Source organism: Psychroserpens sp. S379A (assembly GCF_049800755.1).
In the GTDB taxonomy this organism is placed as follows: domain Bacteria; phylum Bacteroidota; class Bacteroidia; order Flavobacteriales; family Flavobacteriaceae; genus Psychroserpens.
In genome coordinates this window covers 173015-288357 of sequence record NZ_JBNAFQ010000002.1, presented here as the reverse complement: position 1 = coordinate 288357, position 115343 = coordinate 173015, and the positions used below count along the sequence as shown (strand labels likewise).

107 protein-coding genes and 1 tRNA gene (2 of these 108 running past the window's edge) are annotated in these 115343 nt (G+C 32.4%); 51 read left to right on the top strand and 57 right to left on the bottom strand.

Going from position 1 to position 115343, the window contains the following annotated elements; all coding sequences use genetic code 11:
• Positions 1-259 carry the 5' portion of a heavy-metal-associated domain-containing protein gene (locus tag ACP15M_RS06080; RefSeq protein ID WP_425076296.1) on the bottom strand. Its footprint begins 257 nt before the window's first position, so only the first 259 of its 516 coding nucleotides appear in the window; it begins with the start codon at positions 257-259; its stop codon lies beyond the left edge, outside the window.
• A 94-nt stretch (positions 260-353) separates the two neighbouring features.
• Between ACP15M_RS06080 and ACP15M_RS06075 the strand changes: the two genes are divergently transcribed.
• Positions 354-1232 (top strand): DMT family transporter, encoded by an 879-nt coding sequence (locus ACP15M_RS06075; protein WP_425076295.1) that lies wholly within the window; start codon positions 354-356, stop codon positions 1230-1232.
• A gap of 56 nt (positions 1233-1288) precedes the next feature.
• On the opposite strand, the gene ACP15M_RS06070 is transcribed toward ACP15M_RS06075, so the two are convergent.
• A complete protein-coding gene (locus ACP15M_RS06070) occupies positions 1289-3373 on the bottom strand; it encodes an insulinase family protein (RefSeq protein WP_425076294.1) in 2085 nt (694 codons plus the stop codon).
• A 19-nt stretch (positions 3374-3392) separates the two neighbouring features.
• Positions 3393-4721 carry a M16 family metallopeptidase gene (locus tag ACP15M_RS06065; protein ID WP_425076293.1) on the bottom strand — a complete coding sequence of 443 codons (1329 nt, stop codon included), beginning with the start codon at positions 4719-4721 and terminating at the stop codon, positions 3393-3395.
• A 298-nt stretch (positions 4722-5019) separates the two neighbouring features.
• On the opposite strand from ACP15M_RS06065, the gene rplU reads away from it, so the two are divergent.
• A complete protein-coding gene (gene rplU, locus ACP15M_RS06060; protein ID WP_425076292.1) occupies positions 5020-5652 on the top strand; it encodes a 50S ribosomal protein L21 in 633 nt (210 codons plus the stop codon).
• A 40-nt stretch (positions 5653-5692) separates the two neighbouring features.
• Entirely contained in the window at positions 5693-5953 is a 261-nt protein-coding gene (rpmA, locus tag ACP15M_RS06055; protein ID WP_425076291.1) for a 50S ribosomal protein L27, read from the top strand.
• Between the two features lie 57 nt (positions 5954-6010).
• Here the strand turns inward: rpmA and ACP15M_RS06050 are convergent, their stop codons facing one another.
• The 6 genes from ACP15M_RS06050 to ACP15M_RS06025 all read right to left on the bottom strand — a co-directional run bounded on the left by ACP15M_RS06050 (position 6011) and on the right by ACP15M_RS06025 (position 15172).
• Positions 6011-7780 (bottom strand): MutS-related protein, encoded by a 1770-nt coding sequence (locus ACP15M_RS06050; protein WP_425076290.1) that lies wholly within the window; start codon positions 7778-7780, stop codon positions 6011-6013.
• 81 nt (positions 7781-7861) lie between these two features.
• Entirely contained in the window at positions 7862-8608 is a 747-nt protein-coding gene (locus tag ACP15M_RS06045) for a succinate dehydrogenase/fumarate reductase iron-sulfur subunit (protein WP_425076879.1), read from the bottom strand.
• A 22-nt stretch (positions 8609-8630) separates the two neighbouring features.
• Positions 8631-10646 carry a fumarate reductase/succinate dehydrogenase flavoprotein subunit gene (locus ACP15M_RS06040; protein WP_425076289.1) on the bottom strand — a complete coding sequence of 672 codons (2016 nt, stop codon included), beginning with the start codon at positions 10644-10646 and terminating at the stop codon, positions 8631-8633.
• 12 nt (positions 10647-10658) lie between these two features.
• Complete coding sequence (locus tag ACP15M_RS06035) at positions 10659-11321, bottom strand: succinate dehydrogenase cytochrome b subunit (protein WP_425076288.1); 663 nt, start codon at positions 11319-11321, stop codon at positions 10659-10661.
• Positions 11322-11414: 93 nt separating this feature from the next.
• Positions 11415-12290 carry a hypothetical protein gene (locus ACP15M_RS06030; protein WP_425076287.1) on the bottom strand — a complete coding sequence of 292 codons (876 nt, stop codon included), beginning with the start codon at positions 12288-12290 and terminating at the stop codon, positions 11415-11417.
• A gap of 38 nt (positions 12291-12328) precedes the next feature.
• On the bottom strand, positions 12329-15172 hold the full coding sequence (locus ACP15M_RS06025) for a WD40/YVTN/BNR-like repeat-containing protein (RefSeq protein WP_425076286.1): 2844 nt from the start codon (positions 15170-15172) through the stop codon (positions 12329-12331).
• A gap of 112 nt (positions 15173-15284) precedes the next feature.
• Between ACP15M_RS06025 and ACP15M_RS06020 the strand changes: the two genes are divergently transcribed.
• Entirely contained in the window at positions 15285-16577 is a 1293-nt protein-coding gene (locus ACP15M_RS06020; protein ID WP_425076285.1) for an aminopeptidase P family protein, read from the top strand.
• 41 nt (positions 16578-16618) lie between these two features.
• On the opposite strand, the gene brnQ is transcribed toward ACP15M_RS06020, so the two are convergent.
• On the bottom strand, positions 16619-17914 hold the full coding sequence (brnQ, locus tag ACP15M_RS06015) for a branched-chain amino acid transport system II carrier protein (RefSeq protein WP_425076284.1): 1296 nt from the start codon (positions 17912-17914) through the stop codon (positions 16619-16621).
• A gap of 54 nt (positions 17915-17968) precedes the next feature.
• Between brnQ and ACP15M_RS06010 the strand changes: the two genes are divergently transcribed.
• The gene (locus tag ACP15M_RS06010) at positions 17969-18748 is read left to right on the top strand and encodes an alpha/beta fold hydrolase (protein ID WP_425076283.1); all 780 of its coding nucleotides are present in this window, start codon (positions 17969-17971) and stop codon (positions 18746-18748) included.
• 393 nt (positions 18749-19141) lie between these two features.
• Positions 19142-19420, top strand: a complete 279-nt coding sequence (locus tag ACP15M_RS06005) for a hypothetical protein (RefSeq protein WP_425076282.1) — start codon at positions 19142-19144, stop codon at positions 19418-19420.
• Here the strand turns inward: ACP15M_RS06005 and thiL are convergent.
• On the bottom strand, positions 19401-20453 hold the full coding sequence (thiL, locus tag ACP15M_RS06000; RefSeq protein WP_425076281.1) for a thiamine-phosphate kinase: 1053 nt from the start codon (positions 20451-20453) through the stop codon (positions 19401-19403). The genes ACP15M_RS06005 and thiL overlap by 20 nt on opposite strands.
• 147 nt (positions 20454-20600) lie before the next feature.
• Between thiL and ACP15M_RS05995 the strand changes: the two genes are divergently transcribed.
• The 7 genes from ACP15M_RS05995 to sufD all read left to right on the top strand — a co-directional run bounded on the left by ACP15M_RS05995 (position 20601) and on the right by sufD (position 25759).
• Positions 20601-20831, top strand: a complete 231-nt coding sequence (locus tag ACP15M_RS05995) for a hypothetical protein (protein WP_425076280.1) — start codon at positions 20601-20603, stop codon at positions 20829-20831.
• Positions 20832-20992: 161 nt separating this feature from the next.
• Positions 20993-21322: a HesB/IscA family protein gene (locus ACP15M_RS05990; protein WP_425076279.1), complete on the top strand. Its 330-nt coding sequence runs from the start codon at positions 20993-20995 to the stop codon at positions 21320-21322.
• 34 nt (positions 21323-21356) lie between these two features.
• Positions 21357-21728, top strand: a complete 372-nt coding sequence (locus ACP15M_RS05985) for a four helix bundle protein (RefSeq protein WP_425076278.1) — start codon at positions 21357-21359, stop codon at positions 21726-21728.
• A gap of 29 nt (positions 21729-21757) precedes the next feature.
• Complete coding sequence (gene sufB, locus ACP15M_RS05980) at positions 21758-23206, top strand: Fe-S cluster assembly protein SufB (RefSeq protein ID WP_425076277.1); 1449 nt, start codon at positions 21758-21760, stop codon at positions 23204-23206.
• A gap of 24 nt (positions 23207-23230) precedes the next feature.
• Positions 23231-23647 carry a hypothetical protein gene (locus ACP15M_RS05975; protein ID WP_425076276.1) on the top strand — a complete coding sequence of 139 codons (417 nt, stop codon included), beginning with the start codon at positions 23231-23233 and terminating at the stop codon, positions 23645-23647.
• 14 nt (positions 23648-23661) lie between these two features.
• Positions 23662-24411, top strand: a complete 750-nt coding sequence (gene sufC, locus ACP15M_RS05970) for a Fe-S cluster assembly ATPase SufC (protein ID WP_425076275.1) — start codon at positions 23662-23664, stop codon at positions 24409-24411.
• Between the two features lie 34 nt (positions 24412-24445).
• Positions 24446-25759, top strand: a complete 1314-nt coding sequence (gene sufD / locus ACP15M_RS05965; RefSeq protein WP_425076274.1) for a Fe-S cluster assembly protein SufD — start codon at positions 24446-24448, stop codon at positions 25757-25759.
• 172 nt (positions 25760-25931) lie between these two features.
• On the opposite strand, the gene ACP15M_RS05960 is transcribed toward sufD, so the two are convergent.
• The 3 genes from ACP15M_RS05960 to ACP15M_RS05950 are packed head-to-tail and all read right to left on the bottom strand — an operon-like array spanning position 25932 to position 26900.
• Complete coding sequence (locus ACP15M_RS05960) at positions 25932-26111, bottom strand: hypothetical protein (protein WP_425076273.1); 180 nt, start codon at positions 26109-26111, stop codon at positions 25932-25934.
• Between the two features lie 10 nt (positions 26112-26121).
• Positions 26122-26550, bottom strand: coding sequence for a hypothetical protein (locus tag ACP15M_RS05955; protein WP_425076272.1), 429 nt, complete (start codon positions 26548-26550; stop codon positions 26122-26124).
• Positions 26547-26900 (bottom strand): PadR family transcriptional regulator, encoded by a 354-nt coding sequence (locus ACP15M_RS05950; protein WP_425076271.1) that lies wholly within the window; start codon positions 26898-26900, stop codon positions 26547-26549. Before ACP15M_RS05950 ends, ACP15M_RS05955 begins: the two co-directional genes overlap by 4 nt.
• Positions 26901-26993: 93 nt before the next feature.
• Between ACP15M_RS05950 and ACP15M_RS05945 the strand changes: the two genes are divergently transcribed.
• The 6 genes from ACP15M_RS05945 (at position 26994) to ACP15M_RS05920 (ending at position 31542) form a co-directional block, all read left to right on the top strand.
• Positions 26994-28208, top strand: coding sequence for an aminotransferase class V-fold PLP-dependent enzyme (locus ACP15M_RS05945; protein WP_425076270.1), 1215 nt, complete (start codon positions 26994-26996; stop codon positions 28206-28208).
• A gap of 125 nt (positions 28209-28333) precedes the next feature.
• Positions 28334-29146 carry an META domain-containing protein gene (locus ACP15M_RS05940; protein ID WP_425076269.1) on the top strand — a complete coding sequence of 271 codons (813 nt, stop codon included), beginning with the start codon at positions 28334-28336 and terminating at the stop codon, positions 29144-29146.
• Positions 29147-29198: 52 nt separating this feature from the next.
• Entirely contained in the window at positions 29199-29621 is a 423-nt protein-coding gene (locus ACP15M_RS05935; RefSeq protein ID WP_425076268.1) for a SufE family protein, read from the top strand.
• Between the two features lies 1 nt (position 29622).
• Positions 29623-29946: a DUF59 domain-containing protein gene (locus ACP15M_RS05930; protein ID WP_425076267.1), complete on the top strand. Its 324-nt coding sequence runs from the start codon at positions 29623-29625 to the stop codon at positions 29944-29946.
• A 13-nt stretch (positions 29947-29959) separates the two neighbouring features.
• Positions 29960-30469, top strand: a complete 510-nt coding sequence (locus ACP15M_RS05925; protein WP_425076266.1) for a DUF2480 family protein — start codon at positions 29960-29962, stop codon at positions 30467-30469.
• Positions 30470-30606: 137 nt separating this feature from the next.
• Positions 30607-31542, top strand: coding sequence for a DUF3078 domain-containing protein (locus tag ACP15M_RS05920; RefSeq protein WP_425076265.1), 936 nt, complete (start codon positions 30607-30609; stop codon positions 31540-31542).
• Positions 31543-31615: 73 nt separating this feature from the next.
• Here the strand turns inward: ACP15M_RS05920 and ACP15M_RS05915 are convergent, their stop codons facing one another.
• Both ACP15M_RS05915 and ACP15M_RS05910 read right to left on the bottom strand, forming a co-directional pair.
• Complete coding sequence (locus ACP15M_RS05915) at positions 31616-32311, bottom strand: hypothetical protein (protein WP_425076264.1); 696 nt, start codon at positions 32309-32311, stop codon at positions 31616-31618.
• Between the two features lie 68 nt (positions 32312-32379).
• Positions 32380-33180 (bottom strand): NAD(P)H-binding protein, encoded by an 801-nt coding sequence (locus ACP15M_RS05910; RefSeq protein WP_425076263.1) that lies wholly within the window; start codon positions 33178-33180, stop codon positions 32380-32382.
• Between the two features lie 102 nt (positions 33181-33282).
• Between ACP15M_RS05910 and ACP15M_RS05905 the strand changes: the two genes are divergently transcribed.
• On the top strand, positions 33283-33750 hold the full coding sequence (locus tag ACP15M_RS05905; protein WP_425076262.1) for a CBS domain-containing protein: 468 nt from the start codon (positions 33283-33285) through the stop codon (positions 33748-33750).
• Here the strand turns inward: ACP15M_RS05905 and ACP15M_RS05900 are convergent, their stop codons facing one another.
• The 3 genes from ACP15M_RS05900 to ACP15M_RS05890 are packed head-to-tail and all read right to left on the bottom strand — an operon-like array spanning position 33751 to position 35366.
• Positions 33751-34434 (bottom strand): hypothetical protein, encoded by a 684-nt coding sequence (locus tag ACP15M_RS05900; RefSeq protein WP_425076261.1) that lies wholly within the window; start codon positions 34432-34434, stop codon positions 33751-33753.
• Between the two features lie 54 nt (positions 34435-34488).
• Complete coding sequence (locus ACP15M_RS05895) at positions 34489-34839, bottom strand: hypothetical protein (protein ID WP_425076260.1); 351 nt, start codon at positions 34837-34839, stop codon at positions 34489-34491.
• A 2-nt stretch (positions 34840-34841) separates the two neighbouring features.
• Positions 34842-35366: a DinB family protein gene (locus ACP15M_RS05890; protein WP_425076259.1), complete on the bottom strand. Its 525-nt coding sequence runs from the start codon at positions 35364-35366 to the stop codon at positions 34842-34844.
• A gap of 157 nt (positions 35367-35523) precedes the next feature.
• On the opposite strand from ACP15M_RS05890, the gene ACP15M_RS05885 reads away from it, so the two are divergent.
• Entirely contained in the window at positions 35524-35859 is a 336-nt protein-coding gene (locus tag ACP15M_RS05885) for a single-stranded DNA-binding protein (protein ID WP_425076258.1), read from the top strand.
• 122 nt (positions 35860-35981) lie between these two features.
• Here ACP15M_RS05885 and pbpC read toward each other — a convergent pair whose 3' ends face one another.
• The 3 genes from pbpC to ACP15M_RS05870 all read right to left on the bottom strand — a co-directional run bounded on the left by pbpC (position 35982) and on the right by ACP15M_RS05870 (position 44215).
• Entirely contained in the window at positions 35982-38270 is a 2289-nt protein-coding gene (gene pbpC, locus ACP15M_RS05880; protein WP_425076257.1) for a penicillin-binding protein 1C, read from the bottom strand.
• An 82-nt stretch (positions 38271-38352) separates the two neighbouring features.
• Positions 38353-38508: a hypothetical protein gene (locus tag ACP15M_RS05875; protein ID WP_425076256.1), complete on the bottom strand. Its 156-nt coding sequence runs from the start codon at positions 38506-38508 to the stop codon at positions 38353-38355.
• A gap of 130 nt (positions 38509-38638) precedes the next feature.
• On the bottom strand, positions 38639-44215 hold the full coding sequence (locus ACP15M_RS05870) for an alpha-2-macroglobulin family protein (RefSeq protein WP_425076255.1): 5577 nt from the start codon (positions 44213-44215) through the stop codon (positions 38639-38641).
• Between the two features lie 421 nt (positions 44216-44636).
• On the opposite strand from ACP15M_RS05870, the gene ACP15M_RS05865 reads away from it, so the two are divergent.
• The 3 genes from ACP15M_RS05865 (at position 44637) to ACP15M_RS05855 (ending at position 48887) form a co-directional block, all read left to right on the top strand.
• The gene (locus tag ACP15M_RS05865) at positions 44637-46190 is read left to right on the top strand and encodes an aldehyde dehydrogenase family protein (protein WP_425076254.1); all 1554 of its coding nucleotides are present in this window, start codon (positions 44637-44639) and stop codon (positions 46188-46190) included.
• 130 nt (positions 46191-46320) lie between these two features.
• Positions 46321-47694, top strand: coding sequence for a DUF1800 domain-containing protein (locus tag ACP15M_RS05860; protein ID WP_425076253.1), 1374 nt, complete (start codon positions 46321-46323; stop codon positions 47692-47694).
• Between the two features lie 2 nt (positions 47695-47696).
• The gene (locus tag ACP15M_RS05855) at positions 47697-48887 is read left to right on the top strand and encodes a DUF1501 domain-containing protein (RefSeq protein ID WP_425076252.1); all 1191 of its coding nucleotides are present in this window, start codon (positions 47697-47699) and stop codon (positions 48885-48887) included.
• A 387-nt stretch (positions 48888-49274) separates the two neighbouring features.
• On the opposite strand, the gene ACP15M_RS05850 is transcribed toward ACP15M_RS05855, so the two are convergent.
• The 4 genes from ACP15M_RS05850 to ACP15M_RS05835 are packed head-to-tail and all read right to left on the bottom strand — an operon-like array spanning position 49275 to position 52508.
• Positions 49275-50408 carry an ATP-binding protein gene (locus ACP15M_RS05850; protein ID WP_425076251.1) on the bottom strand — a complete coding sequence of 378 codons (1134 nt, stop codon included), beginning with the start codon at positions 50406-50408 and terminating at the stop codon, positions 49275-49277.
• 30 nt (positions 50409-50438) lie between these two features.
• Complete coding sequence (locus ACP15M_RS05845; RefSeq protein ID WP_425076250.1) at positions 50439-50828, bottom strand: four helix bundle protein; 390 nt, start codon at positions 50826-50828, stop codon at positions 50439-50441.
• Positions 50829-50884: 56 nt separating this feature from the next.
• Positions 50885-51634 carry an SDR family NAD(P)-dependent oxidoreductase gene (locus ACP15M_RS05840; protein ID WP_425076249.1) on the bottom strand — a complete coding sequence of 250 codons (750 nt, stop codon included), beginning with the start codon at positions 51632-51634 and terminating at the stop codon, positions 50885-50887.
• A 10-nt stretch (positions 51635-51644) separates the two neighbouring features.
• Positions 51645-52508 carry an aldo/keto reductase gene (locus ACP15M_RS05835; protein WP_425076248.1) on the bottom strand — a complete coding sequence of 288 codons (864 nt, stop codon included), beginning with the start codon at positions 52506-52508 and terminating at the stop codon, positions 51645-51647.
• 104 nt (positions 52509-52612) lie between these two features.
• On the opposite strand from ACP15M_RS05835, the gene ACP15M_RS05830 reads away from it, so the two are divergent.
• The 14 genes from ACP15M_RS05830 to ACP15M_RS05765 all read left to right on the top strand — a co-directional run bounded on the left by ACP15M_RS05830 (position 52613) and on the right by ACP15M_RS05765 (position 68071).
• Positions 52613-53182: a DUF4382 domain-containing protein gene (locus ACP15M_RS05830; protein ID WP_425076247.1), complete on the top strand. Its 570-nt coding sequence runs from the start codon at positions 52613-52615 to the stop codon at positions 53180-53182.
• A gap of 151 nt (positions 53183-53333) precedes the next feature.
• A complete protein-coding gene (locus ACP15M_RS05825) occupies positions 53334-54335 on the top strand; it encodes an AAA family ATPase (protein WP_425076246.1) in 1002 nt (333 codons plus the stop codon).
• Positions 54336-54429: 94 nt separating this feature from the next.
• Positions 54430-55293: a DUF58 domain-containing protein gene (locus ACP15M_RS05820; RefSeq protein ID WP_425076245.1), complete on the top strand. Its 864-nt coding sequence runs from the start codon at positions 54430-54432 to the stop codon at positions 55291-55293.
• 68 nt (positions 55294-55361) lie between these two features.
• On the top strand, positions 55362-56996 hold the full coding sequence (locus tag ACP15M_RS05815; RefSeq protein WP_425076244.1) for a hypothetical protein: 1635 nt from the start codon (positions 55362-55364) through the stop codon (positions 56994-56996).
• Positions 56996-58000, top strand: coding sequence for a vWA domain-containing protein (locus ACP15M_RS05810; protein WP_425076243.1), 1005 nt, complete (start codon positions 56996-56998; stop codon positions 57998-58000). Before ACP15M_RS05815 ends, ACP15M_RS05810 begins: the two co-directional genes overlap by 1 nt.
• 11 nt (positions 58001-58011) lie before the next feature.
• Positions 58012-59049 carry a vWA domain-containing protein gene (locus ACP15M_RS05805; protein WP_425076242.1) on the top strand — a complete coding sequence of 346 codons (1038 nt, stop codon included), beginning with the start codon at positions 58012-58014 and terminating at the stop codon, positions 59047-59049.
• 82 nt (positions 59050-59131) lie between these two features.
• A complete protein-coding gene (locus ACP15M_RS05800; protein ID WP_425076241.1) occupies positions 59132-60019 on the top strand; it encodes a tetratricopeptide repeat protein in 888 nt (295 codons plus the stop codon).
• A gap of 65 nt (positions 60020-60084) precedes the next feature.
• The gene (locus ACP15M_RS05795) at positions 60085-61863 is read left to right on the top strand and encodes a BatD family protein (protein WP_425076240.1); all 1779 of its coding nucleotides are present in this window, start codon (positions 60085-60087) and stop codon (positions 61861-61863) included.
• A gap of 39 nt (positions 61864-61902) precedes the next feature.
• The gene (locus ACP15M_RS05790; protein ID WP_425076239.1) at positions 61903-62661 is read left to right on the top strand and encodes an SH3 domain-containing protein; all 759 of its coding nucleotides are present in this window, start codon (positions 61903-61905) and stop codon (positions 62659-62661) included.
• A 56-nt stretch (positions 62662-62717) separates the two neighbouring features.
• Complete coding sequence (locus tag ACP15M_RS05785; protein WP_425076238.1) at positions 62718-63005, top strand: hypothetical protein; 288 nt, start codon at positions 62718-62720, stop codon at positions 63003-63005.
• Between the two features lie 84 nt (positions 63006-63089).
• Positions 63090-64670, top strand: coding sequence for a SulP family inorganic anion transporter (locus ACP15M_RS05780; RefSeq protein ID WP_425076237.1), 1581 nt, complete (start codon positions 63090-63092; stop codon positions 64668-64670).
• A 5-nt stretch (positions 64671-64675) separates the two neighbouring features.
• Positions 64676-65461, top strand: coding sequence for a universal stress protein (locus tag ACP15M_RS05775; protein ID WP_425076236.1), 786 nt, complete (start codon positions 64676-64678; stop codon positions 65459-65461).
• Between the two features lie 106 nt (positions 65462-65567).
• Positions 65568-67445 (top strand): SulP family inorganic anion transporter, encoded by a 1878-nt coding sequence (locus tag ACP15M_RS05770; protein ID WP_425076235.1) that lies wholly within the window; start codon positions 65568-65570, stop codon positions 67443-67445.
• Complete coding sequence (locus ACP15M_RS05765; RefSeq protein WP_425076234.1) at positions 67442-68071, top strand: carbonic anhydrase family protein; 630 nt, start codon at positions 67442-67444, stop codon at positions 68069-68071. Before ACP15M_RS05770 ends, ACP15M_RS05765 begins: the two co-directional genes overlap by 4 nt.
• Positions 68072-68124: 53 nt before the next feature.
• On the opposite strand, the gene ACP15M_RS05760 is transcribed toward ACP15M_RS05765, so the two are convergent.
• Complete coding sequence (locus ACP15M_RS05760; protein WP_425076233.1) at positions 68125-68640, bottom strand: CvpA family protein; 516 nt, start codon at positions 68638-68640, stop codon at positions 68125-68127.
• A gap of 109 nt (positions 68641-68749) precedes the next feature.
• Between ACP15M_RS05760 and ACP15M_RS05755 the strand changes: the two genes are divergently transcribed.
• The 4 genes from ACP15M_RS05755 to ACP15M_RS05740 all read left to right on the top strand — a co-directional run bounded on the left by ACP15M_RS05755 (position 68750) and on the right by ACP15M_RS05740 (position 71282).
• Complete coding sequence (locus ACP15M_RS05755; protein ID WP_425076232.1) at positions 68750-69106, top strand: hypothetical protein; 357 nt, start codon at positions 68750-68752, stop codon at positions 69104-69106.
• A gap of 51 nt (positions 69107-69157) precedes the next feature.
• Positions 69158-69568, top strand: a complete 411-nt coding sequence (locus ACP15M_RS05750; protein WP_425076231.1) for a lipocalin family protein — start codon at positions 69158-69160, stop codon at positions 69566-69568.
• Positions 69569-69663: 95 nt separating this feature from the next.
• Entirely contained in the window at positions 69664-70683 is a 1020-nt protein-coding gene (gene pheS, locus ACP15M_RS05745) for a phenylalanine--tRNA ligase subunit alpha (protein ID WP_425076230.1), read from the top strand.
• Positions 70684-70886: 203 nt separating this feature from the next.
• Positions 70887-71282: a hypothetical protein gene (locus ACP15M_RS05740; RefSeq protein ID WP_425076229.1), complete on the top strand. Its 396-nt coding sequence runs from the start codon at positions 70887-70889 to the stop codon at positions 71280-71282.
• A gap of 77 nt (positions 71283-71359) precedes the next feature.
• Here the strand turns inward: ACP15M_RS05740 and ACP15M_RS05735 are convergent, their stop codons facing one another.
• Positions 71360-72361 (bottom strand): NAD(P)H-dependent glycerol-3-phosphate dehydrogenase, encoded by a 1002-nt coding sequence (locus tag ACP15M_RS05735; RefSeq protein WP_425076228.1) that lies wholly within the window; start codon positions 72359-72361, stop codon positions 71360-71362.
• Between the two features lie 110 nt (positions 72362-72471).
• On the opposite strand from ACP15M_RS05735, the gene ACP15M_RS05730 reads away from it, so the two are divergent.
• Together ACP15M_RS05730 and lysM are read left to right on the top strand one after the other, a co-directional pair.
• Complete coding sequence (locus ACP15M_RS05730) at positions 72472-73422, top strand: nicotinic acid mononucleotide adenyltransferase (protein WP_425076227.1); 951 nt, start codon at positions 72472-72474, stop codon at positions 73420-73422.
• A gap of 165 nt (positions 73423-73587) precedes the next feature.
• Complete coding sequence (gene lysM / locus ACP15M_RS05725; RefSeq protein ID WP_425076226.1) at positions 73588-74085, top strand: peptidoglycan-binding protein LysM; 498 nt, start codon at positions 73588-73590, stop codon at positions 74083-74085.
• Positions 74086-74223: 138 nt separating this feature from the next.
• On the opposite strand, the gene ACP15M_RS05720 is transcribed toward lysM, so the two are convergent.
• The 3 genes from ACP15M_RS05720 to mfd form a co-directional block, all read right to left on the bottom strand.
• Positions 74224-74529, bottom strand: a complete 306-nt coding sequence (locus tag ACP15M_RS05720) for a GIY-YIG nuclease family protein (protein WP_425076225.1) — start codon at positions 74527-74529, stop codon at positions 74224-74226.
• A gap of 187 nt (positions 74530-74716) precedes the next feature.
• Positions 74717-76030 (bottom strand): TlpA family protein disulfide reductase, encoded by a 1314-nt coding sequence (locus ACP15M_RS05715; RefSeq protein ID WP_425076224.1) that lies wholly within the window; start codon positions 76028-76030, stop codon positions 74717-74719.
• Positions 76031-76153: 123 nt separating this feature from the next.
• Entirely contained in the window at positions 76154-79546 is a 3393-nt protein-coding gene (gene mfd, locus ACP15M_RS05710; RefSeq protein WP_425076223.1) for a transcription-repair coupling factor, read from the bottom strand.
• Between the two features lie 97 nt (positions 79547-79643).
• Between mfd and ACP15M_RS05705 the strand changes: the two genes are divergently transcribed.
• Positions 79644-80075 carry a TerB family tellurite resistance protein gene (locus tag ACP15M_RS05705; protein ID WP_425076222.1) on the top strand — a complete coding sequence of 144 codons (432 nt, stop codon included), beginning with the start codon at positions 79644-79646 and terminating at the stop codon, positions 80073-80075.
• Between the two features lie 46 nt (positions 80076-80121).
• Here ACP15M_RS05705 and fbp read toward each other — a convergent pair whose 3' ends face one another.
• Entirely contained in the window at positions 80122-81126 is a 1005-nt protein-coding gene (fbp, locus tag ACP15M_RS05700; RefSeq protein WP_425076221.1) for a class 1 fructose-bisphosphatase, read from the bottom strand.
• A gap of 120 nt (positions 81127-81246) precedes the next feature.
• Between fbp and ACP15M_RS05695 the strand changes: the two genes are divergently transcribed.
• Genes ACP15M_RS05695 through ACP15M_RS05685 form a run of 3 tightly spaced genes read left to right on the top strand, consistent with a single transcriptional unit; the run spans position 81247 to position 84838 of the window.
• Entirely contained in the window at positions 81247-81726 is a 480-nt protein-coding gene (locus ACP15M_RS05695) for an N-acetyltransferase family protein (RefSeq protein ID WP_425076220.1), read from the top strand.
• Between the two features lies 1 nt (position 81727).
• Entirely contained in the window at positions 81728-82978 is a 1251-nt protein-coding gene (locus ACP15M_RS05690) for an aspartate kinase (RefSeq protein WP_425076219.1), read from the top strand.
• A 21-nt stretch (positions 82979-82999) separates the two neighbouring features.
• Positions 83000-84838, top strand: coding sequence for a GNAT family N-acyltransferase (locus tag ACP15M_RS05685; protein WP_425076218.1), 1839 nt, complete (start codon positions 83000-83002; stop codon positions 84836-84838).
• A 47-nt stretch (positions 84839-84885) separates the two neighbouring features.
• On the opposite strand, the gene ACP15M_RS05680 is transcribed toward ACP15M_RS05685, so the two are convergent.
• From ACP15M_RS05680 to ACP15M_RS05600, 17 genes are all read right to left on the bottom strand, one after another.
• Positions 84886-85320 (bottom strand): NINE protein, encoded by a 435-nt coding sequence (locus ACP15M_RS05680; RefSeq protein WP_425076217.1) that lies wholly within the window; start codon positions 85318-85320, stop codon positions 84886-84888.
• 79 nt (positions 85321-85399) lie between these two features.
• The gene (locus ACP15M_RS05675; RefSeq protein WP_425076216.1) at positions 85400-85786 is read right to left on the bottom strand and encodes a VOC family protein; all 387 of its coding nucleotides are present in this window, start codon (positions 85784-85786) and stop codon (positions 85400-85402) included.
• A 114-nt stretch (positions 85787-85900) separates the two neighbouring features.
• Complete coding sequence (locus tag ACP15M_RS05670; RefSeq protein ID WP_425076215.1) at positions 85901-86356, bottom strand: DUF1801 domain-containing protein; 456 nt, start codon at positions 86354-86356, stop codon at positions 85901-85903.
• Between the two features lie 11 nt (positions 86357-86367).
• Positions 86368-86829, bottom strand: a complete 462-nt coding sequence (locus ACP15M_RS05665) for a DUF4199 domain-containing protein (RefSeq protein ID WP_425076214.1) — start codon at positions 86827-86829, stop codon at positions 86368-86370.
• A gap of 26 nt (positions 86830-86855) precedes the next feature.
• Entirely contained in the window at positions 86856-87227 is a 372-nt protein-coding gene (locus ACP15M_RS05660; protein ID WP_425076213.1) for a VOC family protein, read from the bottom strand.
• A gap of 108 nt (positions 87228-87335) precedes the next feature.
• Complete coding sequence (locus ACP15M_RS05655; protein WP_425076212.1) at positions 87336-87746, bottom strand: response regulator transcription factor; 411 nt, start codon at positions 87744-87746, stop codon at positions 87336-87338.
• A gap of 9 nt (positions 87747-87755) precedes the next feature.
• Entirely contained in the window at positions 87756-88721 is a 966-nt protein-coding gene (locus ACP15M_RS05650; protein WP_425076878.1) for a 2-hydroxyacid dehydrogenase, read from the bottom strand.
• A gap of 86 nt (positions 88722-88807) precedes the next feature.
• Entirely contained in the window at positions 88808-89173 is a 366-nt protein-coding gene (locus tag ACP15M_RS05645) for a cupin domain-containing protein (protein ID WP_425076211.1), read from the bottom strand.
• Complete coding sequence (locus tag ACP15M_RS05640; RefSeq protein ID WP_425076210.1) at positions 89174-89722, bottom strand: HNH endonuclease; 549 nt, start codon at positions 89720-89722, stop codon at positions 89174-89176. It lies immediately after the preceding gene.
• 154 nt (positions 89723-89876) lie between these two features.
• Positions 89877-91247 (bottom strand): magnesium transporter, encoded by a 1371-nt coding sequence (gene mgtE, locus ACP15M_RS05635; protein ID WP_425076209.1) that lies wholly within the window; start codon positions 91245-91247, stop codon positions 89877-89879.
• Positions 91248-91310: 63 nt separating this feature from the next.
• The gene (rsmA, locus tag ACP15M_RS05630) at positions 91311-92111 is read right to left on the bottom strand and encodes a 16S rRNA (adenine(1518)-N(6)/adenine(1519)-N(6))-dimethyltransferase RsmA (RefSeq protein ID WP_425076208.1); all 801 of its coding nucleotides are present in this window, start codon (positions 92109-92111) and stop codon (positions 91311-91313) included.
• 201 nt (positions 92112-92312) lie between these two features.
• Complete coding sequence (locus ACP15M_RS05625) at positions 92313-92636, bottom strand: DUF4286 family protein (RefSeq protein ID WP_425076207.1); 324 nt, start codon at positions 92634-92636, stop codon at positions 92313-92315.
• Positions 92637-92645: 9 nt separating this feature from the next.
• Positions 92646-93158, bottom strand: a complete 513-nt coding sequence (locus ACP15M_RS05620) for a GNAT family N-acetyltransferase (protein WP_425076206.1) — start codon at positions 93156-93158, stop codon at positions 92646-92648.
• An 8-nt stretch (positions 93159-93166) separates the two neighbouring features.
• Positions 93167-94945: a tetratricopeptide repeat protein gene (locus tag ACP15M_RS05615; RefSeq protein ID WP_425076205.1), complete on the bottom strand. Its 1779-nt coding sequence runs from the start codon at positions 94943-94945 to the stop codon at positions 93167-93169.
• 393 nt (positions 94946-95338) lie between these two features.
• A complete protein-coding gene (gene serS, locus ACP15M_RS05610; RefSeq protein ID WP_425076204.1) occupies positions 95339-96607 on the bottom strand; it encodes a serine--tRNA ligase in 1269 nt (422 codons plus the stop codon).
• Positions 96608-96641: 34 nt separating this feature from the next.
• On the bottom strand, positions 96642-97964 hold the full coding sequence (locus ACP15M_RS05605; protein WP_425076203.1) for an HTTM domain-containing protein: 1323 nt from the start codon (positions 97962-97964) through the stop codon (positions 96642-96644).
• The gene (locus ACP15M_RS05600; RefSeq protein ID WP_425076202.1) at positions 97957-98886 is read right to left on the bottom strand and encodes a bifunctional riboflavin kinase/FAD synthetase; all 930 of its coding nucleotides are present in this window, start codon (positions 98884-98886) and stop codon (positions 97957-97959) included. The genes ACP15M_RS05605 and ACP15M_RS05600 overlap by 8 nt, the downstream gene beginning before the upstream one ends.
• 242 nt (positions 98887-99128) lie before the next feature.
• Here ACP15M_RS05600 and ACP15M_RS05595 point away from each other — a divergent pair, with 242 nt between their 5' ends.
• Both ACP15M_RS05595 and ACP15M_RS05590 read left to right on the top strand, forming a co-directional pair.
• Positions 99129-101222 carry a T9SS type A sorting domain-containing protein gene (locus tag ACP15M_RS05595; RefSeq protein WP_425076201.1) on the top strand — a complete coding sequence of 698 codons (2094 nt, stop codon included), beginning with the start codon at positions 99129-99131 and terminating at the stop codon, positions 101220-101222.
• Positions 101223-101317: 95 nt separating this feature from the next.
• Positions 101318-104653 carry a reprolysin-like metallopeptidase gene (locus tag ACP15M_RS05590; protein ID WP_425076200.1) on the top strand — a complete coding sequence of 1112 codons (3336 nt, stop codon included), beginning with the start codon at positions 101318-101320 and terminating at the stop codon, positions 104651-104653.
• A gap of 52 nt (positions 104654-104705) precedes the next feature.
• Here ACP15M_RS05590 and pth read toward each other — a convergent pair whose 3' ends face one another.
• From pth to ACP15M_RS05575, 3 genes are all read right to left on the bottom strand, one after another.
• Complete coding sequence (pth, locus tag ACP15M_RS05585; protein WP_425076199.1) at positions 104706-105272, bottom strand: aminoacyl-tRNA hydrolase; 567 nt, start codon at positions 105270-105272, stop codon at positions 104706-104708.
• A 145-nt stretch (positions 105273-105417) separates the two neighbouring features.
• Positions 105418-106065 (bottom strand): 50S ribosomal protein L25/general stress protein Ctc, encoded by a 648-nt coding sequence (locus tag ACP15M_RS05580; RefSeq protein ID WP_425076198.1) that lies wholly within the window; start codon positions 106063-106065, stop codon positions 105418-105420.
• A 50-nt stretch (positions 106066-106115) separates the two neighbouring features.
• Positions 106116-107057, bottom strand: coding sequence for a ribose-phosphate pyrophosphokinase (locus tag ACP15M_RS05575; RefSeq protein WP_425076197.1), 942 nt, complete (start codon positions 107055-107057; stop codon positions 106116-106118).
• 144 nt (positions 107058-107201) lie between these two features.
• Here ACP15M_RS05575 and ACP15M_RS05570 point away from each other — a divergent pair.
• Positions 107202-107283, top strand: a tRNA-Leu gene (locus ACP15M_RS05570).
• Positions 107284-107299: 16 nt separating this feature from the next.
• On the opposite strand, the gene ACP15M_RS05565 is transcribed toward ACP15M_RS05570, so the two are convergent.
• The 5 genes in view from ACP15M_RS05565 to ACP15M_RS05545 are tightly spaced (at most 47 nt apart) and all read right to left on the bottom strand, a layout consistent with a single transcriptional unit that may run on beyond the window.
• Positions 107300-109267: a DUF3857 domain-containing protein gene (locus ACP15M_RS05565; RefSeq protein ID WP_425076196.1), complete on the bottom strand. Its 1968-nt coding sequence runs from the start codon at positions 109265-109267 to the stop codon at positions 107300-107302.
• A 3-nt stretch (positions 109268-109270) separates the two neighbouring features.
• On the bottom strand, positions 109271-111226 hold the full coding sequence (locus tag ACP15M_RS05560) for a transglutaminase-like domain-containing protein (RefSeq protein WP_425076195.1): 1956 nt from the start codon (positions 111224-111226) through the stop codon (positions 109271-109273).
• Positions 111201-114473 (bottom strand): tetratricopeptide repeat protein, encoded by a 3273-nt coding sequence (locus tag ACP15M_RS05555; protein WP_425076194.1) that lies wholly within the window; start codon positions 114471-114473, stop codon positions 111201-111203. The genes ACP15M_RS05560 and ACP15M_RS05555 overlap by 26 nt, the downstream gene beginning before the upstream one ends.
• Positions 114474-114520: 47 nt before the next feature.
• Positions 114521-114970, bottom strand: a complete 450-nt coding sequence (locus ACP15M_RS05550) for a LexA family protein (RefSeq protein ID WP_425076193.1) — start codon at positions 114968-114970, stop codon at positions 114521-114523.
• A protein-coding gene (locus ACP15M_RS05545) for a Y-family DNA polymerase (RefSeq protein ID WP_425076192.1) crosses the window boundary here: on the bottom strand, positions 114961-115343 show its final stretch. Its footprint extends 886 nt past the window's final position; only the last 383 of its 1269 coding nucleotides appear in the window; the start codon falls outside the window, past its right edge; its stop codon occupies positions 114961-114963. Before ACP15M_RS05545 ends, ACP15M_RS05550 begins: the two co-directional genes overlap by 10 nt.

Below are 115343 nucleotides of genomic sequence, written 5' to 3'. Positions count from 1 at the left end.
TAGCAGATTTTACACCATCCATTTTAGCAATTTTCTTTTCTATGGTTTTTGCACAACCCATAGCACAAGTCATTCCTTCAATACCAAATTCTGCTTTTGCATAAGTAGCATTAGGATCTAATTGCTTTGCTTGATTAGTGTTTACTTCAGAAGCGACTTCAGTTTCAACAGTCATTACTTCTGGTTTTGCTTCATTTTTACAAGCCATAGCACTAACAGAAATGAGAGCAATAACTAATATGTTTTTTAATGTATTCATAGATTTAAAATATTGTATTTATAACAAACTTAATAAATATTGATGTTCCTTGCATTAAAATTAACGAATTTTGTGACTGAATTAAAGGAGTCTTATGAAAAACACTAATAGTAAGTGGCTGTATTTATTTGTTTTAGCATTAATTTGGGGAAGCTCTTTCATTTTAATTAAGAAATCCCTTTTAGGATTAACTCCTTATCAATTAGGAGCATTACGAACTATTATATCTGGAATTTTTTTATTTGTTGCTGGTTATAAAAGTGTGTTTTCAATAAAGAAAAGCGAATGGAAATGGATAATCTTATCAGGATTTTTAGGATCGTTTTTTCCTGCATTTTTGTTTGCTATTGCCGAAACAGAAATTGATAGTGCTGTAACTTCAATTTTAAATTCGCTAGTGCCATTAAATACAGTTTTATTTGGGTTTGCAGTATTTAAAATAGCATCAACAAAGCGTCAAATTTTAGGTGTGATTATAGGTTTTATTGGAACCAGCATTTTGATATTAAAAGGCGCTGAGCTTAATCCTAATCAAAATTATTTGTTTGCAGGATATATTATTCTGGCAACGTGTATGTACGCGTTGAATGTAAATATTATAAAAAAGCATTTACAGTACACAAAGCCTTTGAGTATTGCGACAGGAAATTATGTTGCCATATTAATTCCTGCTGTTGTAATTTTATGTTTTACCGACTTTTTTAATGAGAGTACGTTTAGACATCCTAACTTTAATATGTCTATGCTTTATGTCGTGATTTTATCTTTTTTTGGAACCGCTTTAGCAAAGGTTTTATTCAACACTTTAGTACAGATTTCTACTCCAGTGTTTGCTTCATCTGTAACATATTTAATGCCTGTTGTTGCTTTGGTTTGGGGATTGTTAGATGGAGAAGGGTTTAGTGTAGTACAGGCTTTAGGAAGCTTTATTATTTTAATAGGTGTTTATTTATCTCATAAGCGCAAGAGATAAAAAAAATCCGAAGTCATTTGACTTCGGATTTTTTTAAATACTATAAGAGTTGTTCTCTAGTTAAAATCTGCTTCAGTAACACCTTCATTAAATTTAACGTCTGTTGACTTTAAAGTAATAATTTGTGGTCCTGTTGTGATTTTTTGAGTATATGGTAGCATTACACCATTAACATCTTTATAATCTGAAAAATCAATTGTAGTTGTAATGCTTTGTCCTTGTTGTTCACTTGTTGATTCAGTTCGAACTAAGTAACCTGTTTCTGCATCATAATATCTACTTGAAACTTCATCGCCTTTAGTTACCATTATTTTATAGGCATCTTTTCCTTCAACTTTAGTCATCGACTCTAATTTCATATTAGCAACTTCGAGATATAATTCAGGAAATAATCCTTTTTCAGATTGTTTTCCAGTAACTTCATCATCTGTCATTGGTATTTTCATTCCTTGTTGTTCTCTATAACCAGCCGAACCATCAAATTTTTGTTTCATGATAGTTCCCATACCTTCTATAACCATTTCCATAGACTCTTTATTAGGAGCCATAGCTTTTATTACAGCTTTTGGTTTAAAAGGAGCGCCTTCAATAGTTACATCTGCGTTAGTTAACAGTGTATTAATTGCTCCAAGTTTATCTTTACCACCTACAGCATTCAAATAAGAATTGATGATGGTTTGAGCAGTAACTCCATCAGGAATTGGTTTTGAAAATACAGGTTTTTCAACTGCATTTGCATATTTGTCGTAATACTTTACTGGAATGCCAGTTTTTTCAAGATTTTCTATAACATCACTTCCTTTACCAACAATTACAACTCTTGCATTTTCAGATTTCATGTATTTGTTAGCGACACGTTTTACATCATCTGCAGTTACTGCATTGATTTTTTGTAAGTAAGTCGTGTAGAAGTTTTGAGGTAAATTATTAAGCTTAATATTTAGAGCATAGCTAGCTACAGTTTGAGGGTTTTCTAATCCCATAATAAAGTTACCAACATACTTTGCTTTAGTATCCTTAAGCATTTGAGGATCTACCATTTCTGTTTTAATACGATTGATTTCTTTTAGAGCTTCAACAACAGCACTATCTGTTACCATATTTCTAACTTTAGCTGTTGCACTAAAGCTTCCTGCTCCATATCGATTAGCTCTTAAACTAGAATACGCACCATAAGTGTAACCTTTATCTTCACGTAAATTTTTGAACAGGTAGCCTTCACCACCACCACCTAAGATGCTATTAGCAATAATACTTGCATGGTAATCTTCATCGTTCATTTTTAAATCTACATTATTTCTAATAGCTATACTCGATTGAGATGCATTTGGCAAATCCACAAAATTAATTTGAGTGTATTGTGCATTAGGACTAATTGCAGGAAGTGTAGTTGCTATCTCAATGTCTGATTTTTCCCAAACACCGAAATATTTTTTAACTTGTTTTCTAATAGTACTTAAATCAATATCACCAATAATAACTAAGTAAGCATTATTAGGGTTGAAATACTTTTCATAAAAAGCAACAGCATCACCAAAAGTAACATTGTTAATAGTTTCTTCGGTTACAAACTCTCCATAAGGGTGTTTTGCTCCATATAATAAAGCGCTTCCAACACGACCACTAATAGCGTCAATACTCTTTTCGTCAGCTTTTAACCCTTCAATTAAACGTTCTTTTTCTTTGTCAAATTCTTCTTGAGTTAATAAAGGGTTAATAGCAGCGTCTGCCATTAACTCTAATATTCTTTCAGAATACTTAGAAAGTGTAGCAGCATAACCTCCACTAATACCAATATTTAAGCTTGCGCCTAAAAAGTCAATCTCTTCATTAAATTCATCTTTAGGAATGCTTGTGGTTCCATTTCCTAACATGCTTCCGATAAGACTTTCTACTCCAGCTTTTGCTCCAGTAGCAATTGGTTTATTGTCAATTCTTAAAGAATAAGAAACTCTAGGTAGTTTGTGATTTTCAACAACAAGAACTTTTAATCCATTTTTCAATTCAAATTCACTAGGAACTTCTAATGAAATGGTTGGTTCTGGACCTGGTTTTGGTTGAACAGATCTATCTAATTGTGCATTTACACTTACTACTGACATTAAGAACAGTAATACAAATGCTGATAATTTCGTTTTCATATTATATATTGTTTTCATCTTATTGTTCATCTTTTTGTGGTAAGTATTCAATTTCTACACGTTGGTTTGGACTTAAATACTTTTTAGCGACTGCTTGAATGTCTTCTCTTGTGATAGATCTGTAAATATCAATTTCTTTGTTAATTAAATTAACATCTCCATATAATAAATAATAAGTAGCTAAAGACTCAGCAATACCTTCTATACTAGAATTTGAGTTTACAAATTGATTTTCAAATTGATTAATTAGTTTTTGATGATCACGTTCTGAAATTAACTCGTTTTGCATTTTAGCAATTTCAACATCCATTTCAGATAATAAAGTGTCAAGAGTTACTTCGCCTAACGGAAGTGCGAACAGAGCAAAGATGTTGTAATCCATTTGAGGAATATTAACAGCTTGAACAGCCAAGGCTTGTTTTTGATTATCTACTAATTTTTTATAAAGTACTGAGCTTTTACCACCACTTAAATAAGAAGAAATCATGTCTAAAATGTAGGCATCTCTAGTTCCAAAACCTGGAGTTCTGTAAGCAGCAAGAATTGCAGGAATTTGAATGTTTTTATCGAAAGCTTTTGCTTTTTGAGTTGTAGTAATTGGCTGTTCTTTAGGGAAGTTTCTAACAACTTCTTTTCCTCTTTTAACTTCACTAAAGTATTTTCTTACTAATGCTTTGGTTTCTTTAGTGTCAATATCACCAGCAACGATTAAAACTGCATTGTTTGGTCCATAATAATCTTCGAAATATTGATTAAATTCTGCAAGCGTAGAAGCGTCTAAGTCTTCTAAGTATCCAATATTAGGATCTTTATAAGGGTGAACTTTAAATAGATTGGCACCTAATGTTTCAAATATTTTACCATAAGGAGATTCGTATCTTTGGCGCTTTTCTTCTTTAACCACTTCATTTTGAGTGTCCACACCAATTTGATCAATTACAGGATGAAGCATGCGCTCAGACTCTAACCACAAACCTAATTCTAATTTGTTTGATGGGAAAACTTCATAGTAATAAGTTCTGTCTTGAGACGTATTAGCATTGAATCTTCCACCATTTGCTGGAATAATTTTCATAAATTCTCCACGCTCAATATTTTCTGAACCTTCAAATAAAAGATGCTCAAAAAAGTGAGCAAACCCTGTACGAGGAGCATCTGGAGTTCCTCCTACATCTTTTCCTCCAACATTATACATAACAGATGTGATAACAACTGGTGCAGTGTTATCTTGATGAAGAATAACATGCAATCCGTTGTCTAGATCAAATTCTTCAAATTTAACTTCTTGTGCTGATGTAGCAAACATTGCTAATACAAAAGCAGCTAAAGTAAATAAGCCTTTTTTCATTGTGATTTGTTTTAAATTAATTTTACGTGTTGTAAGTGTACTTATAACTGATAATGTTACAAAAGTTTCACAAAAATAATGATAAACTATTCTTTTTTAGCAGTTATAGTTCTAAAAAAATCTTAATTACTCAAAAAAGATTACGAATTATCTTACTTAAAAACGTTTTTGTGTTTTAAATAAGCCTGTAAGATTCTATTTATATTTCTCAAAACACAGAAATCGTTTGTAGATTAATAATTTAGGCGTATATTTGCACTCATTTTTTGAACAAATTAATTAATAAAAACGTTACGCTATGTACGCAATTGTAGAGATAGCAGGGCATCAATTTAAAGTTGAAAAAGACCAAAAAGTTTTTGTTAACCGTTTAGCAACAGAAGAAGGTAAGAAAGTTTCTTTCGATAATGTTCTTTTAATAGGCGATGGTAACAATGTAACTTTAGGCGCCCCAGCTATAGACGGAGCACAAGTAAGTGCAAAAGTCTTAAAACACCTAAAAGGTGATAAAGTGATAGTTTTCAAGAAGAAAAGAAGAAAAGGTTATCGTGTAAAAAATGGACACAGACAAGCTTTATCTGAAATCGTAATTGAGAACATTGTTGCTACTGGAGCAAAGAAATCTGCTCCAAAAAAAGAAACTAAGAAAGTTGAAGCAAAAGCAGAAGCTAAAAAAGCTACTGGAAAAGCTGACGATTTAAAGAAAATCGAAGGTATTGGACCAAAGATTGCATCAACATTAGTTGAAGCAGGAATTGCAACTTTTGCAGATTTAGCAAAAGCTAAACCAGCTAAAATTTCTGAAATCATTGCAGATGTTCGTGGAAACCACGTGACAGATACTTGGCCAGCGCAAGCTAAATTAGCTGCTGATGGTAAATGGGATGAATTAAAGAAATGGCAAGACGAATTAGATGGTGGGAAAGCATAAGCTAACCTACTTAAGTATAACAATATAAAACCTTAAGACAATGGCTCATAAAAAAGGAGTAGGTAGTTCTAAAAACGGTAGAGAATCAGAATCGAAACGCTTAGGTGTTAAGATATTTGGTGGGCAAGCAGCAATTGCTGGAAATATTATCGTTAGACAAAGAGGAAATACACATCATCCAGGTGAAAATGTGTATGGCGGAAAAGACCACACTTTACATGCTAAAGTTGATGGTATTGTAAAATTCACAAAGAAAAAAGATGGTAAGTCTTTTGTTTCTATTGAGCCTTTTGAAGCTTAATTAGAATTTTACCAACAATATTAAAAGCCCATTCTAATTTAGAATGGGCTTTTTGATTTATATGATTTCCATTTTCTTTAAAAGAAAACTCGCATTCATATTTTGGCAAACCCCATTTTTAAGTTTATAGTCAAAGTAGAGTTCATCATCTACAATTTGCGCGTCAAAATAATAGTTTTTGACCTTATCTAATTCTTTAGAAATTTCACAAAGACTTAAATCATGAGTAGCTATAATACCAGTAGCATTTCCAGAGACTAATTTTTCAACAAATTTTCTAGAGCCAATGGCTTTATCTTTGCTATTAGTGCCTTTTAATATCTCGTCTAATATAATGAAGTAAGCCTCTTTTTTAATCGCATCTACAATAAACTTTAGGCGTGTTAGTTCTGAAAAGAAGTAGCTGCTATCATCAGTTAAAGAGTCATTGGTACGCATACTCGTAATCAATTTCACAGGCGAATATGTACTAGATTTTGCACATACAGGTAAACCTACATTTGCCATCATAATATGTAATGAGACAGTTCTGAGGAAAGTACTTTTTCCAGCCATATTAGCACCTGTAACAATAAAGAATTGTTCGTTATCAATATTAACATCGCTACTAATTCGTTTAGCTTTGTTTAATAGTGGATGCCCTAAATGTTTGGCATTTAAGGTTGTCTTGTCTTTTGATATTTTAGGATATACGTGATCTTGATGATTAAATGCATAGTTACCTAAACTATTATAAGCATCAAAGAAGGAAACCACTTCAAACCAATCTTCAACTTTATGACCATATTTAGAAATCCATTGCTCAACTTTATAGGCATTTTTGATATCTGAAAGAAGGTAACCATTTCCGAAAATAGCACCTATAAGATTGTTTCGGTTGTCTAATGCATCTAAGTGTTTTGTAAATTCTGAAAATATTACCGAAGCTTTTTTGCATTCAGATTGAATTTGTTTTTGTTTGTCTTGAAGTAACTTTGATGTGAATTTTTCTTTTTCAATATGAAGCAATAAAGAAGCATACTGTTTAAATGTGTCTTTAGCTTTACCTGAATTTACTGCTAAAACATTAATTTTTTTTAGATATAAGCCTGTAATTCCCAATCCAGCAAATAACCAGTAACCAAAAAACGAGACATCTAATAAACTAAGTATAGCCAAGATTAATAAACTAACTGAGATTAATGCAAATATCAATGGAACCCATTTCATCTTTTTAGAGATAAAGTTTTCATGGTGTTTAAGCCAATAAATAATATCTAATGCAGAAGTTTCTGTTTCAATCAAACTTCCTGCTGCAGTATAAAATTGTGACCATTTTGTTTTTTCAGACAACTCTTTTATTGCCTCCTGGCGTTCTTCAATATTAGAAATATCGTTTGCTTTTAGAGTTTCAGCCAATTTAATCTGACCTTCTGAAGACATGGTTCTATTAAGATACTGAAAAAAAGAACCTTTTCCGAAGAGATCAATATCTAGGCTGTAAAAATGTTTAGGATCTTGAAATTGTAATCCTGTATTTCTATGATGAAATTCACCTGAAGCAATTTTAAGTTCTTCTTCGTTTATACGAACTAATGCTTTGTAGAGCTTGTGTTTTTCTTTGCTATCAGAATATTTTGATAATAAATACACAAAGGTAATGATACCAATAATACCTAAAGTAATTGCTAATTTCCAATTTGAAAATGTAATATAAATGATTATACCTGTAATACTAAAGACCAGTAAACGTAAAGAGCTAAATAGTAGCAGTCGTTTTTTAAGAGTAGAGGCTTTAGTTTTATGCGTTTCTAATTCTTGATTATAGAATTTTATTAAGTCGTTCATGATTATATTTATGTAGTAAAGAAACAAAAAATCCCAAGTTTACGCTTGGGATTTTAATATTGTAAAGGATTAAGTTTTCAATTACCCTTTTAAACTAGCTTTTATCAATTCTCTATTCATTCTAGCAATGTTGTCAAGTGAAATTCCTTTTGGACACTCAACTTCACAAGCTCCAGTATTAGTACAGTTTCCAAATCCTTCTAAATCCATTTGAGCTACCATGTTTTGAACACGATCTGCAGCTTCTACTTGTCCTTGTGGTAATAAAGCATATTGAGATACTTTAGCTCCAACAAATAACATGGCGCTTGAGTTTTTGCACGTAGCGACACAAGCACCACAGCCAATACAAGTAGCAGCATCCATAGCTTCATCTGCTGCATGTTTTGAAATTGGTAATGCATTTGCATCTTGAGTATTACCAGAAGTATTTACAGAAATATATCCTCCAGCATGTTGTATTCTATCAAAGGCAGATCGATCTACAACTAAGTCTTTAATTATAGGAAATGCCTTTGCTCTAAATGGTTCTATATAAATGGTGTCTCCATCATTAAACATTCGCATGTGCAGCTGACATGTTGTAATAGCTCTATCTGGACCATGTGCTTCACCATTGATGTAAAGCGAACACATGCCGCAAATACCTTCACGACAATCATGATCAAAAGCTACTGGTTCGTCGCCTGCAGCAATTAGCTGCTCATTCAAAACATCTAACATCTCTAAGAAAGACATGTGTTCTGAAATATCATTTACGTTGTAAGTTTCCATCTTACCTTGAGATTGTGCATCTTTTTGACGCCAAATCTTTAATGTTAAATTCATTCCTTTTCCAGACATAACTTTCTTATTTATATGAACGTTGTTTCAATTCTATATCGTTAAACTCTAATTGTTCTTTGTGTAATACAGCATCAGATGGTTCTCCTTTATATTCCCATGCTGCCACATATGCAAAGTTCTCATCGTCACGTTTTGCTTCTCCTTTTTGTGGTCCATCTTCTTCGGCAGATTCTTCTCTAAAGTGTCCACCACAAGATTCTTCGCGCATTAAGGCATCCTTCGCAAACAATTCACCTAGCTCTAAAAAGTCTGCTACGCGACCTGCTTTTTCTAGTTCAGGATTCATTTCATTGGCCAAACCAGGTACTTTTACATCTTTCCAAAACTCTTCTCGAATGGCTTTAATTTCGATCATGGCTTCTTTTAAACCTTTTTCATTACGTGCCATTCCTACTTTGTTCCACATTACTTTTCCTAATTTCTTATGGAAATAATCAACAGATTTACTTCCGTTGTTATTCATGAAGAAATCTATTCGGTCTTTTACTTCTTTTTCGGCTTGAATAAATTCAGAAGACTCTGTAGAAATTGGACCAGTTCTAATATCATCTGCTAAATAATCACCAATGGTGTAAGGTAATACAAAGTAGCCGTCTGCTAATCCTTGCATCAATGCCGAAGCACCTAATCGGTTGGCACCATGATCTGAGAAGTTAGCTTCACCAATACAGTATAAACCAGGAACGGTTGTCATTAGGTTGTAATCTACCCAAACGCCTCCCATAGTATAGTGCACTGCAGGATAAATCATCATTGGTGTTTTGTACGGATTGTCATCAACAATCTTTTCATACATTTGGAATAAGTTTCCGTATTTGGCTTCTACTATTTTTTCGCCTAATTGAGTGATTTTTTCTTTTGAAGGATTGTCAATTCCATGAATTTTAGCTTGCTCTTTTCCGTAGCGTTGAATGGCCGAAGCAAAATCTAAATATACTGCTTCACCAGTTGCATTAACACCATAACCAGCATCACAACGTTCTTTTGCAGCTCTTGAAGCTACATCACGAGGTACTAAGTTTCCGAAGGCAGGATAACGACGCTCTAGGTAATAATCGCGTTCTTCTTCAGACAAATCGGTAGGTTTTTTACGACCTTCACGAATTGCCATGACATCATCCATGTGTTTTGGTACCCAAATACGACCATCGTTTCGAAGTGATTCAGACATCAACGTTAATTTAGATTGATAATCTCCTGAACGCGGAATACAAGTTGGGTGAATTTGAGTATAGCAAGGGTTTGCGAAAAAGGCTCCTTTTTTATGAATTTTCCATGCCGCTGTAGCGTTACTTCCCATAGCATTGGTTGATAAGAAATAGACATTTCCGTAACCACCTGAAGCTATTACAACAGCGTGTGCCGAATGACGCTCAATTTCTCCTGTAATGAGATTTCGTGCAATGATTCCTCTAGCTTTTCCGTCTACCTTAACCACGTCTAACATTTCGTGACGGTTATACATTTGTATTTTTCCACGAGCAATTTGACGGTTCATTGCAGAGTATGCACCTAATAATAACTGCTGACCCGTTTGTCCTTTAGCATAAAATGTTCTTGATACTAATACACCACCAAACGAACGATTATCTAGTAGTCCACCATAATCACGTGCAAAAGGAACTCCTTGTGCGACACATTGGTCAATGATGTTTGCCGAAACTTCAGCAAGGCGATAAACATTAGCTTCACGCGAACGATAATCACCACCTTTTACAGTATCGTAAAATAATCTATATGTTGAATCACCATCACCTTGGTAGTTTTTAGCAGCATTAATTCCACCTTGAGCAGCAATAGAGTGTGCTCTACGAGGTGAATCTTGATAGCAGAATGCTTTTACATTGTAACCTAATTCGGCTAAAGTTGCAGCAGCAGAGCCACCAGCTAATCCAGTTCCAACAACGATAATATCTATTAATCGTTTATTGGCAGGATTTACTAAATCGATGTGATTTTTATAGTCTGTCCATTTATCTTTAATTGGACCTTTTGGTACTTTTGAATCTAAAACACTCATATTTTAAAAATATTAATGGTGATTGAAATGATGGAATAATGCAATAAATACAAACCCAAGAGGAATACCTACTGCGTATATTTTTCCAATAGTTTGCAATGTTTTTTTACGACCTGCTGTTCCTCCCATAGATTGGAATGCAGATGTAAATCCGTGCCATAAATGCAATGCTAGAAACACAAATGCGAGTGCATAAGTACCAACACGTAAGGGACTTACAAACATTTCTACCACATGATGGTGAAAATCTTTACCTACCTGACTTTTACCTTCTACATACTTTTCAACGATTTCTGGTACCCAAAAATCATTGAAGTGAAAAATCATAAACAATAAAATAAAAGCTCCAGTATAAACCATATTTCTACTTACCCAAGTTGAGTTTGCAGCACCATTATTTTTGGCATAAGACACTCCTTGAGCTTTTTTGTTTTGAATTTCTAAAATAAAACCCATTACAAAATGGTAAATGATTCCAAATAGTAGTACAGGTTGCAAGCCATATTGCACTAATGGATTATTACCCATAAAATAAGATACTTCATTAAACATATCTGGACTAATAACAGATAAAAAGTTTATTAAAAAATGTTGAAGTAAGAAAAACATGAGGAAGAAAGCCGAAAGCGCCATGGCAATCTTTCTTCCTATCGAAGATTTAAAAAATCCACCCATTATAATTGTAGTTAATTATTTGTCTTAACAAAGATAAGGTTCATTGTGTTGTACCACAAATTTTAGCTCCAATTTTGGTTATTTAGAATGGATTTAATTAGACACCATTGGAACTAAGCCTCGAAGTCCCATATCGATTACTTGCTCTCCAGCAGAAGGCTCGTATTTTCCATCAATATTAACCTCTGTCCATTCGAAACTATCATTAATAGAAAATGAAAGTGTTACCACAACATCTTCTGTTTCATTGCCAGTGATGGTTAATCCGTTTTCAAACTCTCCTGTAACGACACAGGATCCCGATGGAATTGGAGAAGAAGCAAACAACGGATTTGGAACTGTTGTAGCACCTTCAGGCGCTTGACCTTGTGATGTAAATCCTAAGGCTTCAAAAGCCCAAAATCCTTGTAATTGATTTGCATTTACATCAAAGGCACTTCCATTTAAATCAAAAGAGGTGATGTAAGTATTATATCCAACAAAACTAGCTAGAGTTCCTGTGTAATCTACTCCGTTTAGTAGAAAATCAATATCGCCTTCTTGGTATGCTAAAGACACTCTAACCCATTCGTAGTTTCCTTCGGAAACATCACTTAATGGAATTGTTAAAAAGGTTTCGTCATTTCCAGCAAAAATAGCATTTTGAAAATCAATAGCTTGAGTGCCGCCTGTAGTAGTTTCGTTGCCTAAATATACAACTTCACCTGTTCCTAAAGCTGTTGTTGCTGTTGGAGCAAATTCGATATAATTAGCGCTCATGCGATTAATGCCTGGAGATTGTGCCGCATTTCCAGGTGCAACACTAACAGGTTGCCCTAAGTTACCAAGACGCTGTTGATTAGGATCAAACTTAAATTTGATAATTAAATTTGCTTCTGTAGAATTCTGTTGTAGATTATCGTCATTATCTTCACTACAAGAAAATGAGAAAAGTAATCCGATTATAAATAAAATTTGAAAGTATTTCATTGGTTTTGAGTTTCTAATATAACTTCAAAAAGCATAAATTATTTTATAACTAGATTAGTTTTTTCTGCATCAATTTGAATGGTATAGTTGCCTTTTGGAAGGTAATACTTGTCGTTTTGTGCTTTAGTAATGTTAAGTGTTTTGTTCTCTTTCATTAATGCTTTTTTTGTTTTTTCTGAAAGTGTGATATCGTAATTTGCTTGATTAAATCCTTTGTCACATGAAACGTTTATTTGATTAAGAAGCGTCCCTTCTTCAGAAAGAATTTTAATTACTTTATCACTAGAAACATTACTAAAAAAAGAGATTTCAATTTCAGGCTCATAAGCATCGTACCATTTTCCCCAAGAACTTCCCCAACGTGATGAATGTCTTATATCTTCAACATTAAAAAGTGTTATAGCATTAGATAACATACTAGGATTCATCTGCTGGAGTTTTGAAATATCTGCTTTGTAAATACTTCTTCCGTGTGTTCCCAATAAAAGATCTTTGGCTTTAGGTTGCACAACAATATCATGAACTGCTACATTAGGAATTCCGTTGCTAAAAGCTTCCCAAGAACCTCCTAGATTAAACGATACATAAGCACCATTATCGGTTCCTAAATATAAAATAGATTCATTTTCAGAATCTTCTCTAATGACATTTACTGGAGACGCAGGAATATTACCACCAATGTCTTTCCAAGTTTGCCCATAATCGTCACTCATATACACATAAACTTTAAAGTCGTCCCAGCGATAACCATTCAGAGTTACATACACACGTTCTTTTTTATGTTTTGAGGCAATAATTCGGCTTACCCATAAATCTTTTGGTAACGTTGAAGTAATGTTTGTCCAACTTCCTCCAACATTTTTGCTCACATGAATTAATCCGTCATCACTTCCAGTATAAATTAGTCCGAATTGGAAAGGCGATTCACTAATAGCAGTTAATGTTCCGTAGGCTACATTTCCTTTTTTACCACCTTTGGTTAAATCGTTACTAATGGCAATCCAATCATTACCTTGATTCATGGAGCGCATGAGTTTGTTTCCGCCTAAGTATAAAATGTCTTGATTATGTGGTGACAATAAAATAGGAGTTTGCCAATTGAATCGATACGGATTTTCTCCTAATTCATGTTTTGGTTGAATGTATGTTTGTTCTTCGGTGTCGAGATTGAGTCTGTAGTAGTTTCCAAATTGGTAACCAGTATAGACAATATTAGAATTTCTATTATCAATTTGAATTTGCATACCATCGCCTCCCATAATTCCTTTCCAAGGATATTGACCATGTTGATACCAGCTTTTGTCTTCTCTTGCATTATGAGCGCCAACCCAAACACCATTATCCTGTAAACCTCCATAAACATTATACGGTTGTTCGTTATCAACATTTATAGCATAAAATTGACCAACAGATGGCGAATTGTTTTTTATCCAGTTTTCACCATCGTCGTAAGTTATATTAACACCACCATCATTTCCATTGATGAGATGATTTGGATTTTTAGGATTAATCCAAAGTGCATGATGATCGGCATGTACATTTTCGGCACTTATAGACGTAAACGTTTTTCCGCCATCTTTAGATTTAACAATTGGAACACCATAAATATAAATATGGTCTTGGTTAGCTGGAGACACGTAAATATGTCCAAAGTAGTAACCATAGCTATAATAAATATCATCTAAGTAGTCGTCATGTGTTTTTTCCCAAGTCATTCCACCATCAGTACTTTTATAAACTTCAGTTCCTATAACAGGAGTGTCAAATAACATTGAGTTTGCATCTTCAAGATACTTAGCCAAATCAATAGGTTTTACATTGCCGCTTCGTACCATTTGTTTGACATTTTCGGCACGATACTTTTCTTGAAAGCCATTTGTTTTTAAATACGCATTTAATTTTTTATCGTCTAATTTTAAAAAGGCCTCATTAGACATGGTTTTAAAATCGTCTTTGGTAAGTGCATCAGAAGATTTCTTTTTTGAATCTGAAGGTCTTCGGAATTGACTATCATGTACTGCGTAAACGATATTGTCATTATATATTGCAAGACCAATTCTTCCTACACCATTTCCTGTTGGAAAACCACTTTTTTCGGTTGAAACTTTTGTCCATGTGTTTCCTGCATCTGTACTTTTATATATCGCTGAATTGTTTCCGCTTCCATCAAAATTCCATGCTTTTCTATCTTTAGTCCAAGATGATGCAAACATGAGATTAAAGTTATTCGGATTCACTTGCACATCAATAATTCCGCTTTTATCATCAACAAATAATTTTTGAGACCACGTTTGTCCGCCATCAGTAGTTTTATAAATACCACGTTCTTGATTTGAAGAATACAAATGACCAGTAACGCCTACAACCACTTCGTCAGGATTATTTGGATTAATTAAAATGCGACCAACATGATGCGAATCGTTTAATCCCATATTTTGCCAAGTTTTTCCGTTATCCGAAGATTTTAAAATTCCAATTCCTGCATAACTTGAACGAGAGCTGTTATTTTCTCCTGTACCAACCCAAATGGTTTTATTTTTCCAATCGACTGCAATATCACCAACATTTTGAGTGTTAGATGCATCTAAAATTGGTGTAAATGTGGTTCCGTTATTAATGGTGTGCCAAACACCTCCTGAAGCATAGCCTACATAAAACTCGGTTGGGTTTTCAGGGTTTACATCTAAATCTACCACACGACCACTCATGACCGTTGGACCAATATTATCGAAAGCTATATTTTTAACTAAGGAGTTTTGTTCTAGTTCTGCTTTTTGCTTTAAAGCTTGCATTATAGTTTCGGCAGAAGTTGAAGGTTGTTGAGCTACACTTATAAAAAAGAAGAAAAATAAAATAAGAGGAAAAAATTTAGAATGTGTCATGTTAGTTTGAATTAAAGTGAGCTAAAATTAGTGAGAATGTAAATAGCACCAAAATTCTACTTTAAAGTTTAACAGAAACACAGTACCTTTAGGCTTCTAAAAAAATGTTATAATGAAATACGATTTAATAGACCGTTCACTTTTTATAAAAAACCGAAATAATTTCGCAGCGCAAATGAAGCCAAATAGTTTGGCAGTTTTTAATTCTAATGATATTTATCCAATTAGTGCAGATAGTACAATTCCGTTTCAGCAACATCGTGATATTTTTTATTTGAGTGGTGTTGATCAGGAAGAGAGCATATTAGTAATTTTCCCAGATTGTCCTAACGAAAAGCATCGTGAAATTTTATTTCTAACTGAAACCAATGAGCATATAGCAGTTTGGGAAGGCGAAAAGTTAACTAAGGAAGCAGCTTTTAAAACCAGTGGAATTAAAACGGTGTATTGGCTTCAAGACATGGAAAAAATCATGTTCGAACTAATGACACAATGTGATACGGTTTATATTAATACTAATGAACATTACAGAGCTAACGTAGAAACTGAAACTCGTGAAGATCGTTATACCAAGTGGTTAAAAGATAAATATCCAGCACACGCTGTAGCTAAAAGTAATCCAATTTTGCAACGTCTTCGTTCAGTAAAAGACCAGCTAGAATTAGACCTTATGCAAAGGGCTTGTAATATTACCGAAAAAGGCTTTCGTCGTGTACTTGAGTTTGTAAAACCAGACGTTTGGGAATACAATATCGAAGCAGAATACATGCATGAATTCTTGAATAATCGTTCTAAAGGATTTGCTTACACACCAATTATTGCTTCTGGAAATAATGCTAATGTGTTGCACTATATTGAAAATAATCAACAGTGTAAAACAGGAGATTTAATTCTTATGGATGTTGGAGCCGAATATGCCAACTATGCTAGTGATATGTCTAGAACTATTCCTGTGTCAGGACGATTTACAGACAGACAACGAGCAGTTTATGATGCTGTAAATCGCGTTAAAAATGAAGCTACAAAACTATTAGTTCCTGGAACTATTTGGGCAGATTATCATGTTGAAGTTGGAAAACTTATGACGTCAGAGTTGCTAGGTTTAGGTTTATTGGATAAAGCCGATGTTCAAAATGAAAATAAAGATTGGCCAGCCTACAAAAAATACTTTATGCATGGTACAAGTCATAATATTGGTTTAGATACACATGACTACGGAATTTTAACAGAACCAATGCAAGCCAATATGGTCTTTACTGTGGAGCCAGGAATCTATATTCCAGATGAAGGATTTGGTATTCGTTTAGAAGATGATGTTGTAATTCAAGAGTCTGGAGAGCCATTTAATTTGATGCGTAACATTCCAATTGAAGCTGAGGAGATAGAGGAATTGATGAATAACTAAAAAGAATAATCATAAATGATTTTAAGCCTAAAACATTAGTTTTAGGCTTTGCTTTTTTTCTGAAATAATCCAATTCCTAAACATGTCGCCAAAGCAGGTAAAACCCAACCAAAACTATACTTAGCCAAAGGGATTATGGCAATAATGTCGATAATAGTTTGCGATGGACTAACAAAACCAATAACATCTGGTAAGCTAAATATAAAAGTGACTAACACAACTGCTTTGAATACTTTTGGTGTAGCAAAATGATCTGGTAATATATTTAATAGAATTAGCACAATGGTTATTGGATATACACATAATAATACTGGAATAGCAATTACAACAATAGAATTAAAATCGAGTTGCCCAACAATAATACCTAGAACTGAAGCCATAATTGCTGTGACAATATAAACTGTTTGCGAATTATTAAGCAATCCTTTAAAGTAATCAGCAGTTCCAGCAATAATACCAACTGCAGTGGTAAAACAAGCCAGTGATATTAGAATACTTAAAATGGTGTTTCCAAAAGTTCCAAGTGAAGCAATGCTAATACCTCGTAATAAATTAGCACGTTGCATGTCATTACTTAATTCATTATTGATATTAATTTCAGAACCAAAATATGCTCCAACCGAAATCAATCCTGCATAAATAACAAATAATCCAAGTCCAGCAATCCATCCTGATTTTTTTATCAATTCTCGTTTTTCTTCAAAGCTTGCATCAATTCGTAAATTGATTGAAACAATGATAACAGCACCAACAACTACAGCTCCAATTGCATCAAAAGTTTGATAACCTTCTAAAATTCCTAAAGCTAAAGCAGGTGTTTCTAAAGTAACAACTTGCGTAGACATTTCCGAAGACAATAAACCAATTCCGATTACTGCTAATAGTATTATAACAATAATTGGTGTGAGATATTTTCCAATAAGACTTATAATTTTTGAACGATTTAATACAAATACCAGGACCAAAGCAAAATATATAGCGCTAGTTAATAAAGGTGATGTTTCAAAATAAGGATGAATGGCAATTTCGTGTGTAGCCGCAGCAGTTCTAGGAGAAGGTATTGCTATAGCAATGATGTAAATAAGAATGCAATATGTTACACTAAATATTGGCGATACTTTTTTTCCAAAATCATAAAGTGTTCCTTGAAGCTTTGCATGTGCTAAAATGCCAATAATTGGAATAATCACTGCGGTAATCATAAATCCAAAGGCTACCCAAAACCAATTATCGCCAGAATTATAACCTAATAATGGAGGTAGTAATAAGTTTCCAGCACCAAAAAATAAGGAGAATAAAGCAAAACTAACGACTAATAAATTTTTTGTTTTATGCATTTCAAACGTTTTAAAAACAGCTCTTAATAGTATCTTTGTCGAAGATAGGATAAAATGATTTTAGATTACAAAAGGATACCAGTTTTTTATACCGATGAAGGTCAAGGTCAAGCCATTGTCTTGCTACATGGTTTTTTAGAGAATTCCTCTATGTGGAAAAATTTAAAACCACATTTAATAGCACAGTCTTGTCGTGTTATTTGTATTGATTTGTTAGGTCACGGACAAACTGGATGCTTAGGTTATGTTCATACTATGGAAACTATGGCTGAAGCTGTTTATGCTGTTCTTGAGGAATTAAATATTAAATCATGTAAGATTATTGGTCATTCTATGGGAGGATATGTTGCTTTAGCTTTAGCAGAACATAAACCAAGCTTAATTAATAGTTTATGTTTGATGAATTCTTCGGCAATTGATGATACTATTGAGCGGAAACAAAATAGAGATAGAGCTATTGAAGCGGTTAAGCAAAACCATAAAACATTTATAAGACTGTCTATTTCTAATTTATTTGCTCCAGATAATAGAGAAAAGTTTGAATCCGAAATAGAAGCCATCCGAAATGAAGCACTTAAAACACCTCTTCAAGGAATTGTTGCTGCTTTAGAAGGCATGAAAATAAGATCCAATAGAGTACATATTTTAAAAAATACAGCTTTTTACAAAATGATGATTATTGGTCGCAAAGATCCTGTCTTAGAATACAATACAACTATAAAACAAACAAAAGGCACAACAGTCGAAATTATAGAATTTCCAGATGGTCATATGAGTCATATTGAAAACAAAGAAGAATTTACTTACAAAATATTACAATTAATCGAAAAATAATACATTTTATCGTTTCAATCTTGTTTTTTTTATATGTTAGTAGTCCCCAAATACGACAACCATGAAAAATACTACAAATTCTTCTAGTCCGTTAAGACTGTATTGTAATCTTTTTGGGCACAATTATGTTCTTACTAAAAAAGTAACTAAACATGTAAAAGTATACACATGTAAATGTTGCAAGCATCAATTAACCACAAATAGTAATGGTAAACTTACTGAGTTAACGCCTAAGTACCAGGAGATAAACACCATCTTAGAGAAGATTTACACGCACAGAATGATGCGTTTAAAGAACAAAAGACTCACTTCGTCGATTTATTAGTGGTTAACATTTAGTTTTCAATATATTAGATTAATCCATCTAAAGTAATAACTAAATTTAACCGTATTATGAAAAGTATCTACTGCTCATTTTTTGGACACCAATATGAGGTTTCCAAAAATGTTACTTATCATGTTAAAGAATATAAGTGTGTACATTGCAATGTACAAATGACTACAAATGGGAAAGGTAATTTAACACCTCTTACTCCTAAATACAAAGAAATAAATTCGGTTTTACAGCGTATTCATTCTAGTAGAATGTCTAGAAAAGGTTTGAAGCAAAGCCAACCATGTCTTTCAGGACATAGTGAAGCGCTTATAAATTTCACACCTCATTTTTCATAGCATTCCAGCCTTTAGCAATAATTGGTATTGCTTGTTCTCCTCTTGTTATTAAATGCATTCCTCTATTTTTTTCTGTAATGTATCCAATAACTGTAAGATTTGGATTTCCTTTTATTTTTGGAAAATCTTCTTGCGAAATGGTCATCAATAGTTCATAATCTTCACCACCATTTAAAGCGATTGTTGTACTGTCTATATTAAACTCTTCACATGTAGAAATTACTTGAGGGTCTAACGGAATTTTATTTTCATACAACTCTACTCCAACCTCACTTTGCTTACATAAATGTATAATTTCAGAAGATAAACCATCACTAATATCTATCATTGATGTAGGTTTAACATCAAGATTCTTAAGTAACTCAACGATATCTTTTCTTGCTTCAGGTTTTAATTGACGCTCAATAATATAAGTGTACATACTCAAATCTGGTTGGCTTTGAGGGTTCACTTTAAACACTTCTTTTTCACGTTCTAAAACTTGTAATCCCATATATGAGGCTCCAATATCTCCAGAAACAACAACCAAGTCATTAGGTTTTGCTCCAGATCGAAGTACAACATCTTCTTTATTAGTTTCTCCAATTGCAGTTACAGAAATAATCAACCCAGTAGTTGAAGACGTCGTATCTCCACCTACCACATCTATATTATAGATTTTAGCAGCAGTTTCTATTCCAGCGTATAAATCTTCAAGGGCTTCTAAAGGAAAGCGATTGGATACAGCAATAGAAACAGTTACCTGAGTTGCAATTGCATTCATAGCGTACACATCAGATAGATTTACTATTACAGCTTTGTAACCCAAATGTTTTAGCGGAACATAACTCAAATCAAAATGTACATTTTCAATGAGTAAATCGGTTGTTACAACAATTTGTTTGTCATTAAAATCTAAAACAGCTGCATCATCTCCAATGCCAGTAATAGTAGATTTATGTTTGATATCAAAATTTTTAGTGAGATGGTCTATAAGTCCAAATTCACCTAAATTATCTAATGACGTGCGTTGCGGATTTTTATCTTCAATCATGTTGCAAAAGTAAGTATGTTTTTTTGAAGAGTATATAATTTTAAAGTAATTTCAATTGTTTTAATGCATTTCATCGAAAAAACACGCATTTAATCTTAATTTTGAATCTAATTTCCTAAGTTGGTAATCCCTAATATTAACCTACTTATGAAAACTACAACTACAAACCATTTGTCGTGCTCTATTTTTGGTCACAATTTAGAGCGTGTGTCTAAAGATTCTCACGAAATGATATGTAAAACCTGTAAAGCAAAAGTCTCTATGGATGCCTCAACTAGCTTTGATGCACTGCCTTTTGAAAATACAGAAATCATGTCTACATTACAACAATTATATCTTCTTAAAAATCGATTTTACAAACGTCAACTTTCAGTTTAATTAAAGTGTAATTCAATTCATATTACTTACTTAAAATAAATCGTTCACGATTATATAGTATCATTCTATGCAATTATTTGCTAATATAATGTTAGGAAATATGGTTAAAGACTACTTATACCTTATATTTGCAATCTATTTAGAAATAATCTATATAAGAAATGATAAAAGTATCAGATTCTGCCAAAAAGAAAGTCGTCGAACTCATGAACGATGATGGTTTTAATAGTGCTACAGATTTCATCAGAGTTGGTGTGAAAAGTGGTGGCTGTTCAGGCTTGTCATACGATCTCAAATTTGATAAAGAACAAAGGGAAGAAGACAAAATTTTTGAAGATAATGGTGTGAAAATCATTGTTGACAAAAAGAGCTTCTTATACCTTGTTGGGACCACTTTGGAATATTCTGGAGGACTTAATGGAGCAGGATTTGTATTCAACAATCCTAATGCTAATAGAACTTGTGGTTGTGGAGAGTCATTTTCTTTATAGTTTTAAAGTAGAAAGTTAAAAAGTATAAAAGTTAATGGCTAAGTTTAATTCGTTTGAAGAAATTCTTTCTTGGCAAAAAGCGAGAGCATTAAATAAAGCTATTTGCAAGATAACAAATGATAGTATTTCTTTTTCTAAAGATTTTGGGTTAAGAGATCAAATAAGAAGGTCTAGTATTTCAATTTCATCTAATATTGCTGAAGGTTTTGAAAGAGAGACAACAAAAGAGTTTATTCGTTTTTTATATATTGCTAAGGCTTCATCAGGAGAGCTTAGATCTCAAATTATTTTAGCTTATGATTTAGAATATATTAATGAAAACGATTTTAAAAATTTAATATCGAATGCAAATGAAGTTTCAAGGTTACTAAGCGGTTTAATTAAGTATTTAACCTCAACTTTATAACTTTTTAACGTTACAACATTAAAACTTTTATGAGCAAATATACCGAAGACGATTTAAGAGAAGAGTTAAAAACCAAAGAATACGAATATGGTTTTTACACAGATATCGAATCTGAAACCTTTCCTAATGGTTTAAATGAAGACATTGTAAGAGCGATTTCTAAAAAAAAGGAAGAACCAGAATGGATGACCCAATGGCGACTGGAAGCTTTTAAAGTTTGGAAAGAAATGACAGAACCAGAATGGGCAAATGTACATTACAAAAAACCAGATTTTCAAGCTATATCGTATTATTCGGCTCCAAATAGCAAGCCTAAATACGATAGCTTAGACGAAGTAGATCCAGAGCTTTTGGCAACTTTTGACAAATTAGGAATTTCACTTGATGAACAAAAGAAACTCGCAGGTGTTGCTATGGATGTTGTGGTCGATTCGGTTTCGGTAGCAACAACATTTAAGAAAACCTTAGCCGAAAAAGGAATTATCTTTATGAGTATTTCCGAAGCCATTCAAGAACATCCAGAATTGGTTAAAAAATATATAGGGACTGTGGTGCCTCAAAAAGACAATTTTTATGCAGCTTTAAATTCTGCAGTTTTTAGCGACGGAAGCTTCTGTTACATTCCTAAAGGTGTTAAATGCCCTATGGAATTATCCACTTACTTTAGAATTAATCAAGCAGGCACAGGACAATTTGAAAGAACGCTTGTTATAGCAGACGAAGGTAGTTATGTAAGTTATCTCGAAGGTTGTACAGCACCTAGTCGAGATGAAAACCAATTGCATGCTGCTGTTGTTGAGTTGATTGCTTTAGATGATGCTGAAATAAAATACTCTACAGTTCAAAATTGGTATCCAGGAAATGCCGAAGGAAAAGGTGGTGTTTACAATTTTGTAACCAAACGTGGACTGTGTGAAACGAATGCAAAAATTTCGTGGACTCAAGTTGAAACAGGTTCTGCTGTTACTTGGAAATATCCAAGTTGTATATTAAAAGGCGATAATTCGGTTGGAGAATTTTATTCGATTGCAGTTACTAATAATTACCAACAAGCTGATACTGGAACTAAAATGATTCATTTAGGAAATAACACCAAATCAACGATTATTTCTAAAGGAATTTCGGCTGGGAAATCTCAAAACTCTTATCGAGGTTTAGTTCAAATCAGTTCAAGAGCTAAAGATGCTCGAAACTTTTCTCAATGTGATAGTTTGTTAATGGGTAACGAATGTGGAGCGCATACCTTTCCGTATATAGAAACCAATAACAAAACAGCTCAAATTGAACACGAAGCTACAACTAGTAAAATTGGTGAAGACCAGATTTTCTACTGTAACCAAAGAGGCATTGATACAGAAAAGGCAATTGCCTTAATTGTAAATGGCTTTAGTAAGGAAGTCTTAAACAAATTACCAATGGAATTTGCTGTTGAAGCTCAAAAATTGTTAGAAATAAGTTTAGAAGGTTCAGTTGGATAATCATTAAAAAAATACAGTTATAAAATGAAAAAATTACTTACTCTCTTTTTAATCGTTAGTGTTTTTACAGCTTGTAAAAATGATGCCAAAACAGAAGCTAAAATGTCTGAAAATGGAAAGACAATAGAGCAAAACAGTGAGTTAAGAACTTTGGTCGGACAATTTATCTATTATGCTGATGCAGCTGTACTGCAAACTCGAAACGACATTTATGGTGTTATTATTAATGAAAAAATGCACGAACTTAATGACATGGCTAAAGCTTATAAAAAAGATCCAACAGACTACGTGACTGTGCAGGTAAGAGGGAAAGTAATTCCTAAGCCTGAAGGTGAAGAAGGTTGGCCTTTTAGAATTGATATTATAGAAATTGATAACGTAAAAAAATACGAATCTAAAGAAAATGAAGTCATCAAATTAAATGGTGACGCAATTGAATAATAGAAATAAATAGTATGCTAAAAATAAATAACTTACACGCAAGTGTTGAAGACAAAGCCATTTTAAAAGGCATTAACTTAGAAGTTAAACCAGGAGAAGTTCATGCCATTATGGGACCAAATGGTTCTGGTAAAAGTACTTTAGCGTCAGTCATTGCAGGAAAGGAAGACTACGAAGTTGAACAAGGTGAAATCCTTTTAGAAGGAGAAAATATTGACGAACTAGCAGCCGAAGAGCGTGCACATAAAGGTGTTTTCTTATCGTTTCAATATCCTGTAGAAATTCCAGGAGTTTCAGTTACAAATTTCATGAAAACGGCAATAAATGAAACTAGAAAAGCTAAAGGTTTAGACGATATGCCAGCAAATGAAATGCTAAAACTCATTCGTGAAAAATCTGAAATGCTCGAAATAGATCGTAAGTTCTTATCGCGTTCTCTTAACGAAGGATTTTCTGGTGGAGAAAAGAAACGAAATGAAATTTTTCAAATGGCGATGCTAGAACCTAAACTAGCTATTCTTGATGAAACCGATTCTGGCTTAGATATCGATGCGTTAAGAATTGTTGCTAATGGTGTTAATAAATTAAAAAACAAAGACAATGCAGTTATTGTCATTACACATTACCAACGTTTGTTAGATTATATCGTTCCAGATTTTGTTCATGTATTACATAACGGAAAAATTGTAAAATCAGGAACTAAAGAATTAGCGCACGAGTTAGAAGAAAAAGGTTACGATTGGATTAAGCAAGAATTGGTTTAACCAATTCTTGAGTTAAACATTTCAACTTAAAAAAATGGATTTAAAAGAAAAATTAGTATCGTCATTTATGGCATTTGAAAATCAGGTAGATATTGATACTCCTGTTCATGATGTTCGTAGTGAAGCTATAAAAAACTTTGAATATTTAGGTTTTCCATCTAAACGCGACGAAGCTTGGAAATATACCTCACTTAATAGTGTATTAAAACATGATTATAGTGTGTTTCCTAAAACAGAAAACACCATTGAATTTCGAGATATAAAAAAGTACTTTATTCACGAAATTGATAGTTACAAAATTGTGTTTATTGACGGAAAGTATTCGTCGCACTTATCACAAACCACGCATGATGGAATCGATGTGTGTTTAATGTCTTCAGCCTTATCTAAACCAAAATACAGAATTCTTATAGAGAATTATTTTAATAAGGCAGCAACAAAAGACAGTTTATCATCTTTAAATACAGCATTTGCTCAAGAAGGCGCTTACATTCATATTCCTAAAAATAAAGTGGTAGAAAAACCCATTCAAATTTTACACTTTTCAACCGGAAACGAATCGGCTTTAATGTTGCAACCTCGTAATTTAATTGTTGTAGACGAGAATTCTCATGTGCAAATTATTGAGCGTCATCAAAGCTTAACAGATCATCCTGTATTAACCAATAGTGTTACAGAAGTTTTTACCAACAAACGTGCTATTGTCGATTATTACAAGATTCAAAATGACAATCAAAATGCGTCGCTTATTGACCACACATTTGTCAAACAAAAACGCGAAAGTCATGCCTCTGTTCATACCTTTTCTTTTGGAGGAAAATTAACACGTAACAACCTTAATTTTTATCAAGAAGGAGAACGTATCGATTCGACCTTAAAAGGCGTTACTATTATTGGAGACAAACAACATGTAGATCATAATACCTTAGTACATCATATCGAACCTAATTGCGAAAGTCACCAAGATTATAAAGGCATTTTTGGAGATAAAGCCACAGGTGTTTTTAACGGAAAAGTGTATGTCAACAAAGAAGCTCAAAAAACCAATGCTTTTCAAGCTAATAATAACATTTTGTTAAGTGATAAAGCTTCTATAAACACCAAACCTCAACTTGAGATTTTTGCAGACGATGTTAAATGTTCTCATGGTTGTACCATTGGTCAGTTAGACGAAAGCGCAATGTTTTATATGCGCTCAAGAGGAATTCCAGAAAAGGAAGCCAAAGCCTTGCTCATGTTTGCCTTTAGTAACAATGTGTTAGATTCGGTTAAAATTCCTGAAATCAAACAACGTATTACCAAGATTATTGCGAATAAGCTAGGAGTGAATCTTGGTTTCGATTTATAAAATATTTAGGAGCTGTTTCTTGCTATTCGCTATATCTTTTCTTTTTTGTCTCGTTGAGCTTAGTCGAAACGTCTCAACAAAAAAGAAAAGGATGCCGCTTCTATCAAGGCTAAAAACAAAAACCTCAAACTTAAATAGTTTGAGGTTTTTTTATAATTATTATACTTAGTCACTAGTTGTTAACTTGCTGATACTTTTGATAAAAATATGCAGGGATTAGTCCAAAATTTAAAAAGAGGAAACCAATAAAAACAATAACTCCTCTATATGGCCAAGATAAAAACTCAAACATAGCTCCAATACCCAAAGTAAAGAAACTTATAAAGCCTAAAATGTAAAATGATTTTTTCATAAGTATTTGATTAAGAAAATTTGTGAATTGATTTTTTGTGTTTCGTGTAGAAATGAATTGGTAATATGATGATTGTAAACAAAACTATTGCGAAAATCATGATGACATTTGCATAAGGCCAATGCATCATCTTAAAAATTAAGCTAACGACTAACAGTAATGTAGTCATTCCACCTAATATGAATTTTAGTTTGTTCAAAGCAATTATTTCATTTGCAAATTTTTGTAAATGTGTTTCTCTTTGTAAATTTTGAAAACTAGCATAACCTCCAAATTTTTGAAGTGCTTCTTGATATAAGAAATCGAAATCATTTGATTCATTTGATTCAATATAGGTGCATATGTGATCTAATAAATCGTCTTTTAAATCCTTAGATTTAACACCATACAGCTCTAAGTTTTTTTCAATATATTCAATTTGTTGATCAGATAATATCATGTGTTTTGGATTTTAGAATTAAAAATAAGATCTAAAGTATCAATGAAATCATTTATTTCTTTAGTAACGTCCAAAACCATTTGATGTCCTTCTTTAGTTACTTTATAATATTTTCTTATACGTTTACCAATAAAAACCTTTTCTGTGCTTAAAACACCTTTAGCTTCTAGTTTGTGCAATATTGGATATAAAGCTCCTTCAGAGATATCAATTTTTCCCGAAGTTATTTTTTTTACTTCTTGAGTAATTTCATAACCATACATTTTTTCTCTACTGTCAATCAGTTTTAAAATGATTGGTTGTAAGGTTCCTTTTGTGAGTTCTTTGCTATACATTTTACAAATATACATTTTATTTAAATGTATTTGTATAAAGTATTAAAATATTTATAAGTTTCTTTTTCTGAATATCTTTTTAACCAAACATCTTGTAACTTTGCACTTATGTTAAACCTTGATAAAATCAGAGAAGATTTTCCAATTCTCAATCGAAATGTAAACGGAAAACCTTTAGTATATTTTGATAATGCTGCAACGTCGCAAACACCACAACAGGTTATTGATGTCATTGTAGAGTATTATTCAAAATACAACGCCAATATTCATAGAGGAGTTCATACCTTAAGTCAAGAAGCTACAGATTTATACGAGCAAGCACGCATTAAAATCCAAAAACATTTTAATGCAAAGCATTCTCATGAAATTATTATGACCTCTGGAACAACACATAGTATTAATCTCGTAGCTAATGGTTTTTCTTCGCTCTTAAAAAAAGGAGATGAGGTTATTGTGTCTGCTTTAGAACATCACAGCAATATTGTGCCTTGGCAAATGTTATGCGAGCGTACTGGAGCCATTTTAAAAGTGATTCCTATGAACGAACAAGGCGAATTAATCTTGAGTGATTACGACGCCTTACTTTCAGAGCAAACACAATTAGTGTTTGTCAATCATATTTCAAATGCCTTAGGCACTATAAATCCAATTAAAACAATTATCGAAAAGGCGCATCAAGTTGGAGCTGCTGTTCTTGTAGATGGCGCACAATCTTGTCCGCATATAGTACCAGATGTTCAAGCTTTAGATGTAGATTTTTATGTGGCTTCGGCTCATAAAATGTGTGGTCCAACTGGTGTTGGAATGCTCTACGGAAAAGAAGCATGGCTTAATAAATTACCACCTTATCAAGGAGGAGGAGAAATGATTGCTGAGGTAACTTTTGAAAAAACAACTTATGCCGATTTACCACACAAGTTTGAAGCAGGAACACCAAATATTTGTGGAGGTATTGCTTTTGGAGCTGCCTTAGATTATATGAATGCTATAGGTTTTCAAGCTATTGCATCATACGAACAAGAATTACTTGATTATGCTACAGCACAACTAAATGCGATTGATGGATTAAAAATTTACGGATCTTCTTCTCACAAAGCGTCTGTTATTTCATTCAATATTGAAAGCATACATCCATACGATATTGGTACAATTTTAGATAAAATGGGAATTGCAGTTCGTACAGGACACCATTGTGCGCAACCTATAATGGATTTCTACAAGATTCCTGGAACAGTTAGAGCATCCTTTGCATTTTACAATACTAAAGACGAAATTGATGTCTTTGTATCTGCTGTAAAAAAAGCAAAAATGATGTTGTCATAAAGTTTGGCTTCCTTTTTGTAATATTATAATTAAAGTATAAAATGAGCAAGCTTAGTTTATGAAACCATCATAGATTTTAATTGCGAATTACATCAGACTTTAAAGAACAATTAAAACCAAAACAGATGAAACATTTAATTATTTTTATTAGCGTCATTCTATTAAAGTCTTGCGGAAGTGCACAAAATGTCTCAAATGCTACAAATAGTAATGATATGACTACAAACAAATCCCTTTCTGGCAATTATGAAATTAAGGTTCTTGGTGAGGATGACCTTGAAATCCCTTTAAGTATTTCTTTTAATGAAACCAAACAAAGTATCTCTGGCTTTTCTGGCTGCAACCGTTTTTTTGGGTCATATAAAACAAAAGGGAATACCATTTCATTGTCTCAAATTGGCATGACAAAAATGATGTGTAAGGATTCTGCAAATCAAATAGAACAACAATTTATTAATGCGTTAAATTCAGTAAATAAATTTCAAATTACTGATACTGGATTAGCCTTACACAACGATAGTGAAGTGCTGTTAAATGCCATATTAAAAAAGGAAAAAAGATCATCAAGCCAAGAGCAAATTAAGATAACTTATAGAGCTTCAACTAGAGGTTTTTTTGAAATGATTTGGATTTATGATAAGACATTCAAGTATACTAATGACAGAAACTTAGCAGATACCTATAAATTCCAAATGTCTGAAAAACAATACTTAGAGATTTTATCACTTTATAATAATTTAGATGTAGAATCATTACCATCTTTAGAGCCACCATCAAAAACATTTCAGCATGATGCAGCTGCTTTTGCAACACTTGAAATAACTGAAGGTGAGAACATATACAAAACAAAAGGGTTTGATCATGGTAAACCACCTAAGCCAATTGCTTTATTAGTAGAAAAAATATTATCCATTAAAGAAACAATGGCTAAACAATAGAGATATTGTATTTTTGCAATGTAATTTCTTGAATGTTTAATTAAGAATAAAAATGACGATTACAGAGATAAAAAATGACATCCTTGAAGAGTTCGCAATGTTTGATGATTGGGAAGAACGTTACCAATATATGATAGATCTTGGTAAAACATTACCACTCATTGATGAGCGCTATAAAACCGAAGACCATATCATAAAAGGTTGCCAAAGTAAAGTTTGGGTTCATGCAGATATGAATGAAGATAAAGTGGTGTTTACAGCAGATAGCGATGCTATTATCACCAAAGGAATTATTGCTATTTTAATTCGAGTGTTTTCTAATCAGCATCCTAAAGACATTATTGAAGCAGATACCAATTTTATTGATGAAATAGGATTAAAAGAACATTTATCGCCAACTAGAGCCAATGGCTTGGTAAGTATGATAAAACAATTAAAAATGTATGCAATAGCATATCAAACACAGCTAAATTAGTATGGACACAACAATAGATACTAACCTTTTAGGTGAAAAAATTGTAAGGGTTTTAAAAACCATTTACGATCCTGAAATTCCAGTAGACATCTATGAATTAGGATTAATTTATGATGTTTTTGTAAATGAAGATTATGAGGTTAAAATATTAATGACTTTAACCACACCAAACTGTCCTGTGGCAGAGACCTTACCTTTAGAGGTTGAAGAAAAAGTAAAATCTTTAAACGATGTCAAATCTGCTGAGGTTGAAATTACTTTTGATCCACCTTGGAGTCAAGATTTAATGAGTGAAGAAGCTAAACTTGAATTAGGAATGCTTTAATGCTATTAGTATCATGGCAGATGAGATTATAAATAGAGTTGCTCAAAGCAAACTTGAGGTAATCGATTTAGAAGATTATTATCCTCAAGGAAAGCGTGTACAATTTGATATTAAAGATTGGCTTCATGAAGGTCTTGTACTTCGTGAAAAAGAATTTAGACAATATGTAAAAGTACATGATTGGTCACAATATCAAGACCAATATCTTGCTTTAAACTGCTCAACAGATGCTATTATTCCTGCTTGGGCTTATCTATTAATTTCTATAGAATTAGCATCGTATTCTAAAAAAACTATCATAGGAGATTTAGATGCCTTAGAAACATCAATATATCAAGATATCATTAAGAATTTAGATCTTAACTTATATCAAGACAAACCTATTATTATTAAAGGCTGTTCTAATAAGCCTGTACCAGATAATGCTTATGTATTGCTTTCAGAAGTTTTACAACCAATTGCAAAATCTATTATGTATGGTGAAGCTTGTTCTTCTGTTCCGCTTTTTAAAAAGAAAAAATAATCCTAATGACTTTGTGACTCATAAAAAAAAGATGTGTCTAATGGTCGTATAGAAATATGCTTTTCACATAATTTGTTGGTGTTCAAATAACTAATAAATTATATTTGCAATCAATAATCAATTTTAAAACTTAAAAAATGACTAAAAGATTACTTTTAACAACTGTATTAATGCTTTCAATGGTATTTGGTTTTTCTCAAACCAAAGAAGAATTACAAGCTCAAAAGGCTGAAAAGCAAGCTGAAGCTGATGCAGCTCAAGCTGAAGCTAATGCTTTACAAGCTCAAATTGATGCTTTACCAGGATGGAGAGTAGGTGCCTTTGGTACAATTGGTGGTAGTTTATCAAACTTTAACAACTGGTATGCTCAAGGAGCTCCAAACAACTCATCGGGAAATATTGGGATTACATTTAATGGTTATGCGAATTTAATTCAAGAGAAATTTTTCTGGAGAAATGCCTTAACGGCTAATTTAAATTGGGTAAAATTAGATGACAAAGATACCGATTTAGATGACGATGATTTTAATCCAACTACAGATGTATTCAATATTTCTTCATTATATGGTAGAAATTTAAGCAAAAAACTAGCTGTTTCAGCATTAATGGAATATAGAACGACCTTGTTAGATAACTTTAACGATCCTGGCTATTTAGATGTTGGTGTTGGTTTTACTTGGTTACCTATTGAAAACTTAATCGTAGAGGTTCATCCATTAAACTATAACTTTGTTTTTGCAGATAACGACACTGTTTTTGAATCGTCTTTAGGTGCAAAAATCGTAGCAGATTACACAAGACAAATTGGAGCAGTAAACTTTAAATCTAACTTATCTGCGTTTCAGAGTTATGAAAGTGGAGACTTATCTAACTGGACTTGGACGAACTCTTTCGGTTATACACTTTGGAAAATGATTGGTGTAGGTTTTGATTTTGGTTTAAGAAGTAACAAACAGGAAGCGCTTAACTATGCATTAGCAACTTTTGATGGTATGGGAGATGCTCCAGATTTTGATAACGTAGATAACGATTTACAAACCTATTGGACAATTGGTTTGAGCTATAAGTTCTAAAGAAAATAACCATTTACTAAAAAAGCCTTTTGTAAGATTACAAAAGGCTTTTTTGTTTGGTTTATTTATGGGATTAATTTTTCTTAGGCTCATTTTTTCTAGTAACCAAAGCATCTTTACTAATTTTTGCTAAATTGAAATTAGCATCCATTGTTATGGCTTCATCTAATAAAGCTATAGCTTGATCTATATTGTCGTTTTGGTTCATATTAAAAACAATTAAAGCTTTTAAATATGTTAATGCACCTTTTAAAGACACTTCATAAGGCTGTTGCGATTCGTAAAACGCCTTTTTCATGTCTGCTTTTACATTTGCTAATCCATAATCTACACTAGCTTTAGCTCCAGCAATATCTTGAATTTGAGTCTTTAAATCTGCAATTTCATAAGCTAAATACGCATTAGGTTCTTTTTGAAATAATACTTCATAAAATACAAGAGCACGTTTTGGTTGGTTTAAAGCTTTTAGTGCTAATGCCTTAACCTCTGTATTAATATTAGAATCTGTTGCATTATTGTCAATACCAATGGTATTTAAAGCTTCTAAATTTCTGCCTTCAGAAGCATAGATATAAGCTAAGGTATCAAGTCGTTGTTGATTTGGTGCTAAGACATTAAGATGCGTCATAGCATTAATAACACCTTGAACATCACCTTGAGATTTCATTTGGTTATAATAGCCTTCAAAATGTTTTAAAAGCTCAGATTTTGTTTGTGCTGTCAAGCTCATTGAAGCTAATAAAACTAACAGACATAGAATGTTTTTCATAATGTAACTATTTAGTGTGTCAAAACTAAAAAAATAAACAAAATAGAATCATAAAAAGATGCTAATTGTTACAGTTTAATTTGAAACTCATAATTTAAAACATGTATCAGTTTTGAAGAATCAATAATTTTACCTTGACTAATTTGAGTATCATCAAAGCATGGTAAAGCCAAGTTTTTAGTTTTACATATTGAAGTATAATAGCTTTGTTTTGTTGGATGAGGTGTCGTTGCTATATTAAAAGTTTCATTCCAAATGTTTTGCTCTAAAACACTTTCAATAATAGCAATGGAATCTTTACGATGAATTAGGTTAACAGGAGCTTTAGGGTTTTTAATGTTTTGTTTTCCTGATAAGAAGCTTGCAGGATGTCTGTCTTCATCAAATAAACCCGAAAACCGAAGTATGGTTGTATTAAAATTTGAATTTGTCTGAAACATTGTTTCAACAGTAAGAAGCTGATTACTTTTGTTAGATGTAGGAAAAGTTTCAGTTATTACAGGAAAAGACTCATCGTCATCATATACTGAAGTTGAACTCACAAACACAATGTTTTTAACTGTTGAAGCTTCTAAAAAAGGAATGAAATTCTGCATTTGTTTGACATAATTAACTTCAGGATTTTTACGTAATCCAGGAGGAATATTAAGGATTACTGTATCGCAATCTGAAAGGCATTTTTCAATACTTCCTGTAATGCCTTCCGAAGAGAGTTGAACTAAAAAACCGTCAATATTATTAGATTTTAATTTAGAAACCTTTTCTAACGAAGTTGTTGTTCCTTTAACTATGTAGCCTTTATTAACCAAGGATTTTGCCAAAGGAAAACCCAACCAGCCACAACCAATTACACAAATGTTTTGCTTCAATGTCATGTGTTTTTTATAACTGGAAATGTACAAATTATTAGTTTTAGTATAATTCGCTAATTTTCAGTAACTTTAAGAACAACACAAAAAACACTATTGGTTATGGGTATTAAAAGTTTTCAAGGCGCAAGGAAGCAACAGCAAAATACAGTTGAAGCTCCAGCATTTAAAGTAAGTGATTATATGTCACGCGAATTAATCTATTTTAAACCAGAACAAACGGTTGAAGAAGTGATACAAATCTTAATAAGAAATAAGATTTCTGGTGGTCCAGTTGTGAATGATAACAACGAATTGGTTGGTGTCATTTCTGAAGGAGATTGCTTAAAACAAATAAGCGAAAGCAGGTATTATAATATGCCAATGGAACAACATATAGTTGAAAATAGAATGATAAAAAATGTTGAAACTATTGATGGTAACATGAATATATTTGATGCTGCAAATAAGTTTTTAGAATCTAAAATACGTCGTTTTCCAATTGTTGAAAACGGAAAATTAGTCGGACAAATTAGTCAGAAAGATGTGCTAAAAGCTGCGATTGCATTAAAAGGACAGAACTGGAAATAATTAATGACGCTTCTGTCTCACTTCGGGCAAATCTGTAATAATTATTTTTTGTTTATCTGTGCTTTCTAAGGAAGCAATTTTTGAATAAGGATACTCTGCAATAGGTTCACTTAAAGTTTTCCATTTTGCAACTCCTGCAACAGTTACAGTTTCTCCAATTTCTATAACACCTTCTTTATAACGCAACCGTTTATTAAAGCCAAACAATGTTGTATGGTCAATATTATAATGTTTTAAAACAGCTATAAATTTTGGTGTTGGATCATTAAAGGTTCCCGAATTTTGATCTTGATCTTTTACCAAAAAGCAGTTATAGTTTTTAGGACTATCTTTAGGCGAAACAATTACAAAATCGTTATTGGTGTTAACAAAAAAATCTTGAGAACGTTCTTCTTCAACAAGCGTTTTCCAATGCGAACTTTTTCCGTGACTTACATGCTGCTGAATGATAATTTGATAAAACACACATTCGCGTTTTGAATAAGGTGCAATTAGTGGCTCTTTAACATGTAGTGCTTTGCCACTCACTTTAGATAATTCGTTAGTTTTTAAACTTGAAGCTGGTTTATTCGGAATTCTAGAAAGCGTTCTTTTAATGACATTTTTTTTGTTGAAATAGAACGATAAGAACATGATGATTCCTAAAAATGAAAAGCATAAAATGATAATAATTGGTGTGCTCATGAAGTATATAAAGGGTTCGACTTATTAGTAGCAACCAATTACAAATAGTTACAGCTAACTTTCACGTTTTACCAATGCATAGTAGTCGCCTTCTAATGGCAAATAGCCTTGGTCATACACAAAATAATAAATGGTTCCAGCTTTGGTCGTATAGATGCTTGTAAAGTAATTAAAGTCGAAATCTTTTTCAATGAGCTTTGCTCGTGAAACTTTGGTTTTTTGATTTGGATTTAAGGCTTCAAGGATGCGATAATTTTTCCGAAGCCAATTATTGGTGTTTCTTATCAGGTTTTTTCGGTCTTTATTAATGGTGTTGTTGTATGAATTTCGACAGGCATCACTACAGAATTTTTTATCAATTCTTCCAACTATTTTTTCTCCGCATTCTGGACACTTCTTTTCCATAATTAATCATTTAAAATTGAAATATAGTTAATCCAAGGACCCACTTCAGTTTTATACTGTTTAGCCATAACGCGACTTATTTGTGCAACATGTCCCAAATCGTGAGTTACCCAAGTGGCTAACAATTGAGATAAGGTTACTTTACCAAGTTCAGGATGAGTTCCTTTTAAAGACAATTGATCTTGTGTTAGATTTAAAGCTTTAAGTTTTTTTAGATTTTGAATTCGTAACGCTTCAAATTCATTTAATAATTGGTTTAGTGTTTTTCCTTTGGAAGCTTCAAATTGAGCAAACCGATCAAAAGGTTTAAAGGTGTTGTCTTCCGAAGCATCTAATATGAGATGTATTCTAGTCATCCAATCGGTTTTTTCACCATGAATTAAATGTCCTACAATATCAAAAGCACTCCAAGTATCATCACTTTCATTGCAGTAAATCCATTCATCAGACAATTTGCCTAAAAAAGATTTTAAGGTTTTTGGTGTTTGTTCTAATATCTCGATGGCCTTATTAACACTACATTTCATAGTGTCAAGGTACAAAAATTATTATCCGTTTACAAACGACAACAAACACTTACAAACGAATTTAAACAGGTAACAACCGACTAATATTTGCATGCTGTTTCATATTTGCAGTGTTGAATTGAACTAACGACATTCGACATAATTAAAACCTTATCTTATGAATACGTTAAGAAACAAAGTACAATTAATTGGAAACCTAGGGAACGATCCAGAAATTGTTAATCTTGAATCAGGAAGACTATTAGCTAAATTTTCAATCGCTACAAATGAAAGCTATAAAAATGCACAAGGCGAAAAAATTACAGACACGCAATGGCACAATGTTGTGGCTTGGGGAAAAACGGCCGAAATTGTAGAAAAATATGTAACTAAAGGCAAAGAAGTTGCTATTGAAGGTAAATTAACCACAAGAGCTTGGGATGATAAAGAAGGCAATAAACGATATACCACAGAAATTGTTTGTAATGAGTTGCTGTTGCTTGGTAATAAGTAGCTTATAGTTTATTGTAAATTAAAGTTAATTGTCATTTCGGGTGTTTCGACTTTGCTCAGCACAGGCTTTGTTGAGAAATCTATTATATTAGATTTGTCGTTTCACTCTAAATGACATTTTTTTTATTCTGAAACCTTAATTCTCCGTTTAGCTTCATTGCCAAGTTCATCTACAACAGTAATTAAATGCGTTCCAGTTTTTGGAATAATTGCCAATTCATGAATGTCTTTCGTGGTACCAATATATTGCTCATCTAAATACCAATATACTTGAGTTTCTGGTTTTGAATGCGCAATTTTTAAAATTAAATCATTGGTTGTTCCATCAAAATCTTTTGGAAGAAATACCGAATTATTTGCTTTTGGATAAATAAAACTCATGGTTGTTTGGTTGTCACCTACACAATCCAATCGAAGTTTGGGCAAGGGTTTGTAAAACGGATTTTTAGTTTTGTAGTAATAGGCTTTTAAAGGCGATAATACAAACCAAGGTTTATGCTTTATATTGTTTAAATCTTCACAGGATGAATTTACCTGATAGGTTTCGGTAGCATCTACGTGAACGAGAACATGATAAGGACAAGGTTCTGTTTTTAATCCGCTAAGTTGAATGTAAGTGTCTTGTGTTTCATCACAAATCGATGAAGCTCGATAACCACTTTTACTACAAATGCTAACCTGTTGCATTTCGTCAAAAGGTTGTGTAAACCATTCGCTATTTGGTAATATATCAAAAACATCAAATAAGATTGGAGCAGCAGTTTGAACACCAACCAAACCTGGTCGACCTTCGCCATCTGCATTGCCAACCCAAACACCAACCACATAATCTTTTGTAGTGCCTATTGCCCAAGCATCTCGAAAGCCAAAGCTGGTTCCTGTTTTCCAAGCGACTTGTTTAGAATCATCAAAAAACTCCCAACTTTCATCACCTTCAGGACGGTTGACTTTTTTTAAACTTTCGTAAGTGAGATAAATGGAAGCTGCATCAAATATGGTTTTGTTTGTACTTTTTTTTCCGAAGTCAATAGTTTCCGAAGCTAAAAATGTTGGTTCAACAAATTCATTGGTATAATATTCGCTTGAGGTTTCTGAAAAATGATTTAAGGTCGACGATAAAGCGGCATAACTTTTACATAAATCCCAAAGATTACTTTCGGCACCTCCAAGAATTAGTGATAAACCATAATGATTGGCATTGTATTTTAAATCTTTGAGTTGTAATTGTTTCAAGTATTGATGAAAACGATCTAGTCCAAAATCTTGAAGCATACGAACAGCAGGAACATTTAGCGAACGTGATAAGGCACGACTGGCAGGAACGACTCCATCAAATTCTTTATTAAAATTTTCTGGATGATAACTTCCAAATTGCGAAGGAATATCTGCAACCAAGGTGTTTGGTAATAGGTCTCCAGCATCTAACATGGCAGCATATAAAAAAGGTTTTAAAATGCTGCCTGTACTTCGAGGCTTATCAATGATATCGACATCTTTTTGATGAATTTTACTTGTAGGTGAATTGCCAATATAGGTTAATACTTTTCTAGTATGAACATCTAAAACAAGAACTGCTGTATTGTGGATTTCATTTTGTTTAAGTACGTTGTAATGACTTTTTACAATGTGATTTACACGCTCTTGAAGTTTTGTGTCAATAGTAGTTTGAACACGTTCGCCTTTGTGCTTTTGAGCTATTTTTTGCAACAAATGTGGCGCAATTTGTGGTAAAGGATAAGGTTTTTTTGGAAGACTTTCAGCAATAGATAATTTGTAAGTAAGCGAATCTATAATAGCATTTTTAAGCAGCTTTTTAAGTAAGCGATTGCGTTTTTGTAATAAGCGTTCTTGATTTTTACCTGGATATATTAAACTTGGTGCATTTGGTAGCACAGCCAAAGTTGCGTTTTCTGCCCAAGATAATTGATGCGCATCACGATTAAAATAACGCCAAGCAGCAGCATCTAAACCAACAACATTTCCTCCAAAAGGCGCATTACTACTGTAATAGGCTAAAATCTCTTCTTTAGAGTTTCGAAACTCTAAACGCGATGCCAATATTAGTTCTTTCAGTTTTTCTAAATAAGTTCTGGCCTGACCTTTTCTAGATAACCGAATCACTTGTTGTGTTAGTGTGCTTCCGCCTCGTTTTACTTCTCCTGAGCTGATATTATCTTTTAAAGCTTTAAAGATTGAAACAGGATTAAAACCAGGATGCTTGTAAAAATATTCATCTTCAAACTGAACAATACACTCTTTAAATTTCTCTGGAACATTATCGTTATGTGGAAATCGCCATTGACCATCGGAAGCTATTTGAGCTCCTAAAAGCTCGTTGTTTTTTGAGGTAATAACAGTTGATGTTGGATCTTTAAATAAATTTTTAGGTAAGCAAAAAACATAGAAAACCATAAATATAAAAAGGAGTATACTTTTCTTTTTATGGGTTTTTATGAAGTTTATTAATTTCAATGTATTTGTGTAAAACCAGATGTTAAACTATTTTTTCAAATTCATATTCACGTTCTACTTTACAAACTCTAACTTTATACCAACTGTACCAGTCTTTACGACCTTTTTGTTGTGCAACCAAGTGATCGGTTTGTTGTTTCCAACTTTTGATAGCGTCTAAACTTTGCCATATCATCATAACCTTCGGTATTTTCAGAATGTGTAGATGTAAAAATAACTGCGTAGTATGGTGTTGTGTTTTTCATGGTATATTTTTTTTAAATGGATATCATTTAGAAAGAGATTCTTCGCCTTGTTCTTAATGACACTTATTTTTCAACTTCAATCCAACGGCCTTTAGTTCTCACAAAAAAGTCGTTGTCATACATAGCTTCAACTTGTGTTCCTGGTAAATAATACGTTCCTAAATAGGCAGCATTAAGCATCACTGTAAATATTTTGGTACCATTAGAACTTCCATTTCTTCCTAAGTCGAAATAAAAATTAACACGATCGTCTCTAATGTCTGTATATCTTGCTGTACTTGTAGTTGTATCTCCAAAATCAGTAAAACGCGTATTTACAATGTCCCATCCTGAAGGAAAAATTTGGGTTAACGCAACATCATTCAAACGTCTATCATCTTTATTGCTCACACTAATTCTAGCTACAATATCTTGACCTTGCTGAAGCTTAGACACATCAATATGATTTCCTTTTAAATCTTGATAGATTACAGACACGCTTAAACCGCGTTGTTCGGTTAGTTCATTTCCTAAAGGAAGTTTACCAGAATTCAAAACTCTTACATAAACCAAATTGTTTTCAGCATTTTTTAGAGTTATTGTATTGCTTCCTTCTTCTATGAAAAGCTCACGTTGGGCAATGCTGCTTTTGGTGTCAATAGTTTCTGTGTGTCCATTAATCGTATAAGTGAGTTTCATGTTTTTTCCACCATTGGTTTCCACTAATTTTGCCATAGCTAAAAGGCTATAAGCTGTAGTTTGTGTACTCATCCAAACATCGCTTGATAAATCTTTTGCTATTGTTTTAGAGAGCGCTCTTGCTTTTGGATTTTGAGTGATAATCATAGTTTCGAGAGCCATTGCTCGATTTCTATTGACCGAACCATAAGTGTAGTAGTTATGATTTACAGGTTGAAAATTAACATTCGCAGTTTCAGACAATTGTTCACTAGCTTCTTTTTGTCCAGCTAGAGCGTAAGCCGCTGCTAATCGCCATTTGGCTTCGTTAGAAATTTCTTCAAATTCTCGTAATCGATTCATAGATGCTAAATCTGGACTACCAGCTAAGGCTAAAGTGTATAACCTGTAAGCTTGCGCTAAATCGGAATGGTAATGTCTGTAACTTGGTCTCCAATCTCGAGCCGCTTGTTTTTGATAACGCAACCAATTGCTTTTAAAAGATAATGGCAAGACATAACCCTTCTTTTCGGCTTCAATCATAAAGTGTCCAGCATAACTCGTTCCCCAATCATTGGCAGAATTTTCTCCCATCCAATAACTTAAACCTCCATCTGGTCTTTGAAAATTACCTAAACGCTTAATTCCACTTTCAATGTTTGACTGAATTTTTCGTTTCTTCTCATACTTTAAATCAAAGATGTCTGTTAAGTATAACTGCGGAAACACTCCAGATGTGGTTTGCTCTACACAACCATGAGGATATTTAATTAAGTATTGTAATCGTTTAGAAAAATCCATTGGAGGAAGCGTAGAAAACTCTACAGTTGCTGAATTGCTTCCCGAAACTCCAAAGGTTGAAAACTCTAATGTTTTACTAGCATTTGCTTCAAGCTCTGTAGTTTCAAACTTTGAAGTTATCGGATTAGGATTCACCACATCTAGTTCTACTTTATGGGTTGACTTCTCTCCATGTCCAGTAGCAATTATTTCAACAGTATTAATGCCTTTGGCTTTACTGACATCCAATTCGAAGTAAGCCATTTTTTCATCAGGTTTTGAAAATGATAATTGCTTTGAAGCTTGTCCAACAACTGAAATACCATCGCTTAATTTTAAACTTAGATTAACGTTTTTAACCTTTTTTTTCATAGCAAAAACGGTTACTGGAAGTGTTACTTTTTCACCTGGACTTAATTTTCTTGGTAAGCTAGCTAATACCATTAAAGGTTTTTTAACTTCAACCGATTTGTCTGTGCTGCCATAAGCTTCAGTGTTATGATTTCCTGCAACGACCATTGTTCTTACTGCACCAATATAATTTGGAAGTTTTATGCTGTGTGAATTTCGTTCACCAGCTTTCAATTCAAAAGGTCCTAAATAGGTAACCACAGGTTTAAATCGGTTTGCTTTTTTATTCTTTCCTTTTGCTGCACTACCATCACCACCAATAGCAAATACCTGATCGATACTACCTGAATAAGCTCCAATGACATCGTCAAAAATATCCCAAGTTTTGATACCTAAGGCTTCACGAGAATAAAACTCATTCCAAGCGTTTGGTGTTTTAAAACGTGTTAAGTCTAGTAAGCCTTCTTCAACCATTGCAATCGTGTAGGTCATTGATTTGTTGTTTTTTTCAGTAATAAAAACTTCAAATTCTTGTTCAGGTCGTAAAACACTTGTCATTCTTAGTTCTGGTTCGAGAATGGTTTTAGGATCTTCAACTAAAATAGGAATCACACCATACAAACGAATTGGTAAATCGTTACTCGTTACAGCGTGAGGTTGCAATAAAGAAATATTGACAAATACATTTGGAGCCATTTTAGAAGTGATTGGAATTTTTACTTCGGTTTCACCTTTGGTTGTTTTAATCCATTTGTGTTCTAAAACTTCGGAACCATTTTCGATACTTACTAAAGCTCTTCCTTCACTTCCAGATGGAAATTTAATAGTTGCAGTTTCGCCAACGTTGTACTTATTTTTATCTGAAGCAAACACTAACATTTTGGCTGCTTCTTTGTCGTTTCCAGTAGATAATCCAGACCAGTTTTTATAAAAATAAGCGGTTCGTCCAGTAGCATGACCACTTACAGGATCGTAAACTCTTATGAGATAGCGACCTCTTTCATTCTCAGGAATTTTAATAGTAAATGATGTTTTTCCGTTGGTTCCAGTCGTTGCTTTTTGTTCAAGAATTGGTCTGTGGTAACTGCTAGATACATAGTTGGATAGATTGTCGTAAGAGGAATTCCACCACCAACGCCATTCTATTTTATACACTTTAATTTCTAGATTGTCTCGCTGAATTGGTTTTCCGTTTTTATCAACGACTGCCAAATCAAAAGTTTGATTGGTATCTGTAAAGTATGAACCATAATAATTTCCTTTAGGCGATTTTAAGCCAACATAAGAGTCGTAAGGCGAATAGGGTTTTGTAAAAGCATCAAGAGAAAAATCACCACCATTTTCGAAAGCTCTCACTAAAAATTGTGCATTGAGCATTCCAGGTGCATTTTTTCCAATATTCAGTTTTGTGTTAATAATTGCTTTTCCATTGTCATCGAGATTCCCTTCAAACACATTGAGTTCTTCAGAATTGAATTGTCGTGTAGGATCTCTAAACACATAACCTTTATAATTTTTAAAACTGGTGTATGAGGTGCTAAATTTAGCTTTTACTTCGGCTTTAATGCTTTTGGCTGGTGCACCATGTAACCATTTTACATCAAGTGTTCCGTTGAGCGGTTCTGTTCCTGAAAGTACATCATCTTCAAAATCAATTTTAATTTTAAGTCGGTTAGGCTTAACCGTTTCAATTTTTAAAGGCTTGTAAAATTGTGCTCCTCCAACAGATACTTTTGCGTTGTAGTTTCCTGTGTTATATTCTGAAGCTGTCGGAACAATAAACTTGTAAACATTGTTGAGGTGATTTGAAGTTACTTTTTTATAAATCAGTTTTCCGTTAGGATCTGTGACTTCTAGTTTTACAGGATGACCTTTTGGAAGCGGATTCGCTTTGTCATTTAGCATAAAAGTTAAGAATAGAGAATCTCCAGGTCGCCAAACGCCACGTTCGCCATAAATATAACCTTTAAGTCCGCGTTGCAACTTGTTTCCAGACACGTCAAACTTGCTTAAAGACAATGAATTGCCATCGGTAAGTCTTAGGTAGCTGGTGTTATTTCCTTTTGAAACAATAGCAAAATTAGCATGTTTATTAGCTTCAATCGTTGCTAAACCTTCAATATCTGTTGAAACTGAAGCAATTTCTTGTTGCTGAAAATTAAATAAAGTAATGGTTGCTCCAGTTTCAGGAGTTGTATTTAAAATATTAGTTACTGCAAAATAATAGGTATTATCTGCGCTTAGTTTTGCAATGACACCTAAGTTAGAAGCTAGTAAATTTTGTGATACGATTTTATTTTCATTGTAGTAAGCATCATGACAAGGGTTATCGCGTTGCCTCCAATTGTAAGTATAGTTTCGATATCTATATGTACGATTATCCCAATATGCTTCTTCTTTTAAATCGTCATCTTCGGTATTGGTTTCTGAATAAGAATCATAATAATCCTCTTCGTAGTAGTAATCTTCATATTCGTCTTCTTCTACTTCTGTATTGGGATTAGCGTCACAGTTGTATAAAGAATAGTTTTTATTGTAACTAAGCTCAATGCGATAAATAGCTCCTGCATCTGCTTTAAAAAAATGGGATAAATCGATACTATAAGCTTTCCATTTTCCTGAATTTTCGGCTGCAGTTTGTAGCTGAATGGTTTGTTTGGCAATGCGACGACCAACGCGTTTGATTTCGTTTTGATTGTTACTATTCATTGGGTTGTCTTGAAGAAACTGTAGTACATTATCTTCAAATATTTTAATGACGCGAACATCTACAGCACTTAAATTAACAGCTTCAAAATTAAATTTAAGATCGTTTGAGTTTGGCAAAATGGTTCCGTTACTGATTAAGCGAACCATAGGTTTTAATTCTTCGAAAGACATAATTTCAGAAAAAGAATTTTTTAATTTATAGCCATCTGTATTAGAAATGCCTTGAAACACATCCACTTGAATATCGCCAACAAGTTTACTTTCAGGATAGACTTTAAGGACGTTTCCATCAACACTGAATTTTGGGTTTTTCGCATTTTGAATGGTTACCAAACCATCAAAATTTTGTTGTTTTTTTAAAGGATCTGAAAAGTTAATGGATAAATATTGTTCTGGACTTTTAACCGATTCAACATTGATTATTGTGAAATTATTTCTACCAGGAATTGCAAATTTACTTTCACCTTTATTATCCGATTTTATGGAGGCTCCATTCCATTTTATTGTAATTTCTGAATCATCAACCATACGATGAATGCTATCAATTTTAAATTCGAAATACTTTGAATTCTCTATCAATTCATTAAAATGAATATTTAAGGGTTTGCCGTTTTGCGAAGCTTTAACAAGCGTTTTTGCATCTTTAACAGATATGATGTCTGCAGATCTTATAACTGCTTCTAAATATTGCCATGGTTTTGAATACGATTGCAAATCGTTAGTACTCAAACTAAAATTAGGTGTTATGGTTTTAAATTGAAACACATAATCTTCATAGTGTTTTGGCATATTTTTGTAAATTTCGTCAAGCTTAATAAGAACTGTATATTCTGTACTGGGTTCTAAATATTCATCTGGAGTAAAGACTAAAGTATGCGAGTTTGAGGTTTTTAAACTGCCTTCAACATGAGGTGAAATATGAATAAGATTCTCAGTAATTTCTTGACCTTCTTTCCAGCCTTCAACAGCTTGAGCTAAATTAATTGTAATGGGTTTTGTAACCGATTGTAATCCAGTAGTGGTGTAACTAATATAATCTCTGTATTTAAACAGATTGTCTGTGTCTTGAGTAATGCTATCTTTTTTGCAAGACACCACAAGTGTTAGACATATTAGGAGAATTAAAGACGAATTTAGTTTCATGATCTGAGCCTTATTTTTTGGTTTTATACTTAAAATTCAAAACCACCATTTTGATGGTTGAATATTATAAAAGTAATATATTAATGAAGCTTAAATAGTTTAGTTATTTTATATGTAATTGATAAAATAGAATTCGTTATTGGTTGTATAGAATTCGTTTTTTAAAACGATTATTTCGAACCAAAGTGAGACATTTCATAACAAAATCTCTAGTCGTGTCATGCTATCGGAATGCCATTTATATCTTGTCAATACTAATTTTACATTATAACCTCTGTTTATTCAAGTTTTTTAATTCTGAAATAACAGTGTTTATAAGTGCTTTAAAGTTACATTATTAAGTAAGCCTGTTCAAGTGAAAAATGACTTTTTATTAGTAACTTCGCGTCAAAATTTAATAACTCATAAAATATAAACATATATGGAAGCAATAGCTACCGATTTCGGAATAAAAGAAGCGTTACAGCAACTTGGTGTTCAAGATGTTAATAATGGAACATCTACAGGATCTAATAATTTTTCAAATGGAGAACTTATAGAATCATATTCGCCTGTTGACGGACAATTAATTGGTAAAGTGAAAGCTACAACTAGAGAAGATTATGACAAAGTAATGGATGCTGCTACCAAAGCATTTAAATCTTGGAGAGATGTACCAGCACCACAACGAGGTGAAATTGTACGTCAGTTTGGAAACAAATTAAGAGATTTAAAAGAGCCTCTTGGTAAATTGGTCTCTTACGAAATGGGTAAATCGTTACAAGAAGGTTATGGTGAAGTTCAAGAAATGATCGACATCTGTGATTTTGCTGTTGGTTTGTCAAGACAGTTAAACGGACAAACGATTCCGTCTGAACGTCCAGGTCACGTGATGAGAGAACAATGGCATCCTATTGGAGTTGTTGGAATTATTTCAGCGTTTAATTTCCCAGTGGCTGTTTGGTCTTGGAATACAGCTTTAGCATGGATTTGTGGTGATGTTTGTGTATGGAAAGCTTCTGAAAAAGCACCTTTATGCTCTATCGCATGTCAAAATATTATAGCAGACATCTTAAAAGAAAACAACTTACCTGAAGGTATCTCTTGTATCATTAATGGTGATTATAAAGTAGGTGAATTTTTAACTACAGACTCAAGAATTCCTTTAGTTTCTGCAACAGGTTCTACTCGAATGGGACGAATTGTTGGTGCAACTGTAGCAGAACGTTTTGGAAAATCGTTATTAGAATTAGGTGGTAACAACGCGATTATTATTACGCCTACTGCAGATTTAAAAGTAGTGGTTCCTGGTGCTGTTTTTGGTGCTGTTGGAACTTGTGGACAACGTTGTACATCAACGAGACGTTTAATTATTCACGAATCGGTTTACGATAAAGTTCGCGATGCTATTGTTGGTGCTTATAAACAATTAACAATTGGTAATCCGTTAGATGAAACAAATCATATTGGTCCATTAATTGACCACGATGCTGTTAACACATACTTAGCTGCGATTGAGAAAGCAAAAGCTGAAGGTGGAAATGTATTAGTTGAAGGTGGTGTTTTAGAAGGCGAAGGTTACGAAAGTGGATGCTATGTAAAACCAGCGATTATTGAAGCCGAAAATGATTTTGAAATTGTACAACACGAAACCTTTGCTCCTATTTTATATTTAATGAAATATTCTGGAGATGTTGAAAATGCCATCGAAAAACAAAATGGAGTTGCTCAAGGCTTGTCTTCTGCAATTATGACGAACCAAATGAAAGAAGCCGAAAAATTCTTGTCTTATGCTGGTTCAGATTGTGGAATTGCTAACGTTAATATCGGAACTTCTGGTGCTGAAATTGGAGGCGCTTTTGGTGGAGAAAAAGAAACAGGAGGTGGACGTGAGTCTGGTTCTGATGCTTGGAAAGTGTATATGCGTCGTCAAACAAATACCATCAACTATTCTGATGAGCTACCTTTAGCGCAAGGCATTAAATTTGATTTGTAATACAGATTAAAACAAATAACTAATTAAAACCGTTTCAGTAATTGAAGCGGTTTTTTTTATGTAATTTATTTTGGAATCATTTTTGAAGTTTAATAATTAAACGCTCGCAAGTTTTTATAGTCATAGAAGTATGAAACAGCAAGAGATTCAGCATTTATATTGTAGAGCAGGCTTTGGAATTAAGCCTGAAGAACTTTATGCGATGTCTGGAAAAAGCAGACAGTTTATTGTAAATTCACTCTTTCAAAGGTCTGCTGAAACTTATGATTTAATTATTGACACATCTGATTTAGAAGGTTACACTGAACAGAACGTTATAAGAGATAAACGAAAACGTATCGGGTTTATTAAAGATAGCAAAGAAAAGCTCAAAGATTTTAATGTGTTATGGTTTGATAGAATGGTAAATTCTAATCAAATTTTAAGAGAAAAAATGACCTTGTTTTGGGCAAATCATTTTGTGTGTCGCGATGTTAATGTTTTTCATGTACAGCAGTATCATAATGTTTTACGACAACATGCTTTGGGTGATTTTGGCGATTTTGTTAAAGCTGTTTCAAAGGAAGCAGCAATGCTTAAATACTTGAATAATAAGCAAAATCGAAAACAAAAGCCAAATGAGAACTTTGCTAGAGAATTGATGGAATTATTCACTTTAGGAGAAGGCAATTATTCTGAAGAAGACATTCAAGAAAGTGCAAGAGCTTTTACAGGTTATAGCCATAATTTTCAAGGCGATTTTTTATTGAGAAAGCGTCAACATGATTATGGTTTTAAGACGTTTTTTGGTCATACAGGACGTTATGATGGTGATGATATTATTGATTTTATTTTAGAACAAAAACAATGCGCTCGTTTTATTTGCAGAAAAATATACAGCTACTTTGTAAATGATAAAATTGATGAAAACAAAGTTGAAGAGTTGACAAGTGTTTTTTATCAAGATTATGATATTGAAAACGTAATGCGACATGTATTTATGTCTGATTGGTTTTACAATGACCAAAATATAGGTTCAAAAATAAAATCACCTATAGAGTTTTTAGTTGGAATAACGAGAACAGTTCCTATTGCGTTTCATAACACTAAAGACATACTGAGATTTCAAAAGCTATTAGGTCAGGTTTTGTTAAATCCTCCAAATGTTGCAGGATGGAAAGGCGGAAAAAGTTGGATTGATAGCAATACCATTATGTTACGTTTAAAACTGCCTTCAATTTTGTTAGCCAATGCAGAAATATCAATTAAAGAAAAAGGAGAGTTTGAAGATAGTTTTGAAAACTATTATTCTAAAAAGAGAAAAAAAAGACTCGATTATGTAAGTGTAAATTGGGATGCTTTTGAAAAGCAATATGCAAATACCACTTTTGAAGAATTAAAACAACAGATTATAATTCCTAAATTAAGTGAAGGAACAAAACGATATTTAAAAACCTTAAATCAAAATTCTAAGCGAGATTTTTGTGTGCAACTTATGTCGTTACCAGAATATCAAATGTGTTAGTTATGGATAGAAGACATTTTTTAAAACAATCTACCTTAGCAAGTGGTTTATTTTTTGTGCCAAATTTTATAAAAGCATTTGAAAATTATGCAACTACAAAACTAGGCTATAAGCGTTTGGTAGTTATTCAACTTTCAGGAGGAAATGACGGTTTAAATACAATTATTCCGTTTAATAATGATAGTTATTACCGAAATAGACCTTCAATAGCTATTCCGAAGAAAGACATAATTAAGGCTACAGATGATTTAGGATTTCATTCTAGTTTGTCTTCGCTTAAAAATTTATACGATAAAGGTTATGTCACTATTATCAATAATGTTGGTTATCCAAATCCTAATCGTTCACATTTTAGGTCAACAGATATTTGGCAAACTGCAAGTGATTCTAATCAATATTTACAAACAGGATGGATTGGTCGTTATTTAGATAATTATGGTAAAAAACCTTACAATGTTATAGAAATTGACGATAGTTTATCATTAGCTTTAAAAGGAAAACAGACTAATGGAATAGCCACTAAGAATCCTAAAGTATTATTTAGAACCTCTCAAGATCCTTATTTTAAAAATGTATTAAACTATTACCAAGACGACCATTTAAGTGAACATAATTTAGGGTACTTATATAAAACGATGATTGCCGCAGAATCTTCAGCAGCATATATTTTTGAAAAACATCAAACGTCCAGTAATTCTAAAACCTACCCAAATAATGCCTTCGGAAACCAATTAAAAACAATGGCAAGACTTATTAATTCTGGGACTGATACAAAAGTGTTCTATTCGTCACTTGGAGGTTTTGATACACATGCAAGTCAATTAAACACTCAATCTAGATTACTTAAAATTTATGCCGAAAGTATTGAAGTATTTGTAGATGATTTAAAACAACAAGGCACATTTAGTGATACGCTTATTCTTACGTTTTCCGAATTTGGAAGACGAGTGAAACAAAATGCAGCTAATGGTACAGATCATGGAGCTGCAAACAATGTGTTTCTCATTGGAAATCGATTAAAAACACCTGGTTTTTATAACGACTTGGTAAGTTTATCAGACTTAGATGATAATGGAGATCTTAAATACACTGTAGATTTTAGATCGATTTATGCTACTGTTTTAGATAAATGGTTAGGAGTTGAGGATCAAAAAATCTTAAATAAGAGCTTTTCAAAATTAGACTTTATTTAAGTTTAAAAAAACAAAAACCTCGTTTCTGCGTTTCGGAAAATCCGATTGAAACAAGGTGTTTGTAATTGATTAATAGCACTTCAAACATCGGAAAAAATAGAATTGTATTTGAAAAAAAACTACGAGTGGTAAAAAAAACTGTATGAATGGTATGTATTCGTTTTGTTATAGAATAAAAAGAAGTTTTCTTACAGTAATTTAAACGAATGAAGAGGTCTATAAAAAACAAAAACCTTATTTCTCATTCGATAACTCGACTTTGAAATAAGGCTATATGTAATTGATTAATAGCACTTCAAAAATCGTAAAATCCCAAAAGCATTTGTAATAAATACTACCATTAGCCTAAAAAATAGATAAACGGTAATTAGAGTTAAATTTATCCGATTAACTGTATTTCACTTTCCGTAAAATTCGAAGAGCTTCTTGATAAGATTGATAAATAGAGCTGTATTGTTTTTTTAAATAAGGTTTTGCTTCATTAAGCTTATCTATAGCTTCATGAAAAGCATTGAGATAACAAATAAGGTACGTTGCTGGCAAGTTTGTTAAATCAATTAGCTCATTTTTATTGAGTGCTAGTCCTTTTTTTAGTTTTTCCAGCAAAGCATTATTTGAATTATAGATGTGATGTAAGACTTTTTTATCAAATTGAGGAGGTTCAAATAAAAGTGTTGTGTCAATGGTATAATGTGCATTATCTTCAAAACGAATAATGGTTTCTTCTAATTCATAATATTTAAACGAATTTTGAAGCCCTAAACTCACATACTCTAAAATTCTAAACGAATTGTCATCATAGCTTATGGCAACTTCATCAAGGGTTGAATAAAACAAACGTACTTGCTCGTTTATTAACTCGATATCTACTCTAGAATAATAGGTGTTATTTTTAACCAATTTTTTTTGTCCAGACCAACATAACACAAAATACTCTTTAAACACTTTGTATTGCGGATTGTAGTCTTGCCTTTTATTAAGAAAATCGAAAACACCATCAAGTGTATATTGAATGTTGTTTTGCGCATGAGATTCTATTTGAGCAACAATTGTTGAGTTTACATCTTTAATTTCAATATCAAATACTTTGGGCATGCTTATGCTTCCATCTCTAAAAAATACAGAGCCACCATAATATTTCCAGATGTTTTTTCGAAGCGAAGTAATATCTGCATTTGGTCTAATTGTAACTAATCCGACAACTTTGTTATCTGGCAAGTGCGGAAATGGAATGTTTTCGTACTGCACAATTGGAGGATTTGTTAAATAGGCATTAATGAGGTTTTGAATCTTACTATCATCAAAAAATTTAACACCAATAATTTTATTGTCTTCATCATCTACACCTATAACGATGTAAGAATTGTTTTTAGGATTGCTATTAGAAAGCGCGCAAATATGTTTTAAAAATTTTGCTTTGCCTTCTTTGTGAGAGAAATCAACTTTTCGCTTTTTGTCATAAAAACTGTTCTCATCATTATGAGCTAGTAAGTTTTTAATTAAAAGGCGTTTGTTAATCAAGAGTTATTATATATTAATTATTGTTATTATTTATTCAAATTTAGAACCTTTTCGATCAGATTTTTTGAGATAATTTATGAACTTTGATAATTGTTCAATAAGATTTTTCGCTTTTTTATTAAGCAGTTTATAGGTTTCTTCTGAAATATGATTTCTGTTTTTTATTCTTAACAACTGAGCTTTAGACTCGCAACAAGAACCTCTTGAGAAGCTTAAAAACATAATAAATTCTTTATTTCCACCTCTTCCAAAACCTTCAGCAATATTATCCATAATAGAACCCGAAGAACCATTAATTTGTTCTCTTAGTTTATAATCTTTTTGTAACGAAGTATTTACAATAATATGCCAAATATCATCACAAAATACAGAAGCATTTTTATAAACTTCTAAATCTTCGAATGAATTATAATGTGCCATATAATTGAAATAAAAAATAATTAATAACAATACATAATTTCAACACCAGTTAAAAATTAAGATTTTTTCACTAGTGTTGAACTTGCTTGCGCAGTACAGAACATCAAAACATCTGCAATGTTTACATGAGCTGGACGAGAAATTGCGAAATAAATCACTTCGGCAACGTCTTCGGCTTGTAAAGCTTTGTAGCCTTTATAAACATTATCTGCAATAGCATCTCCTTTAAATCGAACTTGAGAAAATTCGGTTTCAACTAATCCTGGATTTATAGCAGAAACTTTTATTCCAAACGGGTTTAAATCAATTCGCATACCTTCAGTAATGGCTAAAACGGCATGTTTGCTGCCACAGTACACATTGCCTTTTGGATAGACTTCTTTTCCTGCCGAAGAACCAATATTTATAATATGACCAGATTGTCTTTCGGTCATTTGCGGAATAATAGCTTTACTTACATACAACAAGCCTTTTACATTAATATCCATCATCGCATCCCAATCGTCCAAATCTCCAGTTTGTATTGGATCTAAACCATGTGCATTTCCTGCGTTATTAATTAAAATATCGATAGTTTTAAAATCTTTTGGCAATGAGGCAATAGCTTGAAGTGTTGCATCTTTATCTCTAACGTCAAAGTTAAGTGTATGCACTTCTGTTTGTTTGCTCAATGCTTTTTGAATCGTGTCTAATCGTTCTTGACGTCTGCCACATAAAATTAATTTGATGCCATGTTTAGCAAATTCGTGAGCTGTTGCTCTACCAATTCCGCTTGTGGCTCCTGTAATTAAAGCTGTTTTATTCATTTGTTTGTTTTTATGGCACTTTATGTCCTTGTGCTGCTACTAATATTTTAAACCAATCTTCAAGTGTTAAATCAATTTGTTCAGCATTTTTTGCATCTGTAATTCTTTTCAGATTTGTTGTTCCTATGACTGGATGAATGTTCGCAGGATGCTTTAAAATCCATGCAAGTAATAATTGATCTTCGGTTGCATTGTATTTATCTAATAATGTTCCAAGTTGCTTATGAATTCGTCTCGTTTGCTCATTATCTTCTTTAAAAACCGAACCCAAAGGCGACCAAGCCATAGATGTTATGTTTTTTAATAACATATAATCTAATAAACCATTATGCATTGCAGTATGTTGTGTGAGTGAAAATTCTATTTGATTTACAGCAATATCAGTTGTACTCGAAATTAATTCAACTTGAGAAGGTGTAAAATTTGAAACACCAAAGTCTTTAATCTTTCCTTGTTGTTTTAATATAGTAATGGCTTCAGAAACCTCATCAGGATGCATTAACGGACTAGGACGATGCAGGAGAAATAGGTCTAAATAATCGGTTTGTAAATGTTTTAAAGAAGTTTCAGCAGACCAAATTATGTAGTCTTTACTATAATCGTAATGCTTTACAGTATTGGCTCTATTATCACTTAAATATTGAATGCCACATTTTGAAATCAATTGAATATCGTCTCGGTTGATACCACTTTTAGAAAATGCTTTTCCAAAGTCTGCTTCAGTTGTATAACCACCATAAATATCGGCATGATCAAATGTTGTAATAGAGTTTTTAAGACAATGATGCATGAGCGAAATCATGTCTTTTGTTGCAAGTTGTTTTCCCCAACTTCCCCAAGTCATGGTACCTGCAATTAATCGAGAATATGTCACTTTTTTTTCAGTTTATATGGGTTTTTTTGCAATTCATGTATAAAAATACTCAAATCCTAGGTAATAAGGTATTATTGTTTTGTAATTATTAATCAATCCAAATCATGCTATTTTCTTTCAACACAAAAACCTTATTAGTCAGTATATTTGCTTTAGTATTACTTACAAGTTGCAGCAAAGAAGAAGAGTCTGATTATATAGAAAACAGTTTAGTTAATGTTAACCTAGTTGGCACACAAACCCAATTAAATCGATTTAACTTAGAAATTTTAGAAGTTCAACTTAAAGTTTTAGAAGACGAAACTAATCCAAATGCTTGGTTAAGTTTAAATACAATAAATAAAGGTGTTCACGATTTAACAAACTTTAACGACAATCATGCGATTACTTTAGTTGATTTTGAACAAGTACCAGCAGATTTCATTTATAATATTAAACTGGTATTAGGAGATCGCAATACTGTTGTTAAGAATAATGTTGAGTATAATATTGATTTGGTTTCTGAATATGGTAATGCTTCAGTAAATGTGGTTGAAAAACAATTAGTTGAAAACAAACTCTATGAATTTACCATTGAATTAGATATTGATGAGTCTATTCATTTTACTTCTGAAAATCAAGCAAATCTTGATCCAAAAACGAACACTTTAATGCGACTATATAATCTGTTTTAACAGTTTAAAAACCTTACATATTTCAAGAGCAGTGCGATTAGTACTGCTCTTTATTTTTTAACCAATTCTTAACAGCATCCGAAGAAAAATTTTAACAATTTGCGATACTAAATAATTTAGAGACAATTATTTTAATTAAAATATATAAATAATGGAAGAAACAGGTACAATCGACATTAAGTCGATCAATGAGAAAATTGAAAAAGAAAGTGCTTTTGTTGATTTACTAATCATGGAGATGAACAAAGTTATTGTTGGTCAGAAGCACATGGTAGAACGATTACTTATTGGACTGTTAGGACAAGGGCATATTTTATTAGAAGGTGTTCCTGGTTTAGCAAAAACCTTAGCTATTAATACTTTATCACAAGCTGTTGATGGGAGTTTTAGTAGAATACAATTTACTCCAGATTTGCTTCCTGCTGATGTTGTGGGAACGCTTATTTATAATATAAAGGAGAATGATTTCTCAATTAAAAAAGGACCTATTTTTGCCAATTTTGTTTTAGCAGATGAAATTAACAGAGCGCCTGCAAAAGTGCAATCAGCTTTGTTAGAAGCCATGCAAGAAAAGCAAGTGACTATTGGTGATGAAACGTTTATTTTAGACAAGCCATTTTTGGTAATGGCAACTCAAAACCCAGTAGAGCAAGAAGGAACATATCCTTTACCTGAAGCTCAAGTCGATCGTTTTATGCTTAAAACAGTAATTGATTATCCAAAGCAGGATGAAGAGCAACTCATTATGAGAGCCAATCTTAAACAATCATGGGATAAAGTCAATCCAGTAGTGTCTATTTCTCAAATTTTAAATGCTCAAAAAGCAGTGCGAGAAGTCTATATGGACGAAAAAATTGAAAAATATATTCTCGATATCATTTTTGCTACACGTTATCCTGAAAAATATAGACTAGCCGATTTAAAACCATTAATTTCTTTTGGAGCGTCTCCTCGTGGAAGCATCAACTTAGCGACAGCAGCAAAGTGTTATGCATTTATCAAGCGTCGTGGTTATGTAATTCCTGAAGATGTAAGAGCAGTTGTTCATGATGTGCTTCGTCATAGAATTGGAATTACTTATGAAGCTGAAGCTGAAAATGTCACTTCAGAAGACATCATCAATAAAATTGTTAACGAAATCGAAGTACCATAGTAGATGCTAAAGCATCAGTAAAAAGTATAAAGTAATTGTGATACTAACTGCTTTGTACTAACTACGTAATACTAATGAGCGAAAGCGAATATAAATGGATACTAAGGAATTACTAAAGAAAGTTCGAAAAATTGAGATTAAGACAAGACGATTGTCTGATCATATTTTTGGAGGCGAATACCACTCAACCTTCAAAGGTCGTGGCATGACTTTTTCTGAAGTAAGACAGTATCAATTTGGAGATGATGTACGAAATATCGATTGGAACGTAACTGCACGTTACAACGAACCTTATGTAAAAGTTTTTGAAGAAGAACGTGAACTCACCATGATGCTTATGGTTGATATTTCAGGTTCAAAATTATTTGGAACTGTCGATCAATTCAAAAATGAAATTACAACCGAAATTGCTGCTACGTTAGCATTTTCAGCAACACAAAACAATGATAAAATAGGATTGATTTTATTTTCAGATGAGATAGAGCTTTTCATTCCACCAAAAAAAGGACGTTCGCATGTGTTGCGAATTATTCGTGAACTTATTGAGTTTAAACCCAAAAGTAAACACACTAATATTTCTGAAGCTTTAAAGTTTTTATCTAATGTGATGAAGAAAAAAGCTATTGTGTTTGTGTTGAGTGATTTTATAGCAGACGATTATAAACAAACCCTAAAAATTGCAGCAGGAAAGCACGACATCACAGGAATACGAATTTATGATAAGCACGAAGAGAGCATTCCAAATTTAGGAATGGTTCAAATGCAAGATGAAGAAAGCGGAGAATTAGTTTTGGTAAATACGAGTTCAAAAAAAGTGAGACGAAATTACAGTTCGTATTACCATGATAAAGTCAATTATTATAAAGATACATTTACAAAATCTGGAGCAGGAACTATAGATTGTCGTGCTGATGAAAGTTATGTAAAGAAGCTATTAGGTTATTTTAAAAGAAGATAAATTTAAGTAATAAGTAATAAGTGATAAGTCAAAGATTAATATATCTGATGAATTTTAAAGCGAATAAGATGTCGCTCTTTTTTGCTTGTGCCTTATGCCTTATTTCTATGACCTTAAACGCACAAGTCACATCTTCTATTGATTCTACTAAAATCAAAATTGGTCAGCAAATTACATTTAAAATTGAAGTTGAAGCTGATACTACAGATTTGGTTGTGTTTCCAGAAGGGCAAACCTTTTCGCCTTTAGAAATGATAGAGTCGTATAAAGTTGATACGACCAAAAAAGATTCAAAATATAGATTAATTAAACAATACGGATTAACACAATTCGATTCTGGTGCATATACCATTCCGAGACAAAAAATCACAATTGGTACAAAAGCATTTTATACAGATTCACTGCGTGTTGAAGTCAATAATATTAAGGTAGACACAACAAAGCAAGGACTTTACGATATTAAACCCTTTATTGAAGTTAAAAAACATACAAAGTCGCCATGGCTAACAATATTATGTGTTTTACTCGCCATAGCCTTAGTAGCCTTTGTATTGTATTGGTTTATTTGGCGAAAAAAACCTTTAACTGAGGAAGCTAAAATTGCATTGCTTCCGCCTTATGACAGAGCTAAATTAGCTTTAAAACAATTAGACGAAAGCACTTACCTTGAAAATGCTGAACTTAAAGATTACTATTCAGAGTTAACTTTTATTATCAGAAAATATCTCGATGAAAAAGTCTATGACAAAGCATTAGAAAGTACAACTGATGAATTAATCTTAAGATTAAACCTTTTAAACGATGCCAATCAAATTGAGCTTAGTAAAACAGATATTGTAAATCTTGAAACCATATTAAAACGTGCTGATTTAGTGAAATTTGCTAAATCTGCTCCAGATATTGAATTGGCTAAGTTAGACCGAAATACTATCGATATTGAAATCGATCACGTTAAAGAAGCCTTACCTGAACCTACTGAAGAAGAAAAGTTGCTTAATCAACAATACAAAGAAGAACAAGAACGCAAAAAGAAACGCAAAAAAATCATTTTGACAGTCGCGATTTCTGTATTTCTAATGATAGCTACTTTTGTTGGTTTCGGACTTAAATACGGATTTGCTTACGTTAAAGACACGCTTATTGGTCATGAAAGCAAAGAATTACTAGAAGGCGATTGGGTGAGAAGTGAATATGGTGTTCCACCAGTAACAATAAGCACACCAAAGGTTTTAAAACGAGAAATAGTTGAATTACCTGAAGAATACAAAGATAAAATAACGAACACGACATTTCGATATATTTCACTTAACTCTGGTATCGATATTCAAGTTAGTACAACTAAATTTAACTACTCTGAAGAAGAGAAAAAGCAATTGGCTTCCGATGAGGCAAAAGCAAATGAGCTACTAGCTGCTTCAGAAAAATTTATAGAACAATTAGAGTCTAAAGGCGCTAAAGATATTATAGTTAAGAGAGAGCAATTTATTACACCAAATGCAGCAGAAGGCTTAAAAACATTTGGTACAATGAGCCTTGAAATTGAAGGCGATATTAAACCAGCGAAGTATAGTATTATTTTGTTTAAAGCCGAAAATGTAAGACAACAAATTATTTTGCAATGGCAAGCAGATGATGATTATGCAAATCAAATGATTGATCGCGTTTTGAACTCGATAGAACTTAAAAAAGCAGAAGAAGAGTAATGTTAGAAGGTATTGAGTTTTTAAATAAGGAAATGTTTTGGTTGTTTTTATTACTACCATTAGCAATTGTATGGTTTATATTTACTCATAAAAAGGAAACACCCGAACTTAAAATGTCGAGCGTTAAAGGATTTAAAATAGGAAATTCATGGTTGCCTAATTTAAAGCCACTATTATTTATGCTACGACTTTTGGCTTTAGCGTTTTTAATCACAGCATTGGCGAGACCAAGAACGGTTGATGTGTCTTCAAAAACAAAAACCACTAGAGGTATCGATATTGTAATGGCAATCGATGTGTCTGCAAGTATGCTCGCTAAAGATTTATTACCAAACCGATTAGAAGCCTTAAAAAAAGTTGCTGCTGAATTTATTCAAGGTAGACCTAATGACAGAATCGGTCTTGTAGAGTATGCTGGAGAGAGTTACACAAAAACACCAATTACAAGTGATAAAGCTATTGTATTGCGCTCGCTTAGAGATATTAAATACAATACTATTATTGAAGGCGGAACAGCTATTGGAATGGGATTGGCAACCTCTGTAAACCGATTAAAAGATAGCAAAGCCAAAAGCAAAGTGATTATTCTTTTAACAGATGGTGTAAACAATTCAGGATTTATCGATCCTAAAATCGCAAGTGAGCTCGCAGTCGAATACGGAATTAAAACCTATACCATTGGTCTTGGAACTAACGGAATGGCATTGTCTCCAATTGCAATTAAACCAAACGGATCGTTTCAATACGGAAGAGTACAAGTAGAAATCGACGAAGAACTTTTAAAAGAAATCGCTGAGGTTACAGGAGGAAAATATTTTAGAGCAACCAACAATAAAAAGCTCAAAGAAATATATGCTGAGATTAATAAATTAGAAAAAACAGAAGTAGAAGAATTTAAATTCTATAATTATGAAGAAAAATACAGACCATTAGTGATTTTGGCTGGATTACTCATATTGCTAGAATTATTGTTACGATATACACTATTTAGAAGTTTTGTTTAGAGACTAAAAAAATGTATCAATTAGAAGAAAAAATATGGTTTTGGGTGTTAATGGTAATTCCAGTAATTATCGTATTGTTCGCGCTACTTCAAATCTGGAAACATAGAGCACAAAAACGTTTTGCTAATAAAGCACTTTTAAAACGATTAAGTCCAAATCAGTCGTTATTTAAATCTGTTTTAAAGTTAATCACATTGTGTTTAGCATTTGCATGTTTATCAATAGCTTTAGTAAACCCAAAAATTGGAACTAAGCTAGAAACAGTTAAACGTGAAGGTGTTGATATTGTGTTTGCAGTAGATGTGTCTAAAAGTATGCTGGCAGAAGACATTGCACCAAACCGATTAGAAAAGTCAAAACAATTGGTCACTCAAATCATCAATAACTTGGCTAGTGATCGTGTGGGAATTATAGCTTACGCTGGAAAAGCCTTTCCACAGTTACCAATTACTACAGATTATGCATCTGCAAAAATGTTTCTTAAAAACATGAATACAGATATGTTGTCTTCACAAGGTACAGCTATTAGTGAAGCTATCGAACTTGCGAAAACCTATTTTGATGATGAAGAGCAAACTAATAGAGTGCTAATCATTATTTCTGATGGTGAAGACCACACAGATGCAGCTTCAGTTGTAGCTGAAGAAGCTAATAATGAAGGAATTCGAATTTTTACAATTGGTGTTGGTGATGTCAAAGGAGGACCAATTCCAATTAAGAGGAATGGAATTATTTTAAATTATAAGAAAGATAATAATGGCGAAACGGTTATTACTCGCTTAAATGAAGATACACTTAAAGATATTGCAGAGGAAGCCAATGGTTCATACATCAACGGAAGCAATACGATTGAAGTTGTCGATGCTATTAGAGATATCTTAAATAAGATGGATAAAACAGAATTTGAAGCCAAAGAGTTTGCCGATTTTAAAGATCAATTTCAATGGTTTCTTGCCTTTGCTATCTTTTTCTTATTTATAGATGTGTTCTTTTTAGAACGAAAAACAGGATGGCTAAAACGTTTAAACCTTTTTAACGAGAATTTTTAACCTTTAAAATAGTATTAAAATATTTTATAAAATCTTTAACTATAACACGTCTTACAGTTTTTTATATTGCTGTTTGCATACCATGAAAGTCAATACATTAACATATCATCTAGGAGCTATATTAGCGCATAAAACGAAACAACTTTTAGTGTTTTGTTTGGTTTTAATGTCTGCCCTGTCTTTTGCTCAAGATAAAGACAAGGAGAAAGCATTACAGCTTCAAAAGGCAAATAATTATGTTTATGAAGGCAATACACTTATAGAAGGTGACGATTTTGTTTCGGCCGAAATGGAATATAGAAAAGCCATTTCAGAACAACCAACTACAATTGCTGGAACCTACAACTTAGGAAACTCTTATTATCAAAAAGGACAATTTGATGAAGCCTTGTATCGTCATACACAAGCTGCTGAAAATGCATCGTCTAAAGCCGAAAAACATAAAGCTTACCACAATATTGGTAATATCTTAATGCAAAATAAAATGTGTAAAGAAGCGGTTGAAGCTTTTAAAAATGCATTGAGAAATGATCCTTCAGATGACGAAACACGTTATAATTTTGCCATTGCTAAAGAGTGTGCAGAGCAACAGCAGGATAATCAAGACGAAAACGATAAACAAGAGCAAGAAGAAGAGAAAGAAGGAGACGACGAAGAAAAAGATAAAGGCGAAAACGAAGAGAAGGAAGACGAGAACGATAAAAAAGACGAAAACAACGAAGATAAAAAGGAAGGTGACGATCAAAAAGATGATCAAGGTAAGCCAAAAGACGAGAACAATAAAAAAGATCAAAAAGAAGGAGATAACAAAGACCAACAAGGGAAACCACAACCCAAGCAAGGACAATTATCTCCGCAACAAATAAAAAACTTATTAGAAGCAATGAATAATCAAGAACAAAAAGTTCAAGATAAAATCAATGCAGAAAAACAAAAAGGTGTAAAAATAAAAACCGAAAAAGACTGGTAAATCTATTCGTGTTTTTATCAATATGATGTTATGCTGAGCATGGTCTAAACATCTAATAAAAAGAAATGAAGTTTATAAAACACATATCAATTTTAGTTCTTGTACTTATGACAAGTATCGCTTCAGCACAAATTACGTTTGAAGCTAAAGTCAGTAAGAAAAAACTAGGTATCAACGAACGTTTACGTATTGATTTTGAAATGAATAAAGATGGCGATAATTTTACGCCTCCAAATTTCAACGGATTTACAGTTGTTGGTGGACCAAACACCTCTGTGAGTCAGTCTTGGTTAAACGGCAAACGTTCTTATAAAAAAACCTACAGCTATTTCCTTGCTCCTAAAAAAAGAGGACAACTTAAAATTACACAAGCGACCATAGAAATTGATGGTGAAGTTTATAAAACACAAGTGATCGCTGTAAATGTTACTGCAGCTGTTAAACGACCAAACGATCCTGATAATGCCGAAAATGTGGCTTCAGAAAACATTCACTTAGTGGCTGAAGTTTCTAACGCAAATCCGTATTTAAATGAAGCTATAACAGTAGTTTATAAACTGTATGTTTCTCAAAGCACAGGTGTAAGTAATTGGCGAGAAATAGATAATCCTAGATACAATGATTTTTGGAGTCAAAACATAGATATTAAAGGGTTAAAAATTCAAAATGGCAGTTATAAAGGTGATGAAAATTACAGATATGTCATCTTACGAAAAACAGTTTTATATCCTCAAAAAACAGGCAAACTAGAAATAGAGCCTTTAAGCTTAGATGTTACTGTTGAAGTGCCAACCAATCGTCGTGATATTTTTGGAGGTCGATTAATGACTCAAGTCAATAAACGTGTGTCTGCAGGAAGCAGAACCATAAATGTAAAATCATTACCTCAAGAAGGAAAACCTGAAGGCTTTTCTGGAGCAGTTGGCGATTTTAAATTTAATGTGATTACCTCTAAATCTGAATTAAATGCTTCCGAATCTTTACAAGCCAGAGTTGAGGTAACAGGTAAAGGAAACTTAAAACTTTTTGAACTGCCAAAACTAAAGTTGCCTAATTCGCTAGAGGTTTATGAACCAGAGCACAATGAAAATATAAAAACCAATCTTTCTGGTATGACAGGAGCCATTTCAGATAGTTATACTATTGTTCCTCAATACAAGGGCAAATATCCTATACCTAGCATTTCATTTTCATATTTCGATCCTAAAGCTGAAACTTACAAAACAGTCTCCTCTGGAGAAATCGTAATTAATGTACTTGAAGGACCATTAAATACTACAAATTCTGATAACAATATAGCGTCTACTAATAACGGAAAACAAAGTGTGGTGTTGAGTGGAGATCAATTTGCTTTTGTAAAAACAGATGCCAATTTAGAACCAATTGACTCAAGCCATTTCTTTAAAAGTACTGCGTTTTGGACATCATTATTAGTGCCTTTTTTAGCCATTCCTTTAGCATTGGTATATCGAAAGAAAAAAGAAGCACGCAATGCAGATGTCTTCGGAAATAAAATCAGAAAAGCAGATAGATTAGCAAAGCGCTATTTGAGTGAAGCAAAAAAATCTTTAGGTCAAAAAGAAGCCTTTTATATTGCTTTAGAAAAAGCCTTACATAATTATTTAAAGGCAAAGCTACATATTGAAACCAGTGAATTTAGTAAAGAAAAAATACAAACTTTACTTGGTGAACGAAGTGTTAATGCTGATGCTATACAAGAGTTTGTAAGCATTCTTGAACATTGTGAATTGGCAAGATACACACCAATTACTAATGTAGAAATGAAGCAAGATTATGAAAAAGCAGCTTCAACAATAACCATTATTGATAAAGAGTTAAGATAATAGACGACTATCATTTAAAGTGTAGCAAAAAAATTTGAAATGAAAAAAGTAATTTACATACTAACATTTTTTTTAAGCACTTATGTATTGGCTCAAAACAAGCAATTGTTTGATGAAGCTAATACATTGTATAATGATGCTAATTATACTGAAGCACTTGAAAAATACAAATCCATTTTAGAGTCTGGAGAACATTCAGCTGAGTTGTATTTTAATATTGCAAATGCACATTATAAACTAAACCATATTGCACCAAGCATTTATTATTACGAAAAGGCCTTATTGCTAAAGCCCAATGACAAAGACATAAAAAACAACATCGCTTTTGCGCGAAACATGACTGTTGATGCTATCGATACAGTTCCAGAAGTTGGAATTTCAAAATTTGTTAAGAATATAACAAATATGATGAGTTTTGATGCTTGGGCAAAGCTTGCTGTTGGTTTTGTTGTTCTTTTCGTGATTTTATTGGTGACTTATTACTTTACCTATTCAACTTCAAAAAAGCGATTTTCCTTTGTTACAGGAAGCTTGTCTTTATTACTAAGTTTCGTTGCCTTGGGATTTGCATTTCATAAATTTGAGTTGGTAAAAAATGATCAGCCAGCCATTGTTTTTGCTCAAGAATCAAAAATTAAGAGTGAGCCAAACTTAAGAAGTTCTGAAGCGTTTGTGCTTCATGAAGGTACAAAGGTTCAGGTTTTAGATACCGTAAGCAATTGGAAAAAAATTAAGTTATCTGATGGTAAAACAGGTTGGATAATGAATGACGATATTAAAATTTTAAAAGATTTTTAATATTCCTTAACACTTCTAAAATTAGGTTAACTTATATTTGCACTTCAATTTGTTTTATGAATAGAAACATCATAGCAATCTTCTTTTCGATTTTATTTGTGGCTTTCGTTACTGCACCATCAGTAATTTTAGCTATGGATGATTCTTTTGATGTTTCAATTTTTTATAGTATTACTGAAGAAGAAGAAAAAGAAACACTAAAAATAGCTCATATGAATGAGCTTAGTGATTTAGAATACTTATCTGCTTCAAAAACAACAGATAATTTAGGTTATTTTTTTAAGACGTATTCTAAACCTCACCTTAACCTTATCTCTCCTCCTCCCGAACAAAACATATTATAAGTCGGTTATTTGGCTATTGATTTAGCCTTAAATTTTTATTAAATCACTTTTAATCGAAAAGATTAAAAGACAAGCTTATTATATATGTTTAAAACTATTAAGAGCGACTTACCAGCTAGTATAGTCGTGTTTTTTGTAGCATTACCTTTATGTTTAGGTATTGCATTAGCTAGTGGAGCACCACTTTTTTCGGGTCTTATTGCAGGAATTATTGGAGGAATCGTAGTTGGAGGACTAAGTGGTTCTAAAATTGGTGTAAGTGGACCAGCAGCTGGATTAGCTGCAATTGTATTAACAGCGATTGGAACTTTAGGAGGTTACCAAAACTTTTTAGTTGCTGTGGTTTTAGGTGGAATAATTCAATTAATATTCGGACTCCTTAAAGCTGGAATTATTGGGTATTACTTTCCATCTTCAGTAATAAAAGGAATGTTAACAGGTATTGGAATCATTATTATTTTAAAGCAAATTCCTCATTTCTTTGGTTACGATCCTGATCCTGAAGGCGACTTTGCTTTTTTTCAAGTTGATGGAGAAAATACATTTTCAGAAATCATTAATACGTTTAACCATATTTCACCAGGTTCGGCATTAATTGGAGTTATAGGATTAGCAATTTTATTGTTGTGGGATAAAGTATTATCTAAAAAAGGAAAAATCTTTCAGTTAGTGCAAGGCCCTTTAGTGGCAGTAGTTGTCGGAATTATATTCTTCGTGATTACAAAATCTCACGAAACCTTAGGTATTGATCAATCTCATTTAGTTACTGTTCCAATACCAGAAGACGCGAGCTCATTTTTTGGTCAGTTTAGTTTGCCAAATTTTTCGGTAATTACAGATCCTCAAGTTTGGATAGTTGCATTTACAATAGCCTTAGTAGCAAGTTTAGAAACCTTGCTTTGTGTTGAGGCAACAGATAAACTTGATCCTCATAAAAATGTAACACCTACTAATAGAGAGCTATTAGCTCAAGGTACAGGAAATATTGTTTCTGGTATGATTGGTGGTTTACCAATTACACAAGTAATAGTTCGTAGTTCTGCGAATATACAATCTGGAGGACGAAGCAAAGCTTCTGCTATAATTCATGGATTTTTATTATTGATTTCAGTGATTTTAATTCCAAGATTATTAAACATGATTCCGTTATCTGTACTAGCAGCTATTTTATTTATTGTCGGATTTAAATTAGCTAAACCATCATTGTTTAAAAAGATGTACGATTTAGGCTGGAAACAATCCATTCCATTTTTTGTAACTGTAATAGGAATTATTTTTACAGATCTTCTAGTTGGTATAGGTATGGGATTAGGTGTTGGAATTGTTGTAATTCTAATAAAAAGCTTCCAAAATTCTCACTTCTTACACATTGAAGATAAAAGTAATGGTAAGCATAAAATTAAAATGACATTAGCCGAAGAAGTTACGTTTTTTAACAAAGGTGCCATTTTAAAAGAATTAGATAGTTTACCAAGAGAAACGTATCTAGAGTTAGACGTGAGAAAAACAAGATACTTAGATAATGATATTATTGAGATATTAGAAGATTTTGCTTTTAAAGCAAAAGAAAGAGATATCGATATTCAGCTAGTATCAGAGCGTGGAATTGTTGAAAATCCGGATAGCTTTATTGAATTTTTCAAATTAAGGCCAAAAGCAAGCTAAAGATTATGAAAGCAAAATATAAAATCTTAGTGCTTTCAGATTTAAAAAGCGCAACGACTAATGCTATAAAATGTGGTATAAGTCTGGCCAAAATGACTGATGCGAATTTACAATTGTTTTATGTGAGAAAAGCAACAGATATTGTTGAACAGGAAAGTCAATTATCAGCTAAACGATCCATTAATAGGTCATTTATTAAAGCTAATAATGATATCCAAAATGTGCTCAATCCTTTCTCAAAAGATTACAATATCGACATAGAGTATAATCATGCCTTTGGAAATGTAAAGAATGAAATTAAAAATCATATTCAAGAACAACAACCAGATGCTATTGTTATAGGAAAGAGAAAATCTAATTCGCTTAATTTTATTGGAGATAATATCACAGAATATGTAATCAAAAATTTTGATGGTGAGATTATAATCGCTTCAGAAGAAAACAGTCTAGAACCTAATAAACAGTTATCACTAGGTATTTTGAATGGAAGTGACAAGCCATTAAAGAAGGAGCTTACTAATAATTTGATTGAGTATACTCAAAAACCTATAAAATTGTTTAAAACAACCGAACAAGAGGATTCTAATTCAAATCAGTCTTTTTCAAGCAAAGAAACGGTAGAATTAGTATTTGATTATGGAGACAATTCAATGAAGAGCTTGTCAAATTATTTGTCTAAAAGTGATGTAAATTTATTATGTGTGCATAAAATGAATACTAATAAAAAAGACGCAACTTTAAACATTAAGAGTGTGTTGAATAATGTCAATGTATCACTACTGATTTCATAGATATAAAATTGATAAAAGTATTTGAGTTTAAAAAAGAATGTTGTTTATAACCTTTTTATAATAATCAAAAAGCCTTAAATTTAGGTTTATCCTAATACATCAAATTATGAAGAACTTATTTACAAATATTAAAGGTGACGCTTTTGGAGGTATTACTGCAGGTATTGTTGCATTGCCATTAGCTTTAGCCTTTGGTGTGTCATCTGGCCTTGGACCAAGTGCAGGCTTATATGGCGCAATATTTATAAGTTTTTTTGCTGCTTTATTTGGAGGAACTAATACACAAATTTCTGGCCCAACAGCACCTATGACTGCTGTAAGTATGGTTGTTATTGCTGGTATAATTGCAGCTAATGATGGTAGTGTTGAAAAAGCACTTCCAGCAATTTTAACCGTGTTCTTACTAGCAGGATTAATGCAAATTGGTTTAGGAGGTTTGGGATTAGGAAAATATATACGTTATATTCCTTATCCTGTAGTCTCTGGGTTTATGACAGCTATTGGAGTTATTATTTTAGTGACTCAAATTTTGCCTGCTATTGGATATTATCCTAAAGAAGATGAAAGCTTTGTAGAACAATATAAGCCTGAAGCCGAAGAGGTTATTCTTGAAAATATTTTAAAGGAAGAAGCTGCCGAAGATATTTTAGTACTTGAAGATTTTAAAGAAACAATTTCTAGAGCAGAAAAAATTACTCAAGATGATATTTTAAAAGAGTCACAAACACTTGCTGCTAAAAATGCTTCAGGAGTTTTAGGTGCTATCAAGGTGTTACCAAGAGCTCTTAAAAACATTAATTGGCTTGAATTGGTACTAGCGTTAGGAACTATTTTTATTATTTACGGATTTAAACGTATTACGACTAAAATTCCTAGTACGCTTGTAGCTTTAATTGTCATGTCTGCAATAGCAATACTGGCTAAATTAGACTATAGACCTATTCCAGAAATCCCTCAAGGATTACCTAAGTTAAATACTAATATTTTTACAAATTTTAGCCTAGGTAGTATTACACCTTATATTTTTACTGCACTTACATTATCGCTTTTAGGAGCGATTGATTCACTTTTAACAAGTGTTGTAGCAGATAATATGACCAAAACCAAACACAAACCTAATAAAGAATTGGTAGGTCAAGGTATTGGGAATAGTATTGCTGCTTTATTTGGAGGCATTCCTGGAGCTGGAGCGACAATTAGAACAGTTGTAAATATTAACTCTGGTGGTAAAACTAAATTATCTGGAATGATTGCTGGCGTGTTATTGTTTATAATTTTATTAGCAATGGCTCCTCTTGCTTCTCAAATACCTGCAGCTGTTTTAGCGGGAATTTTAATTACAGTTGGTATTGGTGTGATGGATTATAAAGGACTTCGTGCAATACCTTCAATGCCAAAAGACATCAAATTTGGACCTGTAAAATTAAGCTCCGAAGTATTGATAATGCTTATTGTTTTGGTATTGTCGTCGTTATGGGATTTAGTCTATGCTGTTGGAATAGGTTTAGTAATTGCCTCCTTAATGTTTATGAAAAAAATTGGAGACCTTACTGCAGAGCGTTCAGACGTGAAACCTCTAAAAGAAGAAGCATGGAAAGACGAAGCCAATTTTCCAGAAAAGTTAAAAGAAGAAGTTTTTATCAAGCATTTAAAAGGCCCTTTGTTTTTTGGTTCAACTTCAGATTTTCAAGCGCTTACCTTACAAATACCTGAAACAGCATCCATAGTTATTTTAAGATTAGGACGTATGCAATATATGGATCAATCTGGCCTTTATGCTATGGAAGATATGCTATTAGAATTAAAGGCTAAAAATGTAGAAGTTCTTTTCGTAGATCTTCTTAAACAACCAAGATATATGATGGAACGTATTGATATTATTCCAGATTTCGTTCCCGAAGAACACATCTTCAAATCATTTAAAGATTGTCTGTCTTGGATTAAATTAAATGTAAAAGATAATTTTAAAACTATTAACAAATGAAAAATATAGCGATAACAAAAGACGTTCAAAGCGCATTATCTCCTAATGCAGTTTTACAAGATTTATTAGAAGGAAATAACCGTTTTATTAACGGAAATTCTCAAGCCACAGATAATTCGGCATTAGTAAATCAAACTACAGGAGGTCAATATCCAAAGGCAGTAGTGTTGTCTTGTATCGATTCTCGTGTGCCAGTTGAAACCGTTTTAGACCAGGCTATTGGTGATATATTCGTTGCAAGAGTAGCAGGTAATTTTGAAAATGTAGATATTTTAGGAAGTCTAGAATACTCTTGTAAAGTTGCTGGCAGTAAACTTATTTTAGTGCTAGGTCACGAAAGTTGCGGAGCAGTAAAAGCTGCTTGTGATGGTGTAGAGCTTGGTAATATTACTGCTATGCTAGATAATATTGTACCTGCAGTTAGAAAAGCAACCGAAGAAGAGGACGGTTTAACAACTTCAGAGAATAAAGAATTTGTCGCTAGAACTGTAAAGTATAATGTTGCACTTACAATGGATAGAATTCGTGAAAAAAGTCCAATTCTAGCCGAAATGGAAGCTAATGGTGAGATTCAAATTGTTGGAGGTGTGTACAGCCTTCATACAGGAAAAGTTGAGATGATTTAAATTAGATAATATACCAATAACAAAGAGCTGTCTATAATTTATAGGCAGTTTTTTTATGCTTGAGAATCACCATTAGAGTCTTCTTTTCCTTTGTTTAATATACTTGGAAATAGCATAGGAGCCAATCCCTTAACAGGTTCATATAAAATAGAGTTTTCGAGATCGTCCTCATCTGCAAACGGAATCGTATCATTCATATTATCAAAAACAATAAGCAATATACTTAAGATCAATCCAATTTTTAAAGCGCCAAAAACACCACCAAGTAATTTGTTTAAAATTCCTAAAGCAGCAAAATTAGCAAGCTTAGTCAGTGCTTTTCCTGCTAATGCAATTGTTAAAACAATAATCACAAACGTAATAGCAAACGCTACGATATTGATATATTTTTCATCCCAATCTAATTTGCTATTTAAAAATTCTGCAGCAAAATTACTAAAGTGAATTGCACCATAAACACCAGCAATTAGAGCTACTAAAGAAGCCACTTCAACAAAAAGCCCTTTCATAAAACCTCGTATAAGTCCGAAAAGTAAAAGTGCACCAAGAATAATATCAATTACAGTCATAGTGTTTCAGTTTTAACAAACGTACATAATTTAAATCAATAACGTATTTCAAAAACATATAGTTTATTACATTTGTCAATTGTAACGTTATAAGATTTTCAAAAGAAAAATGGCTAGAGATCAACAGTTAAAAGATAGATGGGATTTGATAGTTAAAAAACTATCCAATCAATTTGCAGATGGAGATACTTTAGACCTAGATGCTATTATTTATTTAATTGGAGTACAAGAGTTAGGACAATTTGATCGCAAGTTTAAAAAAGATCACAAGATCGATTTAATGCACATTGCCATTTGTAAATTGCTTACACCTTACGGTTTTTACGAATTCGATTTTGTTGACGACGATGGTTGGCCACATTACAAGATTAAAGAGCAATTACCTTCTTTAAAAGCTGGAGAACAAAGTGTTTTAATGAAAGATGCTATTGTCAATTATTTTTTAGAAACAAAGTTTATTGATTAATTACTGTAAAGAATTATATTGCGTTTTTATTAATCAATTAACTTAATTTATATGAAAAAAATTATTTTTCTTTTTAGTGTTTTAGCCTTAACTGTAATGTCTTGTAGTAGTGATGATGATGGTGGTGGTAGCGAATCTCAAGATCCATTTATTGGGAGTTGGAGATACTCAACTTCTTTTGAAGATGGTGTAGAAGTTCCATTAGATGATTGTGAAAGTCAAGACACAATAGTGATTTCTGCTAATGGTACATTTAATACCACTTTACATGATGATTTTGGTTCGGGTTGTGAAGTAGATGCAACTGTAACAGGAACCTGGGAAAATCTAAGTAGTGGTACTTACTCTTCTACATCTGAAGGATATACTTATGTGCAACAAGTCACTTTTACTAACAACACAATGTCTATTACAGAAGTAGATGGAGGAATCACTTACAGAGATGTTTTTGTGAGACTCTAAAAATCTATAAGTCTTATATAATGATGTAAAAACTCCTTTTAATTAAGGAGTTTTTTGTTTTAATCCTTAAATTTGCGGTTCATTTTCACAGTATCATGATAGACAAGATAAAAGAGCTCATAGCAGAAGCCGAAGCGTTTAAAGCACAATCTAAAGAAGAGGTTGAAGCATTTCGTATTAAGTATTTAGGATCAAAAGGGATTTTGAAAGAATACTTTGCTGAGTTTAAAAATGTGGCTAACGAGCAAAAGAAAGAATTTGGTCAAACCATTAATCAGCTTAAAAAAACCGCTGAAGAGAAAGTCAATGCACTTAAAGAAGAGCTTGAAAGTAACGAAGAAACTGCTGGAATTTATGGCGATTTATCGCGTCCTGGTGAACCAATAGAGATTGGAGCACGTCATCCTATTTCTATTGTAAAAAACCAAATCATTGATATCTTTTCACGTATCGGATTTAACGTAAGTGAAGGACCAGAAATTGAAGACGATTGGCACAATTTTACAGCATTAAACTTACCAGAATATCATCCAGCTCGTGATATGCAGGATACGTTTTTTATTCAAACCAATCCAGATGTATTGCTTAGAACACACACAAGTTCTGTGCAAGTACGTTATATGGAAAATAACAAACCTCCAATTCGTACCATTTCTCCTGGTCGTGTGTTTCGTAACGAAGCCATTTCGGCACGTTCACATTGCTTTTTTCATCAGGTAGAAGGTTTGTATATTGATAAAGATGTGAGTTTTGCCGATTTAAAACAAACCTTACAATACTTTACAACCGAAATGTTTGGAAAATCTAAAATTAGATTACGACCATCGTATTTTCCATTTACCGAACCAAGTGCTGAAGTCGATGTATATTGGGGTTTAGAGACCGAAACCGATTATAAAATGACCAAAGGAACAGGTTGGTTAGAAATTATGGGTTGTGGAATGGTAGATCCTAATGTATTAGAAAACTGTGGTATCGACTCTAAAGAATATTCAGGTTTTGCCTTCGGAATGGGAATCGATCGTATTGCTTTGTTATTACATCAAATTAGTGATATTCGTTTGCTCAGTGAAAATGATGTGCGTTTTCTTGAGCAATTCAAAAGCGCATTATAAAATATAATCTGTCATTCCGACCGAAGTGGAGGAATCTATGATATGTTTTGTTGAACCATTATAGATTTCTCGTTTACACTTCAACAGGCTCAATGATCGCTCACAATAACATGTTCTGTCATTCATAACGAAACGAAGTGTAGTGAAGCATCACTTTTTCTCCTATTAGATATTGAAGGAGCATCAATTAGTAACAAACCATCATGAAAAAAGACATCCAAATACCTAAAGTTTCAGACGTTTTTGTAGCTGTCGTTCAAGAGCAACATCCAGAATACAAAACTGAGGATTGGAACGCTTATATCATTAACAATAAAGACGTCGATTTAGAAACAGTTTTAATTGTCTCAAAAGGCTATTCCGAAGAAAAAGTGACACCAGTTATGCGTCATACCATAACACTATTACCAGCTAGAAGTTATGCTAAAATAGAGTTTATGCAAAATGAGGTTTTAAAGCTAAACAATGAGTTTAAAGTCACATTTTTTGAAGGCAATCAAATGCTAGATAAAACCTATTTGTTTAGAAAAAACACCATCAATACCAAAGCCTTACAGTCAATACCATTAATGCAATTAAAAGGTGTGTTGGTGAAGTAACCAAGTTTTTTATTTCGCAGTTAATTAGGAATTCTTGATATGAGATCCTGAATCTAGTTTAGGATGACCACCACCAATCAATCCAACTTATCTGTTAATTTCTTAAATACCTTTTTTGGGTCTTTATGCTCATAAAGAATAGCATAAACAGCTTCTATAATTGGCAGTCGTGTCTTTTTTACATTTTTAATATTGAGTTCATGGGCACTTTTTGTAGCATAATAGCCTTCAGCTACCATACTCATTTCCATTTGAGCCGATTTTACAGTGTAGCCTTTGCCTATCATATTACCAAACATGCGGTTTCTTGAAAATGTAGAATAACCGGTTACCAATAAATCGCCTAAATAAGCAGAGTTGTTAATGTTACGTTTCATTTTATGCATCTTCTTTATAAAACGTTTCATTTCTCTAATGGCATTACTCATCAACACACTTTGAAAATTATCGCCATAGCCCAAACCATGAGCAATTCCTGCAGCAATAGCATAAATGTTTTTCAGCATCACAGCATATTCAACACCAATGATATCATCGCTAATTTTTGTTTTGATATAGTTACTAGATAAAGCATCAGCAATGGTTTGTGCTTTTTCGGCATCTGCACAAGAAATGGTTAAATACGATAGACGCTCAAGTGCGACTTCTTCAGCATGACAAGGACCAGCAATAACGGCAATATTTTTAAAAGGAATATGGTAAATATCATGAAAATGTTCACCTACTAATAATCCTGATTCTGGAATAATCCCTTTAACAGCAGACACAATAATTTTATTAGAAATATCTGCTGAGAGCTTTTCTAATTCAGAATGCATAAAGGCTGAAGGAATTACAAAAATAAGCACATCAGCCCAATGAGCTATCTCATTAATATCATTGCTAATTTTTAATTGTTCAGTCTTAAATTCTACCGAACTTAAATAACTAGGATTATGCTGTTCTTTTAATAGATGTTCTTTAGTATACGCACTTCGCATATACCAACCGACTTCATCTAAATTTTCACATAACATTTTCACAATAGCTGTTGCCCAACTACCTGCTCCAAAAACAGCATATTTAAGAGGTGAATTCATAAAACGGATTATCAATTTTTAGTTATTCAAAAATACATAAAATCTACAGACTTTTAACTTTGGCACGTGTTTTGGATTAGATATTGCAGTAACCCAAAAAACGAACGATTATGAAGACAATAAAACTATTTTTAGGCTTTGCTTTATCAGCAGTTCTCCTAACGTCTTGTTATACTGAAGAAGTGATTGTTAACGATTATGATAATCAACCAAGCATTTCTTTGAATCAGTTATTGGGTTCTTACGAACTTTGGTATGTAGATATCAATCAAACTTTAGGTCCTGGAGAAACACCTTTCTTACAAATTGCATTTACACTTTCTTTTAGGAATGGTATCGTTTATGCAAATAACAATTTAGTTGGATTTGGGAGTCAAGGGAATGGTTTTGGAATAGATGTAGGAACTTACGATGCTTACAATACGATTTTAGACGTCTACCACGACATTGATGGCTATGAAACCTTTGATGTGTATCAAATTGATAACAATACAATTGAATTGTATAATCCTTATAACGATACATCATATTTTTTAAACGGTTACCAAAGAAGCAATTTTGATTACGACTTTGTGTTTTATGACAACATTCACTATTTTTTACAAGAGTATGAGGCTTGGGAAAAAACGTATACAAGTCAAATGGGAATGCTAAATGAGTTTGATAACGAAAATTACCTTCAGTTTTTAGCTGGCGGAAACGATTCAGAATTTAGAAGTTCACAAGATCAGAACATTGCAATACCTGCTAATATTTATTGGGATTACACAGGAATTTATGGCGTAGGAAACATCAGCAATAATATGTATTTAAAAACATTAACATTAGATTATGACTTTTTCGACAATGAATTCTTTGAATTGAGCGTTATTAATGATCAAAGGATAGAATTGTATCATCCAACATCTGAAACAATATACGAGTTCACAGGTAGAGGATACATACAATTTATGCGAGAGACTGATGCTCAAGGAAGAAAAATGGAAGGCAGTGAAACACTTAAAAAACGTAAACAAAAAACACCTAAAAAAGATAACCCAAGGGTAAATACAAGGAGCTAAATTTTGGTTGGTTATTTAGTTTCCAGAAACGTCCACCTCATTAACTTGAGTTGGGCGTTTTCTTTTGTGGTGACTTTTTGAAACTTTATGTGTCTAATGTATGGAAATCAAAAAAGATATCTTTAACTTTAAAATTAACTATTAACATTAAAATTATATCACATTATGGGATTATTTTCATTTATTAAAAACGCAGGTGCTAAAGTATTCGGAATAGGAAAAACAACTGAAGAGGAAGCTGCTGAAGCAAAAGCAGCTGCAAATGCAGCAGAATTAAAAGCAGAGGAAGCAGCCGCAAGAAATTTAGAAGAAACAATTAACGATTTACAATTACAGGTTGAAGGGTTACATGTATTTGTAGATGATGATATGGCTAGAATATCAGGAATGGCTTACGACCAAGCAACTAAAGAAAAAGTTGTTTTAGTGGTTGGAAACACTGCTGGAATTGCAACGGTTGATGATCAAATGACGGTTGAACATGTAGAACCAGAAGCCCAATTTCATACTGTTGTAAGTGGAGATACTTTAGGAAAAATTGCTAAAAACTACTATGGTAATGCAATGAAATATCCTGTGATTTTTGAAGCGAATAAACCAATGCTTACAGATCCTGATAAAATTTATCCTGGACAAGTATTACGTATTCCTCATATGGATTAGTATAACTATAAGTATAAAAAAAAAGCGCAACATAATGTTGCGCTTTTTTTACGTGTCATTTCTGTAAAGGTTATGTAATTCGATGACAAAGTATTTATGTTTTGAATTTATGTCATTTCGAGCTTGCCGAGAAATCTATCATATAGTATCATTCAAAAATTCCCAATTAGGATTTTTAGTGTGTATTAAAAATTCTTTTTTTTCTCTATTCCAGCGTTTTAGTTGTTTTTCCCTTTTTATAGCATCATCAACTTCAAAAAAGTGTTCAAAGTAAATTAAGCACTTGCATTTATATTTATGAGAAAATGATTTTGAATGTGCTTCAGGATTGTTGTGATAATAAAGTCGTTCTTTTAAATTGTTTGTAACACCAATATATAAGACCGTTTTGTTTTTATTAGTAAGGATGTATACATAGTAATTATGAGTGCCTTTAGTTTTCATAACATAAAGATAGAGATTCCTCCATTTCAGTCATAAAGACATTGTGTTATGTTTAAAAAGATCTCTCCACTTCGGACGAGATGACAAATCAATGTCATTTCGAGCTTGCCGAGAAATCTCAGGTTTAGATATTGCATTGAGTATAAGATTCCTCCACTTCGGTCGGAATGACAATAATACTTTAAGTTTATTCCAACACTTTATCTAAAGCTTCAAAATCATAAGGTTTAGCAGTAATGGTTTTCTTTTGGTCTAACAATACATACGTTGGTGTGGATCCAACATCATAGGCATTAGAAATTGGGTTATCCCATTTTCCTAAACCTAGTACATGAATAAAATTAGGATAATCTGTAATAGCTGTTTGCCATGTTTCAGCATTGTCTTCTAATCCAATTGCAATGACTTTAATATTTGGTTTGTTTGCTAGTAAGGTTTTTACTTTTGGTAATTCATCAAGACAATGGCTACAAGTACTACTCCAAAAAATAATTAAGTACTGTTCAGCGATGTCTAGATCATGAAGCGTTGTTGTTGTAGCTTTTCCATTTTTTGTAATGGCTAAATCAAAATTTTGAGCTCTTTTACCTACTTGATTATTTTCATAAGCTCTAAGTCCTTCAACCAAAGTTAAATAGTTGCCTTTGGTTGCTAAATCCATTAAATAACTTTCAGAAATATAGTTGGCTACTTCAGGATTATCCATATTCTTAAATTTGCTCCAAACCATTTCAAAGAGCATTATTTTGACTTCAGGATTAACAACGTTTGATAAACTTTTGGCGACAAGGTCTATATCTTTTTTATAATTCTCATTGGTTGTATTAGGAGTCATTCCGAAGATAAAAGCCAAGACACGATCAACTAAAAAATCGGAGCTTTGAAGTAAGTCATTATTAAAATCGACATGAGATAAAAAGGTGCGTTTTAAATTGGAAGAATAAGTACTTAAGTCTTCATATTCTGAAGGAATATATGGCGTATTAGCTTTAATAAAAGTAGAAGCCATTGTTCCTTTTGAAGACGCTTCAAAAGCGATTTGTGTGTCTTTTAAAGTTTTAAAAATATCATGAAAGGCTTTTTTATCAGTGCTTTTTTGAGTGTAATAATTGCTAATGGTCATGTTAACCATTTCCATGCTATTGGTGTATGACGACCATAATTTATTTTCAATACCATGAGTAAATTCTAAGCCTTTTTCTACGCTAAACCTTAGTGTTGTACTTTCCTTACCATTATAGATGAGATCAAAATTATTGTCTTCAGGAGGAAGTGCATATACAATTTTATAAATTCCAGCTGTTGCTGAAGAATCTAACTGTATTTTAAAATTGCCTTCTTCGTCAATTTGTGCTCTATCTATATAATTTGAACCTGTTGGTGTTGCGCGATATAAAAAAGCATAGGTATAATCTTTGGCAGGAGAGAATGTACCACTAACAGTATGTTGTGCTTGCACATGTATTGACAATAGAGTTAATAAGAGCACTAAGTATTTCATAATTTTATTTTTAATGGGTCATTTTACATAATCATTGAGTTGGTCAGAGTGTGAACTAGAAATCTAAAAAAATCTTCATTGCACTTCGTTCCCTTCTGAATGACATGTTTTGTGTTTCAATTTTTATTCCAAAATAGGTTTTAAAACAGATAATGCTTGTCTAACCGATTTGATGTTCTCAAAAGTTAGTAGCAAACGCAAGCCATTTCGAGTTTGCTTTTCTTTCATTTTGCATGCTTTAGGATGTGATTGAACAAAGCGAAGCACTTTAGTAAATCCGTTACTCTGGTAAAATGCGCTTTGTTGATCATTTATAAAGTAACCAATAAGCTTTCCTTGTTTCATAATCACTTTCTCTAGTCCAATTTTTGTAGCAATCCATTTGATACGTACACTATCAAACAAATCTGTTACAGGTATTGGTAATTCTCCAAAACGATCAATAATTTCAGTTTCAAATAACTGTAATTCTGCTTCAGTTTTTAAGCCGTTTAGTTTTGTGTAAAGATTTAATCGTTCAGTAATATTATTGACATAATCATCTGGAAATAAAAGCTCAAAATCTGTATCGATAGTGATGTCTTTAACGTAGTCTTTTTCTTTTCCGTCGTCTTGATATAAGTCTTTAAATTCATTTTCTTTCAGTTCTTCAATGGCTTCATTTAAAATTTTCTGATAGGTATCAAAACCAATATCATTAATAAAACCACTTTGTTCACCACCAAGCAAATCACCAGCTCCACGAATTTCTAAATCTTTCATGGCAATATTAAAACCACTGCCAAGTTCTGTAAATTGCTCTAATGCTGTAATACGTTTTCGTGCATCGTTAGTCATTGCCGAATATTCAGGTGTGATAAAATAGCAGAATGCTTTTTTGTTACTTCTACCAACGCGACCACGCATTTGATGCAAGTCACTCAATCCAAAATTGTTCGCATTATTGATAAAAATGGTATTTGCATTTGGTACGTCTAATCCGCTTTCAACAATAGTTGTACTCACCAATACATCAAATTCACCATTCATAAAGGCCAACATGAGTTGCTCTAGTTTTTTACCTTCCATTTGTCCGTGACCAATCGCAATTTTTGCGTCAGGAACCAGTCGTTGAATCATGCCAGCAACTTCTTTAATGTTTTCAATTCGGTTATGAATAAAAAATATTTGTCCACCACGTTGAATTTCATAAGTCACAGCATCTCTTATGGTTTCTTCGTTAAAACGAATGACATGACTTTCTATAGGATATCGATTTGGAGGAGCTGTTGTAATAACCGATAGATCACGAGCAGCCATTAAACTAAACTGAAGCGTTCTTGGAATAGGCGTTGCTGTGAGCGTCAAGACATCTACATTGTCTTTTAAAGTTTTAAGTTTTTCCTTTACAGCGACACCAAACTTTTGCTCTTCATCAACAATAAGCAAGCCTAAATCTTTAAACGCTACATTTTTATTGACCAATTGGTGTGTTCCAATGATAATATCAACATGACCTTTTTCGAGTTTTTCTAAAGTAATTCGTTTTTCTTTAGCAGTTCTAAAGCGGTTGAGATAATCTACAGTAACAGGAAAATCTTTAAGTCGATCACTAAAGGTTTTATGATGTTGATACGCTAAAATTGTTGTTGGGACTAATACGGCAACTTGTTTTCCGTTATCAACAGCTTTAAATGCTGCACGAATAGCAACTTCTGTTTTTCCAAAACCAACATCACCACAAACGAGACGATCCATTGGACGTTCGCTTTCCATGTCTGCTTTAATATCTGCAGTTGAGGTGATTTGATCTGGTGTGTCTTCATAAATAAAAGACGCTTCTAACTCATGCTGAAGGTAACTATCAGGTTTATATTGAAAGCCTTTTTCAAGTTTACGCTTCGCATAGACTTTGATAAGGTTAAACGCAATCTCTTTTACACGAGATTTTGTTTTTTGCTTTAACGTCTTCCAGGCTTTACTTCCAAGTTTATAAACTTTTGGAGGCTTACCATCCTTACCATTAAACTTAGTGATTTTATGAAGCGAATGAATGCTTAAATACAAAACATCACGTTCGCCATAAACGAGTTTAATAGCTTCCTGCTTTTTACCTTCGACGTCAATTTTTTGTAGTCCACCAAACTTTCCAATACCATGATCGATATGAGTGACATAATCACCAACATCTAAATTGGTCAGTTCTTTTAAAGTAATGGCTTGCTTTTTAGCATAACCATTTTTAAGATGAAATTTATGGTAACGCTCAAATATTTGGTGATCTGTATAGCAAGTGATTTTTTGGTCGTGATCTATAAAGCCTTGATACAAAGACAATACAACGGTTTTATAATGAACGTCTTCTTCTACATCTTCAAAAATATCGTGAAACCGTTTGGCTTGTTGTTCGCTAGCGCAAGCGATATAATTTGTGTAGCCTTTGTTGTGATTGTTATTTAGGTCTTCAATTAACAAATTGAATTGTTTGTTGAAAGATGGTTGAGGACTTGTGTTACATGTAATGATGTTGTCATTCTGAACTTGTTTCAGAATCTCATCCTGAGAACTCTCGACTGTGCTCGATGTGACAGAAAAATAAGCATTTGTTCCAAACTCAATTAAGTTGAAATCGAGTAATTGTCGTTTCAGTAATTCGGAATTACAAAAGAGTTCTTCAGGTTTAGAATGTTTTATTTCTGAAGATAAAGTCTTAAAGGTCTCTTCTGCTTTTGTGAAAAATTCATCAATTCTTGAAAATAGTATATCAGTGTTTTTAGAAAACACGACCGTTTTTTGAGCAATATATTTTAGAAAACTTTGTCTGCTTTCTTCTAAAAACTTATTAGCGACATTAGGAATGATTCCAATTTTTTTAATGTGTTCCGTAGAGAGTTGCGTTTCTACATCAAAGGTTCTAATACTGTCTACTTCATCACCAAAAAATTCAATGCGATAAGGTTCGTCATGCGAAAATGAAAACACATCAACAATGCCACCACGAACAGAAAATTCTCCAGGTTCGGTTACAAAATCGACACGTTTAAATTGATATTCAAATAAAACCTCGTTTACAAAATCAATTGATAAATCATCACCAACAGAAACTTTTAAAGTATTCTTTTCGAGTTCACGACGCGTGACTACTTTTTCGAAAAGTGCATCAGGATAGGTAACTATAATAGCTGGCTTCTTTCTGGAGTTAATTCGATTTAAAACTTCAGCTCTTAAAAGCACATTAGCGTTGTCGGTTTCTTCAATTTGATAAGGTCTACGATAGCTTCCTGGATAAAAAAGCACATCTTTGTCGTTAATTAAAACTTCAAGGTCATTAAGGTAAAAAGCAGCTTCTTCTTTATCGTTAAATATGAGTAAAAAAGGACGCTCAGCCGTTTTAAAGGCTTCACTAATAATTAACGAAAATGAAGAGCCAACAAGACCTTTTAAGTGTAGTTTTAGTTTAGATTTGGCAATAGCAGTTTGCAGATTTTGCAGTTGCAAAGCCTGTGCATATGTTTGCGAGAGAATAGATTTACTCAAAGCATTTTATTTTGTGCAAATATAAAATATTTGTGCTTTGTCATATTGTTAAAATGTATTAATAAAACTATCTTTGTGCCACTAAAAATCAAATTATATGTCATTTTCAGAATTATTCGAAAGCGGATTTAAAAAACGTAATCAAGATCATTTTGCAGCTATAGTAAGAGTTGCTATGAGTGATGGAATTATCAATGAAGCAGAAAAAGCGTTTTTAGATCGTTTAGCAATACGATTAGATATAACAGAAACCGATTATGAACAAATACTTAAGGATTATCAAAGTCATCCAATTAATCCTCCTTTATCTTACGATAAGCGTTTAGAACGTCTTTACGATTTAGCACGAATGGTTTGGGCAGATCATATTGAAGGAGAAAGCCAAGTGCGATTATTAGAGAAGTTATGTATTGGTTTAGGGTTTAATCAAGATAATGTAAAATACATTACAGATAAGGCATTAAGTTTAGTACATTATGATGTTGATTTAGACGATTTCATTGAAAAAATGAAACATATGAATCAGTAATTAATTCTATAAATAAAAAAAAGCAGTCTATTTTAGACTGCTTTTTTTATGCCTTTTGCATAAATTCTTCGGCTTTTTTAACCATGTTTTTACTACCACAAATAAATGGTACACGTTGATGAAGCTCTGTAGGTTCAATATCCATAATTCTTGTAAAACCATCACTAGCCTTACCATTAGCTTGTTCTGCTAAAAACGCCATAGGATTACATTCGTAAAGTAAACGTAGCTTACCATTAGAGTTTTTAGAGCTTTTAGGATACATGTAAATACCTCCTTTAATCATATTCCTATGAAAATCGGATACTAATGATCCAATGTATCGACTTGTGTAAGGTCTGTCACCTTCTTCTTCTTGGCAGTATTTGATGTAATTTTTAATGCCTTGCGGAAAGTGAATGTAATTGCCTTCGTTTACAGAATATATTTTTCCATCTTCTGGGAATTCCATATTAGGATGCGATAGATAAAATGTACCTATAGCAGGATTCAACGTAAAACCATTAACACCATCTCCTGTGGTGTAAACAATCATAGTTGAAGTCCCATAAATGATATAACCAGCTGCAACCTGTTGATTTCCTTTTTGAAGAAAATCTTCAATAGTTACAGGTGTTCCAACAGGAGTTACACGTCTGTAAATAGAAAAAATAGTACCAACAGAAACATTTACATCTATGTTTGAAGAACCATCTAAAGGATCAATAAGAACAATATATTTATTTTGATGATTTTCATCTTGGCTATTAATCGAAATAAAGTCATCTTCTTCTTCACTGGCTATTCCACAAACAATATTTCGTTTGGTCATGGTTTGAATAAACTTATTATTAGCATAAACATCTAATTTTTGTTGATCTTCACCTTGAATATTAGTGTCGCCTGCTGCTCCAATAATATCAACTAATCCAGCTTTATTAACTTCATGATTAACGACTTTTGCAGCCAAACGAATTGAATTTATTAGTCGCGAAAGTTCTCCAGAAGTGTATTTAAATGCAGATTGGTTTTCGATGATAAATTCACCTAATGTTTGATTTTTTTGAGACATTTATTCGAAATAATGGTTTTTACAAATATCGTATTTTTTAACAAATTACAACGTTTTCGCACTGTTTTAATGTTTCATTAAACTTAACTTTTAAACTATCTTTACCATAAATTAGTGATTATGAATTTTAGCATAAGAGATGCTGTTAAAAACGATACACCAAGAATTCTTGAATTAATTACTGAACTAGCTATTTTTGAAAAAGAACCTGATGCAGTGACAATAACTTCGGAAGATTTAAATACTTTCGGATTTGGAAATCATCCTAAGTTTCATTGTTTTGTTGCTGAAATTAACGGTAGAGTTGAAGGGATAGCTTTAGTGTATACTCGATTTTCAACATGGAGCGGACTTGTTTTACATCTCGAAGATTTGATTGTGAGTCAAGCAAAACGTGGTCATGGTTTAGGAACAGCACTTTTAGATGCTGTTGTTACACATGCTAAAACCTTAGATGTAAAACGTGTAAGTTGGGAAGTGTTAGATTGGAATGAACCAGCAATTAGCTTTTATGAGAAAAAAGGTGCAAATGTTATGAGAGAATGGAATGTTGTTCAGTTAAACGAAGACGGAATTAAAAATTATTTATCTAAACTTTAAAATGCAAGTATTCAAATTTGGAGGTGCTTCTGTAAAAGATGCTGAAGGTGTAAAAAATCTGGCTTCAGTATTAAAACAAGTTGGTTTTGAAAACACATTAGTTGTTGTTTCAGCAATGGGAAAAACAACAAATGCACTAGAGTTAGTTATCAATAACTACTTTAAAAATAAGCTGGAGTTACAAAACTCTATTCAGGATGTGAAACAATACCACAATGACATTTTATTAGATCTTTTTGAAAATACACAACATTCAATATTTAAAAAAATAGCGTCTATATTTGAAGAATTAGATTTGTTTTTAAGTCGTAATAAATCTCCCGATTACAATTTTGTATATGATCAAACTATTGGTTTTGGTGAAATTATTTCTACGACGATAATCAGTGAATATTTAAATGCTATAGGTATTCAAAATAAATGGATGGATGTTAGATATTGTATTAAAACAGATAGTTATTACAGACGAGCTAATGTAAATTGGAAACAAACTCAGAAAGCAATTAAAGATAATATTGATACTAAAACGCTATATGTAACTCAAGGGTTTATTGGTAGTGACGCAAACAACTTTACAACAACTTTAGGTAGAGAAGGCAGTGATTATTCTGCTGCTATTTTTGCCTATTGTTTAAATGCGCAAAGTATAACTATTTGGAAAGATGTGCCAGGTGTTTTAAATGCAGATCCACGTTATTTTGAAAATGCTCAGTTGTTGCATAATATTTCTTATCGCGAAGCGATAGAATTAGCGTTTTATGGTGCTTCTGTAATACATCCAAAAACCTTACAGCCTTTGCAGCAAAAGGAAATTCCTTTAGTTGTAAAATCGTTTTTAAATCCGAACGATAAAGGCACAAAAGTTGGAAAAGGAATTGGAATAGAACCTAATATACCATGTTACATTGTTAAGAAAAATCAGGTTTTGGTTTCACTTTCTTCATTAGATTTTAGTTATATCGTCGAAGAAAATATAAGTGAGATTTTTAGGTTATTACATTATTATAAAATGAAAGTTGATGTGATACAGAATTCTGCAATTAGTTTTTCGGTGTGTTTTGAAAACAGTTATAATAACCTTGAGCAATTGCTTCAGCATCTAAAAGCAAAATTTAAAGTAACATGTCACGAAAATGTGAGTCTTTATACTGTAAGACACTATAATGAGCAAGCTATAAAATCTGTAGAAAAAGATAAAGCCTTGTTATTAAAACAATTAACACAAGAAACCATACAAATCGTAACTAAATAACAATTTAGTACATTTACAGTCATGAGTAAACCACCTGAAATAGGATTAGTTACTGCTAAAGAAGTTGCCAAAGCCATTAATGTTGACAAGTATGGTTTTATAGGCACTTTTGTTGGATGGATGCTGATGAAAGTCCTTAAAATATCGACACTTAATAAAATTTATAAACGCAATAAACACTTAAGTGATGTTGCCTTTTTAGATGGGATTTTAGACGACTTTCAAATTAAATTTGAAATTCCAGAAGAAGATTTAAAACGTTTACCCAAAGATGGTGCATATATTACAGTGTCTAATCATCCCTTAGGAGGAATTGATGGTATTTTGCTGTTAAAATTAATGATTGAACAGCGTAAAGGTTTTAAGATTATTGCAAACTTTTTATTGCATAGAATTGAACCCTTAAAGCCTTACATCATGCCAGTTAATCCTTTTGAAGATAGAAAGGATGTGAAGTCGAGTATTGCTGGTTTTAAAAATTCAATCTTACATTTAAGAGAAGGCCATCCTTTAGGAATTTTTCCAGCAGGTGAGGTTTCTACCTATAGAGACGGTAAATTGGTTGTAGATAAACCTTGGGAAGAAGCTGCGATGAAACTGATTCAAAAAGCTGAAGTTCCTGTGGTCCCTATCTACTTTCATGCAAAGAATAGTAAGTTGTTTTATAAGCTTTCAAAAATTAGTGACACCTTTAGAACAGCAAAGTTGCCTTCAGAATTACTAACACAAAAACATCGAATTATCAAGGTGAGAATTGGTCGTCCAATTTCTGTAAACGATCAAAAAGAGCACGACACACTTGCTAGTTTTTCAGAATTTTTAAGACGTAAAACCTATATTTTGTCTAATGCTTTTGAGGACAAACCTAAAATATTAGACAATCTTTCAAACACCTTAAAAACACCACCAAAATCTCCAAAACGTATTGTTGGTTCTGTTAGTCAAGAGGTGATGATTTCTGAAGTTGATGCGCTTCGAGAGAGTGATTGTAGGTTATTACAAAGTAAAAATTACGAAGTTTATTTAAGCAATCCAGAGCGCATTCCAAATATTTTAAGAGAGATAGGTCGATTGCGAGAAATTACTTTTAGAGCTATTGGTGAAGGCACAAATGAAGCGATAGATTTAGATAATTTTGACACCTATTATCACCATATGTTTTTATGGGATACTGATGCCAATCGATTAGCTGGAGCTTACAGAATGGGATTAGGTTCTCAAATTTTTGCAAAATATGGTATAGATGGTTTTTATCTTCAGGATTTATTTCGTTTTGAGCCAGAGCTGTATAAAATGATGAGCCAATCTATAGAAATGGGACGAGCATTCATTATTAAAGAATATCAGCAAAAACCAATGCCTTTATTTTTACTTTGGAAAGGTATTGTGCATACCACATTGCGTTATCCTGAACATAAATACCTTATTGGTGGCGTGAGTATTAGTAATCAGTTTTCAAACTTTTCAAAATCGTTGATGATAGAGTTTATGAAATCACATTATTATGATCCTTATGTTGCACAATATGTACATCCTAAAAAGGAATTTAAAGTAAAACTAAAAGATGCTGATAAAGACTTTGTGTTTGATGAAACTGAAGCCGATTTAAATAAGTTTGATAAAATTATTGATGAGGTCGAACCAGGTGCATTGCGACTTCCTGTGTTATTAAAAAAGTATATTAAACAGAATGCAAAGTTGGTTGCTTTTAACGTAGATCCTTTGTTTAATAATTCGGTTGATGGCTTAATGTATATTAAAATTGCCGATTTGCCCGAAAGTACAGTGAAACCAGTAATGGAAGAATTTCAAGCTGAGTTGGAACGTAAATTTTCTAACGGATCTAATACTGAAAAATAAAAAAAGCCAGAACATAAATTCTGGCTTTTTCCGTATATATGTTTTGTTTAGAACCAAGGTTTTTTACCAACTTGGTAGGTGTTGTAAAACTCTTCGTCAGATTTTGTCAAGTAAATAATACCTTCAATTAATCCAATAATACTAACAACCATTGTGCCAATTCCACAAGTAAGAAAGTAAAGGACAATAGAGGCAATGAGCATAATAGCTCCCTCTTTATTATATCCTAAAACAAATTTGTGAACTCCAGCCCAGCCTAAAATAATACCTAATATGCCAGCTAATATTTTTTTATTATCTCCAGACGCACTATTAAATGCTTCTTTAGCACTATCAGCAAACTCTGAAGCTGTTTCTTTTGCCTCATCTGCAAACTCACTTGCTTTGTCGCTTACTTTATCAGCCGCTTTTTTTGCACCTTCTTTAGCGTCTCCTAACATATCGTTAAGGTCGTCGCTTAAATTTTTGTTATCATCAGACATAGTTTTATGGTTTTTAAATGGTTAGGTTATAAAATTAATAAATTTGTTCAAAATATTAGTCTATTACCTCAATCATTTGTTACATAAAGGCTTTGTCTACAGGTTCCCATAATTCAATTTTATTGCCATCATTATCGAGAATCCAACCAAATTTTCCATATTCAAATTCTTGAATATCATCAACAATGGTAACACCTTCGTCTTTTAAAACCTTCATAAGTTCCTGTAAATTTTCAACACGATAATTAAACATAAACTCTTTTTTAGAAGGTTCATAATATGAAGTGTCTTTTGAAAACGGACTCCATTGTGTGGAGCAATCGTTACCGTCTTTGTCTTTCCACCAAAAGGTACAACCATAGTCGTCTGTATTAAAACCTAAATGTTTTTTATACCATTCTTTTGATGCTTTAGGATCTGTACTTTTAAAAAACAGTCCACCTATTCCTGTGACTCTATGTTTCATTTTACTCTGAATTTATTTCAGAATCTCATTAATTGAAATTCTTTATGTTGTTTATATGTTAAAGATATCTCGACAGAGCTCGTCTTGAGCGACGTCGAAAGGCTTAAATGACAATTATTTTTTTAATGCTGATTCATAGATGTCTATCCATTCATCACAAGTCATTTTTCTAGTAAGTTCGGCAATTAAATCAAAGGGAATATCTTCTGTTTTCTTAAAACGAATACAACTTTTTCCCATATCGAGTTTACGGCTACAATGTTTAGGATACTCGTTAACAAACCAATCGTGTAATTCTTTTTTAGCATAAATACCACTATGGTATAAGTTAATAGAGTTTTTTTGCGACGCAAAACTCATAAAAGGTAGTGGTGTTTTGGGATCACAATGATAACCATCTGGATATACTGAATGCGGAACATAATAGCCTATCATTTTATAAATCATCCCTTCTTCAAAATCTTTTGGAAGGTTGTCTTTAATGACTTGTCGCAATTTTTTTAGAGCATTGTGACGTTCTTCAGGTGTTTGACTAATATAATCTTCTGGAGATGTAGCTTCGTATGTCATGATATTTAGTTTTATTTACGTTGTAAGATTAATCCTGAAATTAAAGATATAATAAATCCTATAATAGTGACTAGTGTAAACATAAATAAGGCAGCAATAGAACTCGTCATTTCAAAAATTTCATCTGCTTTGCCTTGTTCGGTTAATGCTTTTTCATAATCACTAAAAAAAGAAGGATTAATAAATTTTGTATATATAAAATCTGCTATAGCAATGCCTATTCCGACCAAAACTGAAATTAATATACCAATGATAATCGCTTTGCCTAATGAAATTATACCATTGTTTACTCGGTCTCTATAATGCTTTATCCCAAAAAATATGAATGATAGAGATAAGAAAATAGATACATAACCAAGTATCTCATTGGTTGAATAGTCAAAGTTGTCAATTCCAATTATGAGGTGAATTGTGAAAATTATAAAACCTGTTAGGAGTCCGTAGAGACCATATTTAAGTACTGTTTGTTTCATGATGTAATAGTTTTAATGAATGAATGTTAGATGTGTTGATCAATTAAAATGGTATTACCATCAGGATCATAAAGCACAACACTAGCAGGACCAGAAGTGTTTGCATCAGTTTCACGCTCTAGTTTAATTTTGTTTGATTTTAAATGCTTCTGAATTGCTCTGACATCATCAAATGTGTCAAGTGTATCAGCATTTTGATTCCAACCAGGATTAAAGGTTAAAATATTTTGCTCAAACATGCCTTGAAACAATCCAATTATTGAATCGCCATTTTTCATGATTAAATAATTTTGTTCAATATTTCCAGCAAACACCGAAAATCCTAAAGTTTCGTAAAACGTCTTGGAAGCATGAATGTCTTTTACATTCAAACTCACCGAAAATGCACCTAAAGTCATAGTCATAAGTTTTTAAATTAATAACAATACAAAACTATGAGAAGCCTTTAAAAATGTACTCATACTAAAGTACCAAACCACTCATACTTTAGTTTAAAAATAGGGTTTTTATATAATATTAATGTCTTTTGCTATTTGAAGAGCTTGTGTGCGACGCTTAGCATTAAGCTTAGATAGAAGATTAGAAACGTGAGTTTTTATAGTGCTTTCTGAAACAAAAAGTTTCTCACCAATTTCTTTGTTAGAAAGTCCTTCGGAAATGCCTATCAAGACATCATATTCACGTTTACTAATATCAAGGTCTTTTATTTTTTTATGGTCGATTTCATTTAAAACAGAACTCCTTTTTTGAAGACTTTTTTTATTGAGGTATATACCAATAAAAAAGAAAACTATTGCGATGATAGCAATTACAACCTCAGAGTTTAAATCTCCCGAAATAACAGCATATTTACTAAACTGAAATAGAAGTAGAAGTGCTAGTATAAGTAATGCAAAAACGAGAATGGTTTTTTTCATGTACTAAATTTAGCAAAATTCTAATTTAATTTTATCTACTATAGTTTGTGCTAATTTTTCTTTACTTTCAATAGTCCATCCAGCGACATGAGGTGTTAAGAGAACATTGTTGGCTTGTATTAAGTAGTCAAAAGCTTTAGGTAGATGAGACCTATCGACTGCGCTCGAGGAGACAGTTGGTTTAAATAAATTCTCAAATGATGATTTCTCATATTCAAGCACATCTAATCCAGCACCTAAAATTTTACCTGATTGCAAAGCCAAAACTAAATCTTTTGTGACAACACTTTTTCCTCTAGCTGTATTGATAAGCCAAAACGATTTTTTAAAAGCATTAATAAAGTTAGAATTAACCATGTTAATTGTTCGTGGTGTTTCAGGAGTATGCAAACTTAAAATGTTTGCTCTTTCTTGAAGTTCTTCTAGAGTAACTTGCTTAGCATTTTGATCTCCAACATTGGATTTAATATCATAACATAAGACCTCTACATCAAAACCTCTAAGCTTTTTAGCAAAAGCTTTTCCCATGTTTCCGTAACCAATTAAACCTACAGTTTTACCATCGAGCTCGACACCACGATTGTCCTCTCGTAACCATTTTCCGGCTCTAACTTCTTGGTCTGCTTTATTTAGTTTGTTGAATAACGATAGTAACATGGCTAAACTGTGTTCGCCAACAGCATTGCGATTGCCTTCTGGTGCAGCAATTAAATGAATACCTTTAGATTGAGCATAATCACAATCGATGTTTTCGAGTCCAGCACCAACACGACCAATAAATTTAAGTTGCGTGGCAGCATCTAAAAATGGTTTATCGATTTTAAATCGACTACGAATAATGAAACCATCATATTGGTGAATAACTTGTTCAATGGCTTCTTTTGATGACGAATAATCTTCGTCGTTTGTAAAGCCTAAAGCGTCGAGTTGCTCAATGAGTAAATCGTGATTTTTATCTAGATGGAGTATTTTCATAGTTGTCATTTCGACATGAGGAACAGAGTGACGATTGAGAAATCTCATTATGAGATGTTTCGACTGCGCTCGACATGACAGTTAAATCAAATTTCAGGATATTCGGTTTGAGTTAATTCTGCTTTAACTTTTCCTGTATGTGCTGTGCTTAGTTTTTCGAACAATAACAAATGAACTTCTTCATCGTCTTTTGTTGATGGGTTATGCTCTACACCTTTTGGTACCACAATAATTTCGCCTTCATTAACCACTTCGGTTCGGTTGCGAAATTGCATATAAAGCGTTCCTTTTATAACCTGAAATAACTCATCTTCATCATCGTGACTATGCCATACAAATTCGCCTTTGATTTTTGCAAGAAGGACTTGCATATTATCAACAATTGCAATGCGATGTGGATGCCATTGTTTTGAGAATAAAGCATGTTTGTTTTTTATGTTTATAGGTTTCATTTAATATTCGGTTACATAACCCCAGTTTTCTCCAGTTTTAATTCTATAAAGTTGCATTTCTGAGATTCCAAACTGTTTAGCAATCATTTTTAGTCGTGTTCTTCGGTTTGGGTCGTTTATTTTTCGCTTTATAAGTTTAACCTTAGTTTCGGTTAATTTTGAGTAAGTTCTTTTTCGAGGTCTGTTTTTGTATTCAGGATTACTGAATTGGTGAACTTCTTTTTCTCGCTTTGTTGCCCATTTTAAGTTTTCAACCCGATTATCGGTTTTATCATAATTAAGATGAATGACATAAATGCCGTCGTTTTGCTCCAAAAAATGTTGTGCAACGAGTTTATGAACATATCTACTCGTAGATTTTCCGTTTAGTTTTTGTTTTAAAGGAAGGTTTTGGTATCCGTTTATAAATGATACCTTGACCTCAAATTCTTTTTCTCCTTTACAGTTTAATATTCGACCATAATTTGAGATTTTAAATTTTTCGTTTTCGGCAATGCCTTCGTCAAATATTATGTCTTTCCATTTTTCATTCCAATAGCTACGTATCATAATTTGTTTTTTGTATCAATACATTACGATTAGGGTTTCGTAATGATTGATATGTTAGTTATATAGAGATACGGCAAAGTTACAAAGTTTTGTATAAGTGGTTGAGTAATTAGACTATACGCAATGCAGGCACACGTTGAGATTGTCTAAAATATTAGATGCCTAAAATTAGTTTTGCAATCCAGAAGTAAATTAAGATTCCAAAAATATCATTGCTCGTGGTGATAAATGGTCCTGTGGCAATTGCTGGATCAATACCTCTTTTGTTGAGAAATAGTGGGACAAACGTACCAATTAAACCTGCTACGATGATGACAACGATTAATGAAATTGAAATGGCTAGTGCTGTTGTGAAATCGCCTTTGGTTGCCCAAACAAATAGAAATAAAAACACAGCCAATATGGTTCCGTTTAGCGCTGCTAATAGCATTTCTTTTATAAGACGACTATTGATACTTCCTTTAACATCGTCATTGGCAAGACCTTGAACAATAATTGCACTAGATTGTACACCAACGTTTCCTGCCATTGCGGCAATTAGAGGTGTAAAAAAGAACAGTAAGGCATATCTTTCAAAAATACCTTGAAAGCCTTCCATAATCAAAAAGGCGCCAACACCTCCAACAAGTCCTAAAAATAACCAAGGTAATCGCGCTCTGGTAAGTTCAATAATACTATCATCTGCTTCTACATCACCAGTGATACCAGCAGCCATTTGGTAGTCTTTTTCGGCTTCTTCTTTTAAAACATCTACAATATCATCGATGGTAATTCTACCTAAAAGCGTTTGGTTATCATCAACAACAGGAATGGCTTCTAAATCGTATTTTGCCATGACTTTGGCGACGTCTTCAACATCGTCATTAACATTCACGTAGTCTACACTGTCTTTTGAAATCTCTGCAATTTTTTGCTCGCTTTTAGCAACAATTAAATCTTTAAGTGATAAGCGACCAATAAGTTTTTCTTGCTTGTTTACTACATAGATTGAATGCACTCTAGTGACTTCTTTTGCTTGTCCGCGAATACGACGTAAGCATCCAGCTACAGTCCATGTTTCATAAACTTTTACTAGCTCTTTTGCCATTAAACTACCAGCAGTATCATCATCGTAAGTTAAAAGTTCGGTAATTTCTTCGCGATGTTCTTCGTCTTCAATTCTAGAAATTACTTCTGCTTGACGTTCTTCAGGAAGTTCGGCAATAATATCTGCAGCGTCATCAGTGTCTAATTCTTCAACTTCTTCTGCAATTTCTTTTGCTGAAAGGTTTTCTAATACTTTTTCTCTGGTATCTTCATCAAGTTCAGTTAAAATGTCTGAAGTGGTTTCAGAATCTAATAACTTGATAACATAAACTGAATCTTCAAGGTTTAATTCATCTAAAATTTCGGCAACATCAGCATAGTGAAACTCATTTAAAAGTTTTTTTAATGCTTTGTCATCGTGTTTAGCAACAAGAAGTTCTACTTGCTCAATGAGTTCATCGGTAAGTTCAAATTGTATGTTGTCTTTTTCTTCTATCATGTATTGCTGCTTGACTGAATCTAAAAGATGTCTCGTCGTTTCACTTTGTTGAAATGACAATTCTTAGTGTTTCTCGTCGTTTTGAATTAAAAGCGTGAGTTCAATAAATGAATCAACACTTAGTTGTTCTGGACGTTTGCCAAATATAACATTTGCTTTTAAATTATCTGAAAGATTAAATGTTTTTAAACTGTTACGAAGTGTTTTTCTGCGTTGTTGAAAGGCTGTTTTTACGACTTTAAAAAACAGGTGTTCATCACAACTTAAGCTAAAATCTTTTTTTCGTTTGAGTAGTAAAACTCCAGAATCTACTTTTGGAGGCGGATTAAACACAGTTGGCGGAACAGTAAATAAATAGTCTGCATCATAAAAAGCTTGAGTTAATACTGAAAGAATGCCATACACTTTACTGCCTTCTTTAGAACAGATACGTTGGGCAACTTCTTTTTGAAACATACCTGAAAACTCAGGGATTTGTTCACGCATTTCTAAAGTTTTAAATACGATTTGTGTTGAAATATTGTATGGAAAATTTCCAATGACAGCAAAAGGTTCGTCATTGAAAACTTGAGTTAAGTCGTAACGTAAAAAATCGTGCTCATACACTCGATCTGCTAAATTGAGATAATTAGCTTTGAGATATTCTACAGATTCGGTATCAATTTCTATAACATGTGTTTTGATATTTTTTTTAAGCAAATATTTGGTAAGAACTCCCATTCCAGGTCCAATTTCAAGCACGTGCTTGTAACCTTTTAAACTTAATGTGTTTGCAATTTTTTCTGCAATAGACTCGTCGGTTAAAAAGTGTTGTCCTAGATGTTTTTTTGCTTTTACTTGATTCTTATCAAAATTATTTGCCACAACTATTTGATTTTTTTTATTGATATAAATAGGATGAATAGTCCAAAACTAAAACCACAAATAAAACCTCCAATGGTTTCCCAAGGTTCAGTTCCATAATTTATATAACTTATTAAGATGCCTATGATGAATGCACATAAGCTAATACCACATAAAAGGCGTTTATTCTTAAACAAAAACCCATTTATATCCATAGATTTTTTACTTAAATTTTACTGAATACTCATCTACAATTTGAAGCTCAGTTCTAAACGCTAACATTTTATCTGCAAATTTTTTCATGCCTTCAGTTCTTAATTTTTCAGCATCTTCTTTGTAATAAGCGTCTAATGCTTCTCTTGAGTAAGATCGATATTGAATAGAATAGGTTTGTCCTCCCATATCTTCTTCAACCAAAACTTTAGTTAAGGTGGCTTTTTCAAATTTTCCAGTTGAAAGTACTTGAGGAATATGTTCTTTGATCCAAAGTAACCATTCGTCATGGATGCTGTCATCAATATTGACAGTCACATTATAGATATACATATATGATAATTATAATTTTTTTACAAAGAACAGAAGTTCTTTGTCGTCTTCAAAGGGTTTTACTGTTTTTTGGTAAGATAAGCCTAATTTTTCCAAAAGACGAATAGAAGGTTTGTTTTCTGGAAGCGTAATTGCGCAAAGCATTTTTATATTGAAGGAGTTTTTAGCAAGATGTACTATTTCTGAAGCAGCTTCAAAACCATAACCTTTTCTGTGGTATTCGGGAAGCATAGAAAACCCAATGTCAATATATTCTAAGGTGTCTCTTTTTAATAGTCCGAAAGTGCCTATTGACTTTAGTTTTTCAGCTTTTACTTGAACTTTATAGTAGCCAAAACCATGTTCTTTATAGCATTTAAGCTGATTGTTTTGAATGTAGTTTGCGGCTTCTTCGACTGTTTTAATGTTTCGGTCGCCAATGTATTTAATCCAATCAGGTGTATTCATTAACTCTAAAATAAAAGCAGCATCGTCTGTAGTGATTTTTGAGAGAATAAGCCTGTCAGTTTCTGCAACAATCATTTAATAAATTAATTAATAGCATCACCACGAAGCATTCTAAAACGCTTTCGAGCTTCAATAAAGTATATGCTGTCTTCGTGATTAAATATAATATTTTCATACAAAGGTTTTGCCTTTTCTGGCTCACCTAGTTGTGTTTCGTATAATTGACCTAAATAAAAATGCGCATCATCAGCAAGAATTTCATCTCTATAATTGGCTATAATATATTCGTAATTAGTCTTAGCTTTATTGTATTGTTTTGTTTTTTCAAACAGTTTTGCTTGCATAAATAAGGCTTGGTCTTCAATTGTTTCGCCTTTATGTTCCTTAAGGATTTTATCTAAAAATGAAATAGCTTCTTCGTTTTTATTCTGAAACCCAAGTAAATCAGCTTTAGAGTATAAGCGTAATGCAGTATGAAGTGAGTCTTCTTGAATGTTATCTGAAATCAAGAGTTTTAAATCTAACGCATCGTTTGCAATGAGTTGAGAAGTAGAAGACTTTAAAATTTTAAGTTGCGATTCTGCCCATTCAAAATCACCTTTATAATAACTTGTTTTTGCAACTTTAAACCTGGCTTGCTGAGAAATGGTACTGTTTTTTAAATTCGCTTGAATTTGAGAATAGTAGATTAAAGCTTCATTGAATTTTTCTTGAAACACTAAAATATCACCTAATTTTAGTTTTACTGTAGCTTCTTGAAATAAAGACAATTCTAATTTGAGACTTTCCTTTAAAAACAGACTCGCTTCTTCTGGCTTATGGAGGTTAAATGCTAGAAAATTGCCATATGCAATTTGAAGCGAAATGGTTTGCTCATAAGTACCATACTGATTAAAAAGTTCTAGGTATTTTTCTTGAATGTCTTTGAGTTCCTTTTTGCTAGCATTTGTGATTTCAATATCTAAAAGGTACTGATGTGCAGTAAGTCTGGTTTCAATATCTTGAGAATTTTCTAAAATGTAATTAAAAATAGAGATGGCTATATCGTATTCTTTTTCATTAATAGCAGTAAGAGCTAAATCTGTAATACGACTTAAACTTTCAGGATTTCTTCGGTACAGCGCTTTTTCTTGAACAAAAGCTTTATTGTAAGCTTTTTCTTGAATATAGAGCCAGCTTAACATATCGTACCACATTTCGTCTGGTTGTGCTTGTATTTTTTTAAGTAGTAGTTTTCTTAGTGAGACGTTATTTTCATTATCGCTATTTTCAGAAACAAAATCACTAAATGCACGTTTTCCGTTGTTTAAATATGTTGGCTTTAATGCTATATAATCGATATAATTTGAAAACATGTCTTCAATATTTCCAAGTTCACCATAAATGCGTGCCAATTGAACGTTGTAGTTTTGTTTAGGATTAAGAACCATTGCTTTTTTGTAAACAATAATAGCCTTATCTAAAATACTATGGTCTTGAAAACGTTTTGCGACACTATATGCAAAAGCTGGGTTTTCGTCAATAGCAATAATGGCATCAGTAAAGTAAGTTTCAGACATTTCTGTATTGCCTTTTAATTGATAATTGTAACCTAATTCGACTAAAAGAGTTGGGTTATTACTTTTAGAAAGACGTTCTAATAAAAGGATTTGCACGTTATCATACTGTTCTAACTGCTGGTGTGTTTCAATAAGCTTGTATAGGTATTTATAATTGCCTTTATGTTTTTCGTATAATTTTTGGTAAGAAATTAGAGCTTTTTCAAATTCTCCACGTTTGAAATAGCCGTCTGCTAGTTGTTCGTTTTGTGAAAAACCTAACACAGATGTACAAATAAAGATGATGAGTAAGAATTGCTTCATGCCACTAATTTATGTAAATATAACTTAAGCTGTGCTTACATATTGTGAATGTTTTTATAAAAAAATGCCTAAACGTACGTTTAGGCATTACCAACCAAAATAAATGTGCTATTAATCATATTATAAAATGATTCAATTACTCTGCTGTGGCTATTTTTTTGGGATTATCTAATTGAAGTAATAAAACATTACAGAAATACTTTACTTGCCATAACAATCAAGGTCACTAAAAGAACAAGACGTTTGATATTTTTCATAATAAGTAGGTTATTGGTGATTTGGAGTACCAACTTCAATATTATTCTTGAAAAATCAAAAGAATTTGTCAAATATTCGTTGAACAACGTCTTTTTTTAGCATTTAAACGATTTAATATATGAAAAATCTTACAAATTAGATTTTATCAAATCCAGTATAAGGAATTAAAACCTCAGGAATTTGAATGCCATCTTCGGTTTGATAATTCTCTAAAATACCAGCTAAAACTCGTGGTAAAGCTAATGAGCTTCCGTTAAGCGTATGGCAAAGTTCTTTTTTACCATCACTATTTTTGAATCGGAGTTTTAATCTATTGGCTTGATAGGTTTCAAAATTAGATACAGAAGAAATTTCTAACCATCGATCTTGAGCAGTTGAAAACACTTCAAAATCATAAGTTAAAGCTGATGTAAAGCCTAAATCGCCTCCACATAAACGTAATATTCTGTATGGTAATTTAAGTTCTTGAAGTATGGTTTTTACATGTTCAACCATTTCGGTTAACGCATCATACGAACGATTTGGATGCTCAACACGTAAAATTTCAACCTTATCAAATTGATGTAAACGGTTTAAACCTCTAACATGTGCGCCATAACTTCCAGCTTCACGACGAAAACAAGGTGTGTAACCAGTAATGGCTTTTGGTAGATCGCTTTCTGCTAATAAATCGTCTCTAAATAAATTAGTTGCTGGAACTTCAGCAGTAGGAATAAGGTATAAGTTGTCTTCGGTTACGTGATACATCTGACCTTCTTTATCTGGTAATTGACCAGTACCAAATCCTGAGGCTTCATTAACTAAATGAGGTAATTGAAATTCGGTGTAACCAGCTTCGGTGTTTTTATCTAAAAAATAGGTAATTAAAGCACGTTGTAATCTTGCGCCTTTTCCTTTATACACAGGAAAACCTGCTCCAGTAATTTTGTTACCAAGTTCAAAATCGATGATATCGTATTTTTTTGCTAATTCCCAGTGAGGTAAAGCTTCGCTATGTAACACAGGAATATCACCTTCTCTAAATACTTCTTCATTATCTTCATCGGTATTTCCAGCAGGAACAATTGCATTAGGAACGTTAGGTATTTTATATAATAAAGTTTGTAATGCTTCAGTTTTAGCACTTAGTTGTTCACCTAAGGTTTTAGAATCTTCTTTAAGTTGTGTGGTTTTTTCTTTTAGCGCATTAGCTTCAGAAGCTTTTCCAGATTTAAACAAGTTTCCAATTTCTTTTGAAATACTATTAGATTCGGCTAGTGTGGTGTCTAATTGAGTTTGTAAGGCTCTTCTGTCTTCATCTAATTGAAGAACTTGTTCTATCATTTGAGAGGCATCAATATTTCGTTTCGCCAATCTTTGTATAACATCTTCTTTATGTTCTCTAATAAAAGCAACTTGTAACATGCGTAAAAATTTAAGCTGCAAATTTAATGAATTGTCAGTTATTCTCGTCTTGTTTTGAAGGTAAAATCCACTCTTGATGTTTAAAAGGATGCCATTTTACATTTGCTAAGTCTACTTTTGGATCGATAAGTTGTTGTCTTGGTTTTCCATTTACACTTACAAAAGCGTTAACGTAAACTTCAATGTCTTTTCCTTTGCTTGCGTAGTCTTTTTTCAAGTGCTGCGCAAATTGCCAAATAACATCAGGTTTTGAACCTACAGATTTTCGTTGTTTTTTAGAAAGGTACTCGCTTAAATTAATTTTTGTAGCACGTTTGGTTGCTTTATCAACAACAGTAAATGACGTATAACTATTTTTTGTACGAAGCATCATTCGCCAAGACATTCGGTGTCCTTCTTCTGTCCATAACACATCGTCTTCAATACAATGGTGTCTTAACGGAAGTGCAATTTGAATAATAAAAAATGTGATAAAAACAGTTTTAATAACTGAAGCATAATTTGGAACGATGACTTCATTTGCTTCATAAAGTGTTTTTTTCTTTAAAAATATATTCTGAATACGTTTAGGTTCAAAAAAGAATAACGAAAACGATAATGATAAATACGGAAAAATTCCAACTTGAAAAATGATTGAATTAAAGAGATGGAAAAATATGGAAGCGAAAAAGGCAATTTTGCGAGTTGGTTTCCATAGTAACATCGGAATAATAAGTCCGTCAAATAATATACCACCATAAGCTACAAAATAATGTACCACTTTATATTGAAGGAGTTCTCCAACCAAAATATAGTGTTGCTTACTTTGCATTAAAATTTTAGGTACTGTAAGATCTATCCAATCTGGATACATTTTAGCAATTGATGCAAAGCTGTATAAAATGAAAAGTTGAAAGAAAAAATATAACCTACACCAATTAGGCATGGAGTTGCGTTTGATTTTCGGATTGAGTTTTACGTCAACAGAAGCATATTTGTGAGCAGGCATCACAATCATTACAGCACTTAAAATCATTAAAAAATAATAATGATTGTTGTAAGATGATTTTTGCATAAAATACACGCCAGCCCAAAGTATGGTGAAACTTATGATGCTCAATCGATATTTATAACCTAACATTACAAAAATCCCAAAGATTCCCATAACTGCATAATAAATATACATCCAAGGACTAGGTAAAGGTTGCAACCATTCAAAACCAATAAAGCTAAACGTAAATTGAGGTTCAACAAGAGTTCGGGTAATCCAACCAGTAAGAATAGCACCAAAACTTTCTAAAGCAATTAAGGCTCCAAATAGCATTCTAAATACAATTAGTGCGCTATTGTCTATATGTTTAAATAAAAACTTATGCATTGGTATTAATGAACTTTAACGCTTCTTTTTGATCTATTTTAAGTTGCTCTTGAAGTAATGTAATAGATTCAAATTTGTGTTCGTCTCTTAGTCGATTTAAAATTTTTACTTTGAGTTTTTTACCATAAAGATCTTTGTTAATGTCAAAAAAATGAACCTCAATAGATTGTTTTGTTCCATTAACCGTTGGATTTGTACCAATATTCATCATGCCATAAATTTTTACATTATCAATATTAGCACTAACAACATAAACGCCATTTTTAGGAATGAGTTTATAATCTTCTTTAACATGGATATTAGCTGTTGGAAATTGAATTTGTTTGCCTAAACCTTTTCCTTTTACAACAATTCCGGTTAAGAAAAATGGAGCACCTAAATATGAATTAGCCGTTGCGATGTCTCCTATAGAGATTGCATTTCTAATTTTTGTTGAACTCACAGCGACATCTTTAATGTCTTGAGCAGAAATTTCTTCAACTTCAAACCCAAATTCTTTTCCAAAGACCTTTAAATCTTCAATATTGGCACTCCTGTTTTTACCAAAATGATGATCATAACCAATAATAATGTGCTTGGCATTTAGTTCGTCAACTAAAATAGTTTTGACATAATCTCTTGCTGAAAGATTAGCAAATTCAAGATTAAATGTTTTAACTAGAAGTGCTTCTAAATTTAATTTAGAGAGTAATTCTTTGCGTTCATCAATGGTGTTTAAAAGCTTAATATTTGCATCTTTTTGAAGCACCGTTCTAGGATGAGGAAAAAAGGTTAAAACAACTGATTCTAGGTTTTTGTTTTGGCCAACATTAACCAAACGTTCAATAATTTTTTGATGACCTATATGTACACCATCAAAAGTTCCAATAGTAATTACTGATGGGTTTTTAGAATATGTGTTTTGAGAATTATAAAGTTTCAAGACTGAATTTTATTTTGGTAAAAATAATCATAAACCTAAAAGGAAGAAACGTTGATTTCAGTATTTATGACTTTAATTTTTTTAAAAAAGATAAAGACACATGGAAATTAATGTCATTTAATGTTAAAACCAAAGGTTTTGTTAAAAAAACAATAAAAAAACCATAAGATTTCATTAAATTTGAAGCCACTATTTGTTAAAAATGTAGTGATAAAGAAAAATTTAACTAATATTCAAAACACATGAAGAACTTTACTTTTAAATCAATGTTAACTGCTTTAGTACTTTTATTTGCTTTTGCCAGCTTTTCTCAAGATCGTACTTGTGGAATGGTCGAGTACATGGAAGAGATGCTAAAAGACCCTGTTTTAGCAAAAGAATACAAAGAGAATCAAAAAAGATTCAAGGAAGAAGTTGCTAGAAGATTAAATACAGATTCCCAAGCACGAGGAGGTGCAACCATACAAATTCCTGTTGCAGTACATTTTCCAACAGGAAACCCAGCAGACAGAGCTTGTCTAGAAGCTTTGGCTCAAAGTCAAATAGATGTTTTAAATGCAGATTACTCAGCAACTAATGCAGACCTGTCTATTTGGAATAATCAATCTGGTCAATATTATCCTGGTTTAAGTCCTGGATCTACTAATATCGAATTTTGTATTGCTACATCAAATCATCCAGTAGGTGTACCTCAATTAGTTGAAGGACAGCCAGCCGTTACTATTGGTTATAATTTTGCGAATGGAGCGGGATTTCCTGAGATGGATGCCAACTTTCAAGGGTATATGAACTTTCTTGTAAAACCAATTGGACCACTAGGTTATTCACCATTAGGAGGTAGTGTTGCTAATGGTATGGCAGTAGTGATTAACACCAATACTTTTGGTGTTGGATCTGGTTGTCCTACTTCTGGTATTGCTCCAGGATTTCCTTATAATCAAGGTAGAACAACTACTCATGAGTTAGGTCACTTTTTTAATTTATCACATACGTTTATTGCTGATGGAGGAGGAAATTGTGCTCAACCTGATGCAGACGGTATTGCTGATACACCTAAAGTGGCTAATAGTACATATGGATGTCCTAGCATACCAGGAGCATTTGGTTGTTCACCAGGACAGAGGGCTTTAACTATGAATTATATGGATTATGTTAATGATGCTTGTATGTATATGTTTACACCTGGACAAATGAATGTAGCTGAATCATATATTGGTCCTAATTTAGTGCCAGCATTTAAGCCTAATACTTGTGTAGCAGCTGCTCCAGGATTTAACCTTACAGCTGATAACAGTCCAATTTTTAGCTGTCCTAACACTGATATGCAAGCCGATTTTAATCTAACTTATACAACGTTATTAGATTTTAGTGAAACGACAACTTTTTCTGCTACTGGACAACCAGCAGGTTCTACAGTGACTTTTAGTCCTACGTCATTAAATGATGATGGGAATTTTACAATGACTATTGGAAATATTGGAGCTACTGCAGTTGGTGAATATACAATTACGGTTACTGGTACATCTAATTCTGTTACAGAATCTGTAGATGTAGTATTAAACAATACTTGTACTGAGATTGTTTGTACGCCATATACACCAGATCCAGCAGACCTACCTCTTGCAATTACAGATGGCCAAGCAGGCGGAGGAGTTGGTCAACCACTTGCTTCAATTGTAGTTAATGTACCAAACTCAGCAATAATTGATGGCATGACAGTTACCGTAGATATGACGCATACTTATGTTCAAGATTTAATATTACAATTAGTACATCCTGCAAGTACCGAAGCTAATCCTATTTTTGTGAATTTGTTGGCTCAAGATTGCGCTTCTGAGAATTTTAACAATACGGTACTTACTTTTGACGATACAGCTTCTGCAATTACATGTCCAGGTGGAGATACTACTGATATTTCATCTGGAACTATTTCACCAACAGATCCATTAAGTACGTTTGATGGGCTAGATGCTCAAGGAGATTGGACATTATTTGTTGCTGATACATTTCAAGGAGATGTAGGACAATTAAATGATCTAATATTAACAATATGTGCTGAAGAATCTTTAAGTGTTTCAGAATTTGAATTAGATGGCTTTGCAATTTTCCCTAACCCTAATAATGGAGAGTTTACAATTAAATTGAATTCTAATTCTGGAAATGATATTAAAGTGGATGTATTTGATATTAGAGGACGAAGAATCTATAATAATTTATATTCTAATACAGGAGAATTTAATGAAACAGTTAATTTAAATAATGTGCAATCAGGCATGTACTTAATTACTGTTAATGATGGAAATAATGAAGTTACTAAACGAATTATAGTGGAGTAACTAAGTGATTTATATAACTTTAAAAGAGGGGGCTGAATTGCCTCCTCTTTTTTTGTTTATTTATTATATCTTTAGGAAATTTTTTAAAATATATTATGAAAAGAAATCTCCACATCACCACAGTTATGGTTTTATTTTTTGGAATGTTTTCAGCATTTGCGCAAGATGCAGTTTGGAACGTTTCAGAGTTTAGAAATGGAACTAATAATATTACGCTAGAGCATTTAGATTCAAAAAACTTTACGGTTTTTCAATTAAATATTGAAACCTTAAAACAACAATTACAAAACGCTCTTCATAGAGATGCTTCTAACGGACAATCAAATACAATTGTCCAGTTTCCAAATGTTCAAGGAGAGCTAGAAGCTTATCGTGTTGTCGAAACGGCAATATTTTCTTCAGAATATGGAGCTAATACTCATCCAAATATTAAAACATATTTAGGATCTAAAATTGATAATTCAGGAACAAGAATACGATTTAGTGTAACTCCTTTAGGTGTGAAAGCCATGATATCTGAACCTAATAAAGAGACATTTTATATTCAACCAGTAACCAAAGTGTCTAATGGACAATATTTAATTTATAATAAAAAAGCAAAAATTGATTCTTCAGATACATTTGAATGTTTAACTGAAGATATAGAAGTACTTTCTAGATCAGCATCACCAAATGTATTACAACGTGACGCTAATGACCAAACGCTTAGAACATATAGAATAGCAATTTCAACAACTTCACAATATACTGGTTTTTGGAATGATGGTAACGCAGGTAATGGTGGTCCACAAGAAGATGCTTTAGCGCAATTGGTTTCGACTTTAAATAGAATGAATGAAGTGTTTGAAGTTGATATGGCAATTACGTTTGTATTAGTAGATACATTAGATGATCCTGCTATTGATTTAGTTTATTCTGGATCTGACCCTTACGGAAATAATTTAAATAACGATTTGCAATCAAATTTAACAGCTACAGTTGGAGAATCTGATTATGATATTGGACATCTATTTCATTATGATGATAATAATGGAAATGCTGGTTGTATAGGTTGTGTTTGTGAAAATGGAAAAGGAAGTGGATTTTCGGCACATTTATTTGTTGATAATGATGGAGGTCCATATATGTCTGATTTTTTTGATATAGATTATGTACCACACGAGGTTGGTCACCAAATGGGAGCAAACCATACGTTTTCTCATAATACTGAAGGTGCAGGTGTAAATGCTGAACCTGGAAGTGGTACTACGATAATGGGTTATGCTGGAATAACTGGTGGTAACAATGTTCAAAACCATAGTGATCCTTATTTTCATTATTATTCAATAAGTCAAATTTTAACTAATGTATCTTCAGCTCCAAATGATTGTGCAGCAACAACCACAATTACTAATAACCCACCAGTTGCAAATGCAGGAACTGATTATACAATTCCAAATGGAACGGCTTTTGTCTTAAGAGGAAATGCTACTGATCCTGATGGTTCAGATACACTAACATATTGTTGGGAGCAAATAGATAATGGTAATACAACAAATAATAATTTTGGTCCTACAAAAACAAGTGGAGCGCTTTGGAGATCAAGACCACCTAGTACATCTCCAGATAGATATATGCCAATTTTTGAACGTGTTTTAGATGGACAACTTACAGAAACAAATCCTGGAATAACAGCAGATAATTCATCTTGGGAAACAGTATCTACTGTAGGAAGGGATTTAAATTTTGCTTTAACTGTTAGAGATCGAGCTGAGGCAGGTGGAGTTGGACAGACTCCTCAATCTGACTATGATACTATGACAGTAACTGTTGATGATGTTAGCGGTCCTTTTGTAGTAACCTCTCAAAACTCAAATGAAACTTGGGATGCAGGATCTTTGCAAACTATTACTTGGGATGTAGCAGGAACTGATAGTGGAAATGTGAATACACCTACTGTAAATATATTGCTGTCGGTAGATGGAGGACAAACATTTCCGTTTACTTTAGCATCAAATGTCGCAAATGATGGGTCTCAAGATATTACAGTACCTGTTACAGGTGGTGGCGACACGTCAATGGCAAGAATTATAGTTGAAGGGAATAACAATATCTTTTATGCTGTTAACGCTTCAAATTTTACGATCCAAGAGTCTGAATTTGTAATTACTGTTGATACTACAGAATTAGATGTTTGTCAACCTAATAGTTTGGTTTATAACTTTACTTACAACACTTTTCTTGGGTTTAATGGCACTACAAATTTTTCTGTTTCAGGACTACCATCTGGTGCTTCAGCTATTATTAATCCAACATCTGCTGTAAACGATGGTACATCTGGAACGATTACTATAAATGGAGTAGGTAGTTTAGCCATAGGAAGTTATCCGTTTGTGTTTGAAGGTAATTCTGGAGGTATTACTCAAAGTGTAGATTTAGTAATGAACGTTTATAATGACTCAGTTGATGCCGCTATTTTAACGTCGCCTACTAATGGAGCAATAGATCAAAGTGCTGAAGCGGAATTAGCATGGACAGGTAGTAATAATGCTCAAGATTATTTTGTAGAAATTGCTTCAGATATGAGCTTTACAAATATTGTCGATAGTGCAACTGTACAAACAACATCTTACATGGCTAGCGGATTGAATACCAGTACATTGTATTACTGGAGAGTTACGGCTTCAAATTTGTGTAATACTGCACCAGTATCTACAGTTTATAGTTTTACAACAGCTAATGTCATTTGTGATGATTTCTTAGATGATGTTGAACAAACCATATCTATTTTTGGAGGAACAGTTATATCAACGATTAATGTTGATTCAAATCTTCTTGTTGTAGACGTAAATGTAACATTAAATATGAGTCACACTTATGTCTCAGATTTAGATATTACACTTACAAGTCCGTCAGGTACTGTGGTAGATTTAATTATGGGGCAAGGAGGAGATGGGGAGAATTTCGTTGATACAACTTTTGATCAAGAAGGAACAGATGGTCCTATTACAGGTGCTACTGCTCCGTTTACAGGAAGCTTCATTCCTCAAGGAGATATGTCTGCTATTTATGGTGAAAATTCTGGTGGAGATTGGACATTAACAATAGTTGATGATGCCTTTTTTGATGGAGGAACATTTCATAGTTTTAATCTTAATTTATGTGTAGAAAGTACACTTTCGGTTGAAGATGAGGTTTTTAGTCTTTCAGATATTGTGATTTATCCAAATCCAAATAAAGGAAGGTTTAATGTTAAGATTAATAATTCGAATTCTGAAAAAGTAAATATTTCAGTTTTTGATATTAGAGGAAGACGAATTTTTGATAACATATATAATGGTTCGTCATCTTTTAATCAAACTGTAAATCTTAATAATGCTCAATCTGGTGTATATCTTGTTACTGTTGAAAATGGAAACAACAAAATAACGAAGCGAATAATAATTGACTAAAAAGAAATAAAGTATTTTAGACTTAAAGAGAGGCTTTCGAGCTTCTCTTTTTTTATGTTCCGTTAAATGTATTCATGGTGTTATTTACACCTGCAGTTCCAAAAGATTTAATAAGTGCTATCGATTTTTCTATGCGTTCTGGAAGTTTTTCAGATTCTATATCAGACCATTCACCAAGAACATAATCGACTTGTCTGCCTTTAGAAAACTCATCACTTATGCCAAATCTAAACCTGTTGTATTTATTGGTTTGTAGTTTGTTTTGAATATCTTTCAAACCATTGTGTCCACCATCACTACCTTTTGTTTTGAGACGAAGGCTACCAAATGGAAGATTAAGATCATCAGTAATTACAAGTAAATTTTCTAACGGAATTTTCTCTTTTGTTAACCAATAGAGCACAGCTTTGCCGCTTAAATTCATAAACGTACTTGGTTTTAAGAGAATAAATGTTCGTCCTTTAAATTTGTATGTAGTTATATCACCTAGTTTTTGTGTTTCAAACGTAAGGTCTTCTTTTTTGGCTAAAGCATCTAAAACTTTAAAGCCGATATTGTGTCTTGTATTTGTGTATTGGGCTCCAATATTTCCAAGTCCAACAATTAGAAATTTTTTCATAGGATTAGTTTCTTCAATATCAATAGATATCGAATTCCAATTAAATAATGTTTTTAAATACTTCCAGATAATGAAATGTTTTTGTAAAAATAAAAAAGCATTCTAAATATTTAGAATGCTTTTTATATATAAAGAATACGTATGTCTATTCTTGAGCTTCAGTTGCAGGAGCTTCTCCTCCTTCTGCTGGAGCAGCAGCTTCAACATCGTCATCATCATCGTCATCATCATCTGCATCAAGTACAGCAGTTCTAGCTGTCTTCACTTGAACAACAACTGTGTTATCTGCATGAAGTAATGTATAACCTTCGCCTTCTAAAGCTGTTACATATAGTTTGTTTCCAATTTTAAGAGGTGTAATGTCTGCTTCTAAGAAATCTGGAAGATTTTTAGGCAACGCTTTTACTCTTAATTTACGTTTGTTTTTACGAAGAACTCCACCATTTAAAACACCTTTAGATGTTCCGATGATATGCACTGGAATATCCATTGCAATTTCTTTGTCTTCAAATAGACGGTAAAAATCTACATGTAAGATTTTGTCTGTTACTGGATGAAACTGGATGTCTTGTAAAACAGCATCGTAAGTGTCTCCATTGTCTAAGGCAATCACAACTGTATGCGCATTAGGCGTGTATACAAGTTTAGAGAAAGCCAATTCTGGTGCAGAGAAATGCACGTTCTGGTCTCCTCCGTATAATACGCAAGGAACCTGTCCAGCATTACGTAAGGCTTTTGTCGATTTCTTGCCCACGCTTTCTCTTTGAGATCCGTTGATTGTAATTGATTTCATTTTATATTAATTTAATTATTTACTTTTTTTGTTAGCCGAACTTGTTCGAGCTACATTACAAATTTTGAACTAATTGATTTATTGTAATGCACATTATGCATAACATCTGCAAAAAGTTTGGCACAACTTAAAACTCTAATTTTAGAATGTTCTTGTTTTAACGGAATTGAATCTGTAACAATTAACTCTTCTAATTTTGAGTTTTCAAGTTTTTTATAAGCATCACCAGATAAAATTGGATGTGTACAAATGGCTCTAACACTAAGCGCTCCTTTTTCCATCATTAAATCAGCTGCTTTTGTTAGTGTTCCAGCAGTATCTACCATATCATCTACCAACACGACATTTTTTCCTGTAACATCTCCAATGAGTTCCATATGAGAAATCACATTAGCTTTAGCACGTTGCTTATAACAGATAACCACATCACTTTCTAAGGCTTTAGAGTAGGCATAAGCTCTTTTAGAACCTCCCATATCTGGAGAAGCAATTGTTAGATTGCTTAAGTTTAGTTCTTTTAAGTATGGTAAAAATATAGTAGACGCAAATAAATGATCTACAGGTTTTTCAAAGAATCCTTGTATCTGATCAGCATGCAAATCCATTGTGATAATACGAGTTGCTCCAGCAGCTTCTAGCATTTTTGCTACTAATTTTGCAGCAATTGGCACTCTTGGTTTATCTTTTCTATCTTGTCTTGCCCATCCAAAATAAGGAAGCACTGCTGTAATGTGCCTTGCTGAAGCACGTTTGGCAGCGTCAATCATTAACAACATTTCCATTAAATTTTCTGGACCAGGATGTGTAGAACCTATAATGAAAATACGAGTACCTCTAATAGATTCTTCATAAGATGGCTGAAATTCACCATCGCTGTAAGTAGAGGTTATAACATTGCCTAAAGGCACACCAAAGGTTGTCGCAATTTTCTCTGCGAGTGTTTTACTTTGGTTACAAGCAAATATTTTTGCTTCAGTTGCTAAATTAGACATGTCTAACTATTTGTTTGGGAATGTTTTATACCTCTTTTTCTAAATGAGGTGCAAATTTAGGAATTTATTTGGACTGAAAAAGCATAAAAGCTACTATTTTTAATGCATTGTAAGAATTTATTTTATAATTTTGCAGTCCTAAATGCTCAAGTGGCGGAATTGGTAGACGCGCTGGATTCAAAATCCAGTTTCTTCGGAAGTGTGGGTTCGATTCCCACCTTGAGTACTAAAAAGTTGAATTATTACTTTGGTTCTAGTATTAAAGTGATTTTGTTAAAATCGGCTGCACTATTAATTACAGCTCTATATTCTTCGTAAATGTCTGTATTAACGCGATTCATTCTGTAGTGTTCATCAGCAACAATTGTTAATGTATTTCCTTTTAAAATATACGAAGAATCGAAACTCATTAATTTCACATTTTTAGAGTTGAGATAAGCATTACTTATATTGATATCATCTAAATTTGCAATAGTATAACCTTCAGGAATTGTAACTTTAATAGTTCTCGTATAACTTCTTTGAAATTCGCTCTCGACTGGGAGTGTACGTTCTTTTTCTTGATACAATTCAGTTTGCGGACCAATTAAATGACCAACATTAAACAAGTATTTTTTTCCAGCTTTCTCAACAAAAGTATTCGAATTAAAATCTAAAACAAACTCTAATGGTTTTTTACCAAAAAGGTTTGGGTCTTCATTATTGACTTTTTTGCTAGATATTATTGCATCTTCATCTAAGGTTTTTGCATAACTTTCAATGACTTCATCTTTGTCTTCTGGTTTAATGATATCCATATAAGGATGAATATATAACGCATAGTATCCTGTCATTGATCTTTTCAAATTAATATTGATGTTAGAAATATCGTCTGAATCAAATTTCACATCAATAATCATTTTATCAATAGTATGATCTGCGCTTACAGGTTTAATATATTTTATTTTTCCAACAGCAGATTTAAAATCTCCAATGGCAACCTCTTTAATAAATAAACCATAATTGTCGGTTAAAAAAGCTGGAGGAAACCCAAACCTTGAATCGGTTTCAGAGGGAGACATATAAGCTTTAGACTTTGGAAAATAGAACAATACATCTGTCAAGAAATTATTGGCCTCAAAATTTTTGTCAAAAAGCATATAATTACGCTCACAAGTGTAAACAAATTCATATTTCACATCTAATTGCTTGAAAATAGCATTATACAGTTGAATAATTCCTCTTAAGTTAGCTACTTTGTCTTTTAATATGTCCTCTAATGCGGAGAGTTTTTTACTATTTGCTTCAGCTAGATAAATATTTGTTTTTATGTAGGATTCTATAGCTTTAATTTTTTGATCGTCTGAATCATTTTCATTATAATCAATATTATTTAGAAACTTTTTTAGTTGTGAGCTAATTTTTTTTGAAATGTCTTTATTGTAAAAGTCATAAATATTTTGTGATACGCTTGAATATGAAGTGATGTCAGTTGTACGAGATGCTGTATTTTGGTCTAAAGCATAAATTAAATATTTTTTATGTGAATTGTATGCCGATAGTGTTTCTCTTTCAAGAGCTTTGACTTTAGGAATCTTAAAAAACCATCGGTTTTTGTCTTTAATTATGGTATCGTTTTCTATTTCTTTTAATTCATTATAACTTTTGAATTTAAAAATAAGATTGGTAGGTGCAAACAAATCAAATTCGACATTGTTTTTTTGAAAACTGGACTGAAAATTTAAACGTTTTCCTTTGTAACTTGGATAACGTTTTACAACATATAAGTACTCAATATAACTTCCTTTTTCAATGCCTTCAAATGCAAAATATTTGTAGGTTTTATTTGTTTCTTCGTTAGTTGCTGTAAGAATTTTGGAGTCGTCTAAGTCGTATATGTTACCATCTTTTAAAATCACTCTTGCTTTTGTTACTTCAAGATTTGAATCTGAAGAATGAGGTAAATAAATTTTGTTATAGTTCTCAATGGCATCATCTGAGTTTAGATAATACACATTATGTTCTAAAAAATATTCAACTAAACCACCTTCGTCATTAAAATAGAATTCGGTAACTACCTTTTCTTTTACAGAAGCCATACTTTTTTCTGAAAAACCTTCATTAGAATAACTAGGGTTTTTATCCCAATCATAATCTTGATAAAATGGTTGAGCAAATAAAGTAGTGATACTACATAGACAAAATAGTGATAAAAATAATTTTGAGTTCATTAATTATTGTTTTTTAAGCACAACGACTTCCTTGAAGTTTTTTTCCGATTTTTTAATGGCAGCATTAACTTCTTTTTGTTGTTTTGGGTTAAGGGTTAAAAATTTCATTTTTAACTGATGAGTATATAAAATGCTATCTTCAGTTTGATTATAAGTAATGTCAAAATCAAAATAATCGTTATGTAACGAAAAATTTTCTGGCAAATAATCGATAGTGTATTCTTTAGGTATTTTTAGAGATGTTTTATAATCATAATAACTTTTATATTTCATTTCGGTATCATGTTCTCTATCTTCTTCAGTTTTAAAATATTTTAGATCTTGATTTAAATTAAGGTTTACATAAATTTCATCGCCTAAATTTTTAATGTAATCACTTATTTTAAAATTATAATCAATAATAAAATCTTTGTCGTATTCATATTTATTTGTTTCGGTAAGGGAATCTATTAAAAACTTATTGTTACCTTTTCGTAATTTGATATTGTAATATTCTTTAAGTTTTAAGTCGGTATCTTCGTCTTCTAACTGAACAAAATAATCTATTTTGTAGTATCCTGTAATTTGTGTTTTGCTTTTTCCAATTAGTTGATTGTCATTAATACTAAGTTCAGTGTGTTCAATATAAGAATTGACTTTAGGAGACATTATAGGAACATTTTTAATTTTAAAATCTGATTCTCCTTTAGAAATTAAAGCTTCTTTTCCTTGAATAAAAGAAGATGGCATTTCAAGTGGTAAATACCGACCAGTAGCATCAAGAAAGTAGGTTTTGTTATCAATGTCTATTGATAAGATCATGTGATTATCTACTATTGGTGTTGGAACTTCTCTATAGCTATATGGAATGGTTCTGGTGCCAATCCATGTAAGATGTCCTTCAAGCCCAGCAATCTTTAGCATTTCAAAAAGAATGCTTGAGTTGTCTTTACAATCGCCATATTTTTTATTGAACACTTCGTTAGCTTCTCTTGGAACAAATCCGCCTAAAGCATATTCAAAATCGATGTATTTAATATTTCTTTGAGTCCAATAATATATAGCTCTAACTTTTTCTATATCTGTATCCTTATCTTTTATTAAGTCGTTTACTAATATTACAAGGTTTTTGTCAGATGGACTAGTATTAATGTCTTTCACTAAAGAGTAATACCATGAATACAAATCTGAGACATCGTTTAATACATTAACTGTTTTACCGTCAATTTTATAGGCTGTTATCATAGGGACAATATGTGGTAAAACGCGTTTGTATGTAGGTACATTAGGCTCTCTTTTAAATCTATTAACTTCTGAAAGCTCCCAAGTATAAATAATGTTTCCACGTTTTTCTTTTTTATTGAAGGTAATGTCGAAGTCTTCAGTATTAAACTCTTGAAATCGAAAAGAAATATCCTTGTCTGCTATTAAGGTTACTTTCTTTTTTTGAATTGGAAAGAAATCTCCAAAATAAATCGGACTAAGAAAGCGAGGATTTTTTACAATTTCAGTATACTGTAACTTTGTCTTTCCTCCAACTGAAAGTTTAGGAAAGATAAAATTTAGTGACTTGGTATCGTCATGAAAGGATCTACCAAGCTCATCTTTTTCTATAAAATCTTCAACTTCATAGGCTCTATATTTTCCATTACTAAATTCGTAAGATGTTGCTTCAACAGAATTGAGTTCGTAAAAGGTTGAAAAGTTTAAAGCTCTTTTTGAACCATAAGTTGCGGTTTTGTCTAAGTATAAATCTTCTTCAATAAAGGATTGTTCAATTTCAATATTGTTGTTTTTTAATTCTACAGAAATAACTACTTCATCTAATAAGCGTACTATATGAGATTCAGGATATTTGTTTTTATTCAATTCAAATTCTTCTGATAGTTGTGCTATTGCATTAAGAGGAAATAGGATACTTAATAAAAAAACAATGGGGTAAAAGTTAATGTTATTAGTTTGAAGCATAAATCGTTCCATTTGAATAATTTTCGATTTTGGTGAGTGTTCCAGATTTATCATAATATTTAGCCTCACCATGTTTTTCTCCATTAAGGTAATTAATAGATTCTTTTAATTTGCCGTTAGCGTAAAATTTTTCATAAAGCCCATTTCTAACACCATATTTGTAGTGAGTTTTAGATTTAATATTGCCATTTTCGTAATAGCTTATGGTTTCTCCGTGAAGTTCGCCTTTATCATATTTGGTAATGCTTTCTAATGTTCCATCATAATAATTGGTTATGTAATTACCATGTTCTTGGCCATTAATGTATTCAAAAGTTCGTGAAGGATTTCCATTATCGTAAAAGGCTTCAATTTTTACAGTTTCATTACGTATAGGAATTATTTCTTTTTCAGTTCCGTTTGTGTCTAAATATGTATAGCCAATGAGTTCACCATAATTGTATATACGAACCAATTGAAGTTTACCAGAAACACTATAAAATTCTTTTCTATTATGTTCTAATCCATTTATATATTCTGTTGAAATTTCTAATTCACCATTTTCATGGTAAGACAAACATGTGCCAGATTTATTTCCATAGGCATATACATAATCGTCTTCTAGTTGTCCAGATTGGTAGAAATTTTTGGAAGTGCCATTTTGATTTCCGTTAAGGTAGTAATCAACAACTCTCTTTTCTCCATTTGAATAATACCATGTCCATTCACCATCCATTTCACCATTATAATAATTTCCAGAAGTTTTTAGGTTGCCATAAAAATCATAATATCTATAAGCACCATGTTTTAATCCATTAACATAGTCAATCTCTGTTTCTTTGCTTCCATTTTGGTAGTGCGTAATGAGTTTGTGGTTTTTTTCAAAATCTGCAAAACGAACTGTTTCAAAAGGGTGTTCATCAATATTAAAATACACATCTTCAATTAGTAATCCGTAATCATATTTTGACTCTTGGTATAAAGTACCATCTACTCTAAAGTATTCTTGAGTACCATGTAAATTATCTTTGTGGAAGAAGTTTGTAGCTTCGGGAGTCCCATTAATATAATAGTATTCCCAAGTTCCATGTCTTAATCCATTTTTATACCATCCTTGTGATTTTAGTTGACCATTTTTATAATAGTATTGATAATAGTTAATGTTATTCTCAATGTCATAATCATAAACACTTTCTAAATCTCCAGAACTGTAGTAAACATTATGAATACCTTCAGGAGAATCATTTTTATAATTCCCTTCTTCTCGTAATACGCCATTGTTGTTGTAGAAGGTCCATGGTCCTATCTTTCCTCCACTGATATCGTATAAGCCTTCAGCAGCTTTATTACCATTTGGATGATATCCTTCATAAAAGAATTCTCCTCCTTTTTTTCTCTTATTTGATAGAATATTACCTGATTTGTCATAGAATTTATAACTAATAATTTCACCTTTTCGATATTGAAATTCAGATGTTAATTTTCCATCTGTATCATAGGTTTTATAGTTGTCATTTAGAGCTCCATTATTATATGTGTATTCTGCATTTAATGTCCCATTAGCATAGAATAATTGCCATGGACCATGAAAAAAACCGTTTACTGATTGACCAATTTCTTTTTTGTTTCCGTTTGGGTGAAAAGTAAGGTAAGGTCCGTTTAGTTTATCGTCTTTGTAACTAGCTTCCAATGACTTTTGCTTGTTCCAATAGTATTGCGTTTCTGTACCATTCCTTAGATTATTTTTAAAATTCATTATAGAGTAGATGTTTCCATTGGCATAATATTCTTTAAAATCACCATCAATGATATCATCTACATAATCGGCCTCATATTCTTTTACAGATTCACCAACATCAAAAAACGCTAGATATTTACCATTTAGTTTCCCTTCTTTGAATTGTTTTTTTTGTTTTAGACCTCCTTGTTTTATATAGTATTTGTATTCACCATCGTAAGTATCATTTTTTGAATTAGTTAAAATGTATGGTTTTCCATTATCGAAATATAATTTGTTTTCTCCATTAAGTTTGCCATTTTTATATATAGCTATTTCTTTAATGACTCCATTGTCATGAAACCAGGTCCACTTTTTGTCACGTTCTCCTTTGTCATTATATGATCCCTTGCTAGAAATCAATCCGTTATTATTATAGAAAACCCAATTTCCAACGGCTACATTATTCTTTATTTTGCCTTCTGCTTGAAGTTTTCCGTTGTAGTAATTGAAAGACATATTCTCTTTAGATTTTGTGCTAAAAATATCATACCATTTTGTAACATATGTATTTACAAAAGATGTTATTTTACTTTCATTTTTTTCAATAATTTTTTTGTAGTCTTCATTTTGTATAGACATATTTATGGTGTAGGTAAAATCATCAAAATAATTGTTTGATGCTATCCATTGATAAAAAGGAACATAATATTGATCCCAAAATCCATTATTGCCTTCAATTGATTTTAGTTGTTCTAATAAGGCGTGGTTTTGTTTTACTATAGAGATGTTAATCTTGTTATCTATTTTGTAGTTTGAGTTTAATGCGATTTTATTGTTTAACACAAGATCAATATCTTCAAATACTTCGTCATCTTCAGAAATACTTAAATCTGAAATTGGTTCATAATCATTTTTATTTGCTGCTAGATCATTTATATATTTTAATAAATTAAACGCTCTTTCTGTATCGGGTTCTGATAATAAACTCATATTGAAACACATTAGAGCTTGTGCCATCAGTTGTTGTCGATAACAAATATTCCCTAGTTGTAAATGGGCATTTTGATAAAGTGGTTTGTATATAATTGCTTTTTGATAGGCTTTTATGGCTTCAGGAATTTTGTCTAAATTTTCATACGCAATACCCTTGTTGTACCATAGTTTTGCGTTTGTCGGAAATAATTTTATAGCTTCATTATACACCTTGAGGGCTTCATTATAATTTTCCAAATTAGCATAACTTACACCTTTATTCATCAATAGAAATAATTTCGAATTATTGTCGCAGCTTGATGATAGCCCTTCATTTGTAGTAGCTAAAGCATCTTCATATTTTTCTTGTTGAATGAGATAATATGATTTTGAAGTTAGAACAGAACAATAAGTTGAATCATTTTTATTAATGGTATTTAAATGCTCAATCGCTTTATCGTAATTCTGTTTGTTAGCATTTTCTGAAATTAATTTAGATACTGTGTTATAATCTATAAACGGAATTCTTTCTTGACTATATATAATTAAGCAAAATAATGTAAATAAAAAAGTTAACAGATATTTCATAGTAGTGTTAAAGTTGGTTTTAGAATATGTAAAAATAGTGTTTTAGTCTACATCCTCTTAATCACATGTGTCACGATTCCCCAAATTTGAAAATTATGATGTTCTGTGATTAAAATAGGATCGTAAGCTGGATTTTCGGGTTGAAGATAAACACCTTCAGGAGTGACCTTAAGACGCTTTACAGTAAATTCGCCATCAATAAAACAGACCGCTATTTTGTTATGTGTAGGATCTAAACTTTTATCAACAACCAATAAATCACCATCATCTAATCCAGCGCCAACCATAGATTGGCCGCTCACTCTAGCATAAAATGTGGCTTCTTTATTTCTAACTAATGTTTTGTCTAAACTGATTTTATTTTCTTTAAAATCGTCTGCAGGAGAAGGGAATCCTGCAGAAACACCAGTGTTAGCAAGCACAATATCTAGCGATTGAGAGTCGTCTGGAGTATAAAACTCTAAAGCATTTTTAGGAGTTAAAAATTTTAATGACATTTTACAGTAAGTATTTCGTTAATATTGGTCGTGTATTTTGGAGACAATCGTTCTTGGCGCATTTTCCATGTACGATTTAGATCTTGATTGCCTAACTTTATTTTATGAGCTTCGTATTTTGTGTTAATATAATCAATAGTTTTCATTAAAGATTGGTGCTTTGGATGCTCATTTAAAAATAAATTAAGTTGTCTTTCGTTTTTTGGCACTAAACCCATAAGTATAACTCCAGCTTTTTTGTAATGAACCCCTTTTTTATAAATTTCCTTTAATCCTTCGGTAGCATAGTTACTTATAATTAAATTGGAGTCTGTAGGATAGGGTAAATTAACAACAGTACTTAAAGACTTATAAGGTTCTCCTATCTTATTGT

What these genes read in the sequence shown, in the direction of transcription:
- ACP15M_RS05890 (WP_425076259.1), bottom strand. Translation starts at nt 35,366, where the DNA reads ATGAAATGTAGTGTTAATAAGGCCATCGAGATATTAGAACAAACACCA.
- ACP15M_RS05780 (WP_425076237.1), top strand. Translation starts at nt 63,090, where the DNA reads ATGTTTAAAACTATTAAGAGCGACTTACCAGCTAGTATAGTCGTGTTT.
- ACP15M_RS06020 (WP_425076285.1), top strand. Translation starts at nt 15,285, where the DNA reads ATGAAATACGATTTAATAGACCGTTCACTTTTTATAAAAAACCGAAAT.
- ACP15M_RS05690 (WP_425076219.1), top strand. Translation starts at nt 81,728, where the DNA reads ATGCAAGTATTCAAATTTGGAGGTGCTTCTGTAAAAGATGCTGAAGGT.
- ACP15M_RS05755 (WP_425076232.1), top strand. Translation starts at nt 68,750, where the DNA reads ATGGCTAGAGATCAACAGTTAAAAGATAGATGGGATTTGATAGTTAAA.
- ACP15M_RS06035 (WP_425076288.1), bottom strand. Translation starts at nt 11,321, where the DNA reads ATGGGTGGATTTTTTAAATCTTCGATAGGAAGAAAGATTGCCATGGCG.
- ACP15M_RS05730 (WP_425076227.1), top strand. Translation starts at nt 72,472, where the DNA reads ATGAAGACAATAAAACTATTTTTAGGCTTTGCTTTATCAGCAGTTCTC.
- ACP15M_RS05870 (WP_425076255.1), bottom strand. Translation starts at nt 44,215, where the DNA reads ATGAAACTAAATTCGTCTTTAATTCTCCTAATATGTCTAACACTTGTG.
- ACP15M_RS05955 (WP_425076272.1), bottom strand. Translation starts at nt 26,550, where the DNA reads ATGATATTATCTGATCAACAAATTGAATATATTGAAAAAAACTTAGAG.
- mgtE (WP_425076209.1), bottom strand. Translation starts at nt 91,247, where the DNA reads ATGATAGAAGAAAAAGACAACATACAATTTGAACTTACCGATGAACTC.
- ACP15M_RS05625 (WP_425076207.1), bottom strand. Translation starts at nt 92,636, where the DNA reads ATGTATATCTATAATGTGACTGTCAATATTGATGACAGCATCCATGAC.
- ACP15M_RS05825 (WP_425076246.1), top strand. Translation starts at nt 53,334, where the DNA reads ATGGAAGAAACAGGTACAATCGACATTAAGTCGATCAATGAGAAAATT.
- ACP15M_RS05915 (WP_425076264.1), bottom strand. Translation starts at nt 32,311, where the DNA reads ATGAAAAACATTCTATGTCTGTTAGTTTTATTAGCTTCAATGAGCTTG.
- ACP15M_RS05885 (WP_425076258.1), top strand. Translation starts at nt 35,524, where the DNA reads ATGAATACGTTAAGAAACAAAGTACAATTAATTGGAAACCTAGGGAAC.
- ACP15M_RS05950 (WP_425076271.1), bottom strand. Translation starts at nt 26,900, where the DNA reads ATGTATATTTGTAAAATGTATAGCAAAGAACTCACAAAAGGAACCTTA.
- pth (WP_425076199.1), bottom strand. Translation starts at nt 105,272, where the DNA reads ATGAAAAAATTTCTAATTGTTGGACTTGGAAATATTGGAGCCCAATAC.
- ACP15M_RS05650 (WP_425076878.1), bottom strand. Translation starts at nt 88,721, where the DNA reads ATGAAAATACTCCATCTAGATAAAAATCACGATTTACTCATTGAGCAA.
- ACP15M_RS05680 (WP_425076217.1), bottom strand. Translation starts at nt 85,320, where the DNA reads ATGTCTGATGATAACAAAAATTTAAGCGACGACCTTAACGATATGTTA.
- ACP15M_RS06040 (WP_425076289.1), bottom strand. Translation starts at nt 10,646, where the DNA reads ATGAGTGTTTTAGATTCAAAAGTACCAAAAGGTCCAATTAAAGATAAA.
- ACP15M_RS05790 (WP_425076239.1), top strand. Translation starts at nt 61,903, where the DNA reads ATGAAAAAAGTAATTTACATACTAACATTTTTTTTAAGCACTTATGTA.
- ACP15M_RS05895 (WP_425076260.1), bottom strand. Translation starts at nt 34,839, where the DNA reads ATGGAAAAGAAGTGTCCAGAATGCGGAGAAAAAATAGTTGGAAGAATT.
- sufD (WP_425076274.1), top strand. Translation starts at nt 24,446, where the DNA reads ATGGATTTAAAAGAAAAATTAGTATCGTCATTTATGGCATTTGAAAAT.
- ACP15M_RS05695 (WP_425076220.1), top strand. Translation starts at nt 81,247, where the DNA reads ATGAATTTTAGCATAAGAGATGCTGTTAAAAACGATACACCAAGAATT.
- sufB (WP_425076277.1), top strand. Translation starts at nt 21,758, where the DNA reads ATGAGCAAATATACCGAAGACGATTTAAGAGAAGAGTTAAAAACCAAA.
- ACP15M_RS05920 (WP_425076265.1), top strand. Translation starts at nt 30,607, where the DNA reads ATGACTAAAAGATTACTTTTAACAACTGTATTAATGCTTTCAATGGTA.
- ACP15M_RS05645 (WP_425076211.1), bottom strand. Translation starts at nt 89,173, where the DNA reads ATGAAACCTATAAACATAAAAAACAAACATGCTTTATTCTCAAAACAA.
- ACP15M_RS05975 (WP_425076276.1), top strand. Translation starts at nt 23,231, where the DNA reads ATGAAAAAATTACTTACTCTCTTTTTAATCGTTAGTGTTTTTACAGCT.
- ACP15M_RS05660 (WP_425076213.1), bottom strand. Translation starts at nt 87,227, where the DNA reads ATGACTTTAGGTGCATTTTCGGTGAGTTTGAATGTAAAAGACATTCAT.
- ACP15M_RS06010 (WP_425076283.1), top strand. Translation starts at nt 17,969, where the DNA reads ATGATTTTAGATTACAAAAGGATACCAGTTTTTTATACCGATGAAGGT.
- ACP15M_RS05930 (WP_425076267.1), top strand. Translation starts at nt 29,623, where the DNA reads ATGGACACAACAATAGATACTAACCTTTTAGGTGAAAAAATTGTAAGG.
- ACP15M_RS05785 (WP_425076238.1), top strand. Translation starts at nt 62,718, where the DNA reads ATGAATAGAAACATCATAGCAATCTTCTTTTCGATTTTATTTGTGGCT.
- ACP15M_RS05840 (WP_425076249.1), bottom strand. Translation starts at nt 51,634, where the DNA reads ATGAATAAAACAGCTTTAATTACAGGAGCCACAAGCGGAATTGGTAGA.
- ACP15M_RS05765 (WP_425076234.1), top strand. Translation starts at nt 67,442, where the DNA reads ATGAAAAATATAGCGATAACAAAAGACGTTCAAAGCGCATTATCTCCT.
- ACP15M_RS05960 (WP_425076273.1), bottom strand. Translation starts at nt 26,111, where the DNA reads ATGAAAAAATCATTTTACATTTTAGGCTTTATAAGTTTCTTTACTTTG.
- ACP15M_RS05925 (WP_425076266.1), top strand. Translation starts at nt 29,960, where the DNA reads ATGGCAGATGAGATTATAAATAGAGTTGCTCAAAGCAAACTTGAGGTA.
- ACP15M_RS05905 (WP_425076262.1), top strand. Translation starts at nt 33,283, where the DNA reads ATGGGTATTAAAAGTTTTCAAGGCGCAAGGAAGCAACAGCAAAATACA.
- ACP15M_RS06070 (WP_425076294.1), bottom strand. Translation starts at nt 3,373, where the DNA reads ATGAAAACGAAATTATCAGCATTTGTATTACTGTTCTTAATGTCAGTA.
- rpmA (WP_425076291.1), top strand. Translation starts at nt 5,693, where the DNA reads ATGGCTCATAAAAAAGGAGTAGGTAGTTCTAAAAACGGTAGAGAATCA.
- ACP15M_RS05945 (WP_425076270.1), top strand. Translation starts at nt 26,994, where the DNA reads ATGTTAAACCTTGATAAAATCAGAGAAGATTTTCCAATTCTCAATCGA.
- thiL (WP_425076281.1), bottom strand. Translation starts at nt 20,453, where the DNA reads ATGATTGAAGATAAAAATCCGCAACGCACGTCATTAGATAATTTAGGT.
- ACP15M_RS05985 (WP_425076278.1), top strand. Translation starts at nt 21,357, where the DNA reads ATGGCTAAGTTTAATTCGTTTGAAGAAATTCTTTCTTGGCAAAAAGCG.
- ACP15M_RS05875 (WP_425076256.1), bottom strand. Translation starts at nt 38,508, where the DNA reads ATGATGATATGGCAAAGTTTAGACGCTATCAAAAGTTGGAAACAACAA.
- ACP15M_RS06025 (WP_425076286.1), bottom strand. Translation starts at nt 15,172, where the DNA reads ATGACACATTCTAAATTTTTTCCTCTTATTTTATTTTTCTTCTTTTTT.
- ACP15M_RS05665 (WP_425076214.1), bottom strand. Translation starts at nt 86,829, where the DNA reads ATGAAACAAACAGTACTTAAATATGGTCTCTACGGACTCCTAACAGGT.
- ACP15M_RS06045 (WP_425076879.1), bottom strand. Translation starts at nt 8,608, where the DNA reads ATGAATTTAACATTAAAGATTTGGCGTCAAAAAGATGCACAATCTCAA.
- ACP15M_RS05735 (WP_425076228.1), bottom strand. Translation starts at nt 72,361, where the DNA reads ATGAATTCACCTCTTAAATATGCTGTTTTTGGAGCAGGTAGTTGGGCA.
- ACP15M_RS05815 (WP_425076244.1), top strand. Translation starts at nt 55,362, where the DNA reads ATGTCGCTCTTTTTTGCTTGTGCCTTATGCCTTATTTCTATGACCTTA.
- fbp (WP_425076221.1), bottom strand. Translation starts at nt 81,126, where the DNA reads ATGTCTCAAAAAAATCAAACATTAGGTGAATTTATCATCGAAAACCAA.
- ACP15M_RS05830 (WP_425076247.1), top strand. Translation starts at nt 52,613, where the DNA reads ATGCTATTTTCTTTCAACACAAAAACCTTATTAGTCAGTATATTTGCT.
- ACP15M_RS05575 (WP_425076197.1), bottom strand. Translation starts at nt 107,057, where the DNA reads ATGTCTAATTTAGCAACTGAAGCAAAAATATTTGCTTGTAACCAAAGT.
- sufC (WP_425076275.1), top strand. Translation starts at nt 23,662, where the DNA reads ATGCTAAAAATAAATAACTTACACGCAAGTGTTGAAGACAAAGCCATT.
- ACP15M_RS05560 (WP_425076195.1), bottom strand. Translation starts at nt 111,226, where the DNA reads ATGGAACGATTTATGCTTCAAACTAATAACATTAACTTTTACCCCATT.
- serS (WP_425076204.1), bottom strand. Translation starts at nt 96,607, where the DNA reads ATGTTACAAGTTGCTTTTATTAGAGAACATAAAGAAGATGTTATACAA.
- ACP15M_RS05740 (WP_425076229.1), top strand. Translation starts at nt 70,887, where the DNA reads ATGAAAAAAGACATCCAAATACCTAAAGTTTCAGACGTTTTTGTAGCT.
- ACP15M_RS05810 (WP_425076243.1), top strand. Translation starts at nt 56,996, where the DNA reads ATGTTAGAAGGTATTGAGTTTTTAAATAAGGAAATGTTTTGGTTGTTT.
- ACP15M_RS05615 (WP_425076205.1), bottom strand. Translation starts at nt 94,945, where the DNA reads ATGAAGCAATTCTTACTCATCATCTTTATTTGTACATCTGTGTTAGGT.
- pbpC (WP_425076257.1), bottom strand. Translation starts at nt 38,270, where the DNA reads ATGGTTTTCTATGTTTTTTGCTTACCTAAAAATTTATTTAAAGATCCA.
- ACP15M_RS05860 (WP_425076253.1), top strand. Translation starts at nt 46,321, where the DNA reads ATGAAACAGCAAGAGATTCAGCATTTATATTGTAGAGCAGGCTTTGGA.
- ACP15M_RS05995 (WP_425076280.1), top strand. Translation starts at nt 20,601, where the DNA reads ATGAAAACTACAACTACAAACCATTTGTCGTGCTCTATTTTTGGTCAC.
- ACP15M_RS05620 (WP_425076206.1), bottom strand. Translation starts at nt 93,158, where the DNA reads ATGATTGTTGCAGAAACTGACAGGCTTATTCTCTCAAAAATCACTACA.
- ACP15M_RS06075 (WP_425076295.1), top strand. Translation starts at nt 354, where the DNA reads ATGAAAAACACTAATAGTAAGTGGCTGTATTTATTTGTTTTAGCATTA.
- ACP15M_RS05550 (WP_425076193.1), bottom strand. Translation starts at nt 114,970, where the DNA reads ATGTCATTAAAATTTTTAACTCCTAAAAATGCTTTAGAGTTTTATACT.
- brnQ (WP_425076284.1), bottom strand. Translation starts at nt 17,914, where the DNA reads ATGCATAAAACAAAAAATTTATTAGTCGTTAGTTTTGCTTTATTCTCC.
- ACP15M_RS05555 (WP_425076194.1), bottom strand. Translation starts at nt 114,473, where the DNA reads ATGAAATATCTGTTAACTTTTTTATTTACATTATTTTGCTTAATTATA.
- ACP15M_RS06065 (WP_425076293.1), bottom strand. Translation starts at nt 4,721, where the DNA reads ATGAAAAAAGGCTTATTTACTTTAGCTGCTTTTGTATTAGCAATGTTT.
- ACP15M_RS05675 (WP_425076216.1), bottom strand. Translation starts at nt 85,786, where the DNA reads ATGAAACATAGAGTCACAGGAATAGGTGGACTGTTTTTTAAAAGTACA.
- ACP15M_RS05590 (WP_425076200.1), top strand. Translation starts at nt 101,318, where the DNA reads ATGAAAAGAAATCTCCACATCACCACAGTTATGGTTTTATTTTTTGGA.
- ACP15M_RS06050 (WP_425076290.1), bottom strand. Translation starts at nt 7,780, where the DNA reads ATGAACGACTTAATAAAATTCTATAATCAAGAATTAGAAACGCATAAA.
- ACP15M_RS05775 (WP_425076236.1), top strand. Translation starts at nt 64,676, where the DNA reads ATGAAAGCAAAATATAAAATCTTAGTGCTTTCAGATTTAAAAAGCGCA.
- ACP15M_RS05640 (WP_425076210.1), bottom strand. Translation starts at nt 89,722, where the DNA reads ATGATACGTAGCTATTGGAATGAAAAATGGAAAGACATAATATTTGAC.
- ACP15M_RS05565 (WP_425076196.1), bottom strand. Translation starts at nt 109,267, where the DNA reads ATGAACTCAAAATTATTTTTATCACTATTTTGTCTATGTAGTATCACT.
- ACP15M_RS05720 (WP_425076225.1), bottom strand. Translation starts at nt 74,529, where the DNA reads ATGAAAACTAAAGGCACTCATAATTACTATGTATACATCCTTACTAAT.
- ACP15M_RS05605 (WP_425076203.1), bottom strand. Translation starts at nt 97,964, where the DNA reads ATGCATAAGTTTTTATTTAAACATATAGACAATAGCGCACTAATTGTA.
- rplU (WP_425076292.1), top strand. Translation starts at nt 5,020, where the DNA reads ATGTACGCAATTGTAGAGATAGCAGGGCATCAATTTAAAGTTGAAAAA.
- ACP15M_RS05800 (WP_425076241.1), top strand. Translation starts at nt 59,132, where the DNA reads ATGAAAGTCAATACATTAACATATCATCTAGGAGCTATATTAGCGCAT.
- ACP15M_RS05655 (WP_425076212.1), bottom strand. Translation starts at nt 87,746, where the DNA reads ATGAAAAAAACCATTCTCGTTTTTGCATTACTTATACTAGCACTTCTA.
- ACP15M_RS05595 (WP_425076201.1), top strand. Translation starts at nt 99,129, where the DNA reads ATGAAGAACTTTACTTTTAAATCAATGTTAACTGCTTTAGTACTTTTA.
- ACP15M_RS05715 (WP_425076224.1), bottom strand. Translation starts at nt 76,030, where the DNA reads ATGAAATACTTAGTGCTCTTATTAACTCTATTGTCAATACATGTGCAA.
- ACP15M_RS05750 (WP_425076231.1), top strand. Translation starts at nt 69,158, where the DNA reads ATGAAAAAAATTATTTTTCTTTTTAGTGTTTTAGCCTTAACTGTAATG.
- ACP15M_RS05805 (WP_425076242.1), top strand. Translation starts at nt 58,012, where the DNA reads ATGTATCAATTAGAAGAAAAAATATGGTTTTGGGTGTTAATGGTAATT.
- ACP15M_RS05705 (WP_425076222.1), top strand. Translation starts at nt 79,644, where the DNA reads ATGTCATTTTCAGAATTATTCGAAAGCGGATTTAAAAAACGTAATCAA.
- ACP15M_RS05820 (WP_425076245.1), top strand. Translation starts at nt 54,430, where the DNA reads ATGGATACTAAGGAATTACTAAAGAAAGTTCGAAAAATTGAGATTAAG.
- ACP15M_RS05845 (WP_425076250.1), bottom strand. Translation starts at nt 50,828, where the DNA reads ATGGCACATTATAATTCATTCGAAGATTTAGAAGTTTATAAAAATGCT.
- ACP15M_RS05795 (WP_425076240.1), top strand. Translation starts at nt 60,085, where the DNA reads ATGAAGTTTATAAAACACATATCAATTTTAGTTCTTGTACTTATGACA.
- ACP15M_RS05940 (WP_425076269.1), top strand. Translation starts at nt 28,334, where the DNA reads ATGAAACATTTAATTATTTTTATTAGCGTCATTCTATTAAAGTCTTGC.
- ACP15M_RS06030 (WP_425076287.1), bottom strand. Translation starts at nt 12,290, where the DNA reads ATGAAATACTTTCAAATTTTATTTATAATCGGATTACTTTTCTCATTT.
- ACP15M_RS05900 (WP_425076261.1), bottom strand. Translation starts at nt 34,434, where the DNA reads ATGAGCACACCAATTATTATCATTTTATGCTTTTCATTTTTAGGAATC.
- ACP15M_RS05865 (WP_425076254.1), top strand. Translation starts at nt 44,637, where the DNA reads ATGGAAGCAATAGCTACCGATTTCGGAATAAAAGAAGCGTTACAGCAA.
- ACP15M_RS05685 (WP_425076218.1), top strand. Translation starts at nt 83,000, where the DNA reads ATGAGTAAACCACCTGAAATAGGATTAGTTACTGCTAAAGAAGTTGCC.
- ACP15M_RS05670 (WP_425076215.1), bottom strand. Translation starts at nt 86,356, where the DNA reads ATGACATACGAAGCTACATCTCCAGAAGATTATATTAGTCAAACACCT.
- ACP15M_RS05855 (WP_425076252.1), top strand. Translation starts at nt 47,697, where the DNA reads ATGGATAGAAGACATTTTTTAAAACAATCTACCTTAGCAAGTGGTTTA.
- ACP15M_RS05580 (WP_425076198.1), bottom strand. Translation starts at nt 106,065, where the DNA reads ATGAAATCAATTACAATCAACGGATCTCAAAGAGAAAGCGTGGGCAAG.
- ACP15M_RS05935 (WP_425076268.1), top strand. Translation starts at nt 29,199, where the DNA reads ATGACGATTACAGAGATAAAAAATGACATCCTTGAAGAGTTCGCAATG.
- ACP15M_RS05990 (WP_425076279.1), top strand. Translation starts at nt 20,993, where the DNA reads ATGATAAAAGTATCAGATTCTGCCAAAAAGAAAGTCGTCGAACTCATG.
- ACP15M_RS05770 (WP_425076235.1), top strand. Translation starts at nt 65,568, where the DNA reads ATGAAGAACTTATTTACAAATATTAAAGGTGACGCTTTTGGAGGTATT.
- ACP15M_RS06005 (WP_425076282.1), top strand. Translation starts at nt 19,142, where the DNA reads ATGAAAAGTATCTACTGCTCATTTTTTGGACACCAATATGAGGTTTCC.
- ACP15M_RS05760 (WP_425076233.1), bottom strand. Translation starts at nt 68,640, where the DNA reads ATGACTGTAATTGATATTATTCTTGGTGCACTTTTACTTTTCGGACTT.
- pheS (WP_425076230.1), top strand. Translation starts at nt 69,664, where the DNA reads ATGATAGACAAGATAAAAGAGCTCATAGCAGAAGCCGAAGCGTTTAAA.
- lysM (WP_425076226.1), top strand. Translation starts at nt 73,588, where the DNA reads ATGGGATTATTTTCATTTATTAAAAACGCAGGTGCTAAAGTATTCGGA.